We start from the raw sequence: 115,343 nt of genomic DNA, 5'->3' as shown, positions 1-115,343 counted from the left end.
GAAATGAGACTAATCCTTATCAGGGTGGATAAACGGCTCCTGAGGTGAATACCCGGCAGAAAACGCGTAAAGTTGCCACAGTCAGTGAACCCGGAACTTAACTAGCTAATGGGAGTTGGGATGAACAACGAAAAGCTAAGAGCAGAACCTCTCACCTGGGGACAGGGACCTCACCTGTTCGAAATTTTTATTGAGCCCACCTGCCCCTTCTCCGTACGCGCGTTCAATAAACTGGATGCGCTTTTAGAGCAGGTCGGTGAAGATAAAATGACGCTTAAAATTCATCTTCAGTCTCAGCCCTGGCACATGTATTCGGGCGTGATCGTTCGCTATATCCTGGCGGCCTCGGTGGAAAGCAAAGCGGCGGCTAAAGCGGTACTTCAGGCCGTTGCCGACCATCGGGAAGCGTTTGAGTTTACAGACCATTGCCGGGGTCCAAATATGGACGTCACGCCCCACCAGCTTCTTGCCAGGCTAAAAGAATACAGCGGCATTGATGCTTACGCCGCCTTTGATCGTCATGATTTGCAAGACCTGGTGAAATGGCACTGTAAATATGCCCGTCAAAACAGTATCCATGTTTCACCGACCTTTATGATTAATGGCCTGGTACAACCGGATATAAGCAGTGGCGATTCGGTTGAAGAGTGGGCACAACGTATTCTGGCCTGACGTAATGCTCCAGCCATTCTGGCCCCGCGGTAAAAGGACTGAGTATGACGATGACGCTTGAACAGATTAAAGCCAAATATCCTGAGGCACTTTGCTGGTCATTTGGCGATTCTCCCGAAATGGCCAATGCGCTGGCGACGCTGGTGCTGACCGGCAAAAAAATCGCCACCTGCAGCTCTCTGCAAGGCTGGTATGAAGATGATGTGAAGCCTCAACCCGGCAGTTACAGCATCATTTTAAACGGCGCGGATAAACCGGTTTGCGTCATCAGAACAACAGGGTTGTTTGTGACGCGCTTTGACCGCGTAACGCCAGAAATGGCGATGATGGAAGGCGAAGGTGACCTGTGCCTTGAGTACTGGCAGCGCGAACATCAACGCTATTTTCAGCGTAACGGCGGGTTCAGCACCGAAATGGAACTGATATTCGAAACCTTCCAGCTGGCAGAAGTGATTTAAAAAAGCCGTTAATTCGCGCCAGCATCCAGCGCGGATTAACGGCTCAGGCCGTTCAGATGACGCGCCCAAAAGCAGCAATGCTAAAGCACGTGATCAAGTAGCGTGGTGCCATAGGAATTATCTACGGTACAGCGCCATTGATTATCACTTTCCAGCCGAAACACATAAGTGGCACGCCGGGTGCTTTCTATCGGCTGTCCCTGCCCATCGGGATAGCGGAGCACCGTTTCCATGATAACCAGCGCGGTTCCCGCCCCTTCAATGACCTCCATCCTGCCCTGCTCCACCACCAGCTGATGCTGAAAATAGTTGGCAATCGCCTCAAAGGCACGGCGAATAGCTACGCTGCCCGTCACGGTCATTCCCGGCTTAATGACCAGGCTGGCATCGTCTGCATAGTGTTTCATCAAGGCATCATAATCACCGGCTGATATCGCCCTGTCGCATAACCTGACAACCTGTAAAACGGGATGGTCATTCATCGGAACCTCCTTACGCATAGCTGGTCAGTAATAAACCGGATGTGATAAGTATATCCCTACCGATGTTAAAAAGGAGTTAAGTATGTTTAGCCATATGGTTGTTGGGACCGATGATATTGCGCAAGCTAAAACGTTCTACGATGCTATTTTCGCGGTTATCCGTTGTGACGATCAGGGCATTGATGCCATAGGTCGCCCTTATTACATTAAAAATAATCAGCGTTTTATCATCACCAAACCCATCAATGGTCAGCCCGCCACCTTTGCCAACGGCGGAACCATCGGCTTCACCATGCCCTCATCCGAGGAGGTGTTTCGCTGGCATCAACAAGGGATTGAAAACGGTGGCACATCGGCAGAAACACCGCCGCAGGTCAGAGAAACAGATGGAAAATGCATCGCCTATCTCAGGGACCCAACCGGCAATAAGCTGTGTGCGTTTTATAATCCGACATAATTTTTTTTAACGCATTTCGTCCACGCTGTGAAAAGACGTTGTGTGCGGGTGAAAGATGGACATTAATCTGGCGGGGTTTCTGCCCGCGCTGCTCCCCATTGCGCTTTCACCCGGCGCAAGTTTCACGCTGGCAATGAACAGTGCACTTACGGCTGGTCGCAAAGGGCTGTTTAAAACCCTGCTCGGCACCGCACTGGGGATTTATACCCATGCTTTACTGATCGGTCTCGGCCTGTCGACGGCACTGGTTGCTTCACCCGCGCTGTTTGGCCTGTTAAAAATGGCTGGCGTACTCTATTTACTGTGGCTGGGCGGGCTTTTATTTATCACTGGCGTCAGGACGAAGACCTTTGCGCTGAACGCGACAGAAAGCGCGGTTACGATCAAAGGTGCATGGCTGGCCAATGTCGCCAATCCCAAAGCTATCCTGTTTTACCTGACGGTGGTTTCACAGTTCGTTGGTAACAGAGCGGGTATTGATGCCTTTCTGACGCTGGCCACAGTGCACATTGCGATCATGGTTATCTGGCTGGCCCTCTTTAGTCAGGCGCTGGTGTTCTCGGCGCAAAAACTGAACCCGGTATCGCTGAAACGCTACGTGAATATGGGGGGCGGATTACTGCTTATGGTTATTGCAGTGCGCAGTCTTACAGGCTGATGTTTTAGCGAAACGGTTATCGACAATTTCACTCAGATCGGGAAGACAGGGGGGAAAACTGATGGCACCTGTTCAGCACTGGCACAAAGACGATTATCGCATTACGACGGATAAATCGCAGATGGATATTGAGGCCATTCACCGTTACCTCACCCGCTCAAGTTGGGCAGCCGGTATCGATTACGCCACCGTGGCACTGTCGGTAGAAAACAGTTTAAATTTTGGGCTGTTTCATCACCACCAGCAGATTGGTTTTGCGCGGTTTATCACCGACTCCGCGACCTTCGCGTACCTGTGTGATGTCTATGTCCTTGAAGAATACCAGGGTAGCGGGCTCGGCGGATGGCTGATTGAATGCTGTCAGTCCCATCCTGTCATTAACACATTGCGCCGACTCTTGCTGTTTACTTCAACCGCCCCCTGGTTGTACCAGAAATTCGGTTATCAGCCAGTGAACAGACCCGATTATGCCTGGACAATAACCCGACCCGACATTTATCAAACCAACCGCAAAGACCAGAATTAATCATCCCGCTTTTTCGTCTGTGTTATCGGTCTGCAATGATTGCCAGCCGCTGACAGCCACGCGCTTCCAGAGCCAGAGCAGCCTGGGCGGCACGAATGCCACTGGCACAGACCAGAACAATGCGTTTGTCCGCGGGCGGCTGCCAGCGGGCGATATGCTGGGGCAATATCCGCGTCACATCGGGAATGACGCTAACAGGCGCTTCGTCGGTCCCGCGTAAATCAACCACACAGTCGTTTGGGGTCAACAGGGCCGAATCGATAAACGGAATTCCGGCTTTTTCAGGTTCGGGCGCATTGTCGAATCGGAACTGACGCAGTTGCCAGGACACAAAATCACAATTAATCATGCAACCCAATGGTGAAGGCGACAAGTTCAACAGGATACTGAGTGCCATCTGCGCCTGTAAAGCACCTAAGGTGGCAACTGCCGGACCCAAAACGCCTGCAGTGTTGCAGTTGCCTGAGGCTTTGGGTAAGTGTGGAAACAGTGCGCGATAGCTTGGCGCACCGCCGCAAAATCCGCCAGCATAGCCTTGTCGCCCCAGCACCGAGGCGCAAACCAGCGGAACACCTCGGGCAAAGCAAATATCGGAAAGCAGGTAAGTCACCGCGAAGTTATCCGCTGCATCGACCACCAGATCGATATCCGTCATTGCCGCCTCAACAATGCTGGCGCGCAACGCCACAGGATATACCTCAACAACCGTATCCGGGTTACGCTGTGCCAGCGCGCGTTGCGCGCAAAAAACCTTCGGCTCGCCAATGTCGGCCGTGGTAAACAGCGTCTGACGATGCAGATTATGCAGCGCCACAACATCATCGTCATAAAGCCGGATATAACCGATGCCAGCGCCAGCCAGCAGTGGCAGCAGCGTGGAAGCCAGCCCACCTGCACCGACCACTAAGACACGCGCAGCTGACAGGGCCTGCTGCCCTTGCTCCCCGACGTCTGGCAGCATTGTCTGTCGTTGATAACGCGACATCACCGCTCCTTAGCTGAACTGGGCCAGCCCGAAGATGGGCGTGGACGCCGCCGCCATGTCGCGGCGTTCCATCATCCCTGCCTGACGTGCCTGATGTCCCGCGTCGATGGCGCCAGCAAAGGCACCAGCCATGCGCACCGGATCGCTGGATTTCGCGACGGCGGTATTCAGTAACACAGCGTCGAAACCTAATTCCATCGCCTGGGCCGCCTGACTCGGCGCACCGATCCCGGCATCAATAATCAGCGGAACGTCTTTAAACCAGGCACGCATCGTGCGTAAGCCCTCAATATTGCGTAATCCCTGCCCGGAACCGATGGGCGCGCCCCATGGCATCAGCACTTCGCAGCCAGCATCCAGCAGTTTCTCGCCAACAATCAGGTCTTCTGTGGTGTAGGGAAAGACATGAAAACCCTCGGCACACAAAATACGCGCCGCTTCAACCAGGGCAAAAGGATCGGGCTGCAAGGTGTCGGCATGACCAATTACTTCAAGTTTGATCCACGACGTGGCGAACAACTCCCGCGCCATATGTGCAGTGGTAACGGCTTCTTTAACCGTATGACAGCCTGCCGTGTTCGGTAATACGCGTTTATGCAGCGTTTTCAGAAGGTCGCGAAATGCGCCGCCTTGGCTTCCTTCACGACGTAAACTGACTGTAATAATGTCTGCGCCCGATGCGCTGACGGCCTGTTGCAAAATATCTGGCGAGGGATAACCCGCCGTGCCCAGTAAAAAACGTGACTGCCCGCTATAGTCGTAAAACATCGTTAACCTCCCTGCATCGGTGATAACACTTCCAGACGACAACCGGCCTCAAGCGGTTGGGAGGAATAGCGTTCCCGGGGAATAAAGGTGCCGTTAAGCGCGCTGGCGACACAGCCCGCATCAATATCTTGTTCCGCCAACAATTCAGCCAGCGTCCGGGCCTGAGTCTCAATAGCAAGGCCGTTCAGTTCTATTTTCATCGCATTCCCTCTGACGTAAGTTGTTGCATAAGCTTCTCGGCCATCATCGGGGCCAATAAGAAGCCGTGACGATACATACCGTTGATGGAAAAAATGCCGTTTTCATAACGAACATCGGGCAGATTATGAGAGTAAGCCGGACGCAAACCCGTACCGCTTTCAATGATGCGTGCTTCGGCAAGGGCAGGATGGATGCTGTAAGCAGCGCTCAACAGTTCCATCATTGCGCGCGCGCTGATCGGGCTGTCATCCTGGCTTTCGACCATGGTCGCGCCGAGCATAAAATGCCCTTGCGCTCGAGGTACCAGATAACAGGGAAAGCGCGGGTGCAGAAGGCGAACCGGCCGGGAGAACGTTATCTCATTCGTCTGCAGGATGACCATTTCACCGCGTACGGCGCGGAGTGCCGGCAGGGATTCCTGGGCATGGATACCACGGCAATCAATAACGTTCCCACTGGGTTTACCGCTGTGAAAATTCACGCCAGCATTGATTAAGCGCGTTTGTAACTGTTGCATTGCCAGACGGGGATCAAGATGGGCTTCTGCAGCGAAAAATAGTCCACGCGCAAAACGGTTTTCCAGCGCGGGTTCGATCTCTGCAGGCATCACCCACTGATGTTCAGACGTCATGTTCGCAAAACGGGTTAATTCAGCACGGTCGCGCGGCGGCGCAATCACCAGCGTGCCCTTCTGTTCAACGCCGCTGACGCGGGCCGACCACCATGCGGCGGCATGCTGGCCCCAGTCCACGACCTGCTGCGGCGCACTTTCCGCTTCGCACCAGGGGGCCAGCATACCGCCAGCCCAGTGGGAAGCTGCCCGGCAATCAGGTAACGTGATGATTTCGACATTTTCGCCGCGCTCCACCAGTAACGTAGCAATGCACAGCCCGGACACACCACTGCCCAGCACCGACCAGCGGCTCATTGCCAGCCAACCTGACAGCGTAAAATCAGAAACAGGATTTTCACTTTGGCCTCTCTGTTTAAATCAGAGACCCGTGATACGAGAAGGGAAAAAGCATGAGCACAGTAAAAGCAGGCTCTGCGGCAAGTATCTGCACTGGGCGAAGATACCCGTCTTCCTACGCCAGTATCAACTGGGTCAGGTTCTAAGGGTCGCTAAGCCGCGCATTGCGCTATTAGCCTCTCAGTCTCTCTGGCGAGACTCCCCTGACGGGTTCTAGTTGTATTTTAAGCTGCGTCTTACGTCAAGGCTGACGCAACAATTTGTCATCAGCGTCTAAGGCACATACAGATAACGCAGCAAGGCGGTCATACAGGCCGCGCCTAAAATGATCACGATCAGCGGCGCTTTACGCCAGGCAAGAAAAAGGGCAAACGACACACCCAACAACCTTGCCATCCCGGCAAAATGCTGGCCTTCAAACAGGGTGGTGGTAGCCGCTACGGCCAGTAACAGCACGGTTGCCGCATCAGATAGCATATGCTGTGTCCGTTCACTGACAGGCAACCTGTTACCCAGTTTGACGCCGGCATAGCGAATGGCATAGGTCCCGGCGGCCAGCAGTGCAATTCCTGCAATAATCATCGGGTGATTCATTTACGCGATCTCCACGTCAGCAGCCCTAACAGGGAAAACAGAACCGGCATCCCTGCGGGAACAAATGGCGTGACCACCAGCGACACCAGCGCACCTGTCGTCGCAGGGATACAGGTGCGGGGTTTACGTAGCGCCGGGAAAATCAGGGCGATAAGAATGGCGGGGAAAACGGCATCCAGACCGATAGCGGAGATACTCGGGATAAACTGACCAATCGCGGCCCCAAGCATCACGCTAAATGGCCAGATCAATCCAATACCGATGCCACACAGCCAAAAGGCACTGCGGCGCTGGGCCAGTGTTGGCTGAGAGATGCCAAACACCACACTTTCATCGTTCATGATGTGACAGCCGAACAGGCCTCGCCAGCCCTGACCCACCAAATCTTTAACAGCAATACCGAAGGGGAGATGGCGTGCGTTAACCAGCAGGCCCGCCGCCGCCGCAGTCAACGGGCTGCCACCGCCTGCCACGATGCCAATAAATAAGAATTCTGATGCACCAGCCAGTACGAGAGTCGATAACGCCAGTGGCACCCAAAACGGAAAGCCATCCGCAGTAGCCAGAGAACCATAAGACAGGCCTACAATCCCATCTGCGATACAGACCAGAAAAATCGCTTTAATCACGCCCTTATCGAGCGTCGTTTTTTTTGCCGGCATCAAAATCAAATCCCATATCGAACGTTTTATCCATTATAATGAACATCCAACATGTATTACAAGATGAACGATACGTTCGTTTTAATGAACAGGATGAATGATGAGTACGCCCATTAACATCATTGCCAATAGCTTAGTGAGAGAACGCCAGCGTACTGGCCTGACGCTCGCAGAGGTGGCCCGTCGCGCAGGTATTGCAAAATCGACCCTGTCTCAGCTTGAAGCCGGTAATGGCAATCCCGGCATTGAAACATTGTGGTCACTGTGTGTGGCGTTGAATATTCCTTTTGCCCGCCTGATGGAGCCGGAAGCGAATCGCCTGCAGGTTATTCGCCGCGGCGAAGGTCCAGCGGTGGCCGCCGAGCAGGCTGACTATAAAGCGGTGCTGTTGGCAACCTGCCCACCAGGCGCTCGACGGGATATCTATTTGTTGCACATCCAGCCCGGTAGTGAACGCTGCTCACAGCCGCATTCGCCCAATACCATTGAACATTTAATTTTAACCCAAGGGCGTGCGCTGGTGGGTCCGGTCAATTCACCGGTTGAACTGGCGGTAGGCGATTACATCAGTTATCCGGGCGACAGTGAGCATATTTTCCGCGCGCTTGAGCCCGACACGCTGGCGGTGTTGGTCATGGAGCACGTGTGAAGGCAGGTTTCCCCGCCTTCGTTTACCCATGCGCTGTCATGACTGCGGAACCCTGTCTGAGGGAAGCCAGTGAGATGACTCGATGCGCGCTCTTCTCCAGTAAGGCGAGGTCATGGCTGACCAGCAAAATGGCACAACGCTGCTTTGTTGCCAGCCCGGTAAGTAGCGCCAGCGTCTGCTGTTGAACAAGCGGGTCCAGACGCGACGTCGGCTCATCGGCAAATAAAAAGACAGGGTCCAGTAGCATGACCCGCAGCAGTGAAAAACGCTGAAGCTCGCCACCTGACAAACCAGAAGCCGGGCGGCTCAGCAAATCATGCGCTAATCCCAGTTGCACCATCAGTTCATCACGTCGCTGAACCGTGGCGTGATGCAGACGCAGCACATCATCGATAACCTGTGCCATCGACACGTCAGGTGGAAAAATGGCTGAGGGATCCTGATACAGTTTTTGGTAACGTAACTTACTGATATTGCCAGGCCGTATGACTCTGCCTGCATCCGGTTTTACCAGACCACACAGCGTATCTCCCAGGCTACTTTTACCACAGCCGCTTTCGCCGTAAAGCCCTACGATTTCACCGGCCCGAAAGGTTAAAGCCGCATCGTGAAACAGCCTTTTTCCTGAACGTTTCAGCGAAAGGCCTTCTGACTGTAACACGATGGTTTCATCACAGGGCACCCGCAAGCCTGTTGCCCAGGCCTGCGGTTCAGCCGCCAGCAACTGTTGCGTGTAAGGCTCTTGTGGCCTGCTCAGCACCCGCCTGGCACTGCCCTGCTCAATGACCTGGCCTTTATGCATCACCATGACATCGCCAGCCAGCTGCCTGGCCAGTGCAATGTCGTGCGTGATCGTCAATAAGGTTTCGCCCCGGGCAACCGCCGTGTTCAACAGGCGACCTATTTCATCCCGTCGAGCGACGTCCAGCCCTTTAGTGGGTTCGTCTGCAATCAACATCGTGGCCCCACCAGCACGAGCCGCCGCAAAACAAACGCGCTGGGCCATTCCGCCTGAAAGCTGCCAGGGAAAACGCGCTGAGGCCTGCGTAAGACCCAGATGATCGAGCGCTTCTGCAGTGGACTGCTGGGCGTCATGACGCGGTAAACCCCGTACGTAACGGTAACCTTCTTCAACCTGAGCATTAACGCGCATCGTCGGATCGAGCGCGAGCCAGGGTTCCTGCGGCAGTGATGCAATGCGGTGTCCCCACAGCGCCCGAAGATGAAGCAAATCGGTTTGGAGATCATAGTGTTGCCCGTCGATCTCAACGATGCCTTTTGCGTACAGCCCCTGAGGTAATGCGCCCATGATGGCCTGGGCGAATAAGCTTTTCCCCGATCCGGTTTCCCCGACCAGCGTCATGGGCCTGCCTGGTTGAATGACCATGCTCACAGGCTCGACGATGCAGTGTTCAGCGTAAACGGCGACCTGTTTTATCACCATGCCAGTCATATACGCTCCTTGTTCACCAATAAATTCAGGCCGATCAATACGATAAAAAGCGCCATTACAGGCTGCAGTAAAAGCCAGGGGGCTTCCCAGGCATAGGGAAAGAGTTCTGTCATCATCAGTCCCAGCTCTGGCGTTGGCGGTCGTACGCCCACGCTGATGAATCCCAATGCGGACACCGCCATAATGGCATTGCTAAACGCATACACCGTTAATGTCAGCAGCAAAGGCGCCATTGCTGGCCACAAGTGTCTGCGCAACAGATAGACCATCGAGAAACCAAGCAGTAAAGAGGACTGGACTGCCGGAGACGTAACGACGGGCCGCAAGGCGGCTCGCGTCACACGGAAAAACTCCACCCACAGTACCAGTGAAATACCGAGCCACAACATGCCTGGCGAGTCTGGCGCGACAGCGGCTAACAGCAACACCAGCAACAGACCGGGAAGCGCCAGGCACATATCCGCTAACGCATTGCATATGCGGTCAACCCAGCCACCGTGCCAGGCACTGATGATCCCCGCCAGGGTGCCCATCGTCAGTGCCGTAATGACGCACATCGCCGCCAGCCCCAGCGACAGACGAAGCGCTGCGCTTAAACGGGCCAGCATTGAACGACCAAGGTGGTCATAACCCAGCCAGGCCTCTCCAGTGGGAAGCTGTAACATCTGCAGCAGGTCCTGTTGCACGGGGTCCCCGGAACTCAACAGTGGCACCAGCCAGGCGAACGCGAGCAACAACAGGAGGAGAGTCAGACCCGTTTTTTGACGGTAGGTCATGCGCGTTTCCCCCTTGGGTCCAGTACGTAACACAAGCCATCGACAAGCATATTTAAAGTGACAAACGTCAGCCCCAGTACCAGCGCACAGGCCTGAATTACGGGCACGTCCCGGGCAAAAATCGCATGCACCAGCGCATGGCCAATACCCGGCCAGGCGAACAGCGTTTCGACCACCACTACACCTTCCACCAACCAGACAAACTGCATACCGAGCCAGGTCACGACCGGCACGCTGAGGTTGCGTAAACCGTGGCGCCAGAACAGACGCGAACCAGACAGTCCTTTCTGTGCCCCCCAGCGATACCAGGTTGCGGTGACGGCCTGATGCGTTGCCTCACGTACCACACGTGCGCCCACGGCACTCAGCGATAACGCCAGGGTCATTGAGGGCAGGATGAAATGTCGCCACTCCCCCTGCCCTGCACTGGGCAGCCAGCCCAGGCGCAGCGCAAACAACACGACAAGCAGCAGGCCCAACGCAAAATGTGGAATCGATTTGAGTATGGCTGCCAGCCAGTTAATGAGCCGGTCCAAAAAGCCGCCTGGATGGCAGCCCGCCCAGAGACCAATCGGTATAGCCAGCAACAAAGTCAGCAACAGGGAGAAGCCGGCAAGCGCAAGCGTTTGTTTTAATTGCCAGGCCAGTTCGTTGCTTACCGGCTCACCCGATACCAGTGAATGACCAAAATTGAAGCGCAGCAGATCCCACAGCCATTGCCACAGTGCGCTTCCCTGAGCAGTGATATCCGCCAGTTGCTGTTGTACTTTGGCGACGGCGGCCAGATCGACCCGATCATAACCATAACGCCCCGATGCAATGCGCCAGGCCATATCACCCGGTAACGCCTGCACCAGAACGAAGGTTAAGATGCCGACGGCGAGAACGACAAAAGCGGCCTGGCACAGGCGCCAGCTGAGTTGTTTAAGCATCACTTCACCCATCTCATATCACGCAGACCGAAATGGCGTTCAAAGGGATCAAGCGTGACCGAGGTAAGATTGACATTGACCGCTGCCGATTGCTGATACCAGGCGATGGGAATCACAGGCAAATCACGCTGTAAAGTCGAAGTAATGACCTCTCTGGCCTTTTGCCTCATCGCAACATCATAACGGCGTGATAGCGTACTGAGCGCCTCACCAAAGGCCTTGTCATGCCAGTTCATCGCGCCCCAGTCACCGCCCTGGGCGCCGTAATCCTGAAGCAGCGTGCCGGTGGGATCGGGTGTTAAGGCAAAATTACGGGCGAACAGCGCCATCTGCAGGCTCCCGTCATGATGACGGGCAGGGATCTCACTGGAGTTGGTTGAATTGATGACGACATCAATTCCAGTCTGACGCAGTTGCTGTTGGATCACCATGGCGATTAACGGCAGTTCCGGGCGATCCGGATAGGTTAACAGCGTGAGCGTAAACCGCTGCCCGTCGCGCACCAGAATCCCATCCCGGCCGGGCTTCCAGCCTGATTGTGTGAGTAATGCTGTTGCGCGCTGTGGTGAGAAATCCAGGGCCGGTAATGCGGGATTGTGCCATTCCGCCATTGAAGGCGGAAACATCTGTGTTGCTGCGCCGGGATAGCGCAATATCGCATTGGCCAGTGCGCGACGATTAATCGCCAGGCTTAACGCCTCTCGCGTGGTTTGCTCTTTAAGAAAAGGATGAGCCAGGTTCAGTTTGAGCATGACCGTTCGCGGCACGGAAACGGTAAGAAGTTGCAGGGATTTTTTTTGTGACAGGCGTTGGCGGCTGGCTGCATCAAGGTTAAAAACATAATCGGCGTCTCCGCTTTCGGCTAACAGTGCGCGGGTTTCTGCACGTCCTGCGGATAAAAATTCAGCGTTAACAACGGCGGGTTTATCCCCCCAGTATCCCTCAAATCTTTTTACGCTCAGCGTCTGAGGCGGTTGGAAACGGACTAACTGGAAAGGACCGCTACCAATGATGCGCGTGACGGCGTTTGCGTTATCCCATGATGCCAGCGCCAGAATTTGTGAACGGCTTTCCGCCAGTACCGCCAGGAGCGGCGTAAAGGGTTCACTGAGCGTAATGGTGACCTGTCTGTCTTCGCCGACGATCGATGTTATTGGGACTTTATCCAGTAAACCCGGCTTACTGCGGGCGATATTCAGTGATTTTACGACACTTTCAGCGTTGACCAGAGATCCATCGTGAAAGTGCGCGTTCGCCCGCAGCCTGAAACGCCACTGCAGACCGTCAGGAGAAGCCTCCCAGCTCTCTGCCAGCGCAGGAACAGGCGCACCTGTGATATCTGTCTCCACGAGTGTTTCAACGACATCCATGCGAAGTAAAATATCACCGGAAAGCGCAGGATCGGTCCCTTTAATTTCGAAAGGGGCCGCAATTCGAACCGGTCTGGTTTCGTCAGCATAAGCACTCAATGAAGCCACTATCAGGCCCGCAATCGCGCTGTAAAACAGGCTTTTAAGTTGTGTCATAATATTTCTGTTTACCACATAATATTTCCCATAATGTATAATGTTATAACATATCATTTAAAATCAAAACCCATTAAAGCGCAGGGAGATTAGAAACGGGTCAGCCCCGCTTCTCGCTGCCAGTGTGCGTTTCGATCATCCTGACAAACAGTGTTGAAAATTACCTTCATTTTGTTATGTTATAACATTATATATAAAACTGATTTGAAGGATAACGCATGGCACACCATTCCCTCCCCGACTTCCAGGACACTCGTTTACCGGTTTCTGTGCTGTCGGGTTTTCTCGGCGCAGGTAAAACCACGCTTCTTAACCACATTCTTAACAATCGTGAGGGGCGACGTATTGCTGTCATCGTTAATGACATGTCTGAAGTCAATATTGATGCGGCGTTAGTGCGCAACGGCGGTGCTGAGCTGTCGCGTACCGATGAAAAGCTTGTAGAGATGAGTAATGGCTGCATATGCTGCACACTTCGTGAAGATCTGCTGCTGGAGGTCAAACGGCTGGCGCAGGAAGGTCGTTTTGATCATCTGGTCATTGAATCAACCGGCATATCTGAACCGCTTCCTGTGGCAGAAACCTTCACCTTCGCCGATGAGGACGGTGAAAGTTTATCCAGTATTGCCCGACTGGATACGATGATTACTGTCGTTGATGGTTATAACTTCCTTCGTGATTATCGTTCCGTCGACTCACTGCAGGCGCGCGGTGAATCCCTGGGCGAAGAAGATGAACGGTCTGTCGTAGATTTACTGATTGATCAAATCGAATTTTGCGATGTACTGGTCGTTAATAAAACAGACCTGATCAGCGAGGAAGATCAACAGACGCTTAAAGCAATGTTGCATTCATTGAATCCGCGAGCGCATATCATCACCAGTCATTTTGGTAACGTCCCACTTGATCAGGTGCTGGATACCGGGCTGTTTGACTTTGATCAGGCAGCGCAGGCACCAGGCTGGCTAAGAGAACTTCGTGGCGAGCACCAATCAGAAACAGAAGAGTACGGTATTCGTAGTTTTGTTTATCGCGCCAGGCGGCCCTTTCACCCCGAACGTTTCTGGCATGCTGTTAACCACCAGCTTGATGGTGTGATTCGTTCCAAAGGCTACTTCTGGCTGGCCAGCCGTCCGGAATTTGCTGCAATGTGGTCACAGGCAGGCGCGGTTGCCCGTCATGGACATGCCGGAAGCTGGTGGGCCAGCATTCCACGTGAGAAATGGCCTCAGGATACTGAGTCTCTTAATTTTATTGCAGAAAACTGGCTGGATGGCATTGGAGATGCCCGACAAGAACTCGTATTTATCGGTATAGAAATGGATGAGAAACAGGTGCGTAGTGCGCTTGACGCCGCGCTCTTAACGCCACAGGAAATGGCCCAGGGGCCCGCATACTGGGTGACGCTTTCCGATCCGATGCCGGGCTGGTTTGAGGATGCGGAATCCTGAGGGTCAGATCCGGGGCGCTTCAGATAACCTGCTGTGGTGAACAGTCAGTCAAATCATTCTGTCGCGCAGTCCTTCAGAATAAACCGGCGCACAACGATGCGCCGGTTTTAGCTGTGAATCCGCAGAACAAACTTCAGTAAGGCTCATTAACGGCGGTTTTTCCATACTGTCTGCACATTACAGAATTCATGCACGCCAAAGTGTGACAGCTCGCGGCCGTAGCCACTCTTTTTGACACCACCGATAGTAACGCGCGGATCGGAAGCGCCATTGCCGTTAATAAAGACTGCGCCCACTTCCAGCTCATCACTCATGCGTGCGGCAACCTCTTCATCAGCGGTCCAGACTGTTGCACTCAGCCCAAAATCGCTGTTATTGGCGATTTCCAGCGCATGCTGAGCATCGTTTGCCACTGCAATTGCCGCCACGGGACCAAACAGCTCTTGTCTGAAAGCGGTCATGTCGTTGGTGACATCCGCAAGGATGGTTGGGGCGTAATAATTGCCCTGCCCTGCTATTTTCTCGCCGCCTAACACCAAACGGGCACCTTCACGCAAACTGGCTTTGACCTGCTCATCGAGCTCATCGCGCAGATCGGCTCGTGCCATCGGACCGATGAAAGTCTGTTCATCAAGGGGATCGCCAATTTTGAGTGATTTGACTGCGTCAACAAAACGCTTTTCGAACTCATCAGAGATGGATGCTTCGATAATAAAGCGTTTAGCAGCCATACAAACCTGTCCGGTATTTTGATAGCGGCCTGTTACTGCCGATTTTACGGCTTCATCAAGGTCAGCATCGGCCAGCACGATAAAAGGGTCCGATCCCCCTAACTCAAGCACCGTCTTTTTCAATGCCGCACCTGCCTGTGCTGCGATAGCTGCACCGGCACGGACGCTACCTGTTACAGCAACAGCTGCGATGCGATCATCTTTGATTGCTGCTGAAACACCCTCGTTATCAACATTAATCACATTAAAACCGCCTTTTGGCAGGTCAGTCGCATCAAACAATTCTGCCATCAGCGTAGCGCTGCCCATGACGTTGGGGGCATGTTTGAGTAGGTAGGTATTGCCAGCAAGGAGCATGCCTACTGCGCCGCGCAGAACCTGCCAGAAAGGGAAATTCCACGGCATAACGGCCAGAATAACGCCGATTGGACGAAATGACTGCCATGCATCAGGAACCTGAGAAGGCTGGTCTGCCAGCATTGCAGGTCCATGTTCCGCATACCAGTCACACAGGTTCGCGCATTTCAGGATCTCTCCTCTGGCTTGTGCAACGGGCTTACCCATTTCAAGGGTAATCATCCGTGTCAGTTCAGGTTCGCGCTCACGAAGTTGTTGGCTCAGTTGACGAAGCACGCTTACGCGGGTTGCCATGCTGCTTTTCCGCCACTCTTTGTAAGCCGTTGCGCTGGTATTTAGCGCTTGCTCCAGTTCAGAAGCGCTTTGCATTGGGTATTGGGCAAGAATCTCGCCTGTTGTGGGATTACGTGAAATCGCAAAGTCAGTCATGGACTTGATCCTTTATCAATAAGAGATGCGATCACCATACGCTGGGATGATACTGATGAAAAATGAATAATAGTGAGCAAGTTGTTTATAAAAAGTGAAAGGGGAATTTATAAAGAGAATGATCCTTTGATAAAACCATTATGATCGACTTTCTCGCTATGCTTTCAGCAAAGGCTGTGAGGATACTCGCAAGGTGTGTGCAGAGAGGCTGTTTTTTTTGAGTTATCCACTTATACAGTGATTAGTTCCTATATAACGATCATAAAGAGATCCCTTATAGATCCAAAGAGATCCCCGATCGCCGCAGGCCGCACCACACAAGGGCTGAGAGGGTGTTGTCATTCACTGTAATCAGTAAAGTATTCACTGTAATCAGTACTTTATTCACTACACACAGTAGAAAGTTCACTATAATCAGTGCTAATGTTCACTGTAGTCAGAAAACGATCCTTTTCATCCACAGAATGAAGATCTTATCCAATGGCAGATAAAGATAGTGAAAACAAAGCGTTACTAGAGCCTTTTCTGTCTGTGACCAAAAACAGTGGCGAAGTTATCCAGCTTCATCCAAACAAAAATAATACCGTCCAGCCTGTGGCTTTAATGCGCTTGGGTTTGTTTGTGCCCACGCTTAAATCCACAGCGCGCGGCATCTCGGGTGCGATGGCTTCAACCGATGCCACTAAAGAACTTAAAAACCTTTCGCTGGTTAAAGCGGAAGGTTATGAAAAGATTACCATCACCGGTGCCAGGCTGGATATGGATAATGACTTTAAGACATGGGCAGGTATTATCCAGTCATTTTCCCGCTATCCGACACAGGGAGACACGGTGACGCTGCCCTTTATTGATTTCGTGAAGATGTGCGGAATACCTTCTGCGAACTCCTCTGCTGCGTTACGCAAGCGCCTTGACGCCTCATTACGTCGTATCGCGACGAATACGCTTTCTTTTGAAGGTAACGGTAAAGCCTACCATACGCACCTTGTCCAGTCGGCCTACTACGATCGTGAAAAAGATATCGTGCGCATACAGGCCGATCCTAAGCTATTTGAGCTCTACAACTTCGACCACAAGGTTTTACTGCAACTACGCGCCATCTCCCGCCTTAAGCGTAAAGAATCGGCTCAGGCGCTTTATACGTTCCTTGAGAGCCTGCCAACCAATCCTGCTCCTATTTCTCTTGCGCGTTTACGCATGCGCCTGAATCTCGGATCAAAAATTACCACTCAGAACCATGTGGTGCGTCGCGCGATGGAACAGCTCAAAGAGATTGGCTACCTTGATTATTCTGAAGTTAAACGCGGGCGTTCCGTCTTTTTCATCATTCACAGCAGAACGCCAAAGCTTGATGGCATAAGCAATCTTGAGGGAATCGATACGCTCGAAGACATCGATTTTGAGGACTAGCCCGAAGGTTCACTGTAATCAGTACATCCTGCGTTGCAGTGTCACTTTTGCCTGAAAGTGACATCCGCATTCTCTTCTCCGCTATTCCCTGTGCGATGCAGTGCGCAAGGTGTTCACTGTAATCAGCGCCGTTCACTGTAGTCAGTAAAAGCGTACTGCCTAAAACTCTCTGTTCAATCCCCTGTTTTTAAATTTCTTTTTAATCAATTACTTATATGTTTGTAGGTGCTCACTATTGTTATTGGTAGTTCCTGTTTCCTCTTCCGAACCCACAATTACTGATTACAGTGAATGTTGCCTCTGGCGTGCACATCAGCAGACAGGACTGATTATAGTGAATCCCCGCAGGTTATCTATTAAGCTGATTACAGTGAATTTTAAATGTATCCATCTGTTTAAAAAGAGCTTTTTTTTCGGGGTTTTTCGAGCCCTTCTCCTCATTTTGGCTTTAACATTCCAGATAATGACACGTGAAAAAAGTGACAGGGTTGGTTGGATTGCTGATTACAGTGAACGTGATGTTACCTGTAGAGCGCTATAGGCCTATCTGCCATCACGTTTACTGACTGCAGTGAACATCTTGACTCATTACAGTGAACGTCCAGCCGGTAACGCGGTACCTGAAATCACAGGTGCTGATTACAGTGAACATTTCGCCTGTCGGTGCCCTGCTTCCAGGTTTGGTGCGGATTCTCGTTTTTTTCATCTACTGATTACAGTGAATGTTTTACTGACTACAGTGAATCTGCAAACTGCGTTCAACCATTTTTCACAGGTAATGACTAAATGCGGTGCGGGGGAAGAGACATTATTAACTCCACTGACTACAGTGAATGTTTTGACGAAAGCGCCTCTGGCGGCACGGACTTTCTTGATGCTCTGTTGATGGATAACAAGGCATGGATTACCGGCAGACTATATCCCCTACTGACTACAGTGAATCTTTTAACCCGAGCATGGTATAGGCGCGTTCTGGAGTGTACCGTCATGGCACTCGATGAGGGGGCCGGTGTGCTGAAGAGTGCTGCTGCTGAGCATGAAAGCCAGACACAACATGACTGAGATTACTGACTACAGTGAACGTTTATGCGAACCGGGCAGTTTTACTGATTACAGTGAATATTATGGTTGCCGCCCTTGCTGACTATAGTGAATTTTTAGCCCTGCTGTAGTAAATCAAAAACTGTCTTTACCTCCCTCACTCACTCCTGTTCTTTACTGCCTGGTGCCTGCTGTAGAGAGATGTCCAGTAAGATGAGGAGTTTCGTATTATCGCTAAGTCGTTACTGACTACAGTGAATCTTCTACTGTTTATAGTGAATGTTTTAGGCTTGTTGGGTTTCCTGTTTCTGCTAACCACAGTGAACGCACCAGAGCGTCCTGATTGAGCGCGCTATGACGCTGCCTCAACCTGTTTCCTCTTCTTCATGCCGGCCCAGCTAACCTTTTCAGGGCAGATTGATTAATGTAAAAACCTACTGATTACAGTGAACGTTAGCACTTCTGTTCATCATTCTGGTTGCCGTTTCATACATATGGGCCGCGGGAGTGGGATTCGACAGGGCTGTGTTCAGGCTTATCAGGCGTTATCAGGTGGAATAAGCTCGGACTAGACGCGTTTCACGCGATGCCTGTCCAGCGCAACACACGCTCATTACAGTGAATTGTGCGAATAGCGTCACAAAAATCAGGAGTTTCACATCTAACACAAGATTACGTTTATAAGATAAATTCTTGCCTCATGTGCAGGATTTAGGTATAAATTCATAAATCCTACATATTTGGAGTAAGTATGGCTAACGATGATAGTCAGGTCATGAAAGTTGCTCAGCGTTCAGAACGCATGTTATTGAGCCTTACTGAACAAATTCAGGCACAAAAACTTGAGTTGCAAGAAAACAGTTACTACCAAATCTATGCCAAGGCTGCGCTGGCGAAACTGCCAAAGTTAACGCGTGCCAGCGTAGATTATGCAGTGAACGAAATGGAAGAGAGTGGCTATCAGTTCGATAAACGTGCAGCAGGCAGCTCCGTCAAGTACGCGATGTCCATTCAGAATATTATTGATATTTATCATCATCGCGGCGTGCCTAAATACCGCGATCGCCATACTGAAGCCTTTACTTTGTTTGTGGGTAATCTTAAAGGTGGTGTTTCAAAAACCGTTTCTACGGTTTCTCTGGCTCACGCGCTGCGAGCGCACCCTCACCTCTTGTATGAAGACCTGCGCATTCTCGTTATTGACCTTGATCCACAGTCCTCGGCCACCATGTTTTTAAACCATGAGCGTTCTGTTGGACTTGTTGAGGCCACAGCCGCTCAGGCGATGCTGCAAAACGTCACGCGTGATGAGCTGGTGAATGAATTTATTGTGTCATCCATCATCCCCGGTGTGGATGTGCTGCCTGCGTCGATAGATGATGCATTTATTGCATCAAGTTGGGATCAGCTTTGTGCCACACATCTGCCCGGGCAAAATATTCATTCAGTGTTATACGATAATGTGGTTTCTAAGCTTAAAAAAGATTACGACTTTATCTTCATTGATAGCGGGCCACATTTGGATGCATTTTTAAAAAATGCGATAGCCGCGTCCGATCTGCTGATGACGCCTGTCCCGCCTGCGCAGGTGGATTTTCATTCTACACTCAAGTACCTGACCCGTTTGCCCGAGCTCATTGGCATTATTGAAGAGTCCGGCGCGACCTGTCGACTTCAGGGCAACATTGGGTTTATGTCTAAGCTTTCAAACAAAGCAGACCACAAACTTTGCCACAGCCTGGCGAAAGAAATTTTCGGTGGCGATATGTTGGATGCGACGCTGCCGCGTCTGGATGGTTTTGAGCGATGTGGTGAGTCTTTTGACACCGTGATCTCTGCTAATCCGTCTACCTACGTCGGCAGCAGTGAGGCGTTGAAAAATGCCCGTTCTGCCGCTGAAGACTTTGCTAAAGCGGTTTTTGACCGCATTGAATTTATCCGCCTGAACTGAGGTTTACATGAGTGCAAAAAGAATAACGATCGGCAGAACCTTCAGCCAGACACCGTTAAACACAGAAAAAAGCGCTGATAGCCATTCACAAACGTTTGTACTGGCAACAGGAAAGCGTGCCTTATTTCGTTTTGAACATATTCTTGCGAATGAGGTTGAAGCCAAAACGTTTGTGACCATGGAAACAAATGGGCGTGATCAGTCCGGACTCACACCGGACTCGCTACGCGATATTATTCGCACTATTAAGCTTCAGCAGTTCTTCCCTGCCATTGGTGTCATGCAAGGTGAACGTATTGAGATCCTGGATGGCTCACGACGTCGTGCGGCGGCGCTGTACTGTAAAACCGGGCTTGATGTGCTTGTCACAGATGCGGCAATAACGCCTGATGAAGCCCGCCGACTGGCTCAGGATATCCAGACAGCACGTGAGCATAATTTGCGTGAAGTCGGTATGCGGTTACTGGCACTCAAAGACGGTGGCTTGTCACAAAAAGAGATTGCTGAAAACCAAGGGCTTTCACAAGCCAAAGTTACGCGAGCGCTTCAGGCCGCTAGCGTTCCTGCTGATTTGATATCCCTTTTTCCGAATCAATCTGAGCTTACTTATCCTGATTATAAGGCGTTGCTCCAGGCGGCGGATAAACTCAGTGAAACAGGCCAGACTGTAGATGCACTGATAAACGCAATCTCAGCGGAAATTGATGTGGTAAGAGCGCGTGAGGGTTTAGCTGAGGATGAACTGAAAAATACCATTCTCAGGTTGATTCGTCAGGGCAGTCAGACACTGGTGAAAGAACCGGAAAAAGATAAAACAACGGCGGTCACCCTCTGGTCTTTTGCAGATAAAGATCGCTTTGCACGTAAAAAAACGCGCGGAAGAATGTTCAGCTATGAGTTTAACCGTCAGTCCAAAGAGCTCCAGGATGAGCTTGATAAGGTCATTGCTGAAACCTTAAAGAAATATATGACGCGTTAAAACGCACATCAAACCAGGCAACCTGTATTTGTCTGGTTTGCGCTTTTTCCCCTTCTTTTTTTCTCCGCCATTCACGTTTCAGTACGCTGTTAATAGCGAATTTCAGGCTGAAATCGCCAAAGAAAATTGCCTCAGTCTTTTTTAAGATTATGATTTAAATGGCTATTTTATTTTCACTAATCTGAAATTCGCCAGTTTTTCATGATCGTAAAAAACTGATTAAAAAAACATTTTGAAAATCGGACAAGAATGACAAAAAGGGTCTTAACACTGAGAGTTTTCATTGAACGTCGATGTAAGGCCTGAGCGATATTTGCTCAAGCATTCTCCCGTCTGGAGGTCTCTCTTAACAGCTTAACGATCCGAAATACCATTTTAACCGCATCGCGCAATATGCAGAGTCGTTAACAGCATAACAGTATGGCGAAAGCAGCGATGTTTTTAAGATTATGCTATTGATAAACAACGTTTTTAATCTGGCGATTTCAGGCTGAAATTCCATCCGAAGTGAAAGTTTTGTCATTGCTGAGGCGATAAAATCATTCAAATTTACAGATTTTATTGGCTTTAGAATGCGAAAAGGAAAAATGCTAAATATCATTGAGAATGATATACAGAAAATATCCCTTACTTATCCACAGAAAAAGTGGATAAGTAAGGGAATTCTTAATAAACCCTTTTGAACGTATGCTGTCATCCTGTTGCAATCAAATGGTAAAAAGTGGATGACGTAAGTCACACCTTAGCCAATTCATCTGATCTGTAAGAGCAAATGCCTCTCTGAGTAACCAATATTCTTTAGGCGCAACACTGAGGTTTTGACGTGTCTGGAAAACTTATCGGCGAGTGCGACAGATTCAGGCCGCGCCAGACCGCCCTCAATATGTACACTTATGTACCTGGCCCTTTTACAAACATTACTGCCGATCTCTCTTAACTCGGTATGATCGCGACGTCACATCGTCATGTTGAACAAAAAAGATTTTGCGACAGATTGCTATTTATCCGTGCCTGCGGAGCATGAATGTAAAGGGTTCACTCAAGTCCGTTCTTAATATGTGTCGCATGAATCACGTCCCAACTCGGTCAGTCTAACGTTCCCCCTATCAGACGCAAAAGCCCTGATGCCATTTGTCAAAAGAAAACAGCATCAGCCAATGCCAAACTGGTAGTTTCTTTAGAGGATAACGGCGAAGAGATTGCCCGTACTTTTATTCACTGTAATCAGAAACGGCTGCTCTGGAGCCGATTGCTTCCACCTATACCTTTAAAAAAGTGCCACTCAATATCATCTACTGATTGCAGTGAATGCTTCAGTGTTGGCATACGTAAGTTCATGCTTACGGAGCGGGTGATATTTCCCGTTCAGCGGGAGACAGGATTACAAGTAGAGTCAGCGCAATCCGGGCTTTAACCAATGGGGCTTAAAGGGAAGGATCGTATCTGTGTCGGTGTTGCGCTGATTACAGTGAATACATGCATAACGTTCACTGTAATCAGTAACAGTAAAGTGGCCTGTTTGGCGATTTCAGCCTGAAATTCGTCTTCACCTCAGATTCAATGAGTCAGAATGGTGTGAAGAAGTCGGTAAGAGGATACCTTTGGGAGAATATCTGGCTCAGGCATACGCGCACGACCACTCAATTTTTAACGGCCTAAAATAATGCTCATATCATTCACACTTTGCTGCCTGTTTAAAGGTCAGTATTTAATGAGCCAGAAAACAGACCACCATTCGACAGATAACATTGCAGGTACCGTCGTTACTCGGATAAATGGGTAATCCCGTGCGCTTTTAAATGTGTTCCTTATCTGGATTAATAAGGTCTGCGAGGCAACGGGCCATCATTACACCGCATAAAGAGTATTTACTCTGCCACGTGGTAGTTCTCAGCTTTAACTCAGTACCCTGAGTGTGGTCGATTTGTTGATGCCATGATTATTTAACATAATACATAACGCCGTAGTGAACCCTATATGCTGATACCCGACTATTTGCAGCCACTGCGTGTGCTGTGTTTGTTTAGCTGCCTGATTACAGTGAACAGAAATTACATTCACTGTAATCAGATATGGGCAGGATGCTTGGCGATTTCAGGCTGAAATTCAGGTGCTGCACTGCGTTTCATCGGCAGGCTGAATATATACCTGCACCTGGAACAGGAGAAACGAACGTTCTTCATTATGATAAATTGCTGAAGCCTGCCACTTGCGGCACAGTGCATTCCCCAGACGAAAAGCAAAAGTGTTCAGCTGGTTGTGGAGCATCTTCAATGACGGTTCTCATGGAAGCTAAATGGCTGCGTTTGACTCACCATCAGGTAGATGGTGCGGCGGAATATCCCGGCGAAGAAAACCTTCCTTTGTGGCGTTGAGGAGCAGCAACTGACCTGTCCCCGCGAGCAATGTGCACCCTGGCAAAAAAATCATTATGTTGCGTATAGCGGGAGCACATGAAAGCTAAAAACCGTTCTGATAATCCAGAGATAACATCCAGATGATAAAAGGCGGGCAGGGCGTGTAGCTTTGCTTATCCTCTGTTTAACACCGAGAGAGCGACAACCTTAACCGGGCTGGAAATGAATTGCTGTTCCCTTCCAATGCGCAGAGACCAGCATCTTCAGGAGGATTCGTGCTTATGGTTTTAATCAAATATAAGTGCCATGCAGCCGATAGCATTGTTAACACCGGTATTGGGCGCATCAGATATCCATGTGCCGGTCATCATGATTTCCCCTGAAGGCGATATGTTAGGCGAGCAACGCGCAAGAGCATGCCATATTTTACTTTGATAGGTTGTCATCACTGGCCAGCAGTTCAAAGCCGATCCTGTCCTGCAAAATATCGTCTGCCTGCTTAGCAAAATAAATATCCATAACGCTGTGTTTTGATGGTGGTGACGCTAACGGCGGAAATCGTATGAAGAAGAGGAGTTATGCACCGCCGATAAGAGCGTTGTTAACCTGTATCACAACGTGCGTGCAGTATGTATAAAATCACAGGGCGATGATTGCGTCGATTTCAATGAGCAAGTCTGGCGAAAACAGGGCACTAACCTGCACCAACGAGCTGGCAGGTAAGTGGTCTCCGTATCGTTTAAACAGTACGTGACGCAGCGCATCAATATCGGCAAAGGAGGTAATAAAAATAGTCACTTTGATTAAATTCGCCAGTGAGGTGTGCTCCGCCGCGGCTATAGTTTCCAGTTGATCGAAGATGACGTCTGCCTGATCCGCAATATCACTCTGATGCGCGGTAGTACCGAAGGCCGTTAAGCCTGATACATAGAGCGTTTGATTGTGGCGGACGGCATGGACGTAAGGGGCATTTACCTGCCCCAGTGCGGGATAGTTTTTCCGTTCTGGCATCATAGTGGTTTGCTCCTGATGAATCACTTCTGCGCACGTATCAGTTGTGTGCACTGGCTACTGTTATGCGACGCTTGCTGTTTCTGCTCAGGCGTCAGCGTCTTCCAGTCATTAATGACCCGGTTTGCGAGGGCAGGGATGAAATGGATTTTTTGCAACGCGTAATCTGAATTACTGCCCTCTATCACGTTTTGCATATCCTTGTGTAACTGATGTTCATTCTGCTGAGATACCGCACAAAGCACGGAAATGTAATAGGCCTCATCTTCAGCATTATAATGGGGGATTAACCACCATCCCAGGCCGCCAATGGCAATGGCGGCCGGAATAATGAATTTACGTTTTAAAGCTGTCATGTATTTATCCTGACTTATTCATATGACTGGTGTGAGTGGCCAGAGCCCGGGCGCGTATCCTGCCATAAATGCGTTGCATAGTTAAATCCTCGCTAAAGTGAGCCGTCTCTGCCGTGGATATGCCATAAGATTAGGAAATTTATGGAAGAAAAACCGGTTGTAACAGGTGTTTACTTTCCATGAAATCCTGGCCAGAAAACTATAAAAATTAATACAATTAACAGGTTACAGACCCAGACTTATCTGTATTAACCGCGATGCATTCGAAAGCGTACTACCATTAGATGGCGGGGTTTTAGGTAACCCGGGGGAGAGATATACACATTCATAGGGGAACGGCGTGCTTATAAAAAAGAAGAAGATAAGATCTCACACAGAGGACCGCTATCTGGCCCTGGCACTGGCAACAACCGCCGGCATACTTAATGCTATGGCACTGGGCGCATTTGGTTTTTTCCCGTCGCACATGAGCGGGAACACCTCTCAAATTTCAACAGAAGTCTTTACTTCCGATCTGGATAGCCTGCTTTTTCTTGCCGGTTTGATCTCGGCATTTGTCATCGGATGCACATCCGCCAGGTTAGTCATTATTGCAGGAGAACGACGTAAAATCAGAACCATTTTCTGCCTGATCATACTGGCAGAAGGTTTTGCCCTGACTGCCGCATCGCTGTTTGAAAAATTATTTTATTCACCCAGTTACAATGGTGAGGTCCTGTTAATGCTTGGATTCCTGATGGGGCTCCACAACGCGACCTCGACGCAATTATCAAACGGCCGCGTCAGGTCGACACATATTACTGGCACGCTTACTGACGCCGGAATCGCATTCGGTTCTTATCTGTCGTCGTTTGTATCACGTGCTGAGCCTTGTGACAGACGATTTGCACAAAAGCAGTTATATACGCATTTAACTACGGTATTGTCTTTTTTAACCGGTTGTATTGTTGGTCTGCTCCTGTTTAAAACCTATGCCTTTAACGCTATGATTGGGCTGGGTATTTTTCTCATTATTCTCTCAGTAAGCGCAATTGTGATGACGTTATATAATGCAAAGAAGTTGTAATAGTTAATTTATCGGAAAGGCGGTTTTCGCTGATGTTTATTTCGTTAACCGCCTTTTTTTATTAATGAAATGCTGATCACGACAATAAATAATATTTTTTATTAAAACCCGGGATCGCTATTCAATGGATTGGGAACGTTATGCGAGCATACATTCCGATTAACTGACTAAAAAAGAAATAAATCTTTACGTTTTATCTGATTTTGTAAGATTTTGAGGATGAGTATAATTTTTTAGCAGGGATGAAAATAAATAGACCCAAAAAATCAATAATATAACGCTGTATTGCCGCTTCGCTTAAGGTTTATTTTCATTATCCGCTTTGTTTTCATGATAACAAAGGTGTTAGTCTGTATATACATACACCAGTTGGAGGTTATGTGAATAACCATGAAGACAACGATATTCGTGCGCTGATTGGGAGAGTGGTAAGTGAACTTCTGAAGGTGGGTGAACCCATACAGTTTCACCAAATCACAGATGCATTGTTTCGTTTGAGTCAGGACAGCCGTGATAGGCGATTCAAAGTACTTTGCCAGCGCGCAATCCATTTTTTTTCACGCAAAATGCACTAATGCTGACCTGTAACCTCACCATTTTGCAGGATAAAACAAAACTGACGTGGGCATTACCTGCGTCATCCATTACTGAATCACGCAGGTAACAGAATCAAATACCTGCATCGTCCGGCGTACGGCCGACAACAATTTCCAGCGTTCTGCGTAACAGCTCAATCCGGAACTCATCATCAGTGCATTCAAGTTCTGCAATCAAATACAGGATGATGGCTTTATTGGTTACGCGTTTCTCATCGCTAACGATATTTCTGATAACTCTGCCAAGCAACTCAGTTTCCTGAGCAAGATGCTCTCCCTCACTGCGAAAAAACTCGATGATGGCTAAATCTGATGTGCTCTGTTGCATAGTCATAATTCTCTAGGAAAATCGTCAGTTGCATCTTTGTGAGTCAGCCGACAGTGTCATTAAATATTAAGGTTAATCGGGCGTAACACAGGTTAGTTCTTACACTTTACGATTGCTCAATCGTTAGGCAATCGTCTTAAACTCAATGTTTTTTAGAGCCTTCCGGAGGGCCATCGTTGTTTAAGCGATGATTATCACGTTCGGGAAGATCAACTCTGCGGCGGCTGTTGGCTGAGGCTATTCCTTTTTGGACTTCAACAATCGCAACTTTAATAGCCTGAAGCTTTGTTGCATCGTCGGTTTCGCCTGCCATTGCTTCTAGCTGAGCAATTAACGCATTACTGGATATCGGACTTTCCGATTTGAGTAAGGTCAGAACAGCCTCACCTATCATCACGTCCGTTATTTTTTCTTCTTCACTTCTGTACATACTGGCTTCTCTGATTACGATTTGTGGCCATGTTCCGGTCACGATGACGGGGACAGCTAACCTTCCCGCGTCAGCTGTGGGCAGTACTATCCCTTTTGAGTAAATGTGGCACTGCCCGATCAGAAATTACTTTAGGTAACGAATTAATATTTAAAGACTAAAATTTTATTCACTTTCGCGACTAAACAATAATCCAATCAACGCCTGGTAATGACGTTGTTGCTCCGTGGCATCACAACTATCAAGACGGTGAAGTAATTTACTGCAAATTGCTTTACGAGAAAGGGTTTGACCTGCGCGCAGTAGCTCAACAACAATCTCTCCCAGCGTTTCTTGCTGCGAGGGCAAATTTGCCTGGTTGAAGTAACGGGCGATGTCGCTGGTATTATCCGGTGCATGTCCGTTCTGACGCATACTGTTATCCTCAAGTGGTTAAAATGTACTTTGCCATAGAGCGAAAGTTATACAAGTTTTAAAAACTTGTACAGAATTTTGATGAACTTGAGAGGTTTTTTTTGTGCAAAAGATGCTAACGTATTTAAAACAAGAAGTTACAGAAGGATAGAGCATGTGTGGAGATTATGTTGCCTTAACGCTAAAAGGCACAAAGTTAATAACCTGCTGCTCTGAAAGGAGCATAGTACTATTTTAAGAAAATGTCATCGCAGTCATTATCTGCGGATGGTGAAAACACGGACTTGCGTGCTGACCAGCCGGGACCTGCTGCCAGGCGAGATCCAATTTTCCTGAAACCCATAAGCCATTTCGTTGCATCATACAACTGTGACAGTCTGGCCTCATCGACTTCAGATTTCGTCATCACGTTAAGCTCATCGACCAGAGACTCGACGCTGACATCCTGATTAATTGCAATCAGATTCAGGGCGGCTTCGCCAATGATCGTGTTGGTCAGTTGCTGCTGGGAAAGTAACAAAAGAGCCTCCTTTGATCGTTGTTCGATGAGAGTAATTTTAGCAAAGAATACTGTTCCCTTTTACCTTAAGAGCTATCCGCTGTGAGGAATCGGTTGTGCACCGCACATTGCGTCGAATTTTTGCATATCGGGTTGCGCCATATTGCCCGGATTTTGCTTTTAGAATAACTATTTAGCCACTCTGCATTACAAAAGCTCAAACTTCCATTCATTTCATTAAAAAACTTCACAAAGTGTTTCTGTGTGTTCTTTTATAGCCTGTGCTATAAAAGTTAGCTAATGCTAAATTATGAAAATGGTTACATTCAAACGTTGGGTGGCGAATATGGTGAGAAAAATATCAGTTACTACACTTGGCATCTTTTTTAGTCTGTACCTTAGTGCTCACAGCTATGCGGCGGAAAAATTTAAGGTTGTCACCACCTTCACTGTTATCGCTGACATGGCAAAAAATGTGGCAGGTGACGCAGCTGAAGTCACGTCGATTACCAAACCCGGTGCGGAAATTCATGAGTATCAGCCGACGCCGGGGGATATCAAGCGTGCACAAGGCGCGCAACTGGTGATGGCTAATGGCCTGAATCTGGAGCTCTGGTTTCAGCGTTTTTATCAGCATCTCAAGGGCGTTCCTGAAGTCGTCGTTTCAACAGGCATAACGCCGATGGGAATAGGGGAGGGGCCGTATAACGGCAAACCTAATCCTCATGCATGGATGTCGCCAGATAATGCACTCATTTATGTGGATAATATCCGTGACGCCTTAGTCAAATACGATCCAGCCAATGCCAGTACCTATCAGCGCAATGCTGCCGCGTATAAACAAAAGATTGTCACAGCGCTCGAACCGGTTCGTCAGCAAATCGCCGCTATTCCTGAAAACAAACGCTGGATAGTCACCAGCGAGGGCGCATTCTCCTATCTGGCTCGTGATTTAGGACTTAAAGAGCTTTATCTCTGGCCAATCAATGCGGATCAGCAGGGAACGCCGCAACAGGTTCGCAACGTTATCGACCAAATGAAAAAAAATGCCATTCCTGTCATCTTCAGTGAAAGTACCGTTTCCGATAAACCAGCCCGTCAGGTTGCACGTGAAACTCATGCGCATTATGGCGGCGTGCTGTTTGTTGATTCCCTGAGTACGTCCAGTGGTCCGGTGCCGACTTACCTTGACCTGTTGAAAGTGACCACTCAAACCCTGGTCAACGGCATCAACGATGGGATGAAAACACAATGAGCCCAACAATTGTTGTTTCCGACCTCTCGGTGACCTACCGCAATGGACACACCGCGCTGCATAATGCCAGTTTCAGTGTGCCAGCGGGTTCAATTGCGGCACTCGTCGGTGTTAATGGATCGGGAAAATCCACGCTTTTTAAAGCGATGATGGGATTTGTACCTGCCCACGCCGGTCAAATCAGCATACTGGGTATGCCAACGCGTAAAGCGCTTCGCCGCAGCCTGGTGGCCTACGTACCCCAGGCGGAAGAGGTGGACTGGTCTTTTCCGGTTCTGGTGGATGATGTGGTCATGATGGGACGTTACGGGCATATGGGCCTGATGCGCAGACCTAAACAGCACGATCGTGACCGCGTGACTGACGCCCTGGCCCGTGTCGATATGCTGGCATTCCGCGAACGGCAAATCGGTGATCTTTCTGGCGGTCAGAAAAAACGCGTTTTTCTCGCCCGAGCGATTGCCCAACAGGGTGAGGTGATTTTACTGGATGAACCCTTTACCGGCGTTGATGTTCAGACTGAGGCCAAAATTATCAGCTTGTTGCGTGAACTGCGTGATGAAGGCAAAACCATGCTGGTTTCGACACACAACCTCGGATCGGTTACCGAGTTTTGTGATTACACCGTCATGGTTAAAGGCACCATTCTGGCCAGTGGACCCACAGCCACCACATTCACGCCCGAAAACCTTGAGCGTGCATTTAGCGGCGTGCTGCGTCATGTGATGATCGACGGCGGCCACAGTCAGGTTATCACTGATAGTGAGCGTCCTGTGATTGCACCGGCATGCGCTAATCCATGGCGAGGCCAACTATGACAACATTACTGGAACCTTTTGGTTATCAATATATGGTGAATGCCATGGCGATCTCAGCCATGGTTGGCGGCCTGTGCGCCTTTCTTTCCTGTTACCTGATGCTGAAAGGGTGGTCGCTTATTGGCGATGCACTATCACATTCAATTGTACCCGGCGTGGCGGGCGCTTATATGCTCGGCTTGCCCTTTGCCTTGGGCGCTTTTTTATCCGGGGGATTAGCCGCAGGAAGCATGTTGCTGCTTAACCAGCGCACGCGACTGAAAGAGGATGCCATCATTGGTCTGATTTTTTCCTCGTTCTTCGGTCTTGGGCTGTTTATGGTTTCACTGAATCCCACTTCCGTGAATATTCAGACCATCGTACTTGGCAATATTCTGGCCATTGCGCCTTCCGATATCTTTCAACTGGTTATTATCGGACTCACCTCTGCCATCATTTTATTTTTTAAATGGAAGGATTTGATGGTGACCTTTTTTGATGAAAACCATGCCCGCGCCGTGGGTTTACATCCCGGACGTCTGAAGATCTTATTTTTCACCTTACTGGCTGTTTCAACGGTTGCCGCCCTGCAAACCGTGGGAGCCTTTCTGGTCATCTGTCTGGTTGTCACACCGGGGGCAACGGCATGGTTACTGACCGACCGGTTTCCCCGTTTACTGGCTATCGCTGTCGCCATCGGTAGCATTACAAGCTTTCTGGGCGCGTGGGTGAGCTATTACCTTGATGGCGCGACGGGCGGAATCATTGTTGTGGCGCAGACATTACTGTTTTTACTGGCCTTTGTGTTTGCGCCTAAGCATGGTCTGTTGGCGAACCGCCGTCGTGCCCAAACGCAGTCCATTCGGGAGGCATGATGATGTGGCTGGAACCGTTTCAGTTCGATTTTATGAATCATGCTTTACTCATTGCCGCTGTGGTCGCGGTGCCTTGTGCGCTGCTGTCCGTTTTTTTGGTGCTGAAGGGCTGGGCATTGATGGGGGATGCCATGAGCCATGCCGTTTTCCCCGGCATTGTGTTGGCCTGGATGCTGTCGTTACCTCTGGCTGTTGGCGCATTCAGTGCCGGTTTTTTCTGTGCTGTTGCCAGTGGTTATCTGAAAGACAACAGTAGAATCAAGCAGGACACGGTCCTGGGCATTGTTTTTTCCGGTATGTTTGCCGTGGGTTTGATCTTATATATTGCTGTGAAACCGGCGATCCACCTCGACCATATTTTATTCGGCGATATGCTCGGTATCAGTCGCAGCGACATATTCCAGACCCTGGGCATTGCCGCCGTAATTGTTGTCATGGTCAGCCTGAAGTGGCGCGATTTGATGCTGTTCAGTTTTGATGCACAGCAGGCGCAGGTCTGTGGTTTACCGGTGCGCTGGCTGCATTATGGGCTGTTATGTATGGTCTCTCTGACCATTGTGGCGACATTGAAAGCCGTTGGCATTATTTTATCGATTTCTCTGCTCATCGCCCCAGGTGCCATTGCCGTTTTGCTGACCCATCGATTCTCCCATGCCCTGATGCTGGCGACGCTGATTTCGCTGATTGTGTCACTCTGTGGTGTTTATCTGTCTTTTTTTATCGACAGTGCCCCCGCGCCGACGATTGTCGTGTTGTTTGCGCTGGTCTTTATCGTCAGTTTTCTGATAACTAACCACAAACTACCGCGCTTACCCCATTCATGATGCTGATGAACGCGCTGGCCGCCGTGTAAACCCAGGCGGCTGGCGCGCCCTAATCACGCCAATCTTCGTATTTTTACCTCGCCTCCTGAAAATAAGTGCTAAACCTAATGACGTACATACGCATGTAAACATCAGGGTTATCCGACTTTCCCCGTTCTTATCTCGCCCGTTATGTATAAGCAACACATCACCTAACCGGCTCTGCAATCATGGGAAACAGACAATGTCAGAAAAAATACCGTTAACGATGCAGGTCAATGGTCAGACCCGACAGGTAAACGTCGATCCTCGCGTAACCTTATTAGATGCGCTGCGCGATCATCTTAATCTGACCGGCACGAAAAAAGGCTGCGACCAGGGGCAATGTGGTGCCTGTACCGTCCTGGTTAATGAGCAGCGGGTGCTGAGTTGTCTGACGCTGGCTGCGCAGACGCAAGGTAAATCCGTGACCACGATTGAAGGTCTGGAACAGGCTTCAGGTGAACTGCACCCGGTGCAGCGCTGTTTTGTTGAACATGATGGTTTTCAGTGCGGTTACTGTACGCCAGGGCAGATTATGTCTGCGGTTGCCTGCATCAAAGAAGGCCATACCGGCTCCGACGATGAAATTCGTGAATACATGAGCGGCAACCTTTGTCGCTGTGGTGCTTATCCTTTCATCATTGATGCGATTAAGCAGGCTGCGGCTGAAATGGCGGAGGAGGCACGATGAATGAATTTCACTGGCAGGTTGCGCATTCCATTGAGGATGCGGCAGGAGCCAAAAATCAACCCGAAAACCATCTTATCGCGGGTGGCACGACGCAGCTCGATTTAATGAAATGTGGTGTTTTTACGCCCTCCCGCCTGACCAATATTGCTGGGTTATCCGGCCTGTCTGACATTGATTTCAGTCAGGATACCATCACGATTGGCGCACTGGTTACCATGAGTGACCTGGCCATTCATCCGGCCTGTGAGCGAGAAGCGCCCGCGCTGTATGGCAGCTTATGGCAGGCGGCATCGCCGCAAATTCGTAATATGGCTACCCTTGGCGGTAACTTATGCCAGCGTACCCGCTGTGCCTATTATCGCGATCCGGCAACCTTCTCCGCGTGTAACAAACGCGTTCCTGGCTCTGGCTGCGCCGCGCTACATGGCGTCAATACCAATCATGCCATTCTGGGAAACAGTGAGCACTGTGTTGCCGTCTATCCCGGTGATTTTGCTGTTGCCCTGACGGCATTCGATGCAACGGTGGTGGTGCAAAACAGCCAGCAACAGAGACGACGTATTCTGGTTGAGGATTTCTTTCTGCTGCCAGGGGACACACCGCATCATGAACATGCTCTCCTGGCTGATGAAATTATCGTGGCCATTGAAATCCCGCAGTCTGCCGCGCTGAAGCACTCCCACTATTTAAAAGTCCGCGATCGCACTTCCTACGAATTCGCCAGTGCCAGTGCAGCCGTTGGACTGACTCTCAATCAGGGCCGGATTGAAACGGTTCATATCGCTTTGGGTGGTGTGGCAACAAAACCCTGGCGCGCACGCCGCATTGAGCAGGCGCTGGCAGGTCAGCCTTTCGAGCAGCAAACGCTTTATGCGGCTGCCGAGTTGATTACTCAGGAAACCCAGGCACTCTCTGGCAATGCGCACAAAATAAAGCTTACGCCACGGGTCATTGCGCGCGCCTTGATGGCGGCAGGAGAAATGGCATGAAACATGACAAAAACGACCTGCCAGGCAATGAGAAAGATGTCTCCGCAGCGGGCGAGCATAACGATCACTATCGCCGCGCGCCCGCCAGCCTTTCGGGCCTGGGGACGCCACGATCCCGCGGTGATGGCAAGGTAAAAGTGACGGGAAAAGCCCGTTACGCGATTGAGCATAAACCTGAGAATGCTGTGCACGGTGTTGTGATTCAGTCCACTGTCGCCAGTGGGCGAATCAAACATATGGATACCGTCAAAGCCGAACGCGCTGATGGCGTTATTGCGGTCTATACGCACCTCAATACTTTAAAGATTAACAAGCCGACGCCGATCGCCGACGGTGGCGCTGCCCAGACAACTTATACGCCGATCCAGGATGATGTCATTATCCATAATGGTCAGAATATTGGCCTGGTCGTGGCCGACACGTTCGAGCAGGCAACATACGCAGCCTCACTGATCGAGATTGCCTATGAGACGTCGCCTGCGCTGATATCCCCGACAGATGAGGGCGTAGAACCTAAACCACTGACGTCCCAGGATATTACTCTGGGGGACGCGCAAGCGGCAATGCATAACGCTGACGTCCGTATCAGTCAGCGTTACACCACACCTCGTGAATACAATATGCCCATGGAGCCTCATGCCTGTATTGCCCAGTGGGATAATGGCCACATGACGGTCTGGGAGCCCAGCCAGTGGGTGATGGGTGCCCAGGTGGAAATTGCGGAATGGATGGGCATCACACCAAAGCAAGTGCGTATCATTTCACCCTATGTTGGCGGCGGCTTTGGGTCTAAACCCGTGCCCTATACGCATGTCGCGCTGGCCTGTGTGGCATCACGCGCGCTTAATCGCCCGGTTCGTGTGTCACTGACGCGTCCACAAACCTTCACCGGTCTGGGCGGGCGTCCGGCGACTTCACAACAGCTTGAAATGGGCGCGACGCGGGAGGGTAAAATCCAGTCCGTTATCCTGCGCAGTTTCAGTGAAACGTCACTTATCGATGTGTTCGCCGAAAACTGCAGCAAGGTGACCGGCCGCATGTATGCCATCGAAAATCTCTCTGCCCAGCATCAGGTCAGGCCTGTCAACATGGTGACGCCAGGCTGGATGCGCGCGCCCGGTGAAAACCCGAGCGCATTTGGTTTGGAAGTAGCGATGGATGAGATGGCCTATGAACTCAATCTTGATCCACTGGCTTTTCGTCTCCTTAACTGGGCCGATCGGGATTACCAGAAGGATCTTCCGTGGAGTTCGCGCCGCCTGAAAGAGGCGTACCAAAGAGGCGCAGAGGCGTTTGGTTGGGACAAGCGCATCATGGCACCGCGATCGATGCGCGAAGGCCGAGAACTCATTGGCTGGGGAATGGCTTCGGGTACCTATCCGGTGAATACCATGCCGGCGGAAGCAAAAATTCTGCTGTCTTCTCAAGGACAGCTCGTGGTGCAGTGCGCCGGCGCGGATATCGGCACCGGCACCTATACCATACTGGCGCAAACCGCCGCCGATATACTGGGCGTTGATTCACAACGCATCGACGTTGAGTTAGGGGATACGCAACTGCCTCGGGCGGGCGTGGCGGGTGGATCTCAGCTGGCAGGAAACCTGACCGCCGCCGTAGACGATACCGCGAAAAAGCTGCGTGCGCGTTTACTGGCGCTGGCCAGCCAGACCCAGGGTTCTCCACTTGCCGGCGTACCACAGGATCGGCTCACGCTGGCGAACGGGGGGATACAGCTCACCGCCAAACCTTCCCAGGCCGTTAGCTTTAGTGAACTGATTAAGCTGGCTCACCTGGACGGGCTCAGCGTGGAAGGTGGCACCTTCTCTCCGGAGATGTCAGCGCAGGAGCGGGACAGCGTCACCGGTAGCCTGAATGAAATGAGTCGACCACAGGACGTGTCGGCTCACAGCTGGAGTGCGCAGTTTGTTGAAGTAAGGGTGGATGAAGATTTTGGCACCATACGTCTAAAGCGCATGGTCGCGGCTTTCGACAGTGGCCGGCTCTATAATCCCAAACTCGCCCGAAGCCAGTGGGTGGGCGGCATGATTATGGGCGTAGGTCAGGCATTACTTGAAGGCGGAATTATTGACCCGCGTAATGGCAGAGTGATTAACAACAACCTGGCCGACTACCTGATTCCAGTGAATGCAGATATTCCCGCCATCACCACCATTGATGTTGGCGAACCTGACTACAAAGCCACCAGCATGGGCGGCAAAACGGTGGGTGAACTCGGCATCGTGGGCGTTGCTGCGGCCATCAGCAATGCGGTTTATCACGCTACCGGTAAACGCGTCAGGGATTTGCCCATTACGCTGGACAAGATCCTTTAAGCATGCACGGCGATGTTGGCAGGAGTGCGGATGTGAAAACGGCGATTGTGCTAACGGCGGCGGGAATGAGCCGCCGGTTTCGACAGGGAAATGGCCACCACAAACTGCTGGCGGTGCTGGAGGGAAAACCCGTTTTGCAGCACACGCTGGAACAGGCAAAGGCAAGCGGTATGGATATCATTGTCGTCACGCGTCCGGAAGATAAGGCCATTCATGCGTTGTTGCACGACGTAAGACCGGTATTTTGTGTCAGTGGCGGTTTGGGTGAGTCGATAGCGGCAGGCGTCAGCGCCTGTCTGGACTATGATGCGGTCATCATTGCACTGGGAGATATGCCTTTTCTCACCGCTGAAAGCTATCAGGCGGTGAACCAGGCTTTGCATTTTTATCCGCTTGCGCGCCCGCAGGTTGAAGGCCAGCCCGGTCATCCGGTTGGCTTTCAGCGATCGTTTTTTCCCGCGTTGCAACAGCTGACAGGCGATGTGGGTGCACAAAGCGTGCTTAAACATCAGCAAATCCGCTATGTGCCGCTCAGCGATCGGGGTTGTCTCGACGATATTGATTACCCGGATGACTTACGGCACGTCAGGAGCCACTTATGATTACATTGGATCAGCGGGTTATCGACACGGCCTTGCGCTGGCATCATGCGGGGCAGGCGGTCTGGTTGTGTACCGTGCTGCGTACCTGGGGCTCTTCGCCCCGGGGGCCCGGCACGATGATGGTCATCAACCAGGAGGGCGAGTGTTGTGGCTCGCTTTCGGGTGGCTGCATTGAAGAGGATTTTTTGGCGCGTCTGGCAGAAGGACATTACCGGGTAAATAGCCAGGTCATCCGCTATGGCGAGGGTGGACGGCAAACCCAGGTACAACTGCCCTGTGGCGGCAGGCTGGACGTGCTGGTGGAATACCTGCTCCCTGATACTGTCAGCGGCGCGCTGTTACAGGCCATGCATCAGGCACTCATCGGTAAATCCCGGCTGATAAAAACCTTGTCCGCAGGCGAACGTGCATCCTGGGACGTTGTGGCCCTCTCGGCCGTGTTACCTGTGCTCAGCTATCAGGACCCTGACATCGTGTTGCCCGTGGGCGCCATTCCCGAACTGTTGGTGGCAGGCTATTCTGCCGTTGCGTTTGAATGCATTCGTTTTGGCCAGCTGTTGGGTTTTCATGTACGGGTCTGTGAACATCGTCCGGAGATGTTAAGTGAGCTGGAACGCCACTTTACGGGTGAAGATAACATCACGATTGTGCCGCAGCATCCTGCACGCTGGCTGGAGTTAAACGGTGCCCATGCTTCAGTTGCCATCGTATCGTTAACACACGATCCCCGTATTGATGAGTTAACCATGATGGAAGCGGTCAACACGCACGCATTTTATATCGGCATCATGGGATCGGAAAAAAACAGCGCTAAACGAAAGGCTCGCCTTCAGGCGATAGCGGGATTTGATCAGGAGGAACTCGCCAGGATTAGCGCGCCGATTGGCATAGCCATAGGCAGTAAAACGCCTGCGGAGATTGCGTTGTCGGTGATGGCAGATATCGTACGGATTAAAAACCAACACGGAGCTTAGGTCAGCAGAGGGGCCGGCGGCGCTACGTGCAGCTTGCCGCCGGTTCGCAGGTTACTGCGACTCTTTCTTCAGCGAGTAAAAATAGGTGCCTGAATAGGGAACGGGAAGGAAGTCGCTAAAGATCTGCCGCAGGGTTTGTTCCGGATTAACGTCATTAAACAGGTCTGGATAAAGGGTTTTGGCAAAAAACTCTGCTGCGGCAACATGCCAGGGGCTGAGATAAAAATTATGCCACATTGCCGCGGCATGACCGTTATGCAGCGCACGCAGCTGTTTCAGGCCATTTTGTTGCGCGGTGAGCTGCTGCAGGGACGCACGTGTTTCCGACTGACTTATAGCGGGACCGATACGAAGGTCTGAAGCATCGTCGCTGCCACCGCTACCGGTAGCGAAATAATAATCCGGATTCGCGGTAATCACCGTTTCTTCATTCAGCCGACCGAATACGCCAGGCACCTTCTTACTGGCAATATTGTCTCCGCCCGCAAAGGACAGCACATCGCCAAGGCTTCCGTTCACGGCGGTCACGCAGCATTCATTTCGGCGGCCCAGGTGAAGCTGTAACAGCACGGTGGGTTTATGGCCCTGAAAACCGGCAAGGCGCTGCTGAATAGTCTGCATATGTTGCTGATAAAACTGATTGAAAGCCGTTGCCCGCTGACGCTGATTCAGCACCTCTCCCAGAATGGCAACACTGCGCGTCGTGTTTTGCAGGAGATGTACCCGTAAATCAATTTTCACCACGGGAATATTGGCTGCTTTTAATACCGCTTCCAGCCGTTGCCCCGCCTCACTGCTGCGAGCCAGTTCGGGCAGAATAACCACGTCCGGTTTTAACGCAATCACCCGCTCAGGATTGATATCATTGGTGCCATCTAGCCCTATTGACGGTATGTTCAGCATCTCGGGAAACTGGTGCGCGAAAATATCCCATGTCTGCCGGTCGTACTTTTTCAGGTCCTGCGGCCAGCCAACCAGCCTTTTGAAAGGATTGCCGGCCTCCAGCATGGCAAAGGTGTACAGCATCCTGCTCTCACCCAGGACGATTCGCTGGGGATGATCGGGCACAGTAACCCGAGTGCCATTGATATCGGTAATCGTTTTACCCCAGGCGAGCGTGCTGATTGTCACGGACAGCAGCAGGAGCGTGCGCAGCCAGAACTTCATAAAAGAATCAGAATTCAACACGGGCTTGTACCATCAGGTTGCGGGTTTCACCTTCACGTACGCGCAGGTTACCGCCGCTCGACGTGTAATAGTGTTTGTTAAACAGGTTATTCAGATTAAGCCTCAACTGGGTTTTTTTGCCCAGCAGGTGGTTGTTCCAGGCAATGAAGCCGTCAGCGACAACGTAATCCGGTAAAGTAAAGCTGTTGTCAGGATCGCCCGCACGACTGCCGACATAGCGTGCACCACCACCGACACGAAAATCGCCGGGCAAACCCGGTATGACCAGGTTATGACTCAGGTAAAGCGCACCGGCATGTTCAGGCGCATTTTGTAAGCGGTTGCCGTTGTTGGCCGGATTAATCGTGTCATCGACGATCTCGGCATTGTCATAACTGTAATTGGCACTGATATCCCAGTCGGGCGCAACTTCGCCATTCAGCTCAACTTCCACGCCCTGAGAGCGCGCTTTGTTAACAGGACGGGTCGTGCCATTAATGCTGAGTGACATCTGCTTTTCATCAATTCTGTAAAGCGCGACGGAAGCGAACAGGCGAGGGGAGATTTGCCATTTGCTTCCTACTTCCCAGGTCGTTCCCTGCTCGGGCTTGCTGACATTACCTTCGTCATCCACATCCGTTGAGGGCGTGAAGGATTTACTCATGCTGGTGTAAAGCGAAATATCAGGCGTTAGTTTATAAATCAGCCCGGTTTGTGGCAGGAATTTATTCCCTTCATCATCCAGTGTCTGAATCACCGGGTTGAAACCTTTTGAAGCCCGTTGCTCGTAATGTTGGTATCGCCCGCCAACCACCGCGATCCAGTCGGGACTCAGCGAAATGCTGTCTTTCAGATAAACCGAACGGCTGTGAATACGGTTCAGGTTGTTGGCATTCGCGCTATTTTCAGTGGTGCTGTCGGTTACGGGAGACAGCATGTCATAAACCGGATTGAAATAGTTGAAGCGCCGGTCATTCTTGCCCTGATACTGATGCGCACGATAGGTTTGATTCATTTCATAATCTGTGCCGAATACCAGCGCATGTGTCATGCCAAAAAGTTCTGGATTACCCAGCACATCCCACGACAGGTAGTTGGTTTTTTGATTAAATCCGCGGTTGGCATCGGCACGCCGCGTAACCACGCCGCTGGCAGGATCAATCGCCGTCACCCGCACTTCATTATTGTCATAACGGCGCTGATTCCAGCCAAGGGTCAATCGCGTACTCCAGCTGTCATTAAACTGCCAGTCGTAATGAGCGTTGAGTGCCTGATTGCGTCCCCAGGCATGATTGGCTTTGTCATCCAGTCTCTGCTTGTAGGGCAGGTCGACAGGAGAGCCGTTAATAAAGGCGGTGCCGCGGTCGTAGGGAATGTCATAACGATAATCGCTGTAACTCACTAACAGGCTGGATTTTTCACCATACCATTGCAGCGACGGGGCCAGCAGCGAGTGTTCATCACTGCCAAAATTACGCCAGTAATCCTGACGTTGTTTTTCTGCGATCAGCCTGAAGGCAAAGCCATTGCCCAACGGCCCCGTCACATCCAGCGTACCGGCACCGCCGCCTTCACTCGCGTAGCGACCGCTTACCGAGGATTGCCATGAATATTGAGGCTTTTTGCTGATGACGTTGATAATCCCACCAGGATTCTGAATACCGTAGAGCAAAGACGCCGAGCCCTTGAGCACCTCAACGCGTTCCGTCGTGGCATCCAGATTCAACCCCTGGCTGCTGCGGATGCCATCACGATAAATGGAACCATCGGAATTGCTACCGAACCCACGGCGGACAAAACCATCTTCTGTTCCCGCCAGTGTGTTTGCCTCAGCAACGCCACTGACAAAACGCATCGCGTCGCTCAGGCTGCTGGCCTGGTAGTCGTCGAGCTGTTGCTGTGTCACGGTACTGACAGATTGCGCCTCATCCAGACGAGACACAGGGGTTTTCGTGCTAACGCTGCTGGTAGAGGCGGCATAGCCGTCATTGCTGTTAGCGTCGCTGGTTACTGTCACCGTATCATCACTGGTCGCCGCCAGGCTTTCACCCGGTGCAAGCAGCGCGCCAGAACAGATCGCCAGCATCACCGCCTGCTGGATTCCCAGGTGTTTAATATCGTTGGAACGTTTTTTCATTATTTGTTTTCGCTGATCATCAAAGAGAGAAATAAAGTAAATAACCACATTGACTGCGCGTATTTATTCAGCGACGAAGGAAAAGCATAAAGGATCTGTTCACGCGCTGATTTGTAATTGATAATCATTCAACCATTGCGCGATGTAGTAGTAAACAGAAATACCGGAATTTTCACTACATGTTAAAATGCACGCCGCAATGCTTTATCCTGGCTGGTTTTTGCTTATTACTTAATGAAATTAAAGGTGATTATCCCTTTTCCAAAACGGATTTCGGCAGGCGATGGGTGGTAAGCAGACGGCTGCTTTCCGCATTACTGGCTTTCTGACTACAGTTTGCAGGTTTACTATCAGTGGAAAGCGAAAGAGAAAACCGGGTCCTTAAAAGCTTTACTGAGCCTCAGGCAAGGGGATTTTCTCACCTGTGCTTAGTTAACCGGGAAAACGAAAAGGGTATGTCGCAGTGTTTTTGCTATTTAAAAAAGGCGGACGATCATCGGAATACAAACTAAAAGCCGCGTTGACATATTGGGTGAGCGTTTACGTTCACGTGAGCAACAACTCTCTCCACGCCTTCTGGTGGTCGCACATTATATAAATGACAACCGGGAAACGGTGATTGACAGTACGGCAATGGAAATTGCTACTGCTAACCATACGTCTGACGCCACCGTTATCCGTGCCATCCAGGCGCTGGGTTTTTCAGGTTTGCGCGATCTCAAAAAAGTGCTGCAGGCCTGGTTCGGGCCTGGCATGTCTTCTGAAGAGAAGATGATCACCACGGTGAATAACGTGACGCGTGATGTCTCCTCGTCAATAGACTTTGTTTTGCAGGGACATCTTCATGCGTGCCACGTTTTATCTTCTGAGCACAACCGTCAGGCGCTGGCTGAGGCGACTTCATTAATGATCGAAGCCCGTCAGGTTGCCATTTTTGGGATCAATGCCTCAGGCATCCTCGCTGATTACAGCGCCCGGATGTTAAACCGCATTGGCTTACCGGCGTTTTCACTTAATCGTGCGGGCATTGCGTTGGCGGAGCAAATGTTGGCTTTGCAACGGGGCGATGTAGTGGTGATGATGGCGCAGAAGTCAGCGCATCGTGAGGGCAGTACGGTGATACGCGAAGCCAAAAGGCTCAGCATTCCTGTTATTTTACTCACCAATGCCACCGACTCGTTTTTTGCCCGGGAAGCTGACGTGGTGATCCACGTTCCGCGCGGGGGAGAAAATGGCCGCATCCCACTACATGGCACCGTCATGGTTTGCCTGGAGATGATGATTTTATCGGTTGCCTCTTCCCTGCCAGACCGCACAGTGAAAACGATGAAACGTCTGCAGGATCTCTACAGAGGGCTTAAGCCTGCGGCTAAGAAATAGCGCATCCGTTTTGGTGTAACAAAGCTGGACGATAATCTGGCAAATCCCGCGTTGCCACGGCCCAGGGCTGAACAGTCGCCCTCAACCGTTAAGGCGCATTTTTGAACGTATCCCGGCATCAGCGATGAGCAGGGGGCTGGCATTTTTCGGAATTTTAAAAAAAATTTCTGTTTTTGCGAGCGCACGCCTGCTTTCGCCTGGAGCGTTCTTCAATCAACGGCTATTACTCTGCCGTAACATTATTTGCTGTTCTTCGATTTATCCATCCTTGTTACGTCCCTGAACGGAGCTAATCATGAAGAAAGATCGTGCATGGTTTCCTGTGTCGCTAGTGGCCCTTGCCACCATGAGTGCCCTGATAACCCCGCTGCCGGTAATGGCATGGGACAGTCTTACCGTATTTGGTGACAGCCTGAGCGATACAGGAAACGTCGGCCGGTTTACGTATAATTCCGCAAATAATCTGCTTTATGATGAAATTATCGCTCGCGAAGCAGGGCTGACATTGCAACCCTCTTCCGCTGGCGGTAGCAATTACGCAGCAGGAGGCGCCGTTGCTGTGCCTGCCCTTAATCCACAATTTAATACTCAGGATCAGGTTGCCCGTTATCTGGCTTCTACCAATGGTCGGGCCGATCCCAATGGCTTGTATATTCACTGGATAGGCGGCAACGATCTGGCGGCGGCGGTTGCCCTTCCGCCATTGGCCACATCGATTGTAGATAACAGTGCAGGCGCGGCAGCCAGCCAGGTCAAGGCGCTACTTGACGCTGGCGCGGGCACCGTGATTGTGCCGACGGTACCCAATGTGGGGGCGACACCCGCATTAATAGAGGCGATTCTTCAGCCGTTCAGTTCCGCTGCCGTGACTGCTGCGTTTCAGTCTCTGGACGCGGCAGCCACGCCTGATAATGCAGCGCGACAGCAGGCCATTCAGGCTGCGTTTAATCAGGCCGCCGCGCAACTTTCAAGTGTGCCAGCTGTTCGCGACCTGATTGCGCAACAGTTATTTGCAGCATGGCAGCAGCTGAGCGGTCAGGCGGCAGCACTGACCGCGCGGTATAACCAGCTTGAAGAAAACGCACTGGCAACCACCCAGGGAAACATTGTTCGGGTGGATATCAATGGACTCTTCAGTGAAGTCATCCAAAATCCCGCCCTGTACGGGCTGAGTAATACGGCAGGCATGGCCTGTCCACCCGGCACCTCTTCCGTAAACTGCACCTCAGCAACGGCGGGTTTTTCATCCCAGCAAAATTATCTGTTTGCCGATCGTCTTCATCCCAGTCCTGCCGTACATGCCATTATCGCTGACTATATCCAGTCGATTCTGGATGCGCCCGCCCAGGTGGCTGTGCTGACCCAGGCACCCCTGGCCATGCTGCATGATATGCACAACACACTGGATGGTCATTTACAGCAACAGCGCAAGCAAGCTTCAGAAGCAGGTCAGTTCACGGTGTTTGGCGGTTATGCCGGTCAGCACGCCCGCAACAAAGATGATGTTTTTAACGATGGCGACACCGATACCGCTAATCTGTCTGTTGGCATCGGTTATCAGCTCACCGATAACTGGCAGGCGGGGGCATTGCTGTCGACCGCCAGTCAACGGCAGCAGCCCTCTGATCGCTATGATTACCGGCTTCGTGGCAACATGGTCGCGCTCTGGAGCCAGCTTCAGCTACTGGATCAGCTGTGGGTGAACGCCGATGTCCACTATGCGGATCTGGATTATGACGGGATAGAACGTCAGATTAAACTCGGGCCCGCTACCCGCACAGAACAGGGAAGCAGCGCAGGAAAACTCATGGGGATGCGGCTGCAAACGGGCTGGGATTTACCGTTAGGCGATGTGGTCACCACCGGGCCCGTTGCCAGCTATGCGCTGGACTATGTTAAGGCGGACGGTTACCAGGAGCTCGGCGACAGCAGCAGTGCGATGCGGTTCTCCGGGCAAACCCGGCACTCACAAGTTGGCGCAGCAGGTTGGCGTGTCGACACCAAAGGCTTATGGATCAATCCATGGGCGCAGGTAAGTTATAACCATCAGTTTGGAGATACTGACTCCTCAGTGAGTGCAGGTTTAAAATCGACCCGTACAGCCTTCCGACGTACCCGTGCAGGCCAGGATAAAGACTGGGTGGATATGGCTGTTGGCGCGAACGTACCCTTCGGCGATACGGTAACCGCTTATGCCGCCGTATCGACGGTGGCGGGTGCCAGTGATTATCATGAAGTCACATGGAACCTGGGTCTGAGCGCACGCTTTTAGGGTGAGTGATTCGCAGGGACGCGAGACATTTCAGTCTTACTTATCAGACTGAGCCGGATCAATTCATCCGTTGCAATGACATCATGGCGTGCAATGATGACTTCCGGTGTGACAGGGCAGGTGGCACAGAAAGTTTGACGCCACCCGCTTCGCAAGCGTGTTTTGGTAAGGTATAGTTCGCGTTTTTGGAGGAACCATGCTGACCAATTCATCTACACGGCTCAATAAATACATCAGTGAGAGCGGAATATGCTCTCGTCGTGATGCCGATCGCTTTATCGAACAGGGTAACGTTTTCATCAATGGCAAACGGGCGGCGGTGGGTGCCCAGGTTTTTGCCGGCGATGTCGTAAAAGTGAATGGTCAGTTAATTGAGCCACGTGATGAAGATGATTTAGTGCTGATTGCACTGAACAAGCCCACCGGGATTATTACCACCATGGAAGAGGGTGAGCGCGATAATATCAGTGACTTTGTTAATCACAGCAAACGCGTGTTTCCTATTGGTCGTCTTGATAAAGATTCCCAGGGCTTAATTTTTCTGACCAACCACGGCGACCTGGTCAATAAAATTTTACGTGCCGGCAATAACCACGAAAAGGAATATGTGGTTACTGTCGATAAACCTGTTACTGATGAGTTTATTGCGGGCATGGCGGCAGGCGTTCCTATGTTGGGAACGGTGACCAAAAAATGCAAAGTAAAGAAAGAAGCGCCTTATGTGTTTCGTATTACGCTGGTTCAGGGGCTTAACCGGCAAATCCGTCGCATGTGCAAACACTTTGGCTATGAAGTGACGAAGCTTGAACGCACGCGCATCATGAACGTCAATCTCAAGGGCATTCCCTTGGGTGAATGGCGCGATCTGACGGATGATGAATTAGTCGAGCTGTTCAAATTACTGGAAAACTCATCCTCGGATGAAAAACCAGCGAAGAAAACATCACAAAAAAGTCCGGCGGCGAAAAAGCCGATGAAAAGTGCACCTAAGCAGGGTGATAAGACCGAGGATAAATCTGCGTCGCGCAAGCGTTTCAACCAGCCTGGCCGTAAGAAAAAAGGGCGTTAACACAGGTACCTGTCAATGCGTCCACGCCCGCTAATTATCAGTGAATACCGGCCTGAATGGGCAGATCACTTTTTAACTGAAGCTGCCGCTGTTGCGGCGGCGCTGGGCGACACGCTTGTGGCTATCCATCACATTGGCAGTACAGCTGTGGAAGGCTTAGCGGCAAAACCCGTCATCGATATGTTGACAGAAGTGTTAAATCATGACTCCCCGACCGCTGAGGCGCTAATACAGATGGGCTACCAATCGCGCGGAGAAAACGGGATGCCGGGGAGACGCTATTTCACGAAAGGTGCGGAGGCGCGGACCCACCACATTCATGCTTTTATCTCTGGCAGCCCCGATATCAGGCGGCATCTCGCCTTTCGGGATTATTTACGTCACTCTCCAAAGGTACGGGATGAATATGCGGCGGTTAAACGCGCTGCACAACTTGCCTGTCAGGGCGACATCAAGATTTACGTTCAATTGAAACATGATTTTATTGCCTGTCATCAGCAACGGGCATTAGCCATATTCCCATTCTGATTTATCCGCTCAAATTTTAACGCTATATCCGCTGACGCCCGACAACCGTTTCAGCCCTGCGTGTGCTTGCCTGCTCAGAAAATAAGCGCGCCTGAAATCCCTGGCCTCATACAAAAACAACGGACAGGATGGGGTGAAGAAGCGCGCGAGTGATTAAAGTATTACTGAAGCCGTGCTTAACGCCGCACAATCAGAGGACGCCACCTTTTCAGGATGAAAACGGCATGGCAGGATAAGCCAAATAACAAAGGAGTGGGCCTGATGTTACTGAAAGGTATGAATGATCCGTTGCTTAAGGCGTATCAGAACCCGAAATCAAGGTTGATGATCAGCCGTTTCAGAGGATTAGCCGGGGATCGACGGCTCAGTGACTGGCAGGTATTTTGTATTCTCGTGAATGGATTTACTAATTACTGGTATGTGCACTCAGGTCATTTCACCATCAACGTTGAATTAACTAAAACCCGACAGTTCGATTTCATGCAGGATTTTTTGCATTTTTCCGTCACGCTGGACGGCTTATTGAGTGATGAGAATTTTCGCTGTCCCGATTTTATTTTGCCGCATTATGATGTGCCTTATGAATTTTGCCGTTGGCGCAACAAGCGTGGCTACGATTCACAGGTGACGTATGTGGGTAACCACGGTGTAAAAACACATAAAGGCCTGTTTATTGCCACCCATGATGTCGCCCGAGATGAATATCATATGAAATGGGAAGGTACTATTACCGTTTTTGATAAAGCCTTTTTTAAAATGGGAAGTTTCAATACCACGAGCGACTTTTTGGTCAATGACATCACCAAAAACATTCGTGAAGGCGTGATTAAACATCTGGGCCTGTATCGTGACCTGTTTAATTATATTTTCCCTTCGCCAACGGCCGCGCGTATTCAGGCTCGTGACAGTAAACGTTACCTGGCCAGGAAATAAAAAAACGGTGAGCGCGGAGTGGGCAGAAACCTGCTCTGGTTAAAACGTCATTATCCAGGATCTCAGCCAGGCAGCTTCCATTTAAGCCAGGTATCAAGCTCCGTCTCAGCCATTGGCTTTATATTAAAATACTCACGTGCAACATCGTCACGGTCTTCTAAAGGCGCAGAAACCGATGACGGGTAATCTTTTCCATCGGCCAGCACGAGGGTATTGAGCGCTTTTAAGGTAGTAAAGATGCTGTGGGCAATCAGACGTGACGTGATCCTGGCATTAAGTTCTTTTGCCAGTACGTTATCAAGTTTTATGACTTCAGGCGGGCTCTGTCGTAGGTAACGTATTTTGCTGTAGCCCTTAGCCGTATCTTCCCATGACATGCTGAAGCCTGAAAGCCTGAGCATTTCCAGTCCGAGCATAGCGGTTGGACTGTCAATCATATGCTCGGTTTTCAATATGTTGATGATAAGCATTGATGTGGGAAGGGCGGCCTTGAGCATTTTTTCAGCCAGTTTTTCTGCAAACGTGCTGTCAGCAATATCTCGCTCATTAATACTGATTGTTATTGGCAACTGGACAGGATGATGTCGTAAACGTTTAAGACGGGAAATGGCGCTGTCGACCTGCCAGGTTGTCAGTTGCGTATCAAGTTCCGTTCCTTTAGCCAGAGCGACAAAGTGATCTGCTAACAGCTCACCGCGTAACGGATGATGCCAACGCACCTGTGCTTCAAGACCAACGGGGTTACCACTTTTAATACAGACTTTGGGCTGAAAAACCAAGAATAAGCCGTGATTGTGCCGTAAGGCTTCTGCCAGGTCGCTCATCAAGGTGACATCAGTCGCACAGCTTATGTCGCTGATTTCATCAAAACGAACCTGCGATAATGTCTGTCCGCTGATGTACTCCAGCGCATTGACTGCCCGTCGGAGGACTTCATAAGGCGGCGCATCGCTGGCAATAAAATCAGTTTGCTCCGTATAGGTCGTCAGCGCCATGGTCAGACCGTCGCCCATATCAGCGCTGATTGCTCCCAGCCGCTCAGCCACCCAGGTTGCACTCACGGGGCTGTCAGCCTGGGTTAAAATAGCAAAACGTCCTGTTGCGATAGTGTAAAACTGGCAGCCATTAGTTGGCCGAAGGCGTAACAGCAATAGTGTCGCGACATCTTTCAGCAGTGACTCCAGCGCGGCCATGCCCAACGATCGTGATAACTCAAACGCGCGTGACATATCGATACAATCAATCAACACCAGACGGCGCAGCGATTTATCCTTTTGGGCCGCAAGGCGCTGTATATCGCGAATAAGACGTTCGCGGTTGGCTAACCCGGTAACCGGTTCGATGAAAGCCGCGGAGTGCCAGGCATCAAGAAAAGCGATGATTAACCCAGCCAGGGATTCTGTTATTTTTTTTTGCTGGTCATTGAAAGGGCGCGGCACTGTATCCGTCAAACACAGCGTGCCCAGTATCTGGCCATTGCGGTTTTTTAGCGGCGTACCTACATAAAAGCGGATGAAAGGTGCATGCCTGATCAGTGGATGATGGGCAAAACGTGAATCGCAGGTGGTGTCCGGTACAATGACCGTTGCGCCGCCTTCCACAACATATCGGCACAGCGCTTGCTCGCGTGACGTATCCTGCAGCTCAATATTATAGTTGGCGCGAACAATATGCTGGTCATCGTTCAGAACAGTAATGTAACTTCCATTGATACCCAGCAGTTGACTGGCCAGACGCAAGAATTTTTTCAGCACCTCATCCCGGCCCCGATCGGAAAGACTAAGTGCTTTTGTTGCACTGGTGCGGTGATGTTCCTTGTCGCTAGATTCCGTAGACATTTCCGCTCCTGCCCGTTTGCTCAATGAAACTGCAAAAGAAGAGTGTACGATAAATAGCGCAAATAAATCCCAATCATTATAAAAGGCAAAAGCAATTAAATTAATTTTTTCTTTGGAAGGGTTAAGGCGTAATTATTTTTTTATCCCTGCCCACTTAACGCAAATTAAAATTATCATTGGCGTCAGTGTCATTTTTAAAAGGTTTTTTCTGGCCAGTAAGGTTAAATAACATTGCAGTTATTTAATTAAACAGGGCCGCGTTCACTTAATATTGTGCGCTAAATTAAATTAACTCTATAGTTTGATTTTGTTAATGTATGATCGGGCGTGAGAATAACCGGGTAAACGTCATAAGTTAGTGTACCACATCGCCGCATTCTGGGTTTTTGTGAAATTAGCTGTTAATACAATGGATTAATCATGATTAACAGCGGGCAGGGGGTTATGAACAGCCCTGAGCCGCAGCATTATCTCTGAATGCGTGAAATGGGAAATGCGACATTAAATAAATAAAATTAATCATTGAGGTGATAACCTTTTTACAGGGCCAACCTGTGCGTTGTCTTACTTGAGAATCATTTTTGTTGCATATTAATGTAAATTATCGTGCTCATCTCCCAACCGATACCTGCATATCAGGACAATAACTGATAAGCTAACAGCCTCAATCACGATGACGTTGGAGCTGCCCTTTGCTGACCACAATTATTTATCGCAGCCACATCTCAGATGACGTGCCCGTTAAGACGCTTCCTGACATGGTGGACGATGCCAGCATATTCAATGCTTCCCATGAAGTGACCGGCATTTTGCTCTTTAATGGCACCCATTTTTTCCAGTTACTGGAAGGCCCTGAAGAGGGCGTGCTTGCCGTTTACCAGCGCATCTGTGCCGCTCGCCGCCATCACAACGTGGTTGAATTGATGCGTGACTACGCACCATCCCGTCGGTTTGGTAATGCCGGTATGGAGCTGTTTGATTTACGCCAGCACGATCGTTCAACCGTGCTTCAGGCTGTACTCGATAAAGGCACGTCTAAGTACCAACTGACCTACGCTGACAGGGCGTTGCAGTTTCTGCGTACCTTTGTCGAAGCGCGTGAGAAAGAAAACTATTACGAGGTTTTGCCATCCGAATACTGGGAGTTTATTCCCGATCGTCCTGCGATGAGTACGGCAAAACCCGCTTCCTCCGGTATTAGTTTCCGCCCGGTGGTCGATCCCCTTGCCAGACAGGTCACAGCGATTGAGGCAATCACGGATACGCGTCATCGTGGCACCGACCAGAACGGCTCCGAGCAAGCGTTACATGATGCTGACCTTGAGGCGGTGATCAAGGCTTTCGATATGGCCGGCAGGGCCTGTCCGGATGAAATGACCCTGTATGTCAGCCTGCTTCCCATGACGCTGGTGGTGGTACCGGATGCGGTTGCAAAGATTGTCTCGACAATCAATGCGGCCGGATTAGTCCCGGAACAGGTGGTGCTTGGCGTGAGCGAAACCGAAGTCATCTCCAGGCTGGAAGCGTTTTCCGTTGCCGTCAGGCAACTCAAAGCCGCAGGTATCAGTTTGTCCGTCGATAACTTTGGTGCGGGATCGGCTGGCCTGTCGTTACTGACACACATCCAGCCCGATCGCATTCGTATCGATTCCAGTATTACAACGGATGTTCATCGGAGCGGCCCTAAGCAGGCGGTTGTCCAGGCGATTATCAAATGCTGTTCTGCCTTAGAGATCACGGTGATCGCAGCTGGTATCGTTAAGGCCGAGGAGTGGATGTGGCTTGAAGCGGCGGGCATTATCAACTTCCAGGGCAGTCTGTTTGCCTCCGCAGGTTCGGGTCATGCAGATGCGGTTGCCTGGCCTGAATATCGTGATGCTATGTAGTGTTGCCCTATCGCCTCGCGGCGAATAGCGCAGGTATTAAACGCTTTGCGATATATCAACAGCAGCATGGATCGCTGCGCTTATTCCCCTTTGACTTCAATCAGGATGCTCCCAATGTTGTATGCGATACATTCCCCATTGATACCCAGATAAACCTGCTCTGGATATTACGTTCGCCCTCCTGTTTACCGAAAGAGCTGTCTTTATTCGTGTGTTATAAGCGTTATATGAAAAGACATACAGCTGAGAAAATACCGGATTTTTAAACGGCAAATAAAATTAGCCAGGCGCACCGACATTATTTACGGGATTAATTTTCCTGAAAAGAGCGGGATGTTTTCTTTTCGCTGCACTTAATGCCGTCTTTCGCATTTTCGAATGAGCCGTTGTGCCATAACAACCATTCACACTTACAAATGCGTCGGCGCAATCCTCTTTTCCGAGATTGCCTGGACAGAAAAAGCACAGTTTGCGATCATAGCGGCATTACGGAAAATAAAAACCTTATCGGGCATTTATAATATGAAAGAAAACAGCCGTTTAGAATCGATAATGAATTACCTCAAAGGGAATAATCTGGTCACAGTTGAGCAGCTTGTTACGGTAACGGGTGCCTCACCGGCAACGATCAGACGCGATCTGATTAAACTCGATCACGAAGGTGTTGTCAGCCGAACACATGGCGGTGTGACACTGAATCGGTTTATCCCTTCTCAGCCGACCACGCTGGAAAAGTCCTCGCGTAATCTGGTGGAAAAACATGCTATCGCGCGCGTGGCGGCCAGCTTTGTTAAAGCCGGTGATGCTGTCATTCTGGATGCGGGCACCACGATGTTTGAACTGGCCCGGCAAATTACCCATATGCCGTTGCGCGTGATTACCAATGACTTACACATCGCCCTGTTTCTCTCAGAGTTCAAACAAATCGAAGTGACAATAATCGGTGGGCGCATTGATGAGAGCAGCCAGTCCTGTATTGGCGATCACGGGCGTAAAATGCTCAACAATATTAATCCTGATATTGCGTTTCTGAGTGGCAATGGCTGGGACCTCGCTAAAGGCGTAACTTCCCCGACAGAAGAAAAAGCGGCACTGAAACACGATCTGATAATGAACGCTCATCGCCGGATTTTACTGGCGGACAGCTCAAAATATGGGGCATGGTCACTCTTCAATGTGGTGCATTTAAACGAGCTCACCGATATTGTCACCGATGCTAATCTGGACGTTGAGATCAGGCAAGCGCTGCAGTCAAAGCTGACGCCGACGCTGACCATCGCAGATCCGTTATAAACAGCCTCATTGTGCTAATCAGGCAGCCCGCTCAACAGGTATTCGTGGAGATAGCCTGAAGCAGTGACGGTTCGCTTGCGTGAATGTCGCTGAAACCTTCGCGCCCTGGGGTAATCCTCGTCTGTAAAAGCGAACGGCAGCACAGTGCAAGGCGTGAATGGTGATGGTGAAATTAATGGGCAATCTGAAAGATGCATGTTCTCTCTGAGCCTGAAATAAGCCATCTGTCATGGCTACTCTGGCGCATTGGTGCAACGATCAGCATCGCAGTGTCACCACTAGGCTTCGATACGGGGTTTCAGATACAGACAGGTGTCACCTTCTTCAACATGTTTTGGATGCCAGACCATCGCCGCATTTTCGTCGCCAATATAGGTCATTCCCAAAGGCTCTATGACCGCGTAAGGATGCGCAAAAGCGGCACGGTACGCGAGTAACTCTTTTGCCATTGCCACAACCTGATGTGAAACCCCATCCGGGCGACTGACAATATCATTCAACTGTTCTTCGGTAAGCATACTTCCATTCCTGAACAACCCTGACCAGCAACCCTGAGGAGGCGCTGGGGGTTTAAATCAGTTAATCGTGGTCAAACAGGCGCCCGTGAGTATTCGTCGTTGCAGAACGGTCAGGGGAAGATAGCCCATGTTGGCTGTAAGGGCGTAGCTTACTACGTGAAGGGAAGATTTCGAAGTCTGTTCACACAGAGATCTAAAGGAAAGTGAGGGGCGATGACAGAAGGGCTGCTACAGTCTGCATCGACAACCGCCTCCGCGCACAATGGAAAAGCCGCCTTAAGCGGCCAGGCCTTGCTCCATCCGCAAATTATTTATGCAGCTATGCACACACAGGGGCGCGGTTATGGATGTTGGCTTCACTAATCCTTTACTGCGCGTTGTGATCTTGTCACTGAGCGACGATTTTGGCTTCAGCAACGCAATGAAGATGTCGCGGTAACAGATTGGGCAACACGACCCAAAGAGATCAATTTCACAGAATTAACAACTTGAATTAAAAGGATTCTGGTATTATTTCTCAGGCCATCAGGATTAACGGCAAGCGCCTTTAAGTGATTGATGGTAACCATAAAAGTAATAACAATTGTTATTATTTGCGCGATTATTTAATTACCGCTTTTATGGGTTATTAATCGCTCCTGTTGTTCAGAGAAACGGCAAACCCGATGCTGGCAGCACGGTATCATGTTAAAAATTTCTGAAAACAGTTTCGCGCATGTTATACAGTCGCACATGGCCCCTGTTTGCTATAAATTGTCGGTTAATATGGCGCTAAATATTTAAATTTAAGCTAAATTGTTTTTCTGCGTTTTTTGCACCCGCACAAGGGGAGGCTGTTGTGCACGATAATCAAAGTGGCAATGACGAAAATCGTCTTAAAGCGGTTAAAGCACTTTTGTCACCTGATATTACCAGGGATGAGGTGCTGGAAAAATTTGTTCATCTTGCCGCGCAGGCGCTGGGTATTTCAGGCAGTTTTATTTCAATTATTGATGATAAAAATCAGTATATTAAGGTTTCCCGCAACTTTAACCTCAAAGAATCAGCACGCGAAGTTTCCTTGTGTCGTCATGTTATTGATGGCGACGGGCAGCTCGTTGTACAGGATACATTGCAAGACAGCCGATTCACTTTTCATCCCTTAGTTGAGGGTGAACCTCACATCCGGTTTTATGCGGGCGTGTCGTTATCCAATCTGGAAGGGCTGGTGTTAGGGACGCTTTGCGTGACCGATACGCAGCCTCATACGTTTAGTGATGAGCAGTTGGAAACACTGAAGTCGCTGGCAAGACTGGTGACATCCTTTCTGGATGCATGGAATCTTGCCAGTTTCACCGATCTGATTACGCATCTACCGAACCGGCCACGCCTGATTCGCGACATGCAACAGCTGGCCGTCAGCAATCCCGATCGTCGTTTTCGCATGATCCTTATCGACTGTATTGATATTCCCCAGGCATATGAGTTATCACGTACCTTTGGCATTGCGCCAGTGGAAAACTTACTCAGGCAAATTGCCGGGCTGGTCAGCGCTCGTCTTCAGCTTCAGCCAGATGACATGCTTTATTCATTTGCACCGGGGCGCTTTGCATTAATCCAGCCTTATTTTGGCGGCTATAGCGCGCAAAGTACCCTTGAGGTGTTAACCAACCTTAAAGCAGATTTAGCGGATAACATCACCATTGATATCGACGTTTATGCAGGCGAGACCGAGTTTGTTTCCCGCGATATTGATGCAAATGAAGTTGTCCGTCAGGCGGTCAGTGCGTTGCACGAATGTATTCACCAGAACGGTGGTGCTATGACGTTCGATCATGCATACGATTCGCGGCGCACGGAAGATTTCTTGATTATGAACGATCTGGCCCAGGCGCTTAAAAAAGACGAAGGCCTGTACCTCGCGTATCAGCCAAAGGTGTGCTTAAAGACGGGAAAAACCGTTGGGCTTGAGGCATTAATTCGCTGGCACCATCCGGAAAGAGGCGAGCTGTTTCCCGTCGACTTTATACCCTTGGCCGTAAAAACCAACCTGATTTCGGTGCTGACTGACTGGGTTATCGATCGCGTCATCATTCAGTTAACGCAGTGGAATAAAGAATTTGAATTAATCCCGGTATCCGTCAACGTCAGCGAACGTGACTTTTCCAGAGCGGAGTTTGCTTCCAGTTTAGCCAGTAAGATGCAGGCTGCAGAATTGCCAACATCATTAATGGGCGTGGAATGTCTGGAAAATGAGTTGATAACGGAAAGCGATGTGGCGATTAATGGACTCGAAGCGCTTAAAGCCCACGGGTTTATTATCTCACTGGACGATTTCGGTACAGGCTACAGCAACATTAGTTACCTGCAGGAAATTCCGTTAGATGTGATTAAGGTCGATATGTCTTTAATCAGTCGGATGGATAGCGATTCTGCCTCCAGAATTATCGTCAGAAGCATTATCCAGATGTTGAAGGAGTTGGACTATACGGTGTTGGCAGAAGGTGTAGAAACAGAAGCCACACTGAGTTTGCTGAAGCAATACGGCTGCGATCAAATCCAGGGTTACTTCTTTTCGAAACCGCTTCCAGCCAGCGATATCGAACACTGGTTACTGCAGAAGTAAACGCGATAAAGGCGACAGTATCTGTCGCCTTCTCAGTACGGTCAGTCAAGCTGAGTACAGGGCGTTTTGCACAACGCGCACTCGGGCAGCAATAAGGTGAATGCGCGTTGTGCCGTCAATCCAGATCGCTGCCGTTACTGGCAATCACTTTTTTATACCACCAGAAGGATTTTTTTCGCCGCCGGGCCAGCGTGCCTTGTCCACGATCGTCACGATCGACATACACAAACCCATAGCGTTTACTCATCTCACCCGTTGAGGCGGCAATCAGGTCAATACAGCCCCACGTGGTGTAGCCGATTACGGGTATCCCATCACCTATCGCCTCTCCCATCGCACGAATGTGCTCACGCAAATAGCTGATGCGATAATCATCAATAATTTCGCCCTCATCATTGACCTCATCGCGTGCGCCCAGGCCATTCTCCACCAGGAAAAGCGGTTTCTGGTAACGGTCGTACATCATGTTCATGGTGATGCGGAGTCCAAGCGGATCGATGCCCCAGCCCCATTCACTACGCTGAATATGCGGATTCGTAAGGGATTTCACCACGTTTGCCGCGCTGCTGTTCTGCTCATTCATATCGGCGGACGCACAACGGGAAGCATAGTAACTGAATGACACGAAATCGACGGTGTTCATGAGTACATCAGCATCATCTTCTGCCATTTCAATCTGGATGCCTTTCTCGCGGAAAAGGCGAGCAGAGTAGGCGGGATAGGCACCCCGCGCCTGAATATCAATGAAAAACAGATTCTCACGATCTTTTTGCAGCGCCGCCCAGACATCGTCAGGTTTGCTCGACCAGGGATAAAAATTGCCGCCAGCCAGCATGCAGCCAATCTGATTATCCGGGTTGATTTCATGAGCTATTTTTGTCACACGCGCGCTTGCCACCAGCTCATGGTGAGCGGCCTGATATTTAACCTGCTCACTGTTTTCACCCGGTTCAAATACCAGTCCTGCGCCCGAAAAAGGGCTGTGCAGCATGATATTTATTTCATTAAAGGTCAGCCAGTACTTCACTAAACCATCAAACGCCTCAAAACAACTGCGTGCATAACGGGCAAAAAAATCGATCATTTTACGATTGCGCCACGAACCGTATTGCGTAACCAGATGCATAGGTACATCAAAATGGCAAAGCGTCACTAAGGGTTCAATGCCGTACTTGCGACATTCGGTAAACATGTCACGATAAAAAGCCAGCCCCTCTTCATTGGGCGTGACTTCATCGCCGCGCGGAAAAATACGGCTCCAGGCAATCGACGTGCGAAAAACCGTAAAGCCCATTTCTGCCATTAAAGCGATGTCTTCACGATAACGATGATAAAAATCGATCGCAGTGTGGCTGGGATAGAATTCATCGTCCCGCAGTGCGTCACGTTTTTCCTGACCCAGCTTGACCGGCATACGTGCAGGCCCGATGGGGAGCATGTCAACGGTGGTTAATCCTTTCCCGCCTTCAAGAAAAGCGCCTTCTGACTGATTTGCGGATAAGGCACCGCCCCATAAAAATCCTTGCGGGAATCGTGATTCAGACATGAAATCCTCTTTAACACAGTCATTAATGATCAGCTAGCGTTAGCCGCTTTTGCTTTTTCAGGTGAAACCTTAGGTTGTGATGCTGCCAGGCTGGCGGTTTCAGGAATATCGTCAAAGCCCAGAATCAGGGTAAGAATAAATGACAGCACCACAGAGAGCACCATCACCGCGACAACCCAAACAATGGACATCGGGTTGGCTGGATCAAAAAACTGAACGCTGGTAAACAATCCGGGTGATGCCATCGAATGGCTGGCCAAACCGCCTATGCCGGCGACGGCACCACAAATAAACCCACTGATCATACTGGCAATCAAAGGGCGTTTTAAACGCACAGCGACACCGTAAAGGGCCGGTTCAGAAATGCCGGCCACAATGGCAGAGGCTGCTGCTGCCAGCGCGGTTTGACGTAATTCCGGGTTTTTCGTTTTATAGGCGACGGCGAGTGAAGAGCCGCCAAGGGACAGATTAGCGCCAATTTCCGAAGGCATAACCATGCCCTCTTTACCGGTTTCAGCAATGGTCTGGATAATAGTGGGTGTGAAAACCCGATGCATGCCGGTCATCACCAGCAAGGGCCAGAGCGCGCCCATAATCGCAACCGAAAGCCAGCCCAAATAACCGTGAATGGTGTAAACCACGGCGGAGATTCCACTGCCGATCCAGATACCAATCGGGCCAATCAAGACAATCGCAATCGGTGCGGCGATCAGCACAATCAACATCGGCTTCAGAAAGTTTTTTGTTACCGCAGGCGTAATACGGTCCACACCACGTTCAATGTGAGACAAAATCCACGTCATCACCAGCGCCGGTATTACCGTATAGGTATATTTCACCGCCGTTACCGGGATAAAAGCAAACTCGACGGGTTGTCCCTGCGCCGCTTTAGCCATCAGGTCAATAAAGTTGGGATGCACCAGGACGCCAGCGATGGCTATCGCCAGTGACATGTTCGTCTTGAATTTAAGCGCCGCTGACGCAGCCACCATAATGGGCAAAAAGAAGAAAGCACCATCTCCAATCACGTTCAATATGACCAGAGTCGATGAGCCTTTCTCAAACACACCGGCCATATCCAGGATCATGGCCAACAGCTTGACCATTGAACCGCCGATAATGGCGGGAATCAGCGGTGACATGGTGCCGACCAGCGCATCCAGAATACCGGCCCCCACGCTTTTTAGCGTGAGTCGCCGTTTCCTGGGCGCAGTACCGTCTGACTGCGGATCGCCCAATGCCAAAACTGCCTCATAAGCTTTCGACACATCATTGCCAATAATCACCTGCAACTGTGTATCGGTATGCACAACGCCCATAATGCCATTGAGGGTTTTTAATCCGGCAAGGTCAACCAGGCTATCGTCTTTCACCACAAAACGCAGGCGAGTCATACAATGCGTGACGGCACTGATATTGTTCAGGCCGCCCAGCTTATTAACGATAGCCTGTGAAATCTCTGCATAATTTCCTGGCATGATTTTATCTCGTAGGGTAGAGGAAAATGCGCTCGGGTTTCCGCTGGAGCCGCCGCTTTATTGTTATACGCCTTCAGTCAGCCTGACTCAGGTTGTATCTGACCGAAGGGGCAGCTAAATAGGAAACCGGTTTCACAAAATCATGAAGATGTTTTACTGTTTAAACAAGAGCGTAAAATGACCATCTGTTATTTTTGTGATGGCAATCACTTGAAGTGGAAAAGAGCGCCATGCCGGGCTAAGGGCAAATATTTCAAATAATGAAAGGCTTAGGTAGACTGCATTTACTCTGAGGACACGGGCAGCGAGAACATGACAACAATATCTGAAGTAGCAAAACGCGCCGGCGTCTCAAAAGCGACAGTATCGCGAGTGTTGTCGGGCAATGGTTATGTGGGGCAGGAGAAACGAGATCGCGTATTACAGGCCATTGCGGAGACAGGCTATCGGCCAAATCTGCTGGCACGCAACCTGGCGAATAAAAGTAGCCAAACCATTGGGCTGGTGGTCACCAACACACTTTACAGCGGTAACATTTTTAGTGAGCTGATGTCGCACTCTGCCAGAATTATGGAGCAGCAAAATCGTCAATTGATCCTGGCCGATGGTAAACACACCGCGGAACAGGAGCGCGCGGCTATCCAGTTTCTGCTCGACCTGCGTTGCGATGGCATCATTATCTATCCGCGCTTTCTCAGCATTGACGAGCTGGACGCGATGATCTCGCGGCACAAGCAACCTGTCATGGTCATTAATCGTCGCCTGCGTATCAATGACAGCTTCTGCGTTTATAGCGATCAGCACATGGCCAGCCAGATGGCCGTCCGTTATCTGATGGAGCAGGGCCATCGTAATATCGCGTTTATTACGGGATCACTGGATTCACCTACCAGTCAGGAACGGCTTTCGGGCTATCAAACTGCGCTACGCGAGCAGGGAATCGCCATCAATCAGCAGCTTATTGTGCACGGAAAGTGGACCGCGCAAAGCGGCATGCTGGCGGTGAAAACCTTGCTCGCAAGGGGACAATCCTTCAGTGCCATCGTTGCCAGCAATGACGAAATGGCTATTGGGGCCATCAAACAGCTGACGGAAAATAATATCGCTGTGCCAGGAACAGTCTCCGTGATTGGCTTTGACGATATCCCGCTGGCGCCCTACATTATTCCTGCGCTTTCCAGCGTGAAATTTCCCGTAACCGATATGATTAACGAGACCATTAACCGGCTGGTTTCGATGCTGGATGGCGGCGAGTTAACGACGTTAACGCCTTTTAAGGGTAGCCTTGTCCTGCGCGACTCCATCACCGTTGCCCCCTGACGTCTCTGCCTGCAAGGCGGCGATCCCGACCTGCATCAGCGCGATACCTTGCTCAGAAAGCCGGGCCACCACGTCCGGGGAAAGCCCATCCTCTGTAATAACATGGGCAGGCTGGTAACCGGACGACAAGGGATAAGGATGTATTTGCCCGAATTTAGATCTGTCGGTCAGAACATAACTGTCTGCGCCTTTCGCCAGCACGGCGTCAACCACATCACATCTCTGCATATCGCGACCGGTAAAGCCGGTTTCCGGATGCCAGCCATCTGCGCCAACAAAGGCTTTGTGAAAGTGAATCTGCTGAATACAGTAGCGGGTTAACGGGCCGGTTATGGATTCGCTGCTCTTTTGCAACATGCCACCCAGAATAATCACGTCACAAGCCGCATCTTTAAGCAGGTGACCGATATAGTGGCTCACCGTGATTAACGTCAGGCTTTTGCGGCTGGCCAGTATGCGTGCCAGCAGGGCATTGGTGCTGCCGCCTTCAATCAGTACAGACTCGCCATCGTTGATCAGATCAGCGGCATAGCGGGCGAGAGCCAGCTTAATACCATAACGGGTGTTCATGCGCGTGCCAACATCGTCGCTGTCCAGCGCCTGGGCCGCGCCATGAACCCGACGCAGAACCCGCTGCTGCACCAGTTGGTTGAGATCCTGACGTACCGTGACCTCTGAAACACCGACAAGCTGAGCCAGCTCGCTGACGGCGATGCTGCCACGTGAATTAACCAGTTCGATAATTTGTTGCTGACGCGTATTCATCGTGGTTCTCTGCATCCATGGATTAAGCTGACGTTAAGCGATACGGGCTTCAGGCTAAACCCAGTCCCCGTTTTCCGTTGAGATTAAGATCGGCGAGGGTAAAGCGATTTTTCCAGCCAGCTTCGTAGTGCTCAGGAGGAAAATCAGCAGGGGAATGGCCTTGCTCAAGTGCGCGCGCGACAAGGTGCGCGTAGGCCCGGTTTTTATCACACATGGGCGCAGCGGGAATATACATAACATTGCCCCAGCCCTGCTGGTTTTCAACCGGTGCGACGGCGTGAATGAGGTCACAGTGCCACCAAACGGAGTCGCCCGCCGTTATAGCCGGTACCGAGCATAATCCCTTTATCAAATGTGGGTGCCATTTTTCATTTACTGCAAGCACGCGCCCCGGCTCAACGCCACACAATTCATCGTCAGCCACATCCGATAATAACGGTCGAAGCAGGACATAGGCGATGGCTTCCGGCACGGGAACCACGTGCAGTAAGCCATGACCGGGCATCATATCGGAGAGCGCAGTCCATCCCTGAAACGTGCGGAAAGCCGAGCATTTTGTGGTATCGGGAACATCAAACTCGTTCACTTCGCTACGATGGGCTGCATTCCATGGGTCGTAACGCTCAATATTGCCGTCAAAAAGCGAGCGAAAGACGCGTTGATACGCGGGCAACAACCAGCGTTCAAGCGCACCGGAATCCGTATGCGCCCCCAACCCTTTCGACGTTGTTCCCGGCGGACGTCGGCGAATTCGGTCCGGATAGATAAGATTCACATCCGGATCGAACCATTGCTGACCTTCGGATTCGAATCGCCACAGGCGATTTAGAAACGACTGCACCTGTGCCATTTCATGACTCTGGCGCGCCTCCATTTGCGCCTGAGACCAGTAAATCGGATAAATTTCAGGCCGGGAGGCTTCCAGACTTCCAAAAAAATTGTCCCCTGGACCGCGATACTGTGCATCGAACTGATTTTCATCCAGATAACGCAACATGGCGGCATCCCATGCCAGCGCCTGTTCTCGAGGAAAATGCTGCTTTACGACCACACAGCCACGACGTTTTATTCTTTCTCGTGTCTCAGGGGTCAGCGTGCCATCTGTAATCTGTTCGGGTGAAATCACCGGCCAGGCACTGCCGCTCTGTTGTTCTTCCGCTTTGGCGTGGCTTATGGCCTGCTCGATTTTATTGCAAACCTCACTGAATAAGCCTTCAACATCGCCGATCTGCTGACGCACCTGCTGCTTAAACTGACGGATCGCTGCTGGAATATCGTGGGGTAACGGTGTGTGTTGAAGCTTCACAGTCATAATTGTGGCCCTTAACAGATAGTTTATATTTCAGATGAAGATTTTTTTCATTACATTCGAAAGATGAACTTATGTTTAACAGATTGCTGATGGGTAAAATCGCGACTGGCGCACAATGTGAGCTAACAGAAGGATATTTAATGATTGGAATTCTCATTAATCCCTGCAGCGAGTAAGCTTGAAGCAACAGTCAGCCTATTCAGGCCGGGAGACAAGGGGGGAACGACAATGGCAGTAAGGATGATTGCAGTTGATATGGATGGGACTTTTCTGGACGAAAATAAGCAGTACAACGTTCAGCGCTTTTCACGCCAGTACGCCCTGCTAAAACAAAAAGGCATTCGCTTTGTTGTCGCCAGTGGCAATCAATATTATCAGCTACAGCGCTACTTTCCTGACATCAAAAATGAAATCGCCTTTGTCGCCGAAAATGGCGCGTGGGTGTCAGAGGGCGACCAGGAAATTTTTTGTGGTGAGCTGGCCAGGGAAAGCGTGCACCGCGTGTTGGAGATACTGGCAAAAGAGCCGGATATCAGCACGGTCGTCTGTGGACGTAAGGGCGCTTATGTTCATTCTTCCATGCCTGAAAGCGTTATTCAGATGCTCAATAACCATTATTATCGGCTCGAAAAGCGCGATAATCTTTATGATATTGACGACACCATTTTTAAATTTTCGCTTAATCTGGCGCACGAAGGCATTGAAAGCCTGATGGATCGTTTGCATAACAAACTCGGCGAGATCGATCATATTATGCATCCCGTATCGAGTGGCTATGGTTTTATCGACCTGATTATTCCTGGTTGTCATAAAGCACATGGCATTGCTTTGCTGCAACAAAAATGGGGCATCAGCGATTGTGAGGTGGTGGCGATTGGCGACAGCGCGAACGATATTGAAATGCTGCGTCAGGCCTGTTTCAGTTTTGCGATGGCCAATGCCGTAGAGCCGGTATCCGCCGTGGCGCGTTTTAAAACTGAAAGCAATCAGGATGAAGGGGCGCTAAATGTAATTGCCCGGATTCTGGCGCGCGAGTTTCCCTTTGAATAACGCCTTAACGCCGGGATTTGTGCTGTGCCCATAAAGGCAAAGGTCGTATATCAGATAGGTGTGACAGTGTCACATCAATGATGTTATTAAAGGTGGATGATTAGCTTTTCACGACGCTGGCAGCGTAAGGTGCCAGCGTCGTGGGTGTACCAAAGCATCGTAAAAGTTGCCGCTTATAGTTACAACATAATGTAAATGACACTAGTTAAACCCCAGAGTCAGCATCCGCGTGGTTTTCAGGTCTTGCAGAATAGCGATCCACAGCCCGGCTTACACCGGGCTGATGGGGATTATTTGTCGGCTTTCTTCTCTTCTTCGGTGCCTGACGGTTGCGTTTCAGCATCCGATCGCCAGGGCTTCAGCAGCTGAATATCCAGAATCACATAAACCATCGTGCTGATAAACAGGGAAATCACGCTGCCAAATACGCCGCTGGTGGTGAAGGTCAGATAGTTATAGATAATCAACCAGGTGAGACAAATGAACATCGACAGGGCTAGCATGATGGACGAGAGCGAGTAGTTACTGGTGCCGGCGCCTTGCTGATGCGTCAGTTTAAACAGGTTTCCAGTCGTGTATCTTTCTAAAATCAGGATGGTTTTTTGCCAGTTACGACGTTGTCGTGAACCCGTGCGTACAATAAACAGATACAGGACGGAGATAAAAAAGCCTGAAAACGCAATCAGGACTGGAACGGCTTCCAGCGCATACTCAATACTTTTATGGCTCGCCCCGGCTGGGCTCAGGTCCAGCGTCAACGAGGCACCCAGCGCGGCATAAAGGAACACGAACAACGCTAAAAAGGTTATCGTGCGTTTCCAGTCTGCCTCGGCTTCGCGGTTCTTTTGCTGAAGCGCAACGGTGAAAGCGCGTTCGATATGTTCAGCCTGGGGCGAGTGCATTTCAATCGCGTCAACCTTTTCATCCAGCAGGGCTTCGATAAAGGGCTTGTGGTCACTGTGCAGGGGAATATTCATTACGTGGATTCTCAGTAAAATTTCCGCTTATTTTAGTCTGCCTGAGAGGAAATGATACAAGCTTCACACGTTAAAAATCTTCAGGCTGAGTCAGTTAAGTATCAGGTAATGCGTTTTACGACAGCCGCATGATGTACACTGCTAGTGAACTTACCACGAGGAAAGCGATTATGAATGACAAGAAGATGATTTCCATCGATCAGTTCAGTGATGAAGAGCGACTTGCCGTTAACGAAGCCCTTCAAAATCTGATGGAAAAGCACCGTCAACGCACCGGCAAAGAGCCTGACAGCAAAAAAGAAAAAGAGCTTAACACTGAAGCCCGCCAGCAGGTGATGGCCGATAAACTGCTTAATGAAAAGTTAAAAGCAGAAAAAGAGAGCAAAAAACCGGTCAGGAAAAAGAAACCTTCATCAATGGCCGCGAGTGAAGTTAGCGACTTTAACTGGTCTGCTTCAGTCGCAAAAGGCCGCAGAAGATAACGACAGAATAATGATGCTGACGCCTGACGATATAATTCTGTTTATCGTTGGGCTTATGCCACTCTCACTAAACTGCCTGTACAAAATCAGCATTGAACAGAGTAAAAACAATAATAAATAAAGCGGTAAAACGCTTAAAAATTTATGCGGTTTACATTTTTTATGGATAAACTGCGCTGAATATACCGTCAATTACGCTTGCGAATGACTTATTACTCCCCCGAAGATCATCATCTTAAGATGCGATCCACGCGATTTGTCCGTCGCATGTTCGCCATGCGCCAACTGGGTACAATTTTATGCGCTTTACCGATTGCATCCGTTTTGATGGAGCTGGGCAAAAAACCCGCCATTTTGGTCTTACTGATTAGTAACGTTATTATCTGGCCCTGCCTGGCATATTGCCTTGCCATTACATCACGTGATTCAACCGCCAGAGAGCGAACCAATTTAACGCTCGATGCCGCCTTCGGCGGTATTTGGGTAGCACTCATGGCCGTGAGCCCGATGCCATCCTTTGTCATTATGGCGGTACTGGTCTCTGACCGTTATGCCGCCGGAGGCTGGCCACAACTTCTCTCTGCACTGCAGGCGTTTCTCTTTGCCTTTATCATGGTATGGACAATAGAGGGCGCGCCGGTTTTGATGGAATTTAGCATCCGTTCGGCATGGCTTACGATACCGCTGGCCACGTTTTATCTGTTGGCGCTAAGCGTGGTATCCCATAATCTGACGTTTAATCTGCGCCAGAAGAACCGGGAGCTGGAAAGGATCGCCTTGATGGACCCCAGTTTGCAAATCCCTAACCGACGCCTGTTTGAACGGCGGCTTGAAAGTGAATTCCTGCGCACCCGGCGTGGAGACAGCAAGGCATACCTGATACTTATTGATGTCGACCATTTCAAGAACGTCAACGATACCTTTGGTCATGAAGCAGGGGATTTTCTATTGGCTGAAATTTCCGGGTTGCTGCGTGACAGCGTAGGCATGAAAGATATCCCGGCGCGCTTTGGTGGCGATGAACTGGGCGTGATCGTACGTGACTCAAATGACGTTAACATCGTCAGGCTGGCCGAAACCATTCAACGAAACATTGCGCAATTGCGCTTGCCTGCTTCTGCAAAGTTCAGATGTTCAGTCAGCATTGGTATTGCCTGTGCGGAAAAAGCCAGCTCTATACATGAATGGCTGCGACGCGCTGATGAAGCCCTGTATGAGGTTAAGCGATCGGGGCGTAATGATCTGAAATTATGGCAGGCCTGAGGTTACATGAAGCGGTGTAGCACGGGCGCTTTTTTACTGGTTTAACATCAGCTTACCGATACTGTAATCAGCCGGAAATTAACGCCGCCTTATCTCAAGGCGGCTTTTGCTATCAGATTGCAGGATAGTCGCCAGTGCCTTCAGGCCAGGGCGTAAGCAAATCAAATCCTGTTTCAGTCACCGCCACCGTATGCTCCCACTGGGCTGAAAGCGATCGGTCTTTCGTGACTACCGTCCAGCCATCAGAGAGGACGCTGGTGCCGGCTTTGCCTGCGTTGATCATGGGCTCGATGGTGAAAATCATCCCTGCCTTCAACGGCATCCCTTCGCCTGGGGTACCATAATGAAGAACCTGTGGATTAGTATGATAAATCTCGCCCACGCCATGACCACAATATTCCCGCACCACCGAAAAGCCGGCGTTTTCAGCAAGGCGCTGAATGGCGGCACCAATATCACCCAGGGTTGCGCCGGGCTTCACCGTTTTAATGCCCGCGACCAGGGACTGATAAGTAATATCGACCAGGCGTTTGGCGCGTACGGACGGTGTGCCAACAAAATACATTCGGCTCGTATCGCCGTACCAGCCATCTTTAATAACGGCTACGTCGATATTCACAATATCGCCGTCTTTTAATTTCTTGGCAGCAGGGATACCGTGGCATACCACATGATTCACAGAGGTGCAGGTTGTGCGCGTGTAACCGTGATAGCCGATGTTGGCTGGCGTAACCTTAAGTTCATTTACGATAAAATCGTGACAGATATCGTCCAGTTGTTCAGTCGTGATTCCCGGGCGCACATGCGGGGTAATCATTGCCAGGACCTGGGCTGCAGCATGTCCGGCAGCGCGTGCTTTTTCAATTTCTTCTGCGGAATGGATCTTAACGGTCCCCATTACACTTCTCCTTGTGAGGTCAAATCGGCGTTATGTAGCACCTGGCGAATATCCGCGCCGCCGTTCATTTCGATACGGATCAACGTTTGAGCCAGCTCATGTTGTGTCAGTTGAGGATACAGCTCGGCCAACATACCGAGTTTTAACCAGTGCTCAGCCTGAGCGTTGATCGAGCGGCTCATCGCCTGGCTGGCGAGGCGCAGGTTTTCATGCATCAGATCGGATATTTTGACAATGCCCATGCGAAGCCTATATGGAATATATACGTTTTGTATACAGGCTACGCGTTATGAAGGGAGAGTTAAAGAAAAAAATCACAGCGGGTCCGAACGTTTCAGTAACATTCATCCGCCAGCGCACCTGTGTCAGGCCCGTTTTCCAGATTGCGATTTTTAAGCCCTCTGGCAGATCCTGAACCATACTCTACATCTGAAAATCGGCAACAGAGACGCTGAGTGCATTATGTCGGCGGTACAAAGGTTATCCGTGAAGGCTAAATTTTTTATCACCGCTGGCCATACTGTCTGATTCGGCCAGGTCAGTGCTGGATAACGGTAACCGTCTTTTCAGCAATGGGCCGACTCCTGAGAATCCGCCTTCATTCGGCACATCAGTTAAAAAAGAAGCGGTTCAGATTAGTCAGGATGATTACGATAGGTGAGATGTTTAAAGGCAGATGATGATATTTTAATGACGGGCACGAAGGTGCCTGAACCGCATAAAACGGCATGATGAAACGGTCACGCTTATCCACTTCTTACTTCGTAATTACCGGGAACAACGTTATGAGAGCATTCTTCATCACAGGCCTGATGTTCGCGTTAACAGCATGCTCTAACTCAGTGGGACATAATTTTGATACAGCCACCGTTCAGAATATCAGGCCAGGTCAGACAACTCGTGCGGAACTGATCGCGATGTTTGGCCCGCCTGATACGGAAACACCTTACCCCAATGGGCAGCAGTTACTGATGTGGAAATACAGCAAAGCCAGAGCGCTGGATACCTCTGCAGGTGAAACGCTCACAGTGCAGACAAAAAATGGCAGAGTGTTTAACTACACATTTAGTAAAAGTTGACGTCCTTTTAGGGAGATATCAAGCAGCCTGACAGAAGCATGAATTTTTACTTTGTTCGAACGATTGCGGATTCACATATTGATTTACGCTATCCCTCTTAATTCAGGAGGGATGTGATGAAAAAACATTTCATTTTTACCTCATGCCTTATGGTGATGAGTTTACTGTGGGCCGAGAGTTCTGTCGCAAAGGCTCTCCGGCAGACGGATGACCAAATTCGTCAGCTGATTATTGAGGATTCAATCGCGTCCTATCCCGGTGTTTGCGCGTGCCCGTTTAATTCAGCGCGCAACGGTAGCAGTTGTGGCAAGCGTAGCGCATGGAGCAAGCCGGGCGGCTATTCTCCCCTCTGTTATAAAAAAGACGTGTCCCGGGAAATGGTGGAGGAGTGGCGTAAAAGTCATGGTGCCTGATGGCGTCCTGGATTATCGGTTCGCTTTGTTGTTTAAACGACATTTACCGTTGAGCATTGCTGTTCAGGTCAAACAGAGCGCGAGACTCGCCAGCGTCTCCTCAGTTTGGCACTCAGCGTCATAACTGAGAATGCAAAAACCGCATTTAAGAACGGGTCATCATAAAACGCGGTGATGATGACGTCTGCGCATCTAACAGGCGTGGTATGTGCGTATGTTAACTTCCTGTCGTTCAGTATTTAACGGGCATTTTTTCGTTTCCTTCTATCTTGTCAGCGTTGATCCGCTGTTGCCATTCAGGGCTTATATCAGCAGCGCAAATATCCCCTGCTTTTTTATCAGAATCCGCGTAGCGGCGTTATTGTGACTCCAGACTTAATAGGTCTGGAGTCACAATCATCTGAAGAGTAGAATCCGCGTTTCAGCTTTATCATCAGGGAAGGGCAGTGACAGAAATCCGCACAAAAACCGTTTCGCCCCATGTCGGGCATCACGTCATGGCGTGGCTTGATCAGGTCAGAAGTGCTTCATTATCTGAGGTAGATAACTTTGGTGATGAAGGTACGGTTGAGCAGGTTATGAAAGTGTGGGTAAAACTGTCATTACTTGTGACGCGTCGTCGTCCCGAAATTGCGGTGTCCTCCCTGCTCAGACATGTATTGCCGAATATCGGTGCGCTGCCGTTAAAAGATCTGACGCGGCTGCGGCTAAATCGTTTGTATAACATACTGATTTCAGAGGGTAAAAAAGAAGAGGCGCGCCGGGTCTTTGCTTTGACGAAACAGTTTTTAGCCTGGGCTGAAATGCAGGGTTATCTTGAACATTCTCCCGTTGCGTCAATGAAGAAACGCGATATTGCCGGTCGCGCTGCGCCGCCGCGAAGCCGGCAGTTGTCGGATGCGGAGATCTGGGTGTTCTGGCATGGTCTGGACAACTGGGCGCTTTCTGAGCAGGCACGGTGGGCACTGCGCCTTTGCCTGGTCAGTGCGCGACGTCCTGATGAAATCGTCCAGGCACGCAAGTCAGAATTCAATTTGCAGTCAGGGCTCTGGAAACAGGGAACGCGTAATAAGTCTCATCGCGAACATACTTTACCCGTCTCGGCATTAATGCGGCTGTGCATCGAATCATTACTGAATGCCAGCGATCCCGCTTCGCCCTGGCTGGTGCCGGCACCGCGCGATGTGATGCAACCGCTGTCTAAAGGCGCATTAAATCAGGCTTTGCGCCGTATGCTGCGCGCACCGCGTGGGTTGGGGCTGGAACACTTTACGCCACGAGATTTACGTCGAACGGCACGTTCGAAATTATCTGCGCTGGATACGCCCAACGACGTGGCAAGAAAAATTATGAATCATGCGTTAGAAGGGATAGACCGGGTTTACGATACTCACGACTATCTTGTGCAAATGCGGGCTGCGCTGGACAACTATTCGGCATCGTTAGAATTAATTATAAACAGTGATGATTACCATTGTTTACGTCATCGTTTTGAGGGCGAACCGCTAAAATTAGACGGCTCATCTGTTATGGCTATGAGCCCGTAAAGCATGATTGATACGGTTTCCAATAAAAAGCGGTGTTGTTATCAACACCGCTTTTTTTATCAGATCAGGAAGTCATCAAGAGAACCGCCTGCATCCAGCGCCTTTTTAATTGGCGATGGTGTACGACCCTGACCTGTCCATGATTTAGTTTCACCGTTTTCATCGGTATATTGGTATTTAGCCGGACGTGGTGCACGTTTAGCTTTTGTTTTCGTTTCTGTTGGCAAATCCACCAGCTCAGAAATATCAATGCCGTCATTCATCAGCATTTCTTTATACTTAGCCAGCTTGTCTGCTTTTTCACGCTGCAGGGCTTGCTCGGCTTCTTCTTCTTCACGGCGTTCAGCGACAACGACAGAAAGCTTTTCGAGCATCTCATTTAACACATCAAGCTCAATTTCCCGGGCTTGTGCGCGTAAAATACGAAGGTTATTTAATGCTTTGAGCGCATCCATTGATTAATCCTTAAATTACAGCGAATATTTAAACAGGGTCATTCTACGAAAAATATTCCAGGAAGGAAATATCTCTTCAGTCTGAAATGTACAAATTTGTTACTGTTAGGATTATTACCACTTCTTTGAGGCGCAAACAGACATAACGTATTAAAAAAACATTGATGTTATAAACCCTATTTAGGCAGCACAGCCATGCTCAGGAGTGAGCATCTTCTGCGCAAGACGTATTATAAACTTTATTTATAAATAGAAAAATCAATTAAATCATAACCTAAAGCTATCTTGCCTCTGCCAATAGTAGTGCAGATCCCTTAAGATAACGGGTTTCATCGGCGCCGCAGAAAAATGATAACGTATAGTGAATAATATCTGCCATTTAATAGAAAAACATTCGCATCGTCAGAATGCACCAAAATGCCTGTCGCTGACAGTGACATTTGTCATAAGTAAACCCTGATATTCATGTTGGAATGTGCTTCAAATTTGCTTAGCCCATTGGCTCTTTTATCGCGGCTTTTTTTTGAACGAGGTATAAAAGTCTCATCCAGCCGGAACCCAATATCAATACATTTTTTGTGCCTAACAGAGGCGTCAAACGTGACATACATGATGTCTTATGCTGGCCTGACAGTTAATCACACTGTATCACAGCCATAAGTATGGCGAGCTAAATCATAAGCGAAGCGCCAATAAGGTTAAGACAGAATAAAAATTCAATCACTAATAACCGCTTTAGATAACGTTATATCTATATCGCAGCGGAAACCCGATGGGATTTTTCCTGGCATTTACCCAGGCATTCTACGGGGGATTGAAATCAAAACAGGAGTGGAACCCGGCAATCATTTTATTCATAAGATGACATCACTCGCCGTACAATAAATTACCAGCCTTTTAAAAACGCCTGTGTTGTTGTGGCCTTTGTCTGGTGACCCTACACCTCATCTTTCAGCAAAACTCCCGCGTTATCAATGCCGTACTCCTTTCAGCTTTTCTGGAATCATTACTTATAAATATTAACAATAACTTGCAATGATAATCTAAATGCGTATATTTCTCATTTGCTTTTGTGTTTGATGGCTTTTGACCTTATTCATTATGCTCAGGCTGTGCGGCAGTTTTTGGGGACTGATTCGCTGCAGTGGCAAATAAAAAACGAAAACGAGGCGTTTACAATGCTTTTGAGTACACTTCATGTTCAACGGGATCGCCTGCAGTCGATTTTCCCTCTGGTTCCCTCTCGCTATTCACTTTTGACGACGTTAATTACTGGGATCGTGTCACACAACGTGTTTGCAACGACAGCGCCTGTTTCGGCAGTGAATAACCAAACACTCATCGTCACGGCTGCTGAACCCCCTGTCGTCGAAAACACAGCATCGGATTACAGCGTTCCGGTAACCCGGGCGGGCAATAAATTGCTTTCGACGGTACGTGATATCCCCCAATCCGTCAGCATTATCAGTGAGCAGCGGATGAAGGACCAACAGCTCCAGTCACTGAATGACGTTCTGGATAATACGACAGCCATTCAGACCAGCACCGCGGATATGGATCGCAAGACCTATTATTCTCGCGGGTTTTTAATCGACAATTATCTGATTGACGGTATTCCCACCGTATTTGAAGAACGCTGGAATCTGGGCGATGCACAAACCGATAGCGCACTGTACGAACATATTGAAGTGGTCAGGGGCGCAAACGGGTTATTGACCGGGGCAGGCAATCCTTCAGCGGCCGTTAATATGGTGCGTAAACATGCTGACAGCCGTCAGCCAGAGGGAGAGGTGTCTTCCAGTTTCGGCAGCAGGAATAAGCAGCGTTACGTCATGGACGTACAGTCACCGCTGACAGCGTCAGGCAATGTGCGGGGCAGAGTGATTGCCGGTTACCAGGACAATAACAGTTTTGTTGAGCGGTATGGCGCGGAAAAGAAATTTATCTATGGCGTGATCGATGCGGACCTGAATAATGCCACCACCGTCTCTGTGGGCTATGAATTTCAGCAACTCAATACTGACAGCCCAATGTGGGGCGGACTGCCTCGCTGGTATACCGATGGTACAAAAACTGATTTCCGTCGCGGCTTTAATACCGCGCCTGGCTGGACTTATAACGATAAAGAGAGCAGAAAGCTCTTTGCCAGGCTGAAACACACCTTTGACAGCGGCTGGCAATGGACTTTAAACGGAACGCACGACCAGTCCACGCTTAACAGTAAAATGATGTATATCGCTGGCTATTTCGACAAAAATACCGGCGCAGGCGTTTCGCCTTATGCGGATTATCCGGTCGTAGGCGGCACGGGATATAATTCGGCAAAACGTAAAGTCGATGCCGTCGACACTTTTGCCAGTGGCCCTTATCAACTCTTCGGACGTAACCACGAATTAATGCTGGGTGTCAGCTACAGCAGGCAGAAAAACACCTATTACGGTACCTTTGCCAATATCTCCTCAGCGGAATTAGGTGACTTCAACCTCTTTGATGGTCAGTTCCCGGAAACGGACTGGGAGCCACGTACGCTATCCCAACAGGATATTACCCGCCAAACTTCAGGTTACCTTGCGACACGTATTTCAGTCGCCGATCCGCTAAATCTGATACTGGGCGCGCGTTATACCCGTTGGAGCAAAAACACCCTGACCAACGATATGGAAAAAAATAATATCACGCCTTATGCCGGTTTGATTTATGACATTGATGAGAACTGGTCAACGTACGCCAGCTACACCTCTGTGTTTCAGCCACAATCCTATCGCGATATCTCAGGCGCCTATCTGGCTCCGGTTATGGGTAAAAATTATGAAGCGGGCGTCAAATCTGACTGGTTTGACAGCCGTTTAACGACGTCGCTATCGGTGTTTCGAGCCGAGCTGGATAATGTCGCACAAACAACGGGGCGTATTATTCCGGGTACCACTGAGTCAGCTTATGAAGGTAAGAATGGCACGGTCAGCCGCGGGGTCGAGTTTGAAATTAATGGCGCAATAACCGATAACTGGCAAATGACATTGGGTGGAACCCGTTATATTGCAGAACAGCGAGAGGGCACGGCGTTAAAGCCCGATCTGCCACGAACGCAGTTGAGCCTCTTTACAAGCTACCGTTTATCCATGCTGCCTGACCTGACGGTAGGCGGCGGTGTGAAATGGCAAACCCATGTCTGGAGTGATAACTCCGCACCCGAAGGCAAGGGGACATGGCGCGCAGAGCAGGGGAGTTATGCCTTAGTGAATGTGTTCAGCCGCTATCAGGTCACTAAAAATTTTGCTGTCCAGGGCAACATCAATAACCTTTTTGATAAAACCTATGACACCAACGTTGCGGGAGACATCGTTTACGGCGAACCTCGCAACGTGTCTGTCACCGCCAGCTATCGCTTCTGAACAGTCTACAGCCTCTTCAATACGCGCCTCATGCGAGGCGCTTTCAGCAATCGGTGTTTTGCTCGCCTCTGCCAACTGCAAATCCATGATCCATCACGTTTTGATGCAATCTTCACGTCAGAAAGCCCCGGATTTGCGCTACACTGACCAGCGTTAACCCTGTGTTCTGCCGCTATCATGGTGCTGTTTTAGGCAAACTAATTAACCTGGAAGAAGTATGAAAATCAGATTCCTTTCGGCCAATGAACAAAAACTGGCAGAGGTTCGCGGAATACTGGAGCCAGTGGGCGTAGAAGTATTACCGATCGCACGTCGCATAGAAGAAATTCAAACGGAGAACGAGCTGGATTTAGTCCGCGATAAGCTGACCAAAGCTTTTTCTATTATAGGACGTCCTCTTTTCGTCGAGCATACCGGGCTTTATCTGGATGGTCTGAATGGCCTGCCAGCCGGTCTGACGCGTATTTTCTGGAACCGACTGGATGCCGACCGTTTTGCCTCCCTGGTTAACGGGCTGGACAGCCAGGGCGTCACGGCCAAAACGGTACTTGGCTATTGTGATGGGCGCAAAATGTATCAGTTTTACGGTGAATTGCGTGGGACGATAGCGCCAAAGCCTGCGGGTCCCCGGGGATTTCAGTGGGATTGCGTCTTTATCCCCGAAGGTTACGACCAAACCTTTGCTGAGATGGGCGACAAGAAAAACGAAATTTCAAACCGTCGCATTGCGCTGGACCGCTTCGCGTCCTTCCTGAAAACCGCACGAGGCGTGGCATGAAACCTGAACTAAAACGGGCTTATGATTCCGGTAAGCTGATACTGTTTGCCGGTGCGGGCCTTTCCCGCAATCTCGGCCTGCCGGAATGGCATGAACTCATCGCCCATCTGGCTAACGAGCTGGGTTACGATCCCAAGATTTTTAATACCTATGGGACGCATCTCTCTCTGGCGGAGTACTACAAGCAGAAAAAAGGATCGCTTGGCCCGTTAAGAAGTTGGATGGACCGCGAATGGCATCGGCCGGATATCGATGTCCGTAGCTCTGAAATTCATACCATGATTACTCAGGGCAATTTCTCCCGTATTTATACCACCAACTATGACCGGTGGTTAGAGGCGGCGCATGAGGCGCACGGCGTACCCTATTTTAAAGTGGCTAACGCGGCTGATTTGGTCTCATTAACGGAAGATAAGCGCCATATCATCAAACTTCATGGTGATTTCGACGACGATACCTCCATTGTTTTAGATGAAAGTAGCTATTTTGAGCGCCTCTACTTTGATTCGCCACTGGATATCAAGCTGACGCATGATGTGATGGGCAATTCCGTATTATTTGTGGGTTACAGCATCAGTGATTTTAATATTCGTCTGTTGTTTTATCGCCTGACGAAAATGTGGGGACGCACCGGGCTGGCCACCGCGCGCCCTAAGTCCTACCTCTTTACTAATCGCAATAACCCGGTGGCAAAAGAGGTCTTGGGTCAGTGGGGCATCGAAATGATCGTGTCAGAAGAGGACGATCCCCGCAAAGCCCTGGCTGACTTTATGGAAGAGCTACTGGCTTGATAACCGAGACCAGTTCAACCGGTGCGCGGTAAAAACGGCGGACGACCTCCGTCTTAGCGGTAGTGTTTATTCTTCTCTGGAAAACGTGGACTACTGTGATAGACTGTATAAATACACAGTACCTGAGGGCAAAAACTATGGCTGTCGAAACAAAATTTGTAGTGGTCAGAAAAGGTGAAGAGAAGATGACATTTGCCAACAAAAAAGAGGCTGATGCCTACGACAAGATGCTGGATATGGCGGAAGCCTTCACTGACTGGCTGTTGACGCATCAGGCTGATATGGACGAATCGCAGGCTGAATCATTAGGCTTGTTGCTGGCAGAACAAAAAGAGGCGGTGCAACATATCCTTCGCACCAGTAAGTTACCCGAGTCCGTAACGGTCGACAGTGCAACGGATGTCGCGGATGCTGATTCTCCTGCTCAAAACGACAAAAAGGTGCGTGCCGTTAAAGCCGCCTGATCCTTTACGCTGGAAGTCAGCTTCCAGCGTACCGCTTTACGTCTCTCGCGTTCTGATATCATTCGTAACTCACTTCCGCAAAAATGTGTTGTATGTCAGTCATTAGCGTATCAAGTGCGTCACGGCAAAAGCATAGTGATGAAGATATCTGGCAATGCACGTCAGGCAAAGCGCATAGCCATGAAACTTGCCTGGTTTGTTAAGCATAGTCAATTTCCGGTTCAGGTATGTCCTGTCAAAGGGGTGACGTAAACTGACATATTATTCCTGACGCGGTATTGTTTCACATCAATACTATCGATGTTAGTAATGGATTGATGCGCATTTCCCGTCAGTAACTCAGGTTAAATCTGTGCGATCCCCCCGCGTGGTAGGCTGGGAGATGACTAAAAAAGTGACGCTGTCACTGCTGTCGTTTCGCGCCTGGTGACGGGCTCCCGGCGGAATTTCAATCCCCTGCTGAGCCTGAAGGCGATGTACAACGCCCTCAATTTCCATCGTCAGCTGACCCTCAAGGATAAAAAAGAACTGACGGGCGCGGCTGTGAACGTGCCGTGTTTCAGAGGTGGCGGGCGGCATATGCTCATAAATAATGCTCAGATCCTGGCTTTTCACAAAATGCCAGCCATCACAGTTATTTCCCCACACATAATGTTCCGCATTGTCTTTTGAAATCATATTTCCTCACGTTACGTTCGACGGGCTATGTGATCCGGCGCGGGTATGCATCAATCTTATTAAAGTTCATTTATGACACGCCGATAGTTCTTCCAGGGACACGACAGATTGTATCTGACAGGGTGGTCAATTTAGCCGGTATATTCCAGGGGAATCAGTATGACCACTCAACCCGTAAAAAAAACGATGAGTACCCGCACGCAGATGCTGCTGGCGGGCGGCTTAACCATCACGCTTGGATTTACCGTTACTATTGGTGTTCTGAGCTGGCAGTCGGCGAAAGAACAAAAAACGCTGGCGGAAAAATATCTGCAGCAGATTGCGCAAAGTCGTGGACTGCAAATTCAGCAAGAGCTGAGTTATGCCCTTAATATGGCGCACAGCTTAGGGCAAAGCCTTATCGCATTACCGAAAGCGGGCGTTAACGATCGTAAAATTGCCGACAAAATTATGGAATATACACTCAGGGCCAACCCTGACTATCTCTCCATGTCCGTTATTTTTGAACCCAATGCTTTTGATGGTCGGGACGCAGATTTTGCCACTCAGAAAGGGCAGGCGCCTCAGGGGCGATATGCCTGGTTTGTCGACCGCGATCAGTCCGGTAATTATTCTATGCATCCGTTACTTTCTTTTTTGACGCCGGGCCAGGGCGATTATTATCTGGTGCCGCAGCAGACAAAGAAAGACACGCTGATTGAGCCCTACAGTTATGCCTATAACGGCGTGCCGACGTTGTTGACCTCGGTGGCCTCGCCCATTGTCGATCAGGGCAAACTCTATGCGGTCGTTACCTCCGATATATCCCTGGCCTCGTTACAAAAGAAAGTGAATCAGATTAAGCCGTGGCAGGGTACTGGTTATGCGTTACTGCTTTCCAATAGCGGTAAAGTGGTTTCCTTACCAGATAAAGATGAGGCTGGTAAAGCCTGGAAAGGTGAGAAAGACAATTTCACTCAACAGATCGTGGAGCATGACGATCCGTTGCTGGGTGAGAAGGCCATGTACACCTGGTACCCGGTAACGGTGGGTAACAGCGATAAGCCCTGGTACGTCGGCATTGTGGCACCGGTTAGTCAGGTGATGGCGGCGGCGAATCGGCAACGCTACTGGGCCATCGGACTGATGCTGGTGAGCATTCTGCTGGTTGGGGCTGTCCTGGGGTTATTGTTCAATCGCAAAGTGATGCGCCCGCTCGGCGGTGAGCCAGCCGAAGCGGCCAGAATCGCGCTGGCCGTTGCGGACGGTAAGCTGAGTAACGCCATCACGGTGGCACCCGGCGACAATGCCAGCCTGTTTTATGCTCTGCATACGATGCAACGTCAGCTGCAATCTATTGTGGGCCAGATTAAAGATGCCAGCGCATCAGTACGGGAAGGTGCAAGCGAGATAGCCAGTGGTAACCTCGATCTGGCATCACGCACCGAACAACAGGCGGCAGCCCTGGAAGAAACCGCGGCCAGCATGGAACAAATCAGTGCAACGGTTCGGCTGAACGCCGACAATGCGCAGCAAGCCACCAATTTGACTGAAAATGCTACGTCTATCGCCAGCCGGGGTGAAACGCTGGTAGGGCAAGTGGTGCAAACCATGTCGCAGATCGATGACAGTTCGAAGAAGATTGGTGATATTACGACCATGATCAACAGTATTGCCTTCCAGACTAACATCCTTGCGCTCAACGCGGCGGTTGAGGCAGCGCGTGCCGGCGAGCAGGGCCGTGGATTTGCTGTCGTTGCCTCGGAGGTTCGTAATCTTGCGCAACGCAGTGCGAGCGCGGTTAAAGATATCGCGGCCCTTATTGAAGAATCCAGCGTTCGCGTACAAAGCGGTGTGAAACTGGTCAACGAGGCGGGGAAAACGATGCACGAGATGACGAAGGCTGTCTCTTCTGTGCAAAGTATTATTGATGAGATTGTGTCGGCCTCAGATGAACAGGCGCGCGGTATCGGTCAGGTCACTATCGCGGTTAACGAGATGGACGGCACGACACAGCAGAACGCCGCGCTGGTACAGCAGATGTCTGCGGCAGCCAGTTCACTTGAAGACCAGGCCCAACAGCTGGCGCAAACGGTAGAACAGTTCCGTTGATAGCTGGCAAAACAGAAAATAAAAACAACCCGCGCGCTGCGGGTTGTTTTTTTAGAGGGGATTAGCCTGGATAGATACCGCGATCTTTACGTGCCATGAGAATACGTTCACAGGCGACGATATAGGCTGCGGTACGCAGCGAGCAGTCCTTCTCTTTTGCTTTTTCCCAAACGTGAACCATGGCTTCCGTCATGATCTTGTCTGAACGTTTGTTAATTTCGTCTTCGCTCCAGAAGAAGCTGGCCATATCCTGCACCCATTCGAAGTAACTGACGGTTACCCCACCGGCGTTACAGATAACGTCGGGCACCACAATCACACCGCGGTTGGCCAGAACATCATCGGCGTCCGGATAGGTCGGGCCATTAGCGCCTTCAAGCACCAGCTTACAACTCAGAATCTCCGCACGTTCACGGGTAATTTGACCTTCAAGGGCGGCAGGAATCAGAATATCCATTTCCGTGTGCCAGAAGGCGTCTTTCTCAATGCTTTGCGCACCCGTAAAACCTGCAATCTGCTTATGTTCAATCTGCCATTGCGTCAGCGCATCCATATCAATACCGTCGGCATTGAACAGCGTAGCGGTATGATCCTGAATCACCACCACGCGTGCACCGGCCTGGCTGAACAACCGCGCGGCCTCACTGCCTACGTTACCAAAGCCCTGTACGGCAACGCGTGCGCCTTCAATTGGAATACCTGCACGGCCTGCTACTTCACGGCCTGTGACAAATACACCGCGACCTGTGGCTTTTTCACGACCCAGAGAGCCGCCCAAGTGAATCGGTTTGCCTGTGACCACGCCGGTCACGGTGGTGCCGAGATTCATGGAATAGGTGTCCATCATCCAGGCCATGACTTTACCGTTGGTGCCCACATCCGGGGCCGGAATATCTTTCTGTGGCCCAATGATGATGCCAATTTCACTGGTATAGCGGCGTGTTAATCGCTCAAGCTCGCCTTCAGACAATTTGAACGGATCAACGCGAATGCCGCCTTTTGCGCCACCATAGGGCAGATTGACGGCGGCACATTTGATGGTCATCCAGGCTGAAAGGGCCATCACTTCATTTAAATCGACATCGGGATGATAGCGAATGCCGCCTTTACCCGGACCGCGTGACAGGTTGTGCTGAACACGATAACCCTCAAAATGGCGAATAGAGCCATCATCCATTTGCAAAGGAATATCAACGATTAATGCACGTTTAGGATGACGTAAAGTGTCAATCCAGCGAGTGAGGTCGCCTAAATAAGGCGCAACGCGATCGATTTGTTGTAGGTAGGTGGACCAGGCTGAAGTACTACTGTCAGACGCGTAAGATAACTTATCCATACAAAACCTTTCTTATCGAAGTTATTTATTGTGTTGAACCGTGGAAACGACACGCGCTTGAGCGCGCCGACATAATTTATCACCACCAGAAAAAATTTGATGTCGACCAGACGGGGATTATCCCCATGCTATTTCGATTCCTGGTGAATAAGAGTGAATAATAACGCCCATTACCTGCCTTAAGGTCGGCTGTTTTGTGCATAAAGAACGCATAATTAATGCATAAATTAAAAATTTGACGATTTATCAGTTCTTTGAAGAGGGTCAAAAAGTTAAGGAATTGTTTCAAATGATATTGACTTTGTTGCACCAGTAAGGTGCATAAATAAAAGTAATGCGAAGCGTTGTTTCGCTAATGCGAAGAGGCGCATGAATAACACAACGTGATTTGTTTTACGCCGTCATCTATTCAATTAAGGCTCCAGCGCACCCTTTTACATTAAGCGCAGGACAGAGCGAAGGTTCTCTTTACCTGAACTGGAATACAGGTTTTAACGTTAAAAATGAATCTTGCTGACGCGCGGCGTTGTCCAGACTGTACACGGTTTCCGCCGGCAGTGAAGGCCACGCGGTGCCTCAAGCTGTTTGCAGCGATCCATACCAAACCGGCATAAATACCCGCACAGCGCACCCTGTGTTCATGCGTTAAATAAGGTGTAACCTGCACATCCTGTGTTTTTAATAAAGCGGTAGGGGGTTTATGGTTCGTAAAAGAATGCCCGCGACCGTCTCTGCTGAAAAATGGCGCAATGCGCAACAACGATCGGGAAGATAAAACAGAGTGATATTGCTAATGGTGTTTTCATCCGGGTTCACTCATATGTTTAAACGGATAAAGACAACGCTATCCGCCGGTATTCAGTAATTTTTAACCAGCAACCTGGCGCTCTGTTAACGCCTCCATCAGCCTGTTTTTTCGCCCTCGGCCATCAGAGACAACAGGTGGTTGACCGCTTTGGATGTATGATTACGTCGCCACGCAAAAGCAACATCCGTGAACAGGGTATTATTTTCAATTTCGCGAAAGCACACCTGTGGATTCTGAACGCAAACCATCGATTCCGGGATAAGCGCGATACCGCAACCTGCGCCCACCATGCCAAGAGAAGAACTGATTTGCGGCGCCTGCTGGAAAGACGAAGGGGTGAAACCTGCGCGTAAACAGGCACTGACGATAAGCTCATAAAGGCTGGGTGAAACGTCGCGCGGGAAAATAATTAAGGTTTCCTGTGCCAGCTCACTCAAGGCAATACAGGGATTTTGCTGCAGGCGATGCGTCGCCGGTAAGGCCAGCACCATCCGTTCGGTAGAAATAACGCGTAAATTAAAGGGTTTACTGCTTTCGCAGGGGAGACGAATAAAGGCTGCGTCCAGTAATCCTTCCTGCAGATCCTGAATAAGTAATGACATATTCTCTTCCCGTGTCATTAATTCCAGCGCGGGATAACGCCCTTTAAACCGCCGTATAATCTCAAAGACGCGAGGATTAAACGCCACCGAACTGGCAAAGCCCAGCGACATTTTGCCGCTAATTCCCCGGGCAACACCTTTCGCCTTCTCCAGCGCATGATCGGCGAGTTGAATGATTTCAATCGCATCCGTCAAAAACGTTTTTCCTGCATCCGTCAGTTCCACGCCGCGCGTCAGCCGTTTCAACAGCGGTGTACCGATTTCATGCTCAAGTCGCTGAATTTGCTGGCTCAACGGTGGCTGCGAAATGCCAAGCAGTTCGGCCGCGCGGGTGAAATGCAGCGTCTGTGCGACAGCAACAAAATAACGAAGGTGGCGCAGTTCCATATTAAAAACGTCTCAAAGTTAACAGGTTTTGCTATTGGATTCTGTCATCAAACAGGGCCACCATTATGTTAACACGGCTTAACAGTTAACCTATGAGGCATCCGATGAGCAATTTTGTAACTGATTGTTCCTGCGAGGATCAACTAAAAGATACTGTCCAGAGACTGCAGAAAAACATGCCAGAAAGCGTTATGTATCAAACCTCTCTGATGAGTGCGCTACTGAGTGGGGTTTATGATGGTGAAACCAGAATTGCGGACTTATTGCGTAAAGGCGATTTTGGCCTGGGAACCTTTAATCAGCTGGATGGCGAACTGATTGCTTTTGACAGCAACGTTTATCAGCTGCGCGCCGATGGCAGTGCCCGGCCTGCCGATCCCGATCAGAAAACCCCCTTTGCGGTAATGACCTTTTTTCAGCCGCAGCATAAACATGTCTTTGAACGTGCGGTGCAACGCGATGAGCTGCATCAGCTTATTGACAGTGAAATCACGTCAGATAATCAGTTTTGTGCACTGCGTGTAAGTGGGCATTTTTCGTCAGTCCAGACGCGTACCGTTCCGTGCCAGTGCCGCCCCTATCGATCGATGCCTGAAGTCCTGGGCAATCAACCCGTATTTGAATTCACCCACCGCAGCGGTGAACTCATTGGTTTCCGCACACCGCAGTATATGCAAGGTATCAATGTTGCGGGCTATCACGAACATTTCATCACAGCCGACAGAACCGGTGGCGGCCATATCCTGGATTATGTGCTGGAGCAGGGCACGCTGACCTTTGGTGCCATCAGCAAACTGGTCATCGATTTGCCTGAAAACAGCGACTTTCTTAATGCCAACCTGACGCCAGAAAACCTGGATGACGCAATCCGTTCTGTCGAAAGCTAATCACGAGGTCTGAATATGAAAACTCTCTCTGATACGAATCTCTGGACCTGCGGTGCCGACCTGGTTGTCGCACAACTTGAAGCGCAGGGCGTCAGCCATGTGTTTGGCATTCCAGGGGCAAAAATCGATAAGGTATTTGATTCTCTGCTGGATTCGACTATTCAAACAATCCCCGTGCGGCATGAAGCCAATGCGGCTTTTATGGCCGCTGCGGTGGGCCGACTGACGGGTAATGCGGGCGTGGCGCTGGTGACATCCGGTCCTGGCTGTTCAAACCTGGTCACCGGTATGGCTACCGCCACCAGTGAAGGCGATCCGGTGGTGGCCATTGGCGGCGCGGTCAAACGCTCCGACAGCGCCAAGCAGGTTCACCAGAGCCTGGATACCGTCTCCATGTTTCGCCCGGTGACAAAATATGCGGTCGAAGTGACGGATTCTTCTGCGCTGGCGGAATGCGTGTCGAACGCGTTCCGTCATGCAGAGCATGGACGCGGCGGCGGTGCATTTGTCAGCCTGCCGCAGGATATTGTTGATCAGCCGGTAACGGGTAAAGTGCTCACCAGTAAAGGCCGCATCACCTTGGGCGCGGCACCTGACATCATGATTGATGCGGTCAGCCGTGAAATCGCCAACGCGAAAAACCCGGTCATTTTACTGGGCCTGATGGCCAGCCAGCCTGAGAACAGCGAGGCGATTCACGATCTGTTAAACCGCAGCCATATTCCGGTCACCAGTACCTATCAGGCCGCAGGTGCCATTCGCCAGGAACACTTTTCCCGTTTTGCCGGTCGCGTTGGGCTTTTCAACAACCAGGCCGGTGACAAGCTGCTGCAACAGGCGGACCTGATTATTACCATCGGTTACAGCCCGGTTGAATATGAGCCAGCGATGTGGAACAGCGGTAATGCGACGTTAGTCCACATTGATGTGGTGCCCGCAGAAACGGATAACCGCTACCTGCCTGATGCGGAACTGGTCGGCAACATTGCCGAGACTCTGCGTAAACTGGCTGAACGTATCACCCATCCTTTACAACTCAGCCATGAAGCTGCAAGCGTACTGGACGATCGTCAGCAACAGCGGCAGTTACTTGCCTTGCAGGGGGCAAGCCTCAATCAGTTTGCCCTTCATCCACTGCGCATCGTTCGCGCGATGCAGGACATTATTAACAGCGATGTCAGTCTGACCGTCGATATGGGGAGCTTCCATATCTGGATTGCCCGCTATCTCTACAGTTTCCGTGCACGGCAAATCATGATCTCCAACGGACAGCAAACCATGGGCGTTGCCCTGCCCTGGGCAATCGGCGCCTGGCTGGTCGATCCACAGCGCAAGGTCGTCTCGGTTTCGGGAGACGGCGGCTTCCTGCAATCAAGCATGGAGCTGGAAACCGCGGTCAGGCTGAAAGCGAATATTTTGCACATTGTCTGGGTCGATAATGCTTACAACATGGTGGCGATGCAGGAAGAGAAGAAATACCAGCGTGTTTCAGGAGTGAACTTTGGCCCAATCGACTTTAAAGCTTATGCAGAGGCATTCGGTGCAGCAGGGTTCGCGGTGAACAGTGCATCTGAACTTGAGCCAACGCTACGCAAAGCGATGGATGTGCAGGGGCCGGCTGTGGTGGCGGTTCCGGTGGATTATGCCGATAACCACTTGCTGATGGGTCAGCTACACCTCAGTCAGTTGCTTTGATTTCAATGGAAAATGGAATAAGGAAACGATGATGAAAAAGCGAGTTGCGCTTGTTACAGGTGCGGGTCAGGGCATTGGTGAAGCCATTGCCTTACGTCTGGCTAAAGACGGTTTTGCGGTTGCAGTGGCTGATTTCAATATCGAAACCGCTTCACGGGTCGCGGAAAAGATCGAAAAAGAAGGCAGCCGTGCGCTGGCCATCAAGGTTGATGTGTCAAAACGGGAGCAGGTGTTTCATGCGGTAGAAGAAGCACGCCGCGTTTTGGGTGATTTTAACGTCATCGTCAATAACGCGGGTGTCGCACCCTCCACGCCGATTGATGAAATCACCGAAGACGTCATCGACAAGGTTTACAACGTTAACGTCAAAGGTGTGATTTGGGGCATTCAGGCGGCGGTAAAAGCGTTCGCATCGGAAGGTCACGGTGGGAAAATCATTAACGCCTGTTCTCAGGCCGGGCACGTAGGCAATCCCGAACTGGCAGTGTACAGCTCAAGCAAGTTTGCCGTGCGAGGTTTAACACAAACTGCGGCTCGGGATCTGGCACCTGCGGGGATCACGGTGAATGGTTTTTGCCCCGGCATTGTTAACACGCCAATGTGGGCAGAAATCGATCGGCAAATTTCCGAAGCGGCGGGCAAACCTGCCGGTTATGGCACGCAGGAGTTTGCAAAACGCATCACGCTCGGCCGCCTGTCAGAGCCTGAGGATGTGGCGGCCTGTGTCGCCTTTCTTGCCGGCCCGGACTCTGATTACATCACCGGCCAGTCGTTACTGGTCGACGGTGGCATGGTGTTTAGCTGATCGGATAAAAGTCTGGCGCCAGTGCGCCAGACTGCCCGTATTCCACGCGAACCTCAGCCCGAAACGCGCATTGCTGCCGTGATTTATCCTGCCATGACCACTCTGGTTACCTTTCCCATAGTTTACTGACAATTTTAAGAGCATACCGAGCGTTTGCGGGCTTCCATCATGCGCTGAAACCGCTAAAATGATGCGCTCATTTGCCAGGGAGTCAGACAGTCATAATGCGTTATCGTAATCTTTTTGCCGCACTCGCGGTCGCCACCACATTAGCCGGATGTGCTAAACATCCTGCCGCCAATACCACTGCTGATGCTGCCGTTGCCGCCGATGATTTTACAACCGGTCCAACGCAGATTGATGTTTCACACGTCATTACGCGTGCTGATGACGGATCGCATATTTATCTGACGGTAGATGGCAAAGATGCAGGCGAACTGCCAAATGGTGAAAGCAAGATTGTTCATGTTGCTGCGGGTAAACACGAAGTCGGTGGCTATGTGCGCACGCTGTTTGGCCTGGGCCGCGTGACTATCGATCCACTTGAGGTGACAACGTCACCTGATGATGTCAAAAAAGTGGCTTACACGGTGACGCGTAATAAGGCGACGTTTGTTGAACAGCCAAAACAGACTGAACAGCCGCAACCACAGCCGCAAGAGCAGGGCTGATTCAATCTTGAGGGGCAGAGAGAGCTTACGGCACCCAGCAGAAGCCTGATGTGTACATGAAGACAGATAATTTCAGGTTGCTGTCGTCATCATGCTGATCGCTCAGCAACCGCTTCCAGCGCTTCTGGCCACCTCATTCTGTAACCGTTCTTATCATCTGCATCAGACCGCCCTGTGACGACGATTGTTCTTTTTTTAAAGAGAATAATCTGCTCATGTGGCGTTCCGGATAACAGAAACAGCATCAGGGATGCGTGGCTAAAGCCCCAACTCGCTGAGTGAAGGATGATCGTCCGGCCGACGCCCCTGAGGCCAGTGAAACAGTCGCTGGCTGTCGGTAATAGCTACATCGTTAATGCTGGCATAACGTTTCACCATGAAACCATTCTCATCAAATTCCCAGTTCTCATTGCCGTAGGAGCGAAACCAGTTGGCCTGGCTGTCGTGCCACTCATAGGCAAAACGCACGGCAATACGATTCGCGTGAAAGCTCCATAACTCTTTAATCAACCGATACTCGGCTTCGCGTTGCCATTTGTCTTGTAAAAACGTCACGATTTCGGCCCGGCCCGTGATGAAGGTATCTCGGTTGCGCCATGCGCTGTCGGGTGAATAGGCCAGAGAAACGCGTTCCGGATCGCGGCTGTTCCAGGCGTCTTCTGCCAGGCGAACTTTCTTTATCGCATCCTGTACATCGGTAAACGGCGGTAACGGCTGACGTTGTGCTTCCATTGTGTCTCCTGAAATCCTGACAGACTCAGCGGCACCACAAAAGCAGGGTGCCGGCTGAATAGCATCAAAGAGCGGGGCGTGACGAAATAGCGCCTGTTTTAGAGCGAAATGGCGTGAACCTGACAAACCGCGCGTGCCGCTTCTTTCCCTTTTTTCACGAAATGCGCCGTGTAGAAATCAATGAAGTCGTCGGAAGGCTGAAAATTATGGGGCGTCAGTGAGACAGAAAATACCGGCACATTCGTTGCAAGCTGTGCCTGCATTAAGCCACTGACCACGGCCTGAGCAACAAAGTCGTGGCGGTAAATTCCACCATCTACCACCAATGCCGCACAAACGATGGCGTCAAATTGCCCTGTTTGCGCCAGGCGCTGTGCCAGTAACGGCATTTCAAAGGCACCAGGCACATCCCAGGTTTTGATCGCGTAAGGCGTGCCACTGTTCTCCATTTCCTGATTAAAGCCAACCAGGGTTTGAGAAACAATGTCGCTGTGCCAGTTTGCCTTGATAAAGGCGACTCTTAACGGTTGCATAACTTACTCCAGTAAACGTGACATCCGGCTCCCGTGAAATCGCAAAACGATCGCCTTCTACCAAATAAAAAATAAAGCTGTCTGATGAGCAGCACGACAGATTCGCTCAGCACTTCTTAATAAACCTGACCGCCTGAGGGCGGAATGCAGGTGAAGTCACTAACGTAAGGGCGACATTATAAGCTGATGTCAATAAACCCTGCTTACCTTTAATGAGCTTTTACAGCCATCCACTGTTGCAATAGCCATGGGCTTAGTGCATCAAGGGGGCTTTTGCAGCAGCCTTAACAGCGATGTCGTAACGCCCTTTTTGCGTAACGCTTTCCACTTATGTGTCTGCTTAAAAATACTACTGGATATTTAAACAGGTAATTGTATAATTATTCCACTGCCCGTTGGGTGTTGTCTGGAATGATTAGGGGGTAAAGCCCATGATGATGTCGACAGAAATCTTCAAAGCAACGGATCATGCCATTACCATGACCAGCCGTGAAATTGCCCAAATGACCGGGAACACGCACGGTGAAGTCAAACGTTTAATCAAAAGCCTTGAAACGGCGCAGCGCCTGTCCCAGCCGCTTTTAGTCAATCTCTATGAGCGCCAGGGTGAGATGCGTCAGGAGTTCTGCCTGAATAAACGCGACTCCCTGCTTGCCGTCGCCCGGCTTTCGCCCGGTTTTACTGCCGATGCGCTTGACCGTTGGCAAGCCCTGGAAGAACGCATTCATCTGCCTGACTTCACCAATCCCGCTGAAGCGGCGCGTGCCTGGGCTGAACAGTTTGAACAGCGGCGGGCCGCAGAGAAACAGTTGGCGGAGTCAGCACCTAAAGCCGCTTTTTTTGACGACTTTGTTAACGTCGAAACCTCTCTGGGTTTTCGCCAGCTGTGTAAGATGCTGAAAGCCAAAGAGGCTGATTTCCGTCAGTTCCTGCTGGAGCGTAATATCATGTTCCGTGACAAGGGAACCCTGACGCCTCAACATTATCATCTTCAGGCGGGTTACTTTACGCTGCATTCAGGCACGGCGGATAATCAGCATGCTTTCTCTCAGGCGCGTTTTACTGCTAAAGGCGTCAGATGGATTGCCCACCTGTGGGCCGGGCATCTGTCGACACAAACCAAAGGTGCGGCGGCTTAGCGCTTGCCGGTGTTGTTAACAGGCCGCCGATTAAGCGGCCTGCTCCGGCAGGCTGTTTACCAGCCCTTAATAGCATCACCTTTGTAGACTTCTTCCGCCTTAGCCGCGACTTCTGGAGACTGTAAAGCAGACTTCAGCTTTTGAATCTTATCGCTGTCTTTATTGTCCTGGCGTGATACCAGCGCATTGACGTAAGGCGATGAGGCGCTCTCCATAAACAATCCGTCGCGATGGGCTGACAGGCCCGCCTGAGCAGAGAAGTTGGTATTGATAATTGAAAGTGTGACGTTCGGGTCGTCGAGAGTACGGGTTAACTGCGGCGTATCAACTTCAACCAGCTTCAGGTGCTTAGGGTTCTCGGTAATATCCAGCGAGGTGGGCAAGTAACCAACGCCCTCTTTGAGCTTAATCAAGCCCTGCGCCTGCAACAGCAGCAGACTGCGGCCCAGCGTCGTGGCTTCATTAGAAAGGGTAACGGTATCGCCATCTTTAAGTTCACTGATGTTTTTAATTTTGTGAGAATAAGCAGCGATAGGGAAGACAAAGGTTTTACCTACGACGGCAAATTTGTAGCCACGCTCTTTGGATTGTTCTTCAAGGTAAGGAAGACTCTGAAACGCGTTGGCATCTACTTCTTTATTATTGAGCGCTTCGTTTGGCAGCACGTAATCGTTGAAGTTAAGGACTTCAACATCCAGCTGATACTTGTCTTTAGCAATTTTCTGCACTTCTTGCCAGATCGCTTCATCGGGACCGGTGTTTATCGCGACTTTAACTTTATGATCATTATCAGGTGAACAGGCGGACAATAATAATACGGAACTGGCGATTAGCGCCGTAAATAAACCTTTCATTAGTAGCTATTCCCATCAGTAAAAGATGTCAAAAGCCTAATACAAATTCTCAGCCTTGCGTACTGACGTGGCGATATAAGATATAACCATTAATGCCTGATTTGTTTAAAAAATCACCACAGGATAATCCATGACTCAACGACCTCTGCATGAAAAAAATCCATTATGAAGTCAGGCCGCACCACGCTAAATAATCAGCTACGTTTAAACACGTCACTCATTTCGGCATCGCCGACTCGCTGTCAGGAGCAAACATGTCAGGGAATCATCCCAATAAATCATCAGATTCAGAAATCGTCGCCGTGCAGGTATTAAAAAGCAGTCAGGCGTGGAACGGTCAGCGTATTGAAGCCTATCCGCAAGGGGAGCCCGAACTGACGGTGATGCGTCTGACCCTTCCGGCCCATACCTCGTTGCCGTGGCATACACATCCCATGCCGAATGCGTGCTTTATCTTGTCAGGCACGCTTGTGGTTGAGGATAAAGAAACGGGTGAACAGCAAACCTTTCAGGCTGGCGAAGCGTTAAATGAAACGGTGAACAGCGCACATCGCGGCTTTACGCTGAACACGCCTGCCGAGCTGGTGATTACCTATGCGGGGGTGAAAGGGATGGAGCTGACCGACCCGCTTCCCGGCGAACCTGAAGAATTTTAACGGGAAGAGCTATGCCGTTGTCGGAGAGCACTGGCAGCGCGGTGCCGCCCAACCATAAGGCGAGCAAGGCCGTGGCATCCTGCGGGGAGCAGGCTATGTCGATGATGCCATTCAGGGTAATGACGGATAAAAAAACCAGCCGATAAAGGCTGGTTTATGTTGTTATGCGACATACTTCAGGCTTTCAGCGATGCGCCCCCGCAGATAACCAGTTCCTGACCGGTAACAGGCGCAGCAAGTTCGCTGAGTAAATAACCCACCAGCGAGGCCACTTCTTCTGGCCGGATTAAGCGACCAATCGGGGGCACTATAGGTGCCGAAGCGGCGCGCTCAGGTTTGGTGAGCATCGGCGTTTCTGTTGCGCCAGGCGCGACGACGTTAACGGTAATGTTGCGCGGTGCCAGCTCCATTCCCCAGGAGCGGACCATACCGACCAGCGCCGCTTTGGTTGCGGCATATTGCGAACGGTTAGCGGCACCCCGTGAGGTACGGCTACCTATAATGACGATCCGGCTGCCAGACTGCATCGTTGGCGCAAAGTGATTGACCAGGACTTCCGCCGCGTGAACGTGCAACGACCACAGGCGCGCGCTGGCCGCGCCATCCAGCTCGCCCAAGGGGGCGGCCACTATCATCCCTGCGGCATGTATCAGCGCATCCGGCGTATCAAGATGGCTGATAGCCGATTTAAGCTGGTCGGCGTCCGTTAAATCAACGGCAATCCAGTCAAGGTTCGGTGATGTCATCTCACCTTGCGTTCTGCTCAGGCCGGTCACTTTCCAGCCATGACTCAGCAGATGCTGTGTGATGGCTTTGCCGATTCCGGAGCTGTATCCAGTGACGATAGCGTGACGCATCTCAGCCTCCCAACATAGATTTTGGTACTTTAAATACCGCTTTGCGGACCGTCATCGGTTCGTTTACCGCACACAAGGCCTGATGCGGTTCACCGGGCAGGAATACCGCAAAATCTCCTTTTTTTAGCACAATGCTCACCGGCAAATCGCTTCGGTTGGTGATAAACAGATCGGGTTTTTTCTCTTCATCCCCGGTATCGGCCACCGACTGCATTCCCGCGTTGATCATCTCTTCCCCTTCCAGCATCACCTGAATATCAGCCCAAAGATGATGATATTCCGTATGCCGTAATGCCGCATCCTGAGTGCTGGCCTGCTGGATATTACAAAACCACTCAGCCTTTTCCGGTTGCCACTTACCGATGTCTTTTGCTGCTAATGCCTCAAGTGAGCATTCGGGTAACTGGAGTAGGGCTAACAGTTTATCCGGTAACCCTGCCATTGGCAGGGCGTTCAGGTTTCCAATCATCATCTGACTATTCCTTCACCCAGTCTGGCGTGACGCGAGCATATTTGATCGCCTGACGGAAATACGTATAAGCGATATGCAATGTGCCTTCAGCATCCTGTTTGATACTTGGATAGGAAAACTCACGGTTAAGCTTTTCCTGCGAGTTATTGGTCATGCAGTAACCATCGCCCTCATCCAGATTTTTCTGCCATGGCCAGCTCTTGCCGCCATCAGCCGAAATAGCCAGGGTCATGGGCGCGCGTGGTGCCCCCCAAAATGCGGCACGGCCGGTAGTTTCTGGCTCTTTTCTGCCATCACCATCATCGATCTCATCATACAAAGAGGCACGACGTTCCGTGGCCCCGGCCGCGCTCATATTGTTAAACACCAGGGCCAGTTCGCCGCTTTGAAGCGTTGTCACCTGAATTGAGGAGTTGTTGTTAGGCAGAACGGTGGCTTCAGGCGCTGACCAGGTTTCACCGCCGTCAGTTGACCGGCTGAGATAGATATTATCTGCCCAGCGACTGCGATAAAGGGCAACAAGCGAGCCGTCCTGTAAGGCGGTGATGTTCATGTGCACGCAACCCAGACTGTCCGGCACCACCACATCCCGCCAGCTTTTGCCCTGATCGGACGAAATTTTCACCGCGCTGATATCATCATTACCAACCCACTTTTCGCCCGGCTGAGTGCGGCAGTAGAAGACGGGCAGTAACCAGTTACCATTCTCAAGCACGGTGATAGGCTGACGGATGAACGTTCCTGGCTTCTCTAACAGGGTGTCAATCGGCCCCCAGGTTTTACCCAGATCGCGGGACTGGCGGTATCTGACAATCGCGGTATCCTGATTGCCGGATACCTGCGCTGTCCATAACAGCCACAGCACATCATCGGGCGCGAGAAACAGCACAGGGTTCTGCTCAGAACGCGTTGGATCGTCAGACAGTTTTACCGCCTCGCTCCAGGTCTCACCTCCTGCCGGCAAGCGCGAGCACCAGACGGAGATATCAGCAATCCCTTCCTGCGTGCCGCCGAACCAGACACAGAGCAGGGAACCATCGTGAAGCGGCAAAATATTTGCCGCGTGGTTTTGCGGGCACGACGAAGGCAACATTGCCGTCAGCACACGGCCATCTTTTTCCCAGGGCTTCACATGGCCATCACGAACTACGGTTACAGTCATTTTATTCTCCTTTGCTTGCTGCAGTTTTTGCGTCTTCAGCGGCTTGGGTTCTGGCTTTACTTGGGATCATATGATCAATAGCCATGATTAACGCAGGGGTCAGGAGCGCGATATACATGTTGTTAATACCAAACGGATCCCCTAACAGATACCAGATGGAGGTGACAACACAGGCGCCAATCAGTCCCGCGTTTGCGCCACGGGTACTTCTGTAAAATGGCGCGTAGAAAGCAATCACCGCGACAACGGTAATAGACAGACGAATAGCACGTGTAAAGAAAGAGAGCTTCAGGACTTCCGGTACGAACAGAACAAAAATCAGCGGCAGGAAGCCAATTAACAGCGATAACCAGCGGGTAGTTTTAAATTCCTGCTCAGGTGACGGCTTGAAGTAAGGCACATAAAAATCTTTCACCACCAGTGAGGCAATCGCCAGGGCTACAGTACTGACGCTGACAAAGATGGAGGCAATCAGCGAGGTCGTCACCAGACCGGCCAGCCACGGGTTCATGTCCTGCAGGAACACGGGCATAGCATACAGGCTGTTAATGTCGGGATGCAGATACTTAGCGGCCACGCCAATCACCGCAATCGCCAGGGCAATCGGCATACAGAACAGGAAAGCAATCCAGGTTGAACGCTGCGCAGACTTAACATCTTTGGTTGAGGAGATGGCCTGAATCACAAACTGCGTGCAGAAAATCGAACCAATGGTACCGATGAGCCAGGCAAAGATTGTTGACGCACCAATATTCCCGTCCCAGGTCCAGTAATAAGCGGGCATTTCGTCGATCATTGGCTTGAGGCCGCCCGTTTGCGACAGGGCAAACCATAAAATGGCCAGCACACCAAAATACTTTAACCCGCTGTGCAGCATGGTGACCCAGGCAATCCCTTTCAAACCACCAAACGCAAAATAGAAGGTACTGACCACGGCCGTAATAAATGCGGCAACAGGTAAGGTGACGTGTAATACCGTCGCGATAGCAGCGGCACCACTTACATAATTTCCCACATTGACCAGGAGCAGGGCATAAATCATGATCAGTGAAATGATATTTTTAGTACTGTTACCGTATTTTTCAGCGATAGCACCTGAAATGGTAATCTTGCCGGTATTATAAATACGTTTTACCAGGAGCATACCAAATAACGGGAAACCAATTGCGGCACCAATAACAGACCATGACGCGGCGATACCGCCTTCGAAAGCGGCCTGAGCAGTCCCAATAGTGGATTTTGCGCCTATATATTCTGACATCAGCAGAATACCAACGATAAAGGCTGGCATGGCTCTGGAGCCTTCCATAAAATCGCCAGAGTTTTTACTGCGTAATCGGAATGTCAGCCAGGTGGTAAAGACAATATAAGCCACCACAATGCCAATAATTATCAGGGTGTCCTGAGCGTTGAAAGTTTTCATTATAGCCTCAGATATAACAAGATAAATTCGGGGAGCAGGGTGTACTACCTGTATTTACGATTTATTACTTCTTATTATCACTTCAGGTAGAGGTTGATGATTCTGCGGATTTCATCTTCCTGAGCGGCATCAAAATGAATCGCATAACGACTTTCGCCCACGTTATGACCCAGAATCTGCAACGCTTTTTTTACCGCTGCAGGTGAAAAGGCCACTTTATAAAGGTCGGTGCGTAAACCCGTTACCTGCTCTTGTGCCAATCGCGATCCGTCGATATCTCCGGCGTGGAACCGGGACCAGATATCATTTATTTGACGGGGCGCAACGTTAGCCAGACCTGAAATGCAGGCTGAACAGCCGTCTACATAACCCTGATGGATAAGCGAATCCGGGCCGTTCAGGACAGCAAAGTCTTTGCTATCCTTCACCGCATCCAGATATCCACTCAGGCTTTCGTAGCTTCCCGCACTGTCTTTTACGCCAATAATATTGGGGTGCTCAGCCAGTATGCGGGCCGTTTCTGGCGCAATGGTATTGCCCGTTCTGGCCGGAATGTTGTACAAAAAAACCGGGACGGAAAGGGCATCAGCGATAGCCGTATAATGGTTAATCAGTTCGCGTTGATTGAGGGGAACAAAGTAAGGCGTAATAACCGAAACCGCGTCTACGCCCAGTTTCTCAATTTGCTTACCTAAGCGAATGGTTTCACGGGTAGAGATCTCACCAATATGTGCAACGACGTTTCCGCGTCCTGATACTTCATCGACACAGGTTTCAGTAACAGTAAGTTTCTCTTTTTCATTCAGAACAAAAAACTCACCGTTAGTGCCGCCGCAGAAAATCCCATTGCCCGCATTCAGTTGACGAATCACCTGACGTTTAAGCTCATCAAGATTAAGCTCACCTTCTTTGTCAAAAGGGGTAACAATCGCTGTTAGCACACCTTCAATTTTTTTACTCATTGCCCATTCCTTTTTAAATTAAACTGTTGGGAAAAGCGTCCGGTAAATCGCAGCCACGTCCTGATGGCTGACCACGCAAGGCGCATTGTTCATCAATCGCTTCACATTCAGAGCCGCTTCGCTAAGGGAATCAATGTCATCTGAAGGCACACCTAAGGCTTCCAGGTTATCCGGCAGGTTGAGTCGTTTGACTAATTTGGCGAGATAGTCGACCAGCGCATGGGATTTCTCTTCCTGGCTTAGCGTGGTATCGGCATCCGGAATCAGGTCCCAAACGTTGGCAAATTTTTCCGCGGCAAACGGGCGTACGACTTTCATGCAGGGTGCCAGCAGAATGGCGTTGGCGACACCGTGAGGCAGATGCCAGGTCCCGCCCAGCGGATAAGAAAGCGCATGCACAAGGTGAGTGCCGGCATGGGCAATCGCCGCGCCGCCATAATAAGAAGCCCACAGCATCTCCAGCCTGGCGTTCAGGTTATGCGGCTCATTAACGGATGTTTCGAGATTACGGAATAATTTATGCAGACCCATTAACGCCACGTTGTCGCCCACAGGGTTAGAAATGGTGGCGGTGTAGCATTCAAGTAAATGGCACAACGCATCAATGCCCGTTGAAGAGGCGATGTGCGCCGGCATGCTGGTTGTCAGTTCGGGTAGCAGGGCAACATAATCGGGCAGCATCACAGGAGAAATAATGCCCACTTTGGTATTTTTCTCAGGAATGGCCAGAATCGCATTGGGTGTCGATTCCGATCCGGTGCCCGCAGTAGAAGGAATGAGCAGCGAGGACAAACGGGCTTCGATTTTCTGACCGTCCAGCAGCGCCTTAAGCGACGGGCTGGAAGCATGGCATAAAACAGAGAGGAGCTTCGCCACATCCAAAACGCTTCCGCCGCCAATGCCCACCACCAAATCATAGGTTTTGCCTGCCGCGCGCGACAGCACGGCCTCAACATCGGTATGCGTTGGCTCAGCGGGAACATCATCAATAAGTTCAACATGACGGTCATCCTGGCCCAGCAGTGCCAGAATTTGCTGAGTCGCGGACAAATTCACAATGTTCTTGTCTGTCAAAACCAGCAGTCGGTTACGGCCCACCACGACTGGCGTGAGGGCGTTTATCGCGTTGGAACCGCTTAAGATTGTACTGTTAATTAATGCCACGTTTTTCTCCCCGTTTTTGACTGAAATTCTTCATGCTGCTGTAGCGCATTCACTCAGTGACTAAATTTATAAATAAAATGAGGCTTTATTAAATTGATCTTGCTCACATATAATCGATTGTGATTGAATATAATCAAACGACGGATGAGTAGCATTGGAGTTCCAATGACGGTGCAGGCGGGTAATCAAAAAAAATGCATTGTGCTGGCCGATGATTTCACCGGCGCGAATGATGCCGGTGTTTCGCTGACTGAGGCAGGCATGGTCGTGGATGTCATTTTCCAACAGCCCTATCTGAGTAAGGCCCAGGCGATTGTGCTGAACAGCGACAGCAGGGCGTATTCAGCGAGCGATGCCGCACAGCAAGTCACAAACCACATGACTGCACTTTTGGCAGACCAACCCGGTATGACCGTGGAGTGGTTTATCAAAAAGATCGATTCGACGATGCGAGGTAATCCCGGAGCCGAAACAGAGGCAGTGTTGCAGGCAAGCGGCATCAATCTGGCGGTCATTGCGCCTGCGTTTCCGGCAGCAGGACGAACAACGCAAAACGGTGAATGTCTGGTTTCCGGCAAGTTGCTCACCGCGACGGAATTTGCCAGCGATCCAAAAACCCCGATCTTGAGTGCAGATATCAGTGACATTGTGCAAAAACAGAGTCGCATTAGCTGCATTAACGTCAGGTGCAGCGATCTTGCCCGGCACGCGCAAGAGGTGCGCGAAGGAATGACCGCCCTCATCGTTGATGCAAAAACTGATGCTGAGTTGGATCACATCGTAGAAATATGTGCATCGTTACGGCCAAAGCCGTTGCTGGTAGGCTCAGCTGGGCTGTGTGATGCTTTTGCTCGCTATTTTACGTCAGCCAAAAAGTACCCAGGTCTGTTTGCTGTGGTGGGTTCAATGAGTGAAGTCGCTCAAAGACAACTGGCGCTAGCCGCAGAACATCCGCGAGTTGAACACGTCTATATCGATACCGCTGAACTGCTGGAGAAAGGTAGCGATCGTTTCAGAGAGGCCATTACCTGCATTCTTCGTCATGGCTCACATTGTCTGGTCCATACCTGCTGTGACAGTGGCGACAGGCAACATATACAGAGGCTGTGTGAACAACGTGGCATTACCCGTAAGCAACTGGGTGAAAAAATCAGTTTTCTGCTTGGAGAACTGGTCCATTCGGTCGTGCGCATCACGCCACCAAAAGCACTGTATCTCTCCGGTGGTGATGTCGCGACTGCAACCGCAACCGCATTGGGCGCAACAGGATTCAGAATTCGGGGCAGGGCTGCAGGTTGTGTTCCCTACGGGCACTTACTTGGCTGTGACTGGAATCAGACTGTATTTACTAAAGCCGGTGCTTTCGGTGATGAAACCACCCTCTTAAAAATTTTGAGTTTCGTTGAGGAGAAAACAGGTGACTAATACTGTTGCTATAACAATGGGCGATCCTGCAGGGATCGGTCCTGAAATCATTATCAAGGCTTTAGCCGAAGGGCCATTGAATGGCTCACCCGCGGTGGTTATCGGCTGCGCACAGACTTTCCGCCGTATACTGGCAATGAATATCACACCTCAGGTTGAACTCAGAGTTATTGAGCAGGTGGATCAGGCACAGTTCGCGCCGGGCATCATTCACATTATTGATGAGAAAGTTGCCCATCCGGATGCGTTGCAGTGTGGCGTGGTTCAACCCGAAGCCGGTGATGTGGCCTATCGGTGCATCAAGCGAGCAACCGAAATGGCGATGCGTGGCGAGGTCAAAGCGATTGCTACCGCGCCACTGAATAAGGAAGCGCTGCACCTTGCAGGACATCATTATCCCGGCCACACCGAGTTACTCGCGATGTTGACGGACACCAAAGATTATTCGATGGTGCTGTACACCGATAAGCTGAAGGTTATCCACGTCACCACGCATATTTCGCTGCGTAAGTTCCTGGATACGCTCAGTCAGGAACGGGTGGAAACGGTCATCAGAATCGCCGATACCTTTTTACGCCGGGTCGGCTTCACCCAGCCGCGTATTGCGGTTGCAGGCGTAAACCCACACGCTGGCGAAAATGGTCTGTTTGGTGATGAAGAGATTCGAATCCTGACGCCGGCTATAGACGCAATGAAAGCGCAGGGCATTGATGTTTATGGCCCTTGTCCGCCAGACACCGTATTTATGCAGTGTAATGAAGGTATGTATGACATCGTTGTCGCGATGTATCACGATCAGGGACATATCCCACTTAAGCTCCTCGGTTTTTACGACGGTGTGAATATCACGGCAGGATTGCCTTTCCTGCGCACCTCAGCCGATCACGGCACCGCATTCAATATTGCCTGGACAGGCAAGGCGAATCCCGAGAGCATGGCGATATCAATCGATATGGCGATGAAAATTACCCGAGAATAAATAACGCATCGGGTGTTAATACGTTCTGATCACTCAGGCGATGGTCATACATCGCCTTTTCTTTAGTGATCATATTAGTGATTGCTGTAGCCAGTATTGCCACAAAACTGTTATCTCAACAGGTGACACTGATAGCCTTAAATGCGGCAGCAGTAGCTCGTTGATATTTAAAGCTCTACGCTTCAGGGCATCGACCGCTCTTTCCATAAATATCGTACGCGCAAGCGCGTTACGGCTCCTCCTTTAGTTAGACCAGCCCGTACCCGCCGACGCAGTACCGGATCGCGGAACCAGTCGAGCATAAACAGCGTTCGTTCAATACGGCCAGTTTCCCTCAGTGCTTTGGCAGGCACTGTCAGATAAAGACTCTTCGCAGGCCGACCCGATTACCGGCGCCGTGATAACCGCTATAAATAATATGCTTTTCGATCTGATGGCCGTAATCTCGCATAAGGACTGGCTGAGCCGCCGCCAGCGGCAAAAACAGGAAATTGAACGCGTAAATACGTTGGGTAAATATAGGGGAAACAGGCCGAACAGGAGCGTCATCATAAAGTCCTGTACTACCGGCAGGTCAAGAAACTCAGTATCCGGGAAACAGCGGATGCACGGAGTACGGTCCTTCGCAAATCTGCCGTATCCAGGCATGGTACCGGTAATCATAAGCCGAAGATTTTGGTTAAGACATGATTAAGGTATGATGCGCTGATTTTATAACCATTACATTCATGAGGGATTATGACTACGGGATTTTATCTGTATCACCTGGATAAAACCACCTGCGGGGGACGGATCCTTTCCGGTGCGTCTGACGACACCTACGAAATCGGTGGCATAGAGCGGCAGCAGGTCAGGGAGGGCGACCCGGTGACTTGCGGTAAGCACGAGGGGCGCTTCCGGGTGTGCGGCGGCATGGGGGATTCCTATGAAGTGGGCGATGAACTGAAAGAGTGGGCAGGTTCACTGGACAGCTATAGTTCCTGCCCTTGCCGCGCCCGATTTATTCCGTCAGTTCAGACGCACACCTACGAGAGCGACTGCAACGCCGGACGGCTGGCCGAACGGTCTGAGAAGGCGAAAAAACAAGCCCAGCAGTCAGAGCCTGAACAGCGAGCGCAGGTCGCGAAGAAGAAACGGGATATCACGCTGACCATCGGCGTATTCTTTGATGGCACTGGCAACAATGCGAATAACAGCGGTGCCCGTCAGGCCGCCTGTTCCGGTGAACATTACGGAATGAATGATGCAGAATCTATGTCTGCGCTAGAGCAGTGTGTCCAGCTGAATCGCGGAGTCAGCGGTACTGCCGCCGGAAGCTATATCGGCTACTACAGTAACGTGCACTGGCTCTATACGCTTTATAACCCGGAAATAAAAACTGATACAGGGGCAGGACAGTACGCCATTTATATTGAAGGTATCGGTACGGAAGACGGGGCTGGCGACAGCACTTACGGAATGGGCACTGGCCGGGGCGATACCGGCGTAGTGAGTAAAACCGATAAAGCAGTCGCAGCATTGGCTGCCGGTATTCAGGGCTATTTAGACAGACACACAGATGCCCGGTTCTGCACCATCAAAGAGTTGCAATTTGATATTTTCGGCTTCAGCCGGGGAGCGGCGGCGGCGCGCCACTTTGCCAACCGGATATTCAGTCAGGACAGAGCCATTGTATCGGCGATTAAAGCCGGTCTGAATGGTATTGATTTTTCCGGTACGTCCGGGGGCAAAACCCGCTTTCTGGGGATATTTGATACCGTAGCCGCCATCGGGACACCGGTTAACGGCCTCAACCCGCACAGCGCCGATACCGGGGATGTCAATCTGGCGCTGCGTCCGGGCGTTGCTGATAAAGTATTCCATATCACTGCGCAGCACGAATGCCGCTTCAATTTCGCGCTGAATAGCGTGAAACCGGCGTGGCCGGAGCTGGCCCTTCCCGGGGTGCATTCTGACATAGGCGGCGGCTACAATCCCGATGAGCATGAATTATGTTTTCTTACCCGACCCGATTTTGAAACCGTTCCCCTTTCTACACCAGACACAGAAACGCGGATTTATCAACAGACCTGCGGGGAGCTTACAGCGATGGACGGTTACCCCGCGATAGCGCCACTGCTGAATGCGGTGGAGGTGAATGTCGATACCTGGCATGACGACAGACTGCCAGCAGATCGTTACGGATCGCTACAGAAACGCAGCGGCGCTGCGCTGGTTATCGATCGCCCGACGCGTAACGACTGGTCGAAGGTGGTGTTGCGAGTGATGCTCGATGCGGCGCAGGATGCCGGGGTGGAATTTTCCCCTATTTTACCTAAAGACGACAACCTGTCACTCCGGCCAGAACTGAACAGCCTGTGTGAAAAAGCAATCGTGATGGGCCGTGCCATAAGGAGTGGTAAGTCAGCCCCCGGCTTTACCACGCCGGAAATTCTGATGCTGGCCGAAAAATATATCCATTGCTCAGCCAACTGGAACAGCGTGGTGAGAGACGGTCGGGGAAGTATCAGCGGTGCAGTCAGACCAGCGAAGCTGGTAACATTTACCAACCGGCCAGACGAGCGCTGGCAGCGGACAGTTTATAATATGGATGGGAATAAAATATGGAAATAATTCGTGTGGCCTGGCTGTTTCCGTTGCTCATTCTGACGGCCTGTCAGGGGCAGTCGTTGCCCGGAAGTGACCCTCAAAACGATGAGCCAGTAGAGTGGACCTTTGATTTTTTCACACCTAAGGCGCTGCCCGCACTGGTGACGTACGCCGTTGTTCAGGATGCCGATGGCAAAGTTTATGAATTTAATACCCTGAACCGTACATCTGTTCTACCCGACGTTATCGGTGAGTGGAACGACAAAGACCGTGTGTCTGGTGGCTACTGGAATCACGTTAAACGACCTCCCAGACATATTATTTTTTGCTGGGACTCTATTATCGATAAAAAAGTGTATGAGACCGCACTGACAATCCCTAAACCCATACTGGAGAAAATGCTCAGGCCGAGTGATTACAGGAATTATCGGGGAAGAACTACGTATTACGACAGAGTGCAAATTGGTCTGGCTCCGGAGGGAAAAGTCGCCGTCTGGTTGCAGGGGATTAGTTCTGAGCCAAATTATCGCGTCAAACCGTCAGTCCTTAAAACCGTTTCAGGGGACAAATTAGATATGTGCAAAGGAATAACGCGGTTTTCTAACGGCTATGAGTACGGAAAAGATACCGAGGAGTTTATCAAAGGGAAAAAGTATCCTTATGGTAGCTGGTAAGCTTGCTATTGAGCCCTGGGGGATCTTCCCAAGATCCTTTGGGACTTGGAGGTCAAGTTTAAGCCTTAACGTACAATAATTTCCAATACCCAAATTGACCCCAAACATATTGTTCCCACGCATCAAGGGCGCGGAGCAGAGAACCTGCTCTCGCAACTGGCCATTAAGCCCGGTCAATATGTTGCGGGGAATATGTATTTTACAACGACCCGATTCCATCAGGAAAAAAACGGCGCAACCTTTGTGGATATTGTTCGTGACGAAGCGCACGACGCTGGCCTGAAGATGCCTTTCAAAGGCGATATTGACCTCAATAAATTAGCCAGGCTCATTGAAGAAAAGGGCGCGGATAACATTGCCTATATCTGCCTGGCGGTCACCGTGAACCTGGCAGGCGGTCAGCCCGTTTCAATGGCAAATATGCGTGCGGTACATGAAATGACCCGTCAATATGGCATTAAGATTTTCTACGATGCGACACGCTGTGTTGAAAATGCCTATTTCATTAAAGAGCAGGAAGCAGGATACGAGAACACCAGCATCAAAGATATCGTTCATGAAATGTTCAGCTATGCCGATGGCTGCACCATGAGTGGCAAAAAAGACTGTCTGGTGAATATCGGCGGCTTCCTCTGCATGAACGATGAAGAGATGTTCCAGGCCGCGAAAGAGCTGGTTGTGGTTTATGAGGGGATGCCGTCATATGGCGGATTGGCCGGTCGTGATATGGAGGCGATGGCTATCGGGTTGCGTGAAGCCATGCAGTATGAATACATTGAACATCGCGTGAAACAGGTACGCTATCTGGGAGATAAGCTCCGGAATGCCGGTGTACCTATTGTCGAACCGACGGGTGGACATGCTGTATTTCTTGATGCCCGTCGTTTTTGCCCCCATCTGACGCAGGATCAGTTTCCGGCACAGAGTCTGGCAGCCAGCATTTATATGGAAACCGGCGTGCGTAGCATGGAACGTGGCATCGTTTCCGCCGGGCGCAGTAAAGAAACGGGGGAAAACCACCGCCCCAAACTGGAGACAGTACGCCTGGCTATTCCACGTCGTGTTTACACCTACGCACACATGGATGTTGTTGCTGATGGCATCATTAAACTGTATCAACACAAAGACGATATTCGCGGTCTGAGGTTTGTTTATGAACCCAAACAGCTCCGTTTCTTTACTGCCCGCTTTGATTATATTTAATACGATTCAGGTCCCCTGACAGGGGCCTGTTTTTTATAAACAGGATTTTATTTCGGACCTGCCTTAATGACAGGTCAGCTGTTAACAGTTTAGTATCCACATCATCAAGAATGACGCCAAAATGATAATAAAGAGTCAACAGGAGCATTTTTTCATGGATATTAATAAAACAACACCCGGTTTGCTCAGTGGAACAATGCTTATCATTGCCACCGTTATCGGTGGAGGAATGTTCTCTCTTCCTGTTGCTATGGCTGGCGTATGGTTTCCGGGAGCATCGGTTATTTTAATCGTTGTGGCGGTAATGATGCTGTTAACCGGTTTAATGCTGGTCGAGGTTAACCTCCATTATGGTGGTGGCGCGAGTTTTAACACCTTCACCAAGGACCTATTAGGTCATAAATGGAATGGGGTCGTCGGTATTGCATTCGGGTTTGTATTATATATTTTAACTTATGCTTATATTTCTGGCTCCTCTGCCGTCCTGTCCCAGACAGTGGAAAAATATAGCGACTTTCATCTTCCGGCCCGGTTATCGGTGGTTATCGTTAGTCTGCTGGTCGGGGGCATCGCCTGGTACAGTTCGCTTTTAGTTGGTCGTATCACAACGGTGCTCATTATCGGTAAGTTTCTGGCGTTTTTTGCTACTTTTTCCGGTCTGGTATGGCATGTCGACGGGGCCAAACTGATCGACAGTCCCGCGCTGGCGCTGCCTGATACGCAATACCTGCCTTATGTCTTAATGACCCTGCCTTTCTGTATTATTTCTTACGGTTTCCACGGTAACGTACCTAGCCTGGTGAAGTTATATGGCACACAAGGCGTTAAGAATATCACGCGTTCGATTTTTATCGGTTCCGCTTTCGCACTGCTGCTTTATCTGTTCTGGTTAGCCGTGACAATGGGAAATATCCGTCGCGCCGACTTTCCACCCATTATTGCCAAAGGGGGAAATATTGACGTCTTCGTGGACGCCCTGAGTGGGTTATTTACCCATCAGTATATGGATATTATTCTCACCTTCTTTGGTAACTTTGCCGTAGCCAGTTCATTGTTAGCCGCAACGCTTGGACTTTTCGATTATATTGCCGATCTGTTTCATTTCTCTGACGACCGTCCAGGCAGGTTAAAGACCGCACTGGTCACTTACTTGCCTCCTGCGGCCGTGTGTTTCTTCCTGCCTGATGGCTTTATACGCGCAATTGGCTATGCCGGGCTGGCATTTACCATCTGGAGTGTCATCCTTCCCCCTTTCCTGGTCAAAGCGGCCCGTAAGCGTTTTCCAACCGCAGCTTATACAGCGCCCTGTAATAACCTGGTTCTTAATCTGGTGATAGCCGCAGGCAGCCTCGTCTACCTGACGGTCATCCTTGATGTCTTGCGATGGCTACCTTCGTTTGGCTAAGTAAGACGTGCGGGAAACAGGCGCCTGGCCGGGCAAAGCCTTAGCCGGTCATGGATGCCAAACAGGTGTGCGGGGGGATCTTATTGTCACCCTTTACCGCGAACGCGGTCCGTTTAATCTGCTGCCCTTTGCCGGGTGCGGAGTGACAAACGGCAACGAGAGGACGTTAACGCGATGTTTTTGACACTGCTCAGTCTTCAGCGACCACTCATCTCAGTTACCGTTTGGCGGAAGCTCAGGGTGACGGTGCTGAGAAAGCTCAGACTGCGTCGGCGGCTAAAGCGTAAACAGCGTCATCGACAGAATTGCGATAACAGATAGCAGGGTGAGTGCGTGACACTTTGCGGCTGTATCAACGACGTTGAACGGAATCTTGCCTGAATCTCCAGAAACTCATCTCTTCACCACCGCATCGACATGCCAGGTTAGAGTCGTATGAACCAGGGGCTGTAACAAAAAATGCCCTCAGACAGAGCAATCAGAGGGCCAGAAAAGGTCAGGATAATGTCGATAGTTTTGCTGCCTTATTGTTATTTTTTACCTGTTCAGCGTAAAGGAAATTTTCGAGTTCATAAAAATTCATGGTTCTTAAGGAAGTGGGACTAATATCTTTACAGGGTAGGAGCCGGGTATCCCCCGCGTTATTGACAAATACGAGGTAAGGGTTTGTCCCTTGCATATCAATCACTGAATTCAATTTCCACATGATGTCCTCCTGGGTTCATGGATGTCATGAACGCAGGTAAAATTATGCGTCTTAACCCGACGACGCATTGAGGAATCAGTGCTACCTGATGCTATTGATGTCTCAAAAAAACAATAAAATTAAAAAATGTGACATACATCCATGCCATAAAAATTTAACAACATGAAGTTAATAATTTAGCGGAGTAAGTAATTAACATTCTAATGCACGGCTTGTCCCTGAATCAGCGTTCTCAGACGCAATGTTAATTTAATGTGTCCTCTTCGCCAATTGCGGCTGTATTTTATCATCTGTTAACTTCCCTGGGCAGAATGCGTCTTACTCTGAAAGGATTTACCCGACCGAAAAAGTGTGATCGAAAAGCGCCTCCTGCTAAAAAGTAAATATTCATGTAATCGCCTGAATAGGGTCAGCTTAACCCATCATTTAGCCCAGTTAACTTATCCTGGTAGATAAGATCGATGCGAAAGGTGTGACCTCAATTTGTTCGGCGCATATCACCATTTATTCGTTGCATCTGGTATGGTAGTGGGCGCATGTGTTGAGGCGGTAATTATTATGATCCAGGTTATGGCTGGGAGCATATCAATGCACTTCTCATGCCGCTCCTGAATGAATTATTTAACACATTCCATTAACTTTAATAATAACACATTTTAACTATGTTACTAAGTCAGAAAATTACACATCTATTCAACAGAAAAATAACCAGTAATTAATCGAGTTTAAATTATTAATTAACAGAGAGATTACAATGCCAAATAAATTACGCCGGGCTAACGCCACCGTTCCCCAATGGGATCGTCATAAACTGGTTCCGCGAATCGTGCATCTCGGATGTGGTGCCTTCCACCGTGCTCACCAGGCCGTCTATGCGGATATCCTTGCTGCCGAACAGGGTAGTGACTGGGGCTATATCGAAGTCAATTTGATAGGAGGAGAACAGCAGATTGCCGACCTTAAGCGTCAGGACTTTCTTTATACCGTGGCGGAGATGTCCTCGAATGCATGGACAGGAAGGGTTGTGGGCGTCGTCAGGCAAGCACTGCACGCGCAGGTTGATGGCATTGAAGCCGTACTTGACGCAATGTGTCAGCCACAGATCGCCATTGTGTCGTTAACTATCACCGAAAAAGGCTACTGCCATTCGCCTGCTAGCGGTGAATTGATGTTTGATCATCCCCTCATCCTGTCTGATTTACAGCAGCCCCATCAACCGCTTTCCGCACCCGGCATCATCGTCGAGGCGTTGGCCCGTCGCAGAGCGGCGGGACTGCCTGCATTCAGCGTCATGTCCTGCGATAACATTCCTGAAAATGGTCGGGTGATCAACAACGTGGTTTGCGCCTACGCCCGGAAAAGAGCGCCCGAACTGGCAAGCTGGATCGAACAGCACGTCACGTTTCCTTCCACTATGGTGGATCGTATTGTGCCCGCGGTGACACAGGAAAGTTTGCAAAAAATCGCGCAGGTGATCGGGGTTGAGGATCCGGTGGCGGTAGCCTGTGAGCCCTTCAGGCAGTGGGTAATAGAGGATAACTTTGTGGCAGGCCGGCCGGCGTGGGAAAAGGCCGGGGCAGAATTAGTTAAGGACGTTGTGCCTTATGAAGAAATGAAGTTACGTATGCTGAACGGCAGTCATTCATTTCTGGCGTATTTGGGTTATCTGGCAGGCTATGAACATATTTGTGACTGTATGCAAGATCAACATTTTCGTCTTGCGGCCCGGACATTGATGCTGGAAGAACAGGCACCCACGCTAAACGTGCAGGGCGTTGATCTTGCCCGTTACGCTGACCTGCTGATTGAGCGCTATGATAATCACGCCCTGAAGCACCGCACCTGGCAGATTGCCATGGACGGTAGCCAAAAACTGCCTCAGCGCTGGCTTGACTCCGTTCGCTGGCATCTCAGGAACGAAAGTGATTTTGACCTGCTTGCCCTGGGAATTGCTGGTTGGATACGCTATGTCTCAGGCGTCGATGAGCAGGGAAAAGCCATTGACGTGAGCGATCCGCTCCTGCCGGTTTTAAAAGCGGCCGTAGAATCCAGTGCCGAAGGGGAGGCGAGAGTCAAAGCGTTATTAAATCTGGACGCCATTTTTGGTGAGGCGCTGCCAAATAATGCGTACTTTGTGAAGCAGATAACCGCTGCCTATCTGCTTCTGCTGGATAAAGGGGCGAAAGAGGCGGTAGCCATGTCGGTTACGCAGCGTTGTTCAGGCTAAATTGCCCCTCTGCCAGGCAGGCCACGTTGAGTGGCTTGCCTGTGCGTCAAAGCGTGCTGTTCGGATCGGTAGATGTATCAGTTACTGCGCCAGTTTCTGGCTTGAGTTCACGGGTAAACCAGTTCACAACCTCATCGATCACGGCAGGCTGATACCAAACCAGGTCACCATGCTCTGCACCTTTTACGACGACGTAGTCTACCTTCTCGCCTGCCTTTTTAAGGGCGTCAAATAACTGCGCACTTTGATGGGGCGATACCAGCGAATCGTTATCGCCGTGCATAATCAGGAAGGGCGGTTTAGGGTTACTTAAATGCCCCATCGGGCTGGCGTGACGTGCTTTAGTCGTATCGTCCATGATACTTGCGCCAGCAAAGTCACGGAAAGCCGCGCCATGCACCAGCAGCGCCTCGGTCACGGCGGGAGACTGATGAACCTTTTGAATGTCATCGGCGTACCCTTCGCCAATATTCAGGAGATCGGATATACCGTATAAGGTTGCGACCGCCTGGACATCGGAGGATTTATCGGTGAAATCGCCGCGATCGAATGACGTTTCCCCCTGGGTGGTGCCAAGCATCTGTGCCAGCCAACCGCCTGCCGAATCGCCTAAAACACCAATGCGTTCAGGGTCAATGCCGTAATCCTCAGCATGCTGTCGCAGGTAGCGGACCGCCGCTTTACCATCCACCACCGGCGCCGGGAAGGTATCAGGTACGACCCGATACTCTGCGGCCGCCACAACAAAACCGGACTCTGCCAGCGCCATACGCATCTGAATAAACTTATCGTGATCGGCACTGGTAAAACCGCCGCCCGGAAAATAAATGATAGCGGGCTTTAACGCCTGCGTCCGTGGCACCAGAAGCGACATATGCAGCTGCCTGACCGATCGCAGCGTGGTGACTTGTGAATAGACGACGCCGTTGAGGGAATCGATCTGGTTACGTACGGGTTTTACCTGAATCACCTTTGCGCCCTCACGGTAACCCGTCAGATCATGATGTTCTGTCGCCATTGCACCTCCCATCGTCATTATCGCTGCCAGTCCACCTATTAAAAAATTGTGGCATAGATTCATAATTATTCCCGGTTAAGTTAAGAGAAAAGCCAGGTGTTGCGAAATATAAAAGGCTGTTGACGCTGTCATTATCAGCCGTCAGACGGTAATGCAGAAATGGCAAGGATGAGTTGAGCGAGATTATAAAAGCAGGTGTTTTTGGGCGGCGGTTACTGTGTGATGTGGAAATGGCCAGATGTGGGTATTGTCTGGCCACACATGAATTAACGAATCACGATGGTGAGCAGGATAATGACGACCGCGATAGCAACCACCTGAATAAAAATCTGGTCGAGCGTAAATTTACGCATAGCGCTACCTCACTGCATCAGAATTTGCCAAATACCCAGCACCATGACGGTGAGGCCGATTAAAAGAAAAATTAACGCAATCGCGTTTTCAGGTGAACGATTCATAAGGGGCTTCCTTGTCATCAGGATGACGATTAATCACAGCATTCAATGTGGAAAACTGATATCACGCGGTGAGGTCTTGTCCCGCTAATCCATAGCGAAATGCAGCTACCCTTAACCTCATATTTCAACGGCAGGCAGGATAATCTTTATCATTCGCGCGTCTGAACGGCTCTTTATCAATGTTCCATCAAAGGATGAGCATGTCTGGCTGACGATTTGCTGTAAATCACCTTCGTGTGCAAGGTTTGGCCTGAGGCTTACCAGCACGCTTTCCACTAAAAATCTGCGACAGTAGCCGGTTTAGCCTTGTTACCGACGCAAGCATTGCTGCTACAGAAAGCAGGCGTTTTACAGCGATGGCACGTGCCAGTTGGGGGGAGGGAATAGCGCGTTTTTGAACAGTAACATGACCCTGGTCCTCATCGTCTTATGGATGGCTGACTGACCCGAAGGGCAATTATCGCCAGCTGAACTGATGCCGGCGTTTCCGGTAAGCAACACCGCCATGAAAGCGTTAGCTCATCGGGATAATCATACAGATGCCACGATGCCTGAATGAATCCGCGCTCAGTATAATCAGGATGCAGGTTGAGTAAAGGCAGGAACGGCGGGTGAGTGAGGATTGGTTTAGGTTACTCAGTTGTAATGTTAGCGAATCAGCAGCCTGTTATTTCCCAACGTCTTTTGCCGCATCGCGTGATTCAGGACCTACTCCCGCCATTGTCCATGCGCACTTGCGAAGGTGTGAAGCCCGTGACCTGCTTAAAACGATTACTGAAGTGGCTTAAGGAACTGAAACCATTATCCAGCGCTATCTGGGTTAACGGCAGCGAGGTTGATCGCACCATCTGTTGTGCGTTTTCCATGCGGCGTTGCATAACGTACTGATGCGGCGCAACGCCCAGCGACTGACGAAACATGCGGGCAAAATGGTATTCACTCAGGTTTGCCTGCGTGGCCAACGTATCAAGCGTCAGCGGCAACGCCAGATGCTCATCAATAAATGCCAACGTATTGCGCAAGACATAGGGCGCCAGCCCGCCGGTTACTGCCGGGAGCCGCCACTGCACGCTGGAGTAATGCTGGATGAGGTGGGTTAACAGCAGGGTGCTTGCCGTGCTCAGCATTAACTGATTCGCAGGCTGTTGCCAGTCACAGCTGAGTAAGAACTGACGATACAAGGCGGTGATTTTAGGATCGCTGGAAAATATTTTCTCATCCAGCGTAATCGACAACGGATTGCGATCCCACACTTTCTCGCCGACCTCGCGTAAGTGTTCATCGGTGCAATAAAGATGCACAAAGGTGAGGTCATTACGCACATCCCAGCTGGATTCACTCTGCTGGGGCATCAGACAGAATTTATCAGGCCCGCCACCGTTGCGCCATCCGCTCGCCGTTTTGTGATAGCTCTCGTAACCATCCGCCACATAAAGGCTTAACGTGTGATGATTACTGTTTACGGTGACCCGGTCTTGCTTGTTGTGCCATGCCGCCAATCTGATGCCGGAATTGAGCATGACCGATTCGCGCAGCACGGCCTTTTTTTGACGCAGCGTTTCAAACGTGTCGTAAACGCGAGACATAACTCTTTTCCGCCAGATGAACAGAGGCTCAGTCTAAGGCGAGTTCAGGCCGGTAGCCAGATTTGTTCCATTAAATGCGCAAGATTTTGCAAGTCACCCGCAAGGCCATGAAAGCCTCCGCCCGGAAAATCCGACACACTGTTTCCTCTCTCGCTCAAAGGAAAACGCATGAACGCATTACTTTACGCGGTGGTGGTGGCTATCTGGGGAACCACCTGGATCGCTATTTTTATGCAGCAGGGGCCGGTGGATGTCACAGTTTCTGTGTTCTGGCGTTTTGCTATCGCCAGCCTCTTACTCCTGTCACTGCTGAAAATAGTGGGCCGTCTACGTGCCTTGTCACTTCGCGATCATCTGTTCTGCCTTCTACAGGGATGCTGTGTGTTTTGCTTTAATTTTTGGTGCTTCTACACGGCAGCGGGCTATATCAATACCGGTTTAGAATCCGTGATTTTTTCCATGGCGGTGCTCTATAACGCAGTCAATAGTTACCTCTTTTTCGGGCAGCGCCCCCAACCACGTTTCTGGTTTGCCGTCACCCTGGGATTAACCGGCATGATCGTATTGTTTTGGCAAGATCTGAACGTCAGCGGCTGGAACAAAGGATTGTGGACAGGAATCGGCCTGTCGGCGCTTGGCACCTTTGGTTTTTCTTTGGGGAATATGATTAGCCTGCGGCACCAGCGCAGGCAACTGGAAACGATGACCACCAATGCCTGGGCCATGCTGTACGGTGCCATCGTGATGGGCGGCATCGCCTGGGCGCGTGGCGTGAATTTCTCGCCGCTATGGACATTACATTATCTGAGTGCGCTGCTTTATCTGTCTGTATGCGGATCGGTCATTGCGTTTTGGGCTTATTTTACCCTGGTCAGACGCACGGGTGCCGCAAAAGCAGCCTACACAACGCTGATGTTTCCGCTGGTCGCACTTACCTTGTCAACAATGTATGAAGGTTACCAGTGGCAAAGTCACAACGTGGCCGGATTGCTGCTTATTTTAGGCGGTAACCTGGTGATGTTTGCCCGCCCGTTGCACTGGCTGAAACCGAGAACAGTGACGGATACGGTTTAGCCTGGCCTCAGACAGATCGCTTATTGAGCGCTTGACGGAACGTTCTGCGGTTGAAGTTGGTAAATCCATGCGGTGACGCTGTCACCGTTTTCACGGAACGTTTCAACCCTGATGCGATCATAACCTGCCTCAAACTCATCCAGCATGGGCCAGTGTAAGCTCAGGTTGTCAGAAGAGAAAAGAAACCCATTAACCCGCGGAGCCTGATTATCCACGACGATACCGGGAAAGCCCGCAGCGGCGCCTCGTCCTTCAGGAAAGAAAAAACCGCTGACAAAGCCGGCCTGCCATATACCGCCAATGCCCTCCAGGATATGCGCATTGCTGCGGCCCGGACATAAGGTGCCGTAAACAAACAACGTTTCCATAATCATCTCTGTCATAAAAAAGAGTCACCTTACTCTGACCGGATGTCTCTGTCATTATGGATAAACTGCTGGCTCCGCGCCTGCTTATTCTCACTGGCAAGCCAGCCCGGAGCCAGGAGCGTAATAAAACACCTCATGGCTGAACGCTCAGGAGCAACAGAACAAAAAGCGCGATTCAGACCCCAAAGTTTAACAAAGTAGACCTAATTATTTTAACCACAATTTAACGCGTAGCGCTTATTTGGTATTTTTCAAGTTTCGGAACCGAAATATATCTGAAATTAACAGGTAAAGCTGCTTTGCGCTGTGCCGATAAGACTGTATTGCGATAACGAATCTTTTATTAAACATCCAGGGGTTTTTTTATGACTATTACACAGCGTTTAGTGCTGGCATTTTCGTTGCTGGCATTATCACTATGTGCGCTTGTTGCTGTTTCATTATCGGTAATATCTGGCTTCCAGTCTCGTTTTGAATATGTTCAGGTTAATGCGATACCCAGCATTAAAGATCTGAATAAATCCATTAGCGCAACTAACCAACTGGGTCTCGCATTATATCGCCACCAGTCAATGGCCGACAGTACAAAACAGGTGGCAGCCGAAGAAAAAATAAACGGCATTCTTGATAATATCAAATCGTTAACTGATTATTATATGGCGAATGATATTTCCAACGATGAAGATAAGGCCATGACGGTTCAGGCACTGCGTAATCTTGATGCCGTTCGTAGCGCTTTACCCGCATTTCTCGCGGCTTCACGTAGCCATAATAATGCGCTTTCTCTTGAACTGCTTCAGAGCGACAACGGCATTGGTGCCGCAGCGCGCAAAATGGAATCTGACTTCACTAAACAAATCGATCTGAATATTCAAATTGGTGATACGTTAAGGGCTGAAAATAATCATGTTTATTCTCAGACCATCTGGGCGATGACCAGCGCATCTGTACTGGTTATTTTATTACTCGGTATATTTTCAGTCAGCATTATTCTGGGTATTAAAAGAAGCCTGACCAGCATGAAAGATACGATGACAACGGTCAGCAGTAATCTTGATCTGACAAATTTAGCACCGGTACTAAGGAATGATGAAATTGGGCAGACAGCGATAGCGTTTAACGATCTGCTTAAACGTGTGTCCACCACGCTGTTGTCAGTCAATCATGCTGCGCAGTCCGTCAGTACAGGTTCCACACAAATCGCCGCAGGCAATGAAGATTTGTCATCGCGCACCGAGCAACAGGCGGCATCGCTGGAAGAAACGTCGGTGAGCATGGCGACGCTGAGCGATACCGTGCGTCAAAATGCGGAAGGTGCCGTACAGGCCAGCAACCTGGCGAATAATGCTAACACCATGTCTAAACAAAATGGTGGCGCAGTCAGTCAGATGCTGACAACCATGGGCGAAATTCGTGGCAGTTCTGCAAAAATCTCGGAAATTACCGGCCTGATCGAAGGCATTGCTTTCCAGACCAATATTCTGGCACTTAACGCCGCCGTGGAAGCTGCACGCGCCGGTGAGCATGGTCGCGGGTTCGCGGTTGTCGCCTCAGAAGTTCGTAATCTGGCACAACGTTCTTCCTCTGCGGCTCGCGAAATCAAAGAGCTTATTACCGCATCCGTTTCACAGGTAGAGCAGGGGCTGGAGCAGGCAACGAGCGTGGGCAGTAACTCAGATAATGTCAGCAATGCTATTCAGCAGGTTGCCGACTTAGTGAATGAAATTGCTGCCGCTACGGCCGAACAGAGTAAAGGCATTGAACAGGTCCATCTGGCTATCGGGCAGATGGATGAAGTGACGCAGCAAAACGCCTCTTTGGTCGAAGAAGCATCCTCAGCGTCTAAATCGTTGCAGGAGCAGGCAGAAACCCTGTCGAGACTGGTTTCTACTTTTAAAGTGAATGACAGTGTCGCGCATGCCCCTGCATCGATCAGCGCACCGGTAAGCCAGCCGTCACTCGCCTTGAAAAGGCCAGATTTAAAAGCAGTAAACGTAGATAAGGTCAACTGGGAAAGTTTTTAAGGCGTTATGTAAAAATCTGACCCGTTCAGGATCTTGTTGATTAGAGAAAGCGCTGTAGTAATACAGCGCTTTTTTTATTAACCCAGTCGTCAGCGGAGGGTGCTGTCGGGCGCTATTTCGACGGGCCAGCCGCATAACAGTCAGATCGTCTGCTGAATGCCGGTTATCGGTAAATTTGTTACAGACAGCATCTCTGTTGCGCTGGGCGGGTGACAGATGAACATCACCCGTTTATCGATCCTCTTTCTTCCCGCTGACGGGACGCATTCAGAACCGCGTTTTTTCCCGTTCCATCACCAGACTGAGTGTGGCAGGCAGCAGCGTTAAGGTGACCAGCGTTCCGGTAACCAGACCGCCAATAATGGCGTACGCCATCGGCCCCCAGAACACCTGCTGGGAAATGGGCAACATACCGAATATCGCCGCACAGGCCGTCAGTAATATGGGACGGGCGCGATGGATAGCGGCACTGCGGATAGCCTCGCTATGCGCCATGCCTGCCTGGGTGTTACTGTCCACCTCACTGATCATTATCACCGCGTTACGGATAATCATGCCGGCGAGCGCAATGATCCCCAGCAGCGCAACGAATCCCATTGGCGTACCGCTCGGCAGCATGGCAATAACAATGCCGGGTAAGCCAAAAGGGGCCATCAACAGCGCCAGCAGCATTCTGGAAAAGCGTTTTAACTGCAACATCAACAGGATAAGCATAAAACACAGCGTCACCGGCAATACGGCAAAGACGGAGCTGTTTCCCTTGTTCGATTCTGCAACGGTACCGCCTTCTTCAATGTTATAGCCAGCAGGTAAGGATGCACGAAATGCATCCAGGGCGGGCCTTAACTGGTCTGATACCGTTTCAGCGCGTTGCGTGGGGGCAATATCGGTTTGCACCGTAATGTAAGGCAAGCGCTGACGCCGCCAGATAACCGGATCGTCAAGTTGCCATTTTAATGTCGCGACTTGCCCAAGGGGAATTTTCTGCCCGGAGGCCGTATTCAGCATCAGGCCATTCAAAATATCGGTATTTTGCCGCTCGCGATCGTCTCCCCTTAACACCACATCAATGAGCCGGTTATGGTCGCGGATGGTGGTTACTGTACTGCCAGACATCACAGTATTGAGCATCGAAGCTATGCTTTCCGAAGAGACACCGACCGCACGCGCTGCCGTTTGGTTCACATCAACCTTGATGACCCGTTCTGGCTCGCCTGCGGTCATGTTCACTTCACGTGTATCCGGCGAGCGTGAGATCTGGGCGGCCAGCGTTTCCGCGATGTGACGAACGTTACTGTAATCGGGGCCGGTGACACGGTACTTGAGCGGCCAGCCAACTGGCGGGCCCAGCTCAAGGGGCGAGACGCGCGACGTCACATCACTAAAATCACGCGCCAGAATGCGTTCGAGCTTACGCCGCACTCTGTCTCGCGCTTCAAGGTTCTTCGCCACCACTACCAGCTGTGCCGTGTTTTCATTATCCAGCAAAACTTCCATCGGCAGATAAAAGCGCACGGCACCAGAACCGATATAGCTGGAGAAATGATCGATATCGCTATCGCGGCGCATCACGCTTTCTAGCTGCCCGGTGCGCCGCGCCGTTTCGGTCTGAGAGGCATTAGCCGGCAGCGTCAGGTTCACCAGCAGCTCTGGACGGTCGGACGCGGGGAAGAATTCGCCCTGCATCAGCGTCGTCCCGAACACGCCCATCCCCAGCAGCAGCAGGGCGCTTATTACGGTTGCCCAGCGATAACGTAACGCCTGATCAAGCAGGCGGTGATAAAGCCGTGCCATCCGTCCCGGTTGTTTATGCCTTGCGCCGGCACCCTCGGTCAGCAGCCAGGTTCCCGTAACGGGTGAAAACAGGATAGCGACCACCCAGGAACAGAGCAGGGAAATGAGGACGACTGCAAAGAGTGAGTAACAATATTCACCCGCACTGGACGCCGCAAATCCCACAGGAATAAATCCGGCAATCATCACCAGTGTGCCGGTTAGCATAGGAAAGGCAGTGGTTTTAAATGCATAGGTTGCCGCCTGCCATTTGCTGTCTCCGGCTTCAACGCGCGAAACCATGGTTTCCACCGTGATCATGGCATCATCCACCAGCAACCCGAGCGCAATAATCAACGCGCCCAGCGAAATACGTTGCAAGCCAATCCCTGCAAATGTCATCCCGACAAACGTCATGGCCAGCACCAGCGGAATCGCGGCCGCAACCACCAGCCCGGCACGAAAACCCAGCGAGAAGAATGATATCGCCAGCACAATAATGACCGCTTCCGCCAGCACCCGGACAAACCCACTGACAGCCGTTTTCACCACCGTGGATTGATCGGCGATCTTTATCATATTGATGCCATGAGGTAGCTGGCCGGCAATAACCGTCATCCGTTGATTGAGCGCCTGACCAAACCTGAGCATATTGCCCGCAGGGGCCATGGAGACGGCCAGGCCAATCGCCGGTTCGCCGTTAACACGGAAGGTGGCAGACGGCGGCTGCGCAGGCTGGAGTGTGATT

The 115,343-nt window shown here is 50.4% G+C and carries 102 protein-coding genes, 3 pseudogenes and 1 riboswitch (1 of these 106 only partly in view); of the genes and pseudogenes, 56 read left to right on the top strand and 49 right to left on the bottom strand.

What is annotated here, in order from left to right:
* Window positions 1-120: 120 nt before the first annotated feature.
* Together FBY13_RS13725 and FBY13_RS13720 are read left to right on the top strand one after the other, a co-directional pair.
* Window positions 121-672 (top strand): thioredoxin domain-containing protein, encoded by a 552-nt coding sequence (locus FBY13_RS13725; RefSeq protein ID WP_145394425.1) that lies wholly within the window; start codon window positions 121-123, stop codon window positions 670-672.
* Between the two features lie 44 nt (window positions 673-716).
* Window positions 717-1,130 (top strand): ASCH domain-containing protein, encoded by a 414-nt coding sequence (locus FBY13_RS13720; protein ID WP_145394424.1) that lies wholly within the window; start codon window positions 717-719, stop codon window positions 1,128-1,130.
* 80 nt (window positions 1,131-1,210) lie between these two features.
* On the opposite strand, the gene FBY13_RS13715 is transcribed toward FBY13_RS13720, so the two are convergent.
* On the bottom strand, window positions 1,211-1,612 hold the full coding sequence (locus tag FBY13_RS13715; RefSeq protein WP_145394423.1) for an SgcJ/EcaC family oxidoreductase: 402 nt from the start codon (window positions 1,610-1,612) through the stop codon (window positions 1,211-1,213).
* A gap of 82 nt (window positions 1,613-1,694) precedes the next feature.
* Here FBY13_RS13715 and FBY13_RS13710 point away from each other — a divergent pair, with 82 nt between their 5' ends.
* The 3 genes from FBY13_RS13710 to FBY13_RS13700 all read left to right on the top strand — a co-directional run bounded on the left by FBY13_RS13710 (window position 1,695) and on the right by FBY13_RS13700 (window position 3,253).
* On the top strand, window positions 1,695-2,069 hold the full coding sequence (locus FBY13_RS13710) for a VOC family protein (protein WP_063877017.1): 375 nt from the start codon (window positions 1,695-1,697) through the stop codon (window positions 2,067-2,069).
* 55 nt (window positions 2,070-2,124) lie between these two features.
* On the top strand, window positions 2,125-2,727 hold the full coding sequence (locus FBY13_RS13705; RefSeq protein WP_063877016.1) for a LysE family translocator: 603 nt from the start codon (window positions 2,125-2,127) through the stop codon (window positions 2,725-2,727).
* Window positions 2,728-2,788: 61 nt separating this feature from the next.
* Window positions 2,789-3,253 carry a GNAT family N-acetyltransferase gene (locus FBY13_RS13700; protein ID WP_172896870.1) on the top strand — a complete coding sequence of 155 codons (465 nt, stop codon included), beginning with the start codon at window positions 2,789-2,791 and terminating at the stop codon, window positions 3,251-3,253.
* A 22-nt stretch (window positions 3,254-3,275) separates the two neighbouring features.
* Here FBY13_RS13700 and FBY13_RS13695 read toward each other — a convergent pair whose 3' ends face one another.
* The 6 genes from FBY13_RS13695 to FBY13_RS13670 all read right to left on the bottom strand — a co-directional run bounded on the left by FBY13_RS13695 (window position 3,276) and on the right by FBY13_RS13670 (window position 7,433).
* Window positions 3,276-4,238: a HesA/MoeB/ThiF family protein gene (locus FBY13_RS13695; protein ID WP_145394422.1), complete on the bottom strand. Its 963-nt coding sequence runs from the start codon at window positions 4,236-4,238 to the stop codon at window positions 3,276-3,278.
* Between the two features lie 9 nt (window positions 4,239-4,247).
* A complete protein-coding gene (locus tag FBY13_RS13690; RefSeq protein WP_145394421.1) occupies window positions 4,248-5,006 on the bottom strand; it encodes a thiazole synthase in 759 nt (252 codons plus the stop codon).
* Between the two features lie 2 nt (window positions 5,007-5,008).
* Entirely contained in the window at window positions 5,009-5,206 is a 198-nt protein-coding gene (gene thiS, locus FBY13_RS13685) for a sulfur carrier protein ThiS (RefSeq protein ID WP_063877012.1), read from the bottom strand.
* Window positions 5,203-6,135 carry an FAD-dependent oxidoreductase gene (locus tag FBY13_RS13680; protein WP_145394420.1) on the bottom strand — a complete coding sequence of 311 codons (933 nt, stop codon included), beginning with the start codon at window positions 6,133-6,135 and terminating at the stop codon, window positions 5,203-5,205. The genes thiS and FBY13_RS13680 overlap by 4 nt, the downstream gene beginning before the upstream one ends.
* 137 nt (window positions 6,136-6,272) lie before the next feature.
* Window positions 6,273-6,392: riboswitch (TPP riboswitch) on the bottom strand.
* Window positions 6,393-6,450: 58 nt separating this feature from the next.
* Window positions 6,451-6,771 carry an AzlD domain-containing protein gene (locus FBY13_RS13675; RefSeq protein ID WP_145394419.1) on the bottom strand — a complete coding sequence of 107 codons (321 nt, stop codon included), beginning with the start codon at window positions 6,769-6,771 and terminating at the stop codon, window positions 6,451-6,453.
* Window positions 6,768-7,433, bottom strand: coding sequence for an AzlC family ABC transporter permease (locus FBY13_RS13670; RefSeq protein ID WP_063877009.1), 666 nt, complete (start codon window positions 7,431-7,433; stop codon window positions 6,768-6,770). Before FBY13_RS13670 ends, FBY13_RS13675 begins: the two co-directional genes overlap by 4 nt.
* 100 nt (window positions 7,434-7,533) lie before the next feature.
* Between FBY13_RS13670 and FBY13_RS13665 the strand changes: the two genes are divergently transcribed.
* Window positions 7,534-8,082, top strand: coding sequence for a helix-turn-helix domain-containing protein (locus FBY13_RS13665; RefSeq protein ID WP_145394418.1), 549 nt, complete (start codon window positions 7,534-7,536; stop codon window positions 8,080-8,082).
* Between the two features lie 22 nt (window positions 8,083-8,104).
* Here FBY13_RS13665 and FBY13_RS13660 read toward each other — a convergent pair whose 3' ends face one another.
* From FBY13_RS13660 to FBY13_RS13645, 4 genes are read right to left on the bottom strand one after another with little or no spacing between them, the layout of a single operon-like run.
* The gene (locus FBY13_RS13660) at window positions 8,105-9,535 is read right to left on the bottom strand and encodes an ABC transporter ATP-binding protein (protein WP_145394417.1); all 1,431 of its coding nucleotides are present in this window, start codon (window positions 9,533-9,535) and stop codon (window positions 8,105-8,107) included.
* A complete protein-coding gene (locus FBY13_RS13655; RefSeq protein ID WP_145394416.1) occupies window positions 9,532-10,311 on the bottom strand; it encodes an ABC transporter permease in 780 nt (259 codons plus the stop codon). Before FBY13_RS13655 ends, FBY13_RS13660 begins: the two co-directional genes overlap by 4 nt.
* Window positions 10,308-11,243, bottom strand: coding sequence for an ABC transporter permease (locus FBY13_RS13650; RefSeq protein ID WP_145394415.1), 936 nt, complete (start codon window positions 11,241-11,243; stop codon window positions 10,308-10,310). The genes FBY13_RS13655 and FBY13_RS13650 overlap by 4 nt, the downstream gene beginning before the upstream one ends.
* Window positions 11,243-12,769 carry an ABC transporter substrate-binding protein gene (locus FBY13_RS13645; RefSeq protein ID WP_145394414.1) on the bottom strand — a complete coding sequence of 509 codons (1,527 nt, stop codon included), beginning with the start codon at window positions 12,767-12,769 and terminating at the stop codon, window positions 11,243-11,245. Before FBY13_RS13645 ends, FBY13_RS13650 begins: the two co-directional genes overlap by 1 nt.
* Window positions 12,770-12,987: 218 nt before the next feature.
* Between FBY13_RS13645 and zigA the strand changes: the two genes are divergently transcribed.
* A complete protein-coding gene (gene zigA / locus FBY13_RS13640; protein ID WP_063877003.1) occupies window positions 12,988-14,220 on the top strand; it encodes a zinc metallochaperone GTPase ZigA in 1,233 nt (410 codons plus the stop codon).
* A gap of 146 nt (window positions 14,221-14,366) precedes the next feature.
* Here zigA and FBY13_RS13635 read toward each other — a convergent pair whose 3' ends face one another.
* Window positions 14,367-15,737 carry an aldehyde dehydrogenase family protein gene (locus tag FBY13_RS13635; protein WP_145394413.1) on the bottom strand — a complete coding sequence of 457 codons (1,371 nt, stop codon included), beginning with the start codon at window positions 15,735-15,737 and terminating at the stop codon, window positions 14,367-14,369.
* Window positions 15,738-16,217: 480 nt separating this feature from the next.
* On the opposite strand from FBY13_RS13635, the gene FBY13_RS13630 reads away from it, so the two are divergent.
* The 3 genes from FBY13_RS13630 (at window position 16,218) to FBY13_RS13620 (ending at window position 21,118) form a co-directional block, all read left to right on the top strand.
* The gene (locus tag FBY13_RS13630) at window positions 16,218-17,147 is read left to right on the top strand and encodes a RepB family plasmid replication initiator protein (protein ID WP_063877001.1); all 930 of its coding nucleotides are present in this window, start codon (window positions 16,218-16,220) and stop codon (window positions 17,145-17,147) included.
* A gap of 1,792 nt (window positions 17,148-18,939) precedes the next feature.
* Entirely contained in the window at window positions 18,940-20,139 is a 1,200-nt protein-coding gene (locus tag FBY13_RS13625; protein ID WP_063877098.1) for an AAA family ATPase, read from the top strand.
* A gap of 7 nt (window positions 20,140-20,146) precedes the next feature.
* A complete protein-coding gene (locus FBY13_RS13620; RefSeq protein WP_145394412.1) occupies window positions 20,147-21,118 on the top strand; it encodes a ParB family protein in 972 nt (323 codons plus the stop codon).
* A gap of 2,996 nt (window positions 21,119-24,114) precedes the next feature.
* Here the strand turns inward: FBY13_RS13620 and FBY13_RS13615 are convergent.
* Window positions 24,115-24,489 carry a RidA family protein gene (locus FBY13_RS13615; protein ID WP_145394411.1) on the bottom strand — a complete coding sequence of 125 codons (375 nt, stop codon included), beginning with the start codon at window positions 24,487-24,489 and terminating at the stop codon, window positions 24,115-24,117.
* 20 nt (window positions 24,490-24,509) lie between these two features.
* Window positions 24,510-24,842: a hypothetical protein gene (locus tag FBY13_RS13610; RefSeq protein ID WP_063876997.1), complete on the bottom strand. Its 333-nt coding sequence runs from the start codon at window positions 24,840-24,842 to the stop codon at window positions 24,510-24,512.
* Between the two features lie 340 nt (window positions 24,843-25,182).
* Between FBY13_RS13610 and FBY13_RS13605 the strand changes: the two genes are divergently transcribed.
* The gene (locus FBY13_RS13605) at window positions 25,183-25,908 is read left to right on the top strand and encodes a YoaK family protein (RefSeq protein WP_096011673.1); all 726 of its coding nucleotides are present in this window, start codon (window positions 25,183-25,185) and stop codon (window positions 25,906-25,908) included.
* Window positions 25,909-26,577: 669 nt separating this feature from the next.
* On the opposite strand, the gene FBY13_RS13595 is transcribed toward FBY13_RS13605, so the two are convergent.
* The 4 genes from FBY13_RS13595 to FBY13_RS13580 all read right to left on the bottom strand — a co-directional run bounded on the left by FBY13_RS13595 (window position 26,578) and on the right by FBY13_RS13580 (window position 28,196).
* Window positions 26,578-26,832 (bottom strand): biofilm/acid-resistance regulator YmgB/AriR, encoded by a 255-nt coding sequence (locus tag FBY13_RS13595; protein WP_063876994.1) that lies wholly within the window; start codon window positions 26,830-26,832, stop codon window positions 26,578-26,580.
* Between the two features lie 142 nt (window positions 26,833-26,974).
* Complete coding sequence (locus FBY13_RS13590) at window positions 26,975-27,262, bottom strand: hypothetical protein (RefSeq protein ID WP_096011671.1); 288 nt, start codon at window positions 27,260-27,262, stop codon at window positions 26,975-26,977.
* A 165-nt stretch (window positions 27,263-27,427) separates the two neighbouring features.
* On the bottom strand, window positions 27,428-27,676 hold the full coding sequence (ycgZ, locus tag FBY13_RS13585; RefSeq protein WP_109717709.1) for a regulatory protein YcgZ: 249 nt from the start codon (window positions 27,674-27,676) through the stop codon (window positions 27,428-27,430).
* 229 nt (window positions 27,677-27,905) lie between these two features.
* Window positions 27,906-28,196, bottom strand: a complete 291-nt coding sequence (locus tag FBY13_RS13580; protein ID WP_063876991.1) for a hypothetical protein — start codon at window positions 28,194-28,196, stop codon at window positions 27,906-27,908.
* 325 nt (window positions 28,197-28,521) lie between these two features.
* Between FBY13_RS13580 and FBY13_RS13575 the strand changes: the two genes are divergently transcribed.
* The 9 genes from FBY13_RS13575 (at window position 28,522) to FBY13_RS13535 (ending at window position 37,536) form a co-directional block, all read left to right on the top strand.
* Window positions 28,522-29,430: a metal ABC transporter substrate-binding protein gene (locus FBY13_RS13575; RefSeq protein ID WP_145394444.1), complete on the top strand. Its 909-nt coding sequence runs from the start codon at window positions 28,522-28,524 to the stop codon at window positions 29,428-29,430.
* Window positions 29,427-30,248 (top strand): manganese/iron ABC transporter ATP-binding protein, encoded by an 822-nt coding sequence (locus FBY13_RS13570; protein WP_145394410.1) that lies wholly within the window; start codon window positions 29,427-29,429, stop codon window positions 30,246-30,248. The genes FBY13_RS13575 and FBY13_RS13570 overlap by 4 nt, the downstream gene beginning before the upstream one ends.
* Window positions 30,245-31,102, top strand: a complete 858-nt coding sequence (gene sitC / locus FBY13_RS13565; protein ID WP_096011668.1) for an iron/manganese ABC transporter permease subunit SitC — start codon at window positions 30,245-30,247, stop codon at window positions 31,100-31,102. The genes FBY13_RS13570 and sitC overlap by 4 nt, the downstream gene beginning before the upstream one ends.
* The gene (locus FBY13_RS13560; RefSeq protein WP_370513222.1) at window positions 31,099-31,926 is read left to right on the top strand and encodes a metal ABC transporter permease; all 828 of its coding nucleotides are present in this window, start codon (window positions 31,099-31,101) and stop codon (window positions 31,924-31,926) included. Before sitC ends, FBY13_RS13560 begins: the two co-directional genes overlap by 4 nt.
* 247 nt (window positions 31,927-32,173) lie before the next feature.
* A complete protein-coding gene (locus FBY13_RS13555) occupies window positions 32,174-32,638 on the top strand; it encodes a (2Fe-2S)-binding protein (protein WP_208625023.1) in 465 nt (154 codons plus the stop codon).
* Complete coding sequence (locus FBY13_RS13550) at window positions 32,635-33,627, top strand: xanthine dehydrogenase family protein subunit M (protein ID WP_145394409.1); 993 nt, start codon at window positions 32,635-32,637, stop codon at window positions 33,625-33,627. The genes FBY13_RS13555 and FBY13_RS13550 overlap by 4 nt, the downstream gene beginning before the upstream one ends.
* Window positions 33,624-35,960 (top strand): xanthine dehydrogenase family protein molybdopterin-binding subunit, encoded by a 2,337-nt coding sequence (locus FBY13_RS13545; protein WP_145394408.1) that lies wholly within the window; start codon window positions 33,624-33,626, stop codon window positions 35,958-35,960. The genes FBY13_RS13550 and FBY13_RS13545 overlap by 4 nt, the downstream gene beginning before the upstream one ends.
* Before the next feature lie 2 nt (window positions 35,961-35,962).
* Window positions 35,963-36,562 carry a nucleotidyltransferase family protein gene (locus tag FBY13_RS13540; RefSeq protein WP_145394407.1) on the top strand — a complete coding sequence of 200 codons (600 nt, stop codon included), beginning with the start codon at window positions 35,963-35,965 and terminating at the stop codon, window positions 36,560-36,562.
* Window positions 36,559-37,536, top strand: coding sequence for an XdhC family protein (locus FBY13_RS13535; protein ID WP_145394406.1), 978 nt, complete (start codon window positions 36,559-36,561; stop codon window positions 37,534-37,536). The genes FBY13_RS13540 and FBY13_RS13535 overlap by 4 nt, the downstream gene beginning before the upstream one ends.
* A 51-nt stretch (window positions 37,537-37,587) precedes the next feature.
* Here the strand turns inward: FBY13_RS13535 and FBY13_RS13530 are convergent, their stop codons facing one another.
* Window positions 37,588-38,724 carry an ABC transporter substrate-binding protein gene (locus FBY13_RS13530; protein WP_370513221.1) on the bottom strand — a complete coding sequence of 379 codons (1,137 nt, stop codon included), beginning with the start codon at window positions 38,722-38,724 and terminating at the stop codon, window positions 37,588-37,590.
* Window positions 38,711-40,789 carry a TonB-dependent siderophore receptor gene (locus tag FBY13_RS13525; protein ID WP_370513223.1) on the bottom strand — a complete coding sequence of 693 codons (2,079 nt, stop codon included), beginning with the start codon at window positions 40,787-40,789 and terminating at the stop codon, window positions 38,711-38,713. Before FBY13_RS13525 ends, FBY13_RS13530 begins: the two co-directional genes overlap by 14 nt.
* 552 nt (window positions 40,790-41,341) lie before the next feature.
* Here FBY13_RS13525 and FBY13_RS13520 point away from each other — a divergent pair.
* From FBY13_RS13520 to FBY13_RS13500, 5 genes are all read left to right on the top strand, one after another.
* Entirely contained in the window at window positions 41,342-42,220 is an 879-nt protein-coding gene (locus FBY13_RS13520) for a MurR/RpiR family transcriptional regulator (RefSeq protein ID WP_145394403.1), read from the top strand.
* Between the two features lie 295 nt (window positions 42,221-42,515).
* Window positions 42,516-44,492, top strand: coding sequence for an autotransporter outer membrane beta-barrel domain-containing protein (locus tag FBY13_RS13515; protein ID WP_145394402.1), 1,977 nt, complete (start codon window positions 42,516-42,518; stop codon window positions 44,490-44,492).
* Window positions 44,493-44,688: 196 nt separating this feature from the next.
* Window positions 44,689-45,561, top strand: coding sequence for a 23S rRNA pseudouridine(2604) synthase RluF (gene rluF / locus FBY13_RS13510; RefSeq protein ID WP_063876980.1), 873 nt, complete (start codon window positions 44,689-44,691; stop codon window positions 45,559-45,561).
* Window positions 45,562-45,576: 15 nt separating this feature from the next.
* Window positions 45,577-46,089, top strand: coding sequence for a GrpB family protein (locus FBY13_RS13505; protein WP_145394401.1), 513 nt, complete (start codon window positions 45,577-45,579; stop codon window positions 46,087-46,089).
* 261 nt (window positions 46,090-46,350) lie between these two features.
* Window positions 46,351-47,022: a hypothetical protein gene (locus tag FBY13_RS13500; RefSeq protein ID WP_063877094.1), complete on the top strand. Its 672-nt coding sequence runs from the start codon at window positions 46,351-46,353 to the stop codon at window positions 47,020-47,022.
* 62 nt (window positions 47,023-47,084) lie between these two features.
* On the opposite strand, the gene FBY13_RS13495 is transcribed toward FBY13_RS13500, so the two are convergent.
* Window positions 47,085-48,860, bottom strand: a complete 1,776-nt coding sequence (locus FBY13_RS13495) for an EAL domain-containing protein (RefSeq protein WP_145394400.1) — start codon at window positions 48,858-48,860, stop codon at window positions 47,085-47,087.
* Between the two features lie 692 nt (window positions 48,861-49,552).
* On the opposite strand from FBY13_RS13495, the gene FBY13_RS13490 reads away from it, so the two are divergent.
* Window positions 49,553-50,746 carry a diguanylate phosphodiesterase gene (locus FBY13_RS13490; RefSeq protein WP_096011649.1) on the top strand — a complete coding sequence of 398 codons (1,194 nt, stop codon included), beginning with the start codon at window positions 49,553-49,555 and terminating at the stop codon, window positions 50,744-50,746.
* 522 nt (window positions 50,747-51,268) lie between these two features.
* The gene (locus FBY13_RS13485) at window positions 51,269-52,039 is read left to right on the top strand and encodes a DeoR/GlpR family DNA-binding transcription regulator (protein WP_145394399.1); all 771 of its coding nucleotides are present in this window, start codon (window positions 51,269-51,271) and stop codon (window positions 52,037-52,039) included.
* Between the two features lie 278 nt (window positions 52,040-52,317).
* Here FBY13_RS13485 and FBY13_RS13480 read toward each other — a convergent pair whose 3' ends face one another.
* Window positions 52,318-52,557 (bottom strand): hypothetical protein, encoded by a 240-nt coding sequence (locus FBY13_RS13480; RefSeq protein WP_096011648.1) that lies wholly within the window; start codon window positions 52,555-52,557, stop codon window positions 52,318-52,320.
* A gap of 838 nt (window positions 52,558-53,395) precedes the next feature.
* On the opposite strand from FBY13_RS13480, the gene FBY13_RS13475 reads away from it, so the two are divergent.
* On the top strand, window positions 53,396-55,162 hold the full coding sequence (locus tag FBY13_RS13475; RefSeq protein ID WP_145394398.1) for a sensor domain-containing phosphodiesterase: 1,767 nt from the start codon (window positions 53,396-53,398) through the stop codon (window positions 55,160-55,162).
* Window positions 55,163-55,277: 115 nt separating this feature from the next.
* On the opposite strand, the gene FBY13_RS13470 is transcribed toward FBY13_RS13475, so the two are convergent.
* Together FBY13_RS13470 and ascF are read right to left on the bottom strand one after the other, a co-directional pair.
* Complete coding sequence (locus FBY13_RS13470) at window positions 55,278-56,708, bottom strand: 6-phospho-beta-glucosidase (protein WP_096011646.1); 1,431 nt, start codon at window positions 56,706-56,708, stop codon at window positions 55,278-55,280.
* Window positions 56,709-56,737: 29 nt separating this feature from the next.
* Window positions 56,738-58,186 (bottom strand): PTS cellobiose/arbutin/salicin transporter subunit IIBC, encoded by a 1,449-nt coding sequence (gene ascF / locus FBY13_RS13465; RefSeq protein WP_145394397.1) that lies wholly within the window; start codon window positions 58,184-58,186, stop codon window positions 56,738-56,740.
* A gap of 312 nt (window positions 58,187-58,498) precedes the next feature.
* Here ascF and FBY13_RS13460 point away from each other — a divergent pair, with 312 nt between their 5' ends.
* Window positions 58,499-59,506 (top strand): LacI family DNA-binding transcriptional regulator, encoded by a 1,008-nt coding sequence (locus tag FBY13_RS13460; RefSeq protein WP_145394396.1) that lies wholly within the window; start codon window positions 58,499-58,501, stop codon window positions 59,504-59,506.
* On the opposite strand, the gene FBY13_RS13455 is transcribed toward FBY13_RS13460, so the two are convergent.
* Both FBY13_RS13455 and FBY13_RS13450 read right to left on the bottom strand, forming a co-directional pair.
* A complete protein-coding gene (locus FBY13_RS13455) occupies window positions 59,450-60,271 on the bottom strand; it encodes a DNA-binding transcriptional regulator YciT (protein ID WP_145394395.1) in 822 nt (273 codons plus the stop codon). The genes FBY13_RS13460 and FBY13_RS13455 overlap by 57 nt on opposite strands.
* 49 nt (window positions 60,272-60,320) lie before the next feature.
* Window positions 60,321-61,583, bottom strand: coding sequence for a DUF1479 domain-containing protein (locus FBY13_RS13450; protein ID WP_145394394.1), 1,263 nt, complete (start codon window positions 61,581-61,583; stop codon window positions 60,321-60,323).
* Between the two features lie 228 nt (window positions 61,584-61,811).
* Between FBY13_RS13450 and FBY13_RS13445 the strand changes: the two genes are divergently transcribed.
* Complete coding sequence (locus FBY13_RS13445) at window positions 61,812-62,633, top strand: Cof-type HAD-IIB family hydrolase (RefSeq protein ID WP_063876965.1); 822 nt, start codon at window positions 61,812-61,814, stop codon at window positions 62,631-62,633.
* 290 nt (window positions 62,634-62,923) lie between these two features.
* Here FBY13_RS13445 and FBY13_RS13440 read toward each other — a convergent pair whose 3' ends face one another.
* The gene (locus tag FBY13_RS13440) at window positions 62,924-63,610 is read right to left on the bottom strand and encodes a hypothetical protein (protein WP_109717685.1); all 687 of its coding nucleotides are present in this window, start codon (window positions 63,608-63,610) and stop codon (window positions 62,924-62,926) included.
* Window positions 63,611-63,780: 170 nt separating this feature from the next.
* Here FBY13_RS13440 and FBY13_RS13435 point away from each other — a divergent pair, with 170 nt between their 5' ends.
* Both FBY13_RS13435 and FBY13_RS13430 read left to right on the top strand, forming a co-directional pair.
* Window positions 63,781-64,092: a hypothetical protein gene (locus tag FBY13_RS13435; protein ID WP_096011639.1), complete on the top strand. Its 312-nt coding sequence runs from the start codon at window positions 63,781-63,783 to the stop codon at window positions 64,090-64,092.
* A 204-nt stretch (window positions 64,093-64,296) separates the two neighbouring features.
* Window positions 64,297-65,355 carry a diguanylate cyclase gene (locus FBY13_RS13430; protein ID WP_145394393.1) on the top strand — a complete coding sequence of 353 codons (1,059 nt, stop codon included), beginning with the start codon at window positions 64,297-64,299 and terminating at the stop codon, window positions 65,353-65,355.
* A 112-nt stretch (window positions 65,356-65,467) separates the two neighbouring features.
* Here FBY13_RS13430 and map read toward each other — a convergent pair whose 3' ends face one another.
* Together map and FBY13_RS13420 are read right to left on the bottom strand one after the other, a co-directional pair.
* Window positions 65,468-66,253, bottom strand: coding sequence for a type I methionyl aminopeptidase (gene map, locus FBY13_RS13425; protein ID WP_145394392.1), 786 nt, complete (start codon window positions 66,251-66,253; stop codon window positions 65,468-65,470).
* Window positions 66,253-66,495: a ParD-like family protein gene (locus FBY13_RS13420; protein ID WP_096011636.1), complete on the bottom strand. Its 243-nt coding sequence runs from the start codon at window positions 66,493-66,495 to the stop codon at window positions 66,253-66,255. Before FBY13_RS13420 ends, map begins: the two co-directional genes overlap by 1 nt.
* A gap of 486 nt (window positions 66,496-66,981) precedes the next feature.
* Between FBY13_RS13420 and FBY13_RS13415 the strand changes: the two genes are divergently transcribed.
* From FBY13_RS13415 to FBY13_RS13405, 3 genes are all read left to right on the top strand, one after another.
* Complete coding sequence (locus FBY13_RS13415; protein WP_082875119.1) at window positions 66,982-67,332, top strand: hypothetical protein; 351 nt, start codon at window positions 66,982-66,984, stop codon at window positions 67,330-67,332.
* 116 nt (window positions 67,333-67,448) lie between these two features.
* Window positions 67,449-67,745, top strand: coding sequence for a hypothetical protein (locus FBY13_RS13410; RefSeq protein WP_063876958.1), 297 nt, complete (start codon window positions 67,449-67,451; stop codon window positions 67,743-67,745).
* A 497-nt stretch (window positions 67,746-68,242) separates the two neighbouring features.
* Entirely contained in the window at window positions 68,243-69,292 is a 1,050-nt protein-coding gene (locus FBY13_RS13405; RefSeq protein WP_186440819.1) for a site-specific integrase, read from the top strand.
* A 59-nt stretch (window positions 69,293-69,351) separates the two neighbouring features.
* Here FBY13_RS13405 and FBY13_RS13400 read toward each other — a convergent pair whose 3' ends face one another.
* On the bottom strand, window positions 69,352-69,747 hold the full coding sequence (locus FBY13_RS13400) for an H-NS family nucleoid-associated regulatory protein (protein ID WP_063876956.1): 396 nt from the start codon (window positions 69,745-69,747) through the stop codon (window positions 69,352-69,354).
* Window positions 69,748-70,925: 1,178 nt separating this feature from the next.
* On the opposite strand from FBY13_RS13400, the gene fhuE reads away from it, so the two are divergent.
* The 4 genes from fhuE (at window position 70,926) to FBY13_RS13380 (ending at window position 75,172) form a co-directional block, all read left to right on the top strand.
* Window positions 70,926-73,139, top strand: a complete 2,214-nt coding sequence (gene fhuE / locus FBY13_RS13395; RefSeq protein WP_145394390.1) for a ferric-rhodotorulic acid/ferric-coprogen receptor FhuE — start codon at window positions 70,926-70,928, stop codon at window positions 73,137-73,139.
* A gap of 217 nt (window positions 73,140-73,356) precedes the next feature.
* Complete coding sequence (locus FBY13_RS13390) at window positions 73,357-73,917, top strand: non-canonical purine NTP pyrophosphatase (protein WP_063876954.1); 561 nt, start codon at window positions 73,357-73,359, stop codon at window positions 73,915-73,917.
* The gene (locus FBY13_RS13385) at window positions 73,914-74,708 is read left to right on the top strand and encodes an SIR2 family protein (protein WP_063876953.1); all 795 of its coding nucleotides are present in this window, start codon (window positions 73,914-73,916) and stop codon (window positions 74,706-74,708) included. Before FBY13_RS13390 ends, FBY13_RS13385 begins: the two co-directional genes overlap by 4 nt.
* 137 nt (window positions 74,709-74,845) lie before the next feature.
* Complete coding sequence (locus FBY13_RS13380) at window positions 74,846-75,172, top strand: YebG family protein (RefSeq protein WP_063876952.1); 327 nt, start codon at window positions 74,846-74,848, stop codon at window positions 75,170-75,172.
* Window positions 75,173-75,511: 339 nt separating this feature from the next.
* On the opposite strand, the gene FBY13_RS13375 is transcribed toward FBY13_RS13380, so the two are convergent.
* On the bottom strand, window positions 75,512-75,850 hold the full coding sequence (locus FBY13_RS13375; RefSeq protein WP_145394389.1) for a cupin domain-containing protein: 339 nt from the start codon (window positions 75,848-75,850) through the stop codon (window positions 75,512-75,514).
* A gap of 159 nt (window positions 75,851-76,009) precedes the next feature.
* Between FBY13_RS13375 and FBY13_RS13370 the strand changes: the two genes are divergently transcribed.
* Window positions 76,010-77,941: a methyl-accepting chemotaxis protein gene (locus tag FBY13_RS13370; protein ID WP_145394388.1), complete on the top strand. Its 1,932-nt coding sequence runs from the start codon at window positions 76,010-76,012 to the stop codon at window positions 77,939-77,941.
* A gap of 61 nt (window positions 77,942-78,002) precedes the next feature.
* Here FBY13_RS13370 and FBY13_RS13365 read toward each other — a convergent pair whose 3' ends face one another.
* Both FBY13_RS13365 and FBY13_RS13360 read right to left on the bottom strand, forming a co-directional pair.
* A complete protein-coding gene (locus FBY13_RS13365) occupies window positions 78,003-79,277 on the bottom strand; it encodes a Glu/Leu/Phe/Val dehydrogenase (RefSeq protein WP_063876950.1) in 1,275 nt (424 codons plus the stop codon).
* 903 nt (window positions 79,278-80,180) lie between these two features.
* Window positions 80,181-81,074 carry a LysR family transcriptional regulator gene (locus FBY13_RS13360; RefSeq protein ID WP_063876949.1) on the bottom strand — a complete coding sequence of 298 codons (894 nt, stop codon included), beginning with the start codon at window positions 81,072-81,074 and terminating at the stop codon, window positions 80,181-80,183.
* A 104-nt stretch (window positions 81,075-81,178) separates the two neighbouring features.
* Between FBY13_RS13360 and budA the strand changes: the two genes are divergently transcribed.
* The 4 genes from budA to FBY13_RS13340 all read left to right on the top strand — a co-directional run bounded on the left by budA (window position 81,179) and on the right by FBY13_RS13340 (window position 85,132).
* Window positions 81,179-81,961 (top strand): acetolactate decarboxylase, encoded by a 783-nt coding sequence (gene budA, locus FBY13_RS13355; protein ID WP_145394387.1) that lies wholly within the window; start codon window positions 81,179-81,181, stop codon window positions 81,959-81,961.
* A 15-nt stretch (window positions 81,962-81,976) separates the two neighbouring features.
* Window positions 81,977-83,656, top strand: a complete 1,680-nt coding sequence (gene alsS / locus FBY13_RS13350; protein ID WP_063876947.1) for an acetolactate synthase AlsS — start codon at window positions 81,977-81,979, stop codon at window positions 83,654-83,656.
* Between the two features lie 31 nt (window positions 83,657-83,687).
* The gene (locus FBY13_RS13345; RefSeq protein WP_145394443.1) at window positions 83,688-84,461 is read left to right on the top strand and encodes a (S)-acetoin forming diacetyl reductase; all 774 of its coding nucleotides are present in this window, start codon (window positions 83,688-83,690) and stop codon (window positions 84,459-84,461) included.
* Between the two features lie 224 nt (window positions 84,462-84,685).
* Window positions 84,686-85,132 carry a hypothetical protein gene (locus FBY13_RS13340; RefSeq protein WP_145394386.1) on the top strand — a complete coding sequence of 149 codons (447 nt, stop codon included), beginning with the start codon at window positions 84,686-84,688 and terminating at the stop codon, window positions 85,130-85,132.
* A gap of 258 nt (window positions 85,133-85,390) precedes the next feature.
* Here the strand turns inward: FBY13_RS13340 and FBY13_RS13335 are convergent, their stop codons facing one another.
* Both FBY13_RS13335 and FBY13_RS13330 read right to left on the bottom strand, forming a co-directional pair.
* The gene (locus FBY13_RS13335) at window positions 85,391-85,864 is read right to left on the bottom strand and encodes a nuclear transport factor 2 family protein (protein WP_096011627.1); all 474 of its coding nucleotides are present in this window, start codon (window positions 85,862-85,864) and stop codon (window positions 85,391-85,393) included.
* 98 nt (window positions 85,865-85,962) lie between these two features.
* Window positions 85,963-86,397 carry a 6,7-dimethyl-8-ribityllumazine synthase gene (locus FBY13_RS13330; RefSeq protein ID WP_063876943.1) on the bottom strand — a complete coding sequence of 145 codons (435 nt, stop codon included), beginning with the start codon at window positions 86,395-86,397 and terminating at the stop codon, window positions 85,963-85,965.
* Window positions 86,398-86,828: 431 nt separating this feature from the next.
* Here FBY13_RS13330 and FBY13_RS13325 point away from each other — a divergent pair, with 431 nt between their 5' ends.
* Entirely contained in the window at window positions 86,829-87,536 is a 708-nt protein-coding gene (locus tag FBY13_RS13325; protein WP_063876942.1) for a phage antirepressor KilAC domain-containing protein, read from the top strand.
* A 56-nt stretch (window positions 87,537-87,592) separates the two neighbouring features.
* Here the strand turns inward: FBY13_RS13325 and FBY13_RS13320 are convergent, their stop codons facing one another.
* Entirely contained in the window at window positions 87,593-88,390 is a 798-nt protein-coding gene (locus tag FBY13_RS13320) for a MetQ/NlpA family ABC transporter substrate-binding protein (RefSeq protein WP_145394385.1), read from the bottom strand.
* 254 nt (window positions 88,391-88,644) lie between these two features.
* Here FBY13_RS13320 and FBY13_RS13315 point away from each other — a divergent pair, with 254 nt between their 5' ends.
* Complete coding sequence (locus tag FBY13_RS13315) at window positions 88,645-89,046, top strand: cupin domain-containing protein (protein ID WP_145394384.1); 402 nt, start codon at window positions 88,645-88,647, stop codon at window positions 89,044-89,046.
* Between the two features lie 176 nt (window positions 89,047-89,222).
* On the opposite strand, the gene FBY13_RS13310 is transcribed toward FBY13_RS13315, so the two are convergent.
* The 6 genes from FBY13_RS13310 to FBY13_RS13285 form a co-directional block, all read right to left on the bottom strand.
* Window positions 89,223-89,903, bottom strand: coding sequence for an SDR family NAD(P)-dependent oxidoreductase (locus FBY13_RS13310; RefSeq protein ID WP_063876939.1), 681 nt, complete (start codon window positions 89,901-89,903; stop codon window positions 89,223-89,225).
* A 1-nt stretch (window position 89,904) separates the two neighbouring features.
* Window positions 89,905-90,375 (bottom strand): YhcH/YjgK/YiaL family protein, encoded by a 471-nt coding sequence (locus tag FBY13_RS13305; protein ID WP_063876938.1) that lies wholly within the window; start codon window positions 90,373-90,375, stop codon window positions 89,905-89,907.
* Between the two features lie 4 nt (window positions 90,376-90,379).
* Window positions 90,380-91,537, bottom strand: a complete 1,158-nt coding sequence (locus FBY13_RS13300) for an exo-alpha-sialidase (RefSeq protein WP_145394383.1) — start codon at window positions 91,535-91,537, stop codon at window positions 90,380-90,382.
* Between the two features lies 1 nt (window position 91,538).
* A complete protein-coding gene (locus FBY13_RS13295) occupies window positions 91,539-92,960 on the bottom strand; it encodes a sodium:solute symporter family protein (RefSeq protein ID WP_145394382.1) in 1,422 nt (473 codons plus the stop codon).
* A 77-nt stretch (window positions 92,961-93,037) separates the two neighbouring features.
* Entirely contained in the window at window positions 93,038-93,922 is an 885-nt protein-coding gene (locus FBY13_RS13290) for a dihydrodipicolinate synthase family protein (RefSeq protein WP_063876935.1), read from the bottom strand.
* An 18-nt stretch (window positions 93,923-93,940) separates the two neighbouring features.
* On the bottom strand, window positions 93,941-95,086 hold the full coding sequence (locus tag FBY13_RS13285; RefSeq protein WP_145394381.1) for an iron-containing alcohol dehydrogenase: 1,146 nt from the start codon (window positions 95,084-95,086) through the stop codon (window positions 93,941-93,943).
* 144 nt (window positions 95,087-95,230) lie between these two features.
* On the opposite strand from FBY13_RS13285, the gene FBY13_RS13280 reads away from it, so the two are divergent.
* Together FBY13_RS13280 and FBY13_RS13275 are read left to right on the top strand one after the other, a co-directional pair.
* The gene (locus FBY13_RS13280) at window positions 95,231-96,511 is read left to right on the top strand and encodes a four-carbon acid sugar kinase family protein (RefSeq protein WP_255474492.1); all 1,281 of its coding nucleotides are present in this window, start codon (window positions 95,231-95,233) and stop codon (window positions 96,509-96,511) included.
* 16 nt (window positions 96,512-96,527) lie between these two features.
* A complete protein-coding gene (locus tag FBY13_RS13275) occupies window positions 96,528-97,490 on the top strand; it encodes a D-threonate 4-phosphate dehydrogenase (protein ID WP_255474495.1) in 963 nt (320 codons plus the stop codon).
* A 138-nt stretch (window positions 97,491-97,628) separates the two neighbouring features.
* On the opposite strand, the pseudogene FBY13_RS13270 reads toward FBY13_RS13275, so the two are convergent.
* Window positions 97,629-97,837, bottom strand: a pseudogene (locus FBY13_RS13270) (Tn3 family transposase); the annotation flags it as partial.
* On the opposite strand from FBY13_RS13270, the pseudogene FBY13_RS23750 reads away from it, so the two are divergent.
* The 6 genes and pseudogenes from FBY13_RS23750 to FBY13_RS13235 all read left to right on the top strand — a co-directional run.
* A pseudogene (locus FBY13_RS23750) lies at window positions 97,834-98,149 on the top strand (resolvase); the annotation flags it as partial. The pseudogenes FBY13_RS13270 and FBY13_RS23750 overlap by 4 nt on opposite strands.
* 79 nt (window positions 98,150-98,228) lie before the next feature.
* Window positions 98,229-100,103, top strand: a complete 1,875-nt coding sequence (locus FBY13_RS13260; RefSeq protein WP_063876931.1) for a phospholipase effector Tle1 domain-containing protein — start codon at window positions 98,229-98,231, stop codon at window positions 100,101-100,103.
* Window positions 100,094-100,753 (top strand): DUF2931 family protein, encoded by a 660-nt coding sequence (locus tag FBY13_RS13255; protein WP_145394379.1) that lies wholly within the window; start codon window positions 100,094-100,096, stop codon window positions 100,751-100,753. Before FBY13_RS13260 ends, FBY13_RS13255 begins: the two co-directional genes overlap by 10 nt.
* A gap of 102 nt (window positions 100,754-100,855) precedes the next feature.
* Window positions 100,856-101,956 (top strand): annotated as a pseudogene (locus FBY13_RS13250) (tyrosine phenol-lyase); the annotation flags it as partial.
* Between the two features lie 154 nt (window positions 101,957-102,110).
* Window positions 102,111-103,361 carry an aromatic amino acid transporter gene (locus FBY13_RS13245; RefSeq protein ID WP_145394378.1) on the top strand — a complete coding sequence of 417 codons (1,251 nt, stop codon included), beginning with the start codon at window positions 102,111-102,113 and terminating at the stop codon, window positions 103,359-103,361.
* A 1,460-nt stretch (window positions 103,362-104,821) separates the two neighbouring features.
* Window positions 104,822-106,294, top strand: coding sequence for a mannitol dehydrogenase family protein (locus FBY13_RS13235; RefSeq protein WP_145394377.1), 1,473 nt, complete (start codon window positions 104,822-104,824; stop codon window positions 106,292-106,294).
* Window positions 106,295-106,340: 46 nt separating this feature from the next.
* Here FBY13_RS13235 and FBY13_RS13230 read toward each other — a convergent pair whose 3' ends face one another.
* The 4 genes from FBY13_RS13230 to FBY13_RS13215 all read right to left on the bottom strand — a co-directional run bounded on the left by FBY13_RS13230 (window position 106,341) and on the right by FBY13_RS13215 (window position 109,356).
* Window positions 106,341-107,375 carry an alpha/beta hydrolase gene (locus FBY13_RS13230; RefSeq protein WP_145394376.1) on the bottom strand — a complete coding sequence of 345 codons (1,035 nt, stop codon included), beginning with the start codon at window positions 107,373-107,375 and terminating at the stop codon, window positions 106,341-106,343.
* Window positions 107,376-107,578: 203 nt separating this feature from the next.
* On the bottom strand, window positions 107,579-107,665 hold the full coding sequence (gene mgtU, locus FBY13_RS23910) for a magnesium transporter protection protein MgtU (protein ID WP_367303063.1): 87 nt from the start codon (window positions 107,663-107,665) through the stop codon (window positions 107,579-107,581).
* A gap of 9 nt (window positions 107,666-107,674) precedes the next feature.
* Window positions 107,675-107,770, bottom strand: coding sequence for a protein MgtR (gene mgtR / locus FBY13_RS23565; RefSeq protein WP_109717667.1), 96 nt, complete (start codon window positions 107,768-107,770; stop codon window positions 107,675-107,677).
* Between the two features lie 701 nt (window positions 107,771-108,471).
* Window positions 108,472-109,356, bottom strand: coding sequence for a helix-turn-helix domain-containing protein (locus FBY13_RS13215; protein ID WP_063876925.1), 885 nt, complete (start codon window positions 109,354-109,356; stop codon window positions 108,472-108,474).
* A gap of 168 nt (window positions 109,357-109,524) precedes the next feature.
* On the opposite strand from FBY13_RS13215, the gene FBY13_RS13210 reads away from it, so the two are divergent.
* Entirely contained in the window at window positions 109,525-110,430 is a 906-nt protein-coding gene (locus FBY13_RS13210; protein ID WP_145394375.1) for a DMT family transporter, read from the top strand.
* A gap of 20 nt (window positions 110,431-110,450) precedes the next feature.
* Here FBY13_RS13210 and FBY13_RS13205 read toward each other — a convergent pair whose 3' ends face one another.
* On the bottom strand, window positions 110,451-110,798 hold the full coding sequence (locus FBY13_RS13205) for a gamma-glutamylcyclotransferase family protein (protein WP_145394441.1): 348 nt from the start codon (window positions 110,796-110,798) through the stop codon (window positions 110,451-110,453).
* 365 nt (window positions 110,799-111,163) lie between these two features.
* Here FBY13_RS13205 and FBY13_RS13200 point away from each other — a divergent pair, with 365 nt between their 5' ends.
* Window positions 111,164-112,822, top strand: a complete 1,659-nt coding sequence (locus tag FBY13_RS13200) for a methyl-accepting chemotaxis protein (RefSeq protein ID WP_145394374.1) — start codon at window positions 111,164-111,166, stop codon at window positions 112,820-112,822.
* 267 nt (window positions 112,823-113,089) lie between these two features.
* On the opposite strand, the gene FBY13_RS13195 is transcribed toward FBY13_RS13200, so the two are convergent.
* Window positions 113,090-115,343: the 3' portion of an efflux RND transporter permease subunit gene (locus FBY13_RS13195; RefSeq protein WP_145394373.1), read on the bottom strand. 806 nt of this gene lie beyond the right edge of the window; only the last 2,254 of its 3,060 coding nucleotides appear in the window; its start codon lies beyond the right edge, outside the window — the gene reads right to left on this strand; the stop codon is at window positions 113,090-113,092.

It is taken from the genome of Pantoea sp. SJZ147 (genome assembly GCF_007828605.1).
GTDB lineage: Bacteria > Pseudomonadota > Gammaproteobacteria > Enterobacterales > Enterobacteriaceae > Pantoea > Pantoea allii.
The sequence above is the reverse complement of the archived record's forward strand: the minus strand, read 5'-3'. Positions and strand labels throughout refer to the sequence as shown.

Bases quoted from the DNA above. Each gene is read 5' to 3' on its own strand.
- FBY13_RS13725 (WP_145394425.1), top strand. From the start codon at position 121: ATGAACAACGAAAAGCTAAGAGCAGAACCTCTCACCTGGGGACAGGGA.
- FBY13_RS13720 (WP_145394424.1), top strand. From the start codon at position 717: ATGACGATGACGCTTGAACAGATTAAAGCCAAATATCCTGAGGCACTT.
- FBY13_RS13715 (WP_145394423.1), bottom strand. From the start codon at position 1,612: ATGAATGACCATCCCGTTTTACAGGTTGTCAGGTTATGCGACAGGGCG.
- FBY13_RS13710 (WP_063877017.1), top strand. From the start codon at position 1,695: ATGTTTAGCCATATGGTTGTTGGGACCGATGATATTGCGCAAGCTAAA.
- FBY13_RS13705 (WP_063877016.1), top strand. From the start codon at position 2,125: ATGGACATTAATCTGGCGGGGTTTCTGCCCGCGCTGCTCCCCATTGCG.
- FBY13_RS13700 (WP_172896870.1), top strand. From the start codon at position 2,789: ATGGCACCTGTTCAGCACTGGCACAAAGACGATTATCGCATTACGACG.
- FBY13_RS13695 (WP_145394422.1), bottom strand. From the start codon at position 4,238: ATGTCGCGTTATCAACGACAGACAATGCTGCCAGACGTCGGGGAGCAA.
- FBY13_RS13690 (WP_145394421.1), bottom strand. From the start codon at position 5,006: ATGTTTTACGACTATAGCGGGCAGTCACGTTTTTTACTGGGCACGGCG.
- thiS (WP_063877012.1), bottom strand. From the start codon at position 5,206: ATGAAAATAGAACTGAACGGCCTTGCTATTGAGACTCAGGCCCGGACG.
- FBY13_RS13680 (WP_145394420.1), bottom strand. From the start codon at position 6,135: ATGAGCCGCTGGTCGGTGCTGGGCAGTGGTGTGTCCGGGCTGTGCATT.
- FBY13_RS13675 (WP_145394419.1), bottom strand. From the start codon at position 6,771: ATGAATCACCCGATGATTATTGCAGGAATTGCACTGCTGGCCGCCGGG.
- FBY13_RS13670 (WP_063877009.1), bottom strand. From the start codon at position 7,433: ATGCCGGCAAAAAAAACGACGCTCGATAAGGGCGTGATTAAAGCGATT.
- FBY13_RS13665 (WP_145394418.1), top strand. From the start codon at position 7,534: ATGAGTACGCCCATTAACATCATTGCCAATAGCTTAGTGAGAGAACGC.
- FBY13_RS13660 (WP_145394417.1), bottom strand. From the start codon at position 9,535: ATGACTGGCATGGTGATAAAACAGGTCGCCGTTTACGCTGAACACTGC.
- FBY13_RS13655 (WP_145394416.1), bottom strand. From the start codon at position 10,311: ATGACCTACCGTCAAAAAACGGGTCTGACTCTCCTCCTGTTGTTGCTC.
- FBY13_RS13650 (WP_145394415.1), bottom strand. From the start codon at position 11,243: ATGCTTAAACAACTCAGCTGGCGCCTGTGCCAGGCCGCTTTTGTCGTT.
- FBY13_RS13645 (WP_145394414.1), bottom strand. From the start codon at position 12,769: ATGACACAACTTAAAAGCCTGTTTTACAGCGCGATTGCGGGCCTGATA.
- zigA (WP_063877003.1), top strand. From the start codon at position 12,988: ATGGCACACCATTCCCTCCCCGACTTCCAGGACACTCGTTTACCGGTT.
- FBY13_RS13635 (WP_145394413.1), bottom strand. From the start codon at position 15,737: ATGACTGACTTTGCGATTTCACGTAATCCCACAACAGGCGAGATTCTT.
- FBY13_RS13630 (WP_063877001.1), top strand. From the start codon at position 16,218: ATGGCAGATAAAGATAGTGAAAACAAAGCGTTACTAGAGCCTTTTCTG.
- FBY13_RS13625 (WP_063877098.1), top strand. From the start codon at position 18,940: ATGGCTAACGATGATAGTCAGGTCATGAAAGTTGCTCAGCGTTCAGAA.
- FBY13_RS13620 (WP_145394412.1), top strand. From the start codon at position 20,147: ATGAGTGCAAAAAGAATAACGATCGGCAGAACCTTCAGCCAGACACCG.
- FBY13_RS13615 (WP_145394411.1), bottom strand. From the start codon at position 24,489: ATGATGCCAGAACGGAAAAACTATCCCGCACTGGGGCAGGTAAATGCC.
- FBY13_RS13610 (WP_063876997.1), bottom strand. From the start codon at position 24,842: ATGACAGCTTTAAAACGTAAATTCATTATTCCGGCCGCCATTGCCATT.
- FBY13_RS13595 (WP_063876994.1), bottom strand. From the start codon at position 26,832: ATGCAACAGAGCACATCAGATTTAGCCATCATCGAGTTTTTTCGCAGT.
- FBY13_RS13590 (WP_096011671.1), bottom strand. From the start codon at position 27,262: ATGTACAGAAGTGAAGAAGAAAAAATAACGGACGTGATGATAGGTGAG.
- ycgZ (WP_109717709.1), bottom strand. From the start codon at position 27,676: ATGCGTCAGAACGGACATGCACCGGATAATACCAGCGACATCGCCCGT.
- FBY13_RS13575 (WP_145394444.1), top strand. From the start codon at position 28,522: ATGGTGAGAAAAATATCAGTTACTACACTTGGCATCTTTTTTAGTCTG.
- FBY13_RS13570 (WP_145394410.1), top strand. From the start codon at position 29,427: ATGAGCCCAACAATTGTTGTTTCCGACCTCTCGGTGACCTACCGCAAT.
- sitC (WP_096011668.1), top strand. From the start codon at position 30,245: ATGACAACATTACTGGAACCTTTTGGTTATCAATATATGGTGAATGCC.
- FBY13_RS13560 (WP_370513222.1), top strand. From the start codon at position 31,099: ATGATGATGTGGCTGGAACCGTTTCAGTTCGATTTTATGAATCATGCT.
- FBY13_RS13555 (WP_208625023.1), top strand. From the start codon at position 32,174: ATGCAGGTCAATGGTCAGACCCGACAGGTAAACGTCGATCCTCGCGTA.
- FBY13_RS13550 (WP_145394409.1), top strand. From the start codon at position 32,635: ATGAATGAATTTCACTGGCAGGTTGCGCATTCCATTGAGGATGCGGCA.
- FBY13_RS13545 (WP_145394408.1), top strand. From the start codon at position 33,624: ATGAAACATGACAAAAACGACCTGCCAGGCAATGAGAAAGATGTCTCC.
- FBY13_RS13540 (WP_145394407.1), top strand. From the start codon at position 35,963: ATGCACGGCGATGTTGGCAGGAGTGCGGATGTGAAAACGGCGATTGTG.
- FBY13_RS13535 (WP_145394406.1), top strand. From the start codon at position 36,559: ATGATTACATTGGATCAGCGGGTTATCGACACGGCCTTGCGCTGGCAT.
- FBY13_RS13525 (WP_370513223.1), bottom strand. From the start codon at position 40,789: ATGCTGGCGATCTGTTCTGGCGCGCTGCTTGCACCGGGTGAAAGCCTG.
- FBY13_RS13515 (WP_145394402.1), top strand. From the start codon at position 42,516: ATGAAGAAAGATCGTGCATGGTTTCCTGTGTCGCTAGTGGCCCTTGCC.
- rluF (WP_063876980.1), top strand. From the start codon at position 44,689: ATGCTGACCAATTCATCTACACGGCTCAATAAATACATCAGTGAGAGC.
- FBY13_RS13505 (WP_145394401.1), top strand. From the start codon at position 45,577: ATGCGTCCACGCCCGCTAATTATCAGTGAATACCGGCCTGAATGGGCA.
- FBY13_RS13500 (WP_063877094.1), top strand. From the start codon at position 46,351: ATGTTACTGAAAGGTATGAATGATCCGTTGCTTAAGGCGTATCAGAAC.
- FBY13_RS13495 (WP_145394400.1), bottom strand. From the start codon at position 48,860: ATGTCTACGGAATCTAGCGACAAGGAACATCACCGCACCAGTGCAACA.
- FBY13_RS13485 (WP_145394399.1), top strand. From the start codon at position 51,269: ATGAAAGAAAACAGCCGTTTAGAATCGATAATGAATTACCTCAAAGGG.
- FBY13_RS13480 (WP_096011648.1), bottom strand. From the start codon at position 52,557: ATGCTTACCGAAGAACAGTTGAATGATATTGTCAGTCGCCCGGATGGG.
- FBY13_RS13470 (WP_096011646.1), bottom strand. From the start codon at position 56,708: ATGTCTGAATCACGATTCCCGCAAGGATTTTTATGGGGCGGTGCCTTA.
- ascF (WP_145394397.1), bottom strand. From the start codon at position 58,186: ATGCCAGGAAATTATGCAGAGATTTCACAGGCTATCGTTAATAAGCTG.
- FBY13_RS13460 (WP_145394396.1), top strand. From the start codon at position 58,499: ATGACAACAATATCTGAAGTAGCAAAACGCGCCGGCGTCTCAAAAGCG.
- FBY13_RS13455 (WP_145394395.1), bottom strand. From the start codon at position 60,271: ATGAATACGCGTCAGCAACAAATTATCGAACTGGTTAATTCACGTGGC.
- FBY13_RS13450 (WP_145394394.1), bottom strand. From the start codon at position 61,583: ATGACTGTGAAGCTTCAACACACACCGTTACCCCACGATATTCCAGCA.
- FBY13_RS13445 (WP_063876965.1), top strand. From the start codon at position 61,812: ATGGCAGTAAGGATGATTGCAGTTGATATGGATGGGACTTTTCTGGAC.
- FBY13_RS13440 (WP_109717685.1), bottom strand. From the start codon at position 63,610: ATGAATATTCCCCTGCACAGTGACCACAAGCCCTTTATCGAAGCCCTG.
- FBY13_RS13435 (WP_096011639.1), top strand. From the start codon at position 63,781: ATGAATGACAAGAAGATGATTTCCATCGATCAGTTCAGTGATGAAGAG.
- FBY13_RS13430 (WP_145394393.1), top strand. From the start codon at position 64,297: ATGACTTATTACTCCCCCGAAGATCATCATCTTAAGATGCGATCCACG.
- map (WP_145394392.1), bottom strand. From the start codon at position 66,253: ATGGGGACCGTTAAGATCCATTCCGCAGAAGAAATTGAAAAAGCACGC.
- FBY13_RS13420 (WP_096011636.1), bottom strand. From the start codon at position 66,495: ATGGGCATTGTCAAAATATCCGATCTGATGCATGAAAACCTGCGCCTC.
- FBY13_RS13415 (WP_082875119.1), top strand. From the start codon at position 66,982: ATGATGAAACGGTCACGCTTATCCACTTCTTACTTCGTAATTACCGGG.
- FBY13_RS13410 (WP_063876958.1), top strand. From the start codon at position 67,449: ATGAAAAAACATTTCATTTTTACCTCATGCCTTATGGTGATGAGTTTA.
- FBY13_RS13405 (WP_186440819.1), top strand. From the start codon at position 68,243: ATGGCGTGGCTTGATCAGGTCAGAAGTGCTTCATTATCTGAGGTAGAT.
- FBY13_RS13400 (WP_063876956.1), bottom strand. From the start codon at position 69,747: ATGGATGCGCTCAAAGCATTAAATAACCTTCGTATTTTACGCGCACAA.
- fhuE (WP_145394390.1), top strand. From the start codon at position 70,926: ATGCTTTTGAGTACACTTCATGTTCAACGGGATCGCCTGCAGTCGATT.
- FBY13_RS13390 (WP_063876954.1), top strand. From the start codon at position 73,357: ATGAAAATCAGATTCCTTTCGGCCAATGAACAAAAACTGGCAGAGGTT.
- FBY13_RS13385 (WP_063876953.1), top strand. From the start codon at position 73,914: ATGAAACCTGAACTAAAACGGGCTTATGATTCCGGTAAGCTGATACTG.
- FBY13_RS13380 (WP_063876952.1), top strand. From the start codon at position 74,846: ATGGCTGTCGAAACAAAATTTGTAGTGGTCAGAAAAGGTGAAGAGAAG.
- FBY13_RS13375 (WP_145394389.1), bottom strand. From the start codon at position 75,850: ATGATTTCAAAAGACAATGCGGAACATTATGTGTGGGGAAATAACTGT.
- FBY13_RS13370 (WP_145394388.1), top strand. From the start codon at position 76,010: ATGACCACTCAACCCGTAAAAAAAACGATGAGTACCCGCACGCAGATG.
- FBY13_RS13365 (WP_063876950.1), bottom strand. From the start codon at position 79,277: ATGGATAAGTTATCTTACGCGTCTGACAGTAGTACTTCAGCCTGGTCC.
- FBY13_RS13360 (WP_063876949.1), bottom strand. From the start codon at position 81,074: ATGGAACTGCGCCACCTTCGTTATTTTGTTGCTGTCGCACAGACGCTG.
- budA (WP_145394387.1), top strand. From the start codon at position 81,179: ATGAGCAATTTTGTAACTGATTGTTCCTGCGAGGATCAACTAAAAGAT.
- alsS (WP_063876947.1), top strand. From the start codon at position 81,977: ATGAAAACTCTCTCTGATACGAATCTCTGGACCTGCGGTGCCGACCTG.
- FBY13_RS13345 (WP_145394443.1), top strand. From the start codon at position 83,688: ATGAAAAAGCGAGTTGCGCTTGTTACAGGTGCGGGTCAGGGCATTGGT.
- FBY13_RS13340 (WP_145394386.1), top strand. From the start codon at position 84,686: ATGCGTTATCGTAATCTTTTTGCCGCACTCGCGGTCGCCACCACATTA.
- FBY13_RS13335 (WP_096011627.1), bottom strand. From the start codon at position 85,864: ATGGAAGCACAACGTCAGCCGTTACCGCCGTTTACCGATGTACAGGAT.
- FBY13_RS13330 (WP_063876943.1), bottom strand. From the start codon at position 86,397: ATGCAACCGTTAAGAGTCGCCTTTATCAAGGCAAACTGGCACAGCGAC.
- FBY13_RS13325 (WP_063876942.1), top strand. From the start codon at position 86,829: ATGATGATGTCGACAGAAATCTTCAAAGCAACGGATCATGCCATTACC.
- FBY13_RS13320 (WP_145394385.1), bottom strand. From the start codon at position 88,390: ATGAAAGGTTTATTTACGGCGCTAATCGCCAGTTCCGTATTATTATTG.
- FBY13_RS13315 (WP_145394384.1), top strand. From the start codon at position 88,645: ATGTCAGGGAATCATCCCAATAAATCATCAGATTCAGAAATCGTCGCC.
- FBY13_RS13310 (WP_063876939.1), bottom strand. From the start codon at position 89,903: ATGCGTCACGCTATCGTCACTGGATACAGCTCCGGAATCGGCAAAGCC.
- FBY13_RS13305 (WP_063876938.1), bottom strand. From the start codon at position 90,375: ATGATGATTGGAAACCTGAACGCCCTGCCAATGGCAGGGTTACCGGAT.
- FBY13_RS13300 (WP_145394383.1), bottom strand. From the start codon at position 91,537: ATGACTGTAACCGTAGTTCGTGATGGCCATGTGAAGCCCTGGGAAAAA.
- FBY13_RS13295 (WP_145394382.1), bottom strand. From the start codon at position 92,960: ATGAAAACTTTCAACGCTCAGGACACCCTGATAATTATTGGCATTGTG.
- FBY13_RS13290 (WP_063876935.1), bottom strand. From the start codon at position 93,922: ATGAGTAAAAAAATTGAAGGTGTGCTAACAGCGATTGTTACCCCTTTT.
- FBY13_RS13280 (WP_255474492.1), top strand. From the start codon at position 95,231: ATGAGTAGCATTGGAGTTCCAATGACGGTGCAGGCGGGTAATCAAAAA.
- FBY13_RS13275 (WP_255474495.1), top strand. From the start codon at position 96,528: ATGGGCGATCCTGCAGGGATCGGTCCTGAAATCATTATCAAGGCTTTA.
- FBY13_RS13260 (WP_063876931.1), top strand. From the start codon at position 98,229: ATGACTACGGGATTTTATCTGTATCACCTGGATAAAACCACCTGCGGG.
- FBY13_RS13255 (WP_145394379.1), top strand. From the start codon at position 100,094: ATGGAAATAATTCGTGTGGCCTGGCTGTTTCCGTTGCTCATTCTGACG.
- FBY13_RS13245 (WP_145394378.1), top strand. From the start codon at position 102,111: ATGGATATTAATAAAACAACACCCGGTTTGCTCAGTGGAACAATGCTT.
- FBY13_RS13235 (WP_145394377.1), top strand. From the start codon at position 104,822: ATGCCAAATAAATTACGCCGGGCTAACGCCACCGTTCCCCAATGGGAT.
- FBY13_RS13230 (WP_145394376.1), bottom strand. From the start codon at position 107,375: ATGAATCTATGCCACAATTTTTTAATAGGTGGACTGGCAGCGATAATG.
- mgtU (WP_367303063.1), bottom strand. From the start codon at position 107,665: ATGCGTAAATTTACGCTCGACCAGATTTTTATTCAGGTGGTTGCTATC.
- mgtR (WP_109717667.1), bottom strand. From the start codon at position 107,770: ATGAATCGTTCACCTGAAAACGCGATTGCGTTAATTTTTCTTTTAATC.
- FBY13_RS13215 (WP_063876925.1), bottom strand. From the start codon at position 109,356: ATGTCTCGCGTTTACGACACGTTTGAAACGCTGCGTCAAAAAAAGGCC.
- FBY13_RS13210 (WP_145394375.1), top strand. From the start codon at position 109,525: ATGAACGCATTACTTTACGCGGTGGTGGTGGCTATCTGGGGAACCACC.
- FBY13_RS13205 (WP_145394441.1), bottom strand. From the start codon at position 110,798: ATGGAAACGTTGTTTGTTTACGGCACCTTATGTCCGGGCCGCAGCAAT.
- FBY13_RS13200 (WP_145394374.1), top strand. From the start codon at position 111,164: ATGACTATTACACAGCGTTTAGTGCTGGCATTTTCGTTGCTGGCATTA.